Consider the following 104,704-nt stretch of genomic DNA (forward strand, 5'->3'; position numbering starts at 1 on the left):
TTTCCCCCTTTCCCCCCCCCCGCCCCTCTCCCGATGTGGACGCCGCCGAACAATCATTCAAAGCCGCGGCCCCCAGCGATTCGCTGGGGGCCGCGGCTTTTTTGCGTATGTGCGCAGGTGTGCACGACCCGGCAGAACGGGACTTCCGCCCAGACGCGGGGTGTCCCGGGATGCCGGACAATGGAGATGGTGAACGGCCAGAAGGCCGGCGCCGAACCGCGTGAGGGCAGTGGTGTTGCCCGGTGCGGTGGAGATGAAGCAGCAGAAGGAGTCACCACGATGGCGAACCAGCCTCAGGACCGTCCCGAGCGTCGATCGGACGACGGCCGCGGCTACGAGCCCCGGTCTCGCGGGGGCTGGTCGAACGACCGTGGTCCGCGCCGCGACGACCGCCGCGACGACCGTGGCGGCCGTGACGACCGCGGCGGGTTCCGTCGCGACGACCGCCCCTCCGGTGGGTACGGCCGGGACCGCGATGACCGTGGTGGCGACCGCGGCGGGTTCCGCCGTGACGACCGCCCGTCCGGCGACCGTGGCGGTTTCCGCCGCGACGACCGTCCCTCGGGCGGCTACGGCCGGGACGACCGTGGTGGCGACCGCGGTGGGTTCCGTCGCGATGACCGTCCGTCCGGTGGTGGTTTCCGCCGTGACGACCGTCCCTCCGGCGGTTACGGCCGTGACCGTGACGACCGTGGTGGCGACCGCGGTGGGTTCCGTCGGGACGACCGGCCGGCTGGTGGCGGCTTCCGCCGTGACGACCGTCCGAGCGGGTTCCGTCGCGATGACCGTGATGACCGTCCGCGTCGCGACGACCGCCCCTCGGGCGGCTACGGCCGCGATGACCGTGGCGGCGACCGCGGTGGGTTCCGCCGCGATGACCGTCCGTCCGGTGGTGGCTTCCGCCGTGACGACCGTCCCTCCGGCGGTTACGGCCGGGACCGTGACGACCGTGGTGGCGACCGCGGTGGGTTCCGTCGGGACGACCGGCCGGCTGGTGGCGGCTTCCGCCGCGATGACCGTCCGAGCGGGTTCCGGCGTGACGACCGTGATGACCGTCCGCGTCGCGACGACCGTCCCTCGGGCGGCTACGGCCGGGACGACCGTGGCGGCGACCGCGGCGGCTTCCGCCGTGACGACCGTCCGTCCGGTGGTGGCTTCCGCCGTGACGACCGTCCCTCCGGCGGTTACGGCCGGGACCGTGACGACCGTGGTGGCGACCGCGGTGGGTTCCGTCGGGACGACCGGCCGGCTGGTGGCGGCTTCCGCCGCGATGACCGTCCGAGCGGGTTCCGGCGCGATGACCGTGATGACCGTCCGCGTCGCGACGACCGCCCCTCGGGCGGCTACGGCCGCGATGACCGTGGCGGCGACCGCGGTGGGTTCCGTCGGGACGACCGTCCGTCCGGCGGTGGCTTCCGCCGTGACGACCGGCCGGGCGGTTACGACCGTGGCGGCCGTGACGACCGGGGCGGCTACCGTGGCGGCCGTGACGAGCGCGGCGGCGACCGTGGCGGCTTCCGTCGCGACGACCGTGGTGACCGTGGCGGTTACCGCGGTGGCCGTGACGAGCGCGGCGGCCGGGACCAGGACGACCGCCGGGGCAACTACGAGCCGGTCAAGCGCCTGCCGATCCCCGAGGACGTCACCGGCTTCGAGATCGACGCGGACGTGCGCCAGGAGCTCAAGAGCCTGCCCAAGACCCTCGCCGACGACGTCGCCCGCAACCTGGTGATGGTCGCCCGCCTGCTCGACAGCGAGCCGGAGGAGGCCTACCAGTACTCGCGCGTCGCGCTGCGGCTGGCGTCCCGCGTCGCCGCCGTCCGTGAGGCGGCCGGCTTCGCCTCCTACATGACCCAGCGCTACTCGGAGGCGCTGACCGAGTTCCGCGCCGCCCGCCGGATGACCGGCCGGGCCGACCTGTGGCCGGTCATGGCCGACTGCGAGCGCGGCCTGGGCCGCCCGGAGCGGGCGCTGGCGATGGCCGGTGAGCCCGAGGTCAAGCAGCTGGACAAGGCCGGCCAGGTCGAGATGCGCCTGGTCGCGGCCGGCGCGCGCAGCGACATGGAGCAGTTCGACGCGGCCGTGGTCACCCTGCAGAGCCCCGAGCTGGCCTCGCCCGCCGTGCACGCGTGGACCGCGCGTCTGCGGTACGCCTACGCCGAGGCGCTGATCGCGGCCGGCCGTGGCGAGGAGGCCCGCGACTGGTTCGCCAAGGCCGTCGAGGCGGACACCGACGGCAGCACCAACGCCGCCGAGCGCCTCGCCGAGATCGACGGCGTGGAGTTCGTGGACGCCCTCGACCCGGAGCTCGCCGAGGAGGAGGCCGAGCAGGCCGCCGCCGAGCCGGCCCGGCGCAAGGGCGGCGAGGCCTCGGACGAGCAGGTCATCTTCGAGGACGAGGAGGACGTCGAGGAGTACTACGACGAGGACGACCTCGAGATCGACGAGGACTTCGACGGCGTGGTCCCCGAGCGCTCCCTCGACGCCGAGAAGGCCGAGAAGGCGGAGAAGGCCGAGCAGGACGAGACGGCCGACGAGGCCGCCGAGGCCGACGCGACCGAGAAGGGCGTCGAGTCCGACAAGTAAGCGCCGGACCTGACGACGAGTGAGGCCCTGCCGCGCCCCGGGAGATCCCGGAGTGCGGCAGGGCCTCACTGCGTTCCGGGCCCGATCGCCCGGCGCTTCCCCGAAGGCGCGTCAGCCGAGTTCGAGGTTGCGCAGCACCAGCCCGGTGGCCGGCTTCGGGCCGAAGGAGGTGGATTTGCGCGGCATGGTGACGCCCTGTTCGGCGAGCCGGCGGACCACGCTCTCCCGCACCGGGTGCAGCAGGACGGCCGTCCCGCCGCTGCGGGCGGCCTCGCGCTCGGCGGCCGCCGCGGTGTGCAGATAGCCGATGTCGTCGGGGCCGTCGGGGACCCGCCAGGTGTGGTCGAGCAGGGTGGCGTGCAGCACGGTGGCGTCCAGGTGGCGCCACTCCTCGGGCTTGTCGTGCGGCACGGTGGCGTCGAGCAGGGTCTCGTCGGGGTCGCCGACGAGCCGGTAGACGCCGTCCCCGCCGGTCAGCAGGAAGCCGCTGCCGCCGTGCCGCTTCTGCTCGGCGAGCGCCTGCAGGGCGGTCTCCAGCGGGCCGGGGACCTCCTTGACCCGCCACTGGTCGCCGAGCCGCTGCAGGGCCTCGGCGACCGGCAGGCGGTACAGCACCCGGTGGATGGCCCGCACCCGCAGCGGGTAGCGGGCGGTGTCGACCAGCAGCACCAGGCCGCGGTCCCAGGGGCTGCGCGGCAGGTGGCGGTGCTCGCGCTGGAGCCGCAGGTACATCTCCCAGCGGTGGTGGCCGTCGGCGATCAGGGCCCGGCAGGTGGCCAGGTCGCGACCGACCTCGGCGATCTCGGCGGGGTCGGTGACCGCCCACAGGCGGTGGTGGGTGCCGTCGGAGGTGGTCGTGGTGAGCAGCGGTTCGTCGTGCACCGCGCGTTCGACCACGTCGGACGCCCCGCCGCCGCCGCGGTAGGTGAGCAGCAGCGGTTCGAGGTTGGCCCGGGTGGTGCGCATCAGGCCGACCCGGTCGGCGACCGGCCGGGGCATCACGTCCTCGTGGGGGAGGACCACGCCGGCCTCGCTGCCGCTGATGGCGAGGGCGCCGATCAGCCCGCGCTGCAGCAGCTCGGGGGCGTCGTCGGAGGCGGGCACCCGCTGCTCGTAGACGTACAGGGCCGGCACCGGGTCGGGGGCCAGGACGCCCTCGCGCTGCCACTCGCGCAGCAGCCGGGCGGCGTGCCGGTAGCGGGTGTCGCGGTCGGGGCGGTCGCCGGTGTCCTCCGGTTCGGGGCGCGGCAGGATCAGCCGGACGACGTTGTGCGGGTCGGCGGTCTCCAGGTCGAGCCTGCGGCCGGGGTCGACGACGTCGTACGGCGGTGAGGTGACGGAGGCCAGGGTGCCGACCCGGTCGGGGACGTACCTGAGGCCGCGGAAGGGGGACAGGGACAGTCCTGCGGTGGCGACGTGCCCGGGATCGCCGGGGCCGCCGTGCGGAGACTCCGCTCCGCTTTCTGCACTGGGTGTGCTCATTCTGGGCATCGTAACCGGGTACGCGTTGTTCAGAGATCGGAACGCCCGTGCCGGTCCGGCGGCGGGTGTCGGGACCGAGGGCGAGGTACGGCGTGGACGAGCGCGACGAGCGGGTGGACGACGGCGCCGGTGGCGGCGGTGTGCCTGAGCAGCAGCGGAGATCCGGGGAGCCGGTGGGGGACGTCTACGAGTGGTTCCGCCGGGGTGTGAAGCTGCTGGCCCAGGGCAATCCGGCGGCGGCCGAGCAGCTGCTGGCCCGGGCGGCCGCGGTGGAGCCGGCCTCGCGCAGCATCCGGGAGGCACTCGCCCGGGCGCAGTACGACGCGGGCTCGTACGCGGCGGCGCTGGAGAACTTCCGGACGGTGGCGCTGGCGGATCCCTCGGACGACTACGCTCAGTTCGGGTGGGGTGTGGCGGCGGCCCGGCTGGGGGACTTCGAGACCTCGGCCGAGCACCTGGCCCTGGCCGTGGCGATGCGGCCGGAGACCGACCACTACCGGGCCGCGCTGCGGCAGACCCGGGCGACGCTGGCGGCCCGGGCCGGGGCGTTCGGTCCGCTGCTGCCGGGGGCGTCGGGCTACCTGGAGCCGCCGGCCGGGACGGTGGCCCCGCCGCGGCGCACGGAGTCGCCGGAGGACCGGACTTCCGGACCGGAGCCGGGAACCACGGGGGGCCCGGAGCCGACGGGTGAGCGGGACCGGCGGGACGGCTGAGCCCGGACGGCCGGTGCCCGCGGCGCCGACGGCACCGAAGAGCACCGACGAGCACGACTGATGCGATGAGTGAGGTAGAGCAGGCATGACCGAGACGGCCACCACCGTGCGACGGACCGCCCCGGGCGGCAGCGAGCTGCCGCTGACCGAGGCGTACGACACGGCACTGCTGGACCTCGACGGCGTGGTGTACGCCGGACCGGACGCGATCGAGCACGCCGTGGACTCGCTGGCGACGGCCCGCGCGGCCGGGATGCGGCTGGCGTACGTGACCAACAACGCCTCCCGCCCGCCCCGGGTGGTGGCCGCGCACCTGACCGAGCTGGGGGTGCCGGCCGAGCCGGCGGACGTGATCAACTCCGCGCAGGCGGCGGCCCGGGTGCTCGCCGAGAAGCTGCCGGCCGGCGCGAAGGTGCTGGTGGTGGGCGGTCTGGGGCTGGAGGAGGCGCTGGCCGAGCGCGGCCTGGTGGCCGTCCGGACGCTGGCGGAGGAGCCGCTGGCGGTGGTCCAGGGCTTCGACGCCTCGGTGGGCTGGACGCACCTGGCGGAGGCCTCGTACGCGGTGCAGTCAGGGCTGCCGTGGGTGGCGTCCAACACCGATGTGACGGTGCCGACGGCGCGCGGGATAGCGCCGGGCAACGGGATGCTGGTGGCGGCGGTCCGGGCGGCGACCGGGGTGGAGCCGGAGGTGGCGGGCAAGCCGCTGCCGCCGATGCACCGGGAGACGGTGCTGCGGACCGGCGCGAAGCGGCCGCTGGTGGTCGGCGACCGGCTGGACACCGACATCGAGGGCGCGTTCAACGGCGGGGTGGACAGCCTGCTGGTCTTCACCGGGGTGACGACGGCGGCGCAGCTGCTGGCGGCCCCGGCCGAGCACCGGCCGACCTATCTGGCGGCGGACCTGCGGGGGCTGCTGACCGGGCACGCGCCGGTCATGGCGCGGCCGGGCGGCGGGTTCTCCTGCGGCGGGTTCGTCGCGGTGGCGCAGGACGGCGTGCTGCGGCTGGAGGGCGTCGGGGCGGACCGCTGGGACGGGCTGCGGGCGCTGTGCGCGGCGGCGTGGACGGCGCTGGACGCGGACGGCGAGCTGGCGGACGGCCGGAAGGCGCTGGCCGAGCTGGGCTTCTGAGCGAGGGCCGGCCGGGTCAGAGCAGGGTGCGCAGCCGCAGCAGGTCGCGGAAGCCGGCCTCCAGCCTGACCCGGCCGGTCGCCCAGGCGGACGCGAAGTTGAGCCGGCCGCCGACCAGGGCGACCAGGTCGTCGCTGCTCATGGTGAGCCGGATGTCGGCCTTCTCGGTGGGGCCGCCGGGGGCCTCCTTGAGGTCCTCGATGCTGCCCCCGCGCAGCCGGCCGGTGAAGCTGAGGTCGAGGTCGGTGATCCGGCAGCTGAGCGAGCGGTCCAGCTCGGCGGCCTTGCGGACGTCGCCGGTGGCCTTGGCGAGGTTGCGGCTGAGCTGCTCCAGCGCCTCGCGGCACTCCTCGGCGTCGGCCATGACGGCGGATCCCCTCCTTCGGCGGGCCGCGGCGTCCCGGCGGGTGGCCGGACCCGGCGGCGGGTGACTGCCGGGCCACGGTACCGCAGGACGTATTTGGCGGTAGCGTCGTCTGTGGGATGCCCGGATTCGTCCGGGCGTCGACGCGACGGAGCGATGCGCGCAGGCGAATGGGAGGCACCCGGATGCTGCCGAGGACGGTGCGAGGAGCGGTGGCGGCCGCGGCCGTGCTGGTGGAGGAGGTCGGCAAGCGGGTCGTCGGGACGGCGGCCGGTCTGCTGGAGAAGGGCGGGATCGACGTCGCGGAGGTGGAGCGGCGGCTGGGCGGGCAGTTCCCGCCGTCGGCGAAGTCGCTCCAGACGCTGGCGGAGGAGGCGGTGACCGCCGGCCGGGCCGGCGTGGACCTCGCGGTGGGGGTGGCGCGCGGTGAGGTCGAGAAGGCCTTCGAGCGGGTCGGCGACCAGGTGACCAAGGTGGGTGTGGTGCTGGCCTACCTGGAGAACAAGCTGCGCGAGGTCGAGGAGGACGACGCGGCGGGCCGGGACGGGGCCGCCCCGGCGGCGCCCGCGCCCCGGGCCGGCGGGCTGTTCGAGGACGGTTGGGAGCGGGAGACGGCGGGCTCGGCGGAGGCCGAGCGGATAGCGGTGGACGAGCCGGTCGAGGTCGACCCGCCGGTGCCGCCGGCCGGGACGGCCACGGTGGCGCCGACCGTGCAGGCGGCCCCGGCGGCCCCGGAGGTGCCGCAGGCGCCGACCGCGAAGGCGGCCCCGGCGAAGAAGGCGGCGGCCGGGAGGACCGCGGCGGCGAAGAAGCCGGCTGCCGCGAAGAAGCCGGCTGCCAAGAAGACGGCCGCGAAGAAGACCGCGGTGAAGAAGACGGCCGTCAAGAAGACCGCGACCGCCAAGAAGACCACGGCCGCCCCCCAGGCCGGCGAGGCCGGTCAGGACCAGCCGCCCGCCAAGCGGACCGCGACCAGGAAGACCACCGTCCGCCGGACCACCACGAAGAAGCCCGATGCCTGAACCGGAGATCCCGACCGATCCCGCCCCGTCCGCTCTGTCCGCCGTGCCCCTGCCCGGCACCGGCGAGCCGCTGCCGCTCGGCGTCGACCTGGCCCCCACCGGGCACCCGGCGGTGGACGCCGGCCTGGCCCGGCTGGAGGCGCTGGACGGGGTGCCGACCGACGCACACGTCGCGGTGTACGAAGATGTCCATCAGCGGCTGGCCGACACCCTGGCCGCCCTCGACCGGGACTGACCGGGCGAACGAGAACCACCCGTAGGAGCTGAAACACCAGTGGCAGTGGCACGACGCCGACTCGACGCGGAGCTGGTCCGCCGCAAGCTGGCCCGGTCGCGGGAGCACGCCTCCGAGCTGATCGCGGCCGGCCGGGTGACCGTCGGCGGGACCACCGCGACCAAGCCGGCTACCCAGGTGGAGACCTCGGCGGCGGTCGTGGTGGCCAAGGACGAGAACGACCCCGACTACGTCTCGCGCGGCGGCCACAAGCTCGCCGGGGCGTTCGCGGCGTTCGTGCCGCAGGGCCTGGTCGTCGAGGGCCGCCGGGCGCTGGACGCGGGCGCGTCCACCGGCGGCTTCACCGACGTGCTGCTGCGCGCCGGGGCCGCGCACGTGCTGGCGGTGGACGTCGGCTACGGGCAGCTGGCCTGGTCGCTGCAGAGCGACGAGCGGGTCACCGTGATGGACCGCACCAACGTCCGCGAGCTGACCCCCGACATGATCGGCGGCACGCCGGTCGGCCTGGTGGTCGGCGACCTGTCGTTCATCTCGCTGGGCCTGGTGCTGCCCGCGCTGGCCCGCTGCGCCGCCGAGGACGCCGACCTGGTGCTGATGGTCAAGCCGCAGTTCGAGATCGGCAAGGAGCGCCTGGGCAGCGGCGGGGTGGTGCGCAGCCCGCAGTTGCGCGCCGAGATGGTGCGCCAGGTGGCGGGGCAGGCGTGGGAGCTCGGACTGGGCGTGCGGGCGGTCACCGCGAGCCCCCTGCCCGGACCGTCCGGAAATGTCGAGTACTTCCTGTGGATGCGCCGGGACGCGCCGCCGCTGGACCCCGCGGAGGCGGACCGGGCCGTCGCCGAGGGCCCCCGATAGGGTGCTCTGCGGACGTCCGGTCCGTCATGCTGGGTGGCGCGGCCGTACCGGGCCGACGGGGACCCGGCCGGCGTAGGGAGAGGGCAGCGGGCATGAGTGATGAACGTACGGTCTTCCTGATCGCGCACACGGGCCGCGAGGCGGCACTGCGCAGCGTCGAGGGACTGGTGCACGGGCTGCTCAAAGCGGGGATCCGGATCAGACTGCTGGCCGCCGAGGCCGTCGACCTGGACCTGCCGGACGGGGTGGAGACGGTGGCCGGTGGCCCGGGCGCGGCGGACGGCTGCGAGCTTATCCTGGTCGCGGGCGGGGACGGGACGCTGCTGCGCGGGGCCGAGCTGGCCCGGGAGCACGGCCTGCCGATGCTCGGCATCAACCTGGGCCGGGTCGGCTTCCTGGCCGAGGCGGAGCGGGACGACCTGGCGGTGGTGGTCGAGCGGGTGGTCGAGGCCGACTACGAGGTCGAGGAGCGGATGACCCTCGACGTGATCGTCCGGACCAACGGCGACGTGGTGCACCACGACTGGGCGCTGAACGAGGCCTCGATCGAGAAGGCGTCCCGGGAGCGGATGCTGGAGGTGGTGACCGAGGTGGACGGCCGCCCGGTCTCCAACTTCGGCTGCGACGGGGTGGTGTGCGCGACGCCGACCGGGTCGACCGCGTACGCGTTCTCCGGCGGCGGGCCGGTGGTCTGGCCCGAGGTGGAGGCGCTGCTGATGGTGCCGATCAGCGCGCACGCGCTGTTCGCCCGTCCGCTGGTGACCTCGCCGGACTCGGTGCTGGCGGTCGAGGTGCAGCCGAAGACCCCGCACGGGGTGCTGTGGTGCGACGGCCGGCGCTCGGTGGAACTGCCCGCCGGGGCACGGGTGGAGGTGCGCCGGGGGCAGACTCCGGTGCGGCTGGCCCGGCTGCACCGGGCGCCGTTCACCGACCGGCTGGTGGCGAAGTTCGCGCTGCCGGTGACCGGCTGGCGGGGCCGCACGGACACCCACTGAGCGTCGTGCCCCGACGGTCCGCCGCACTGGCGGCGGACCGTCAGACCGCGAGGGGCTGGGTGTCGTCGGCGCCCTGCCAGCGCCCCTCCTCCTCGGCGCGTTCGGCGACCTCGGCGAGCCGCCGGACGGCGTCCGGCACGGCCGGGGCGGCCACGGTGAGCGGGATCCGGACGTGGTGCTCGAAGGCGCCGTCGGAGCCGAACCGGTTGCCGGCGGCGATCCGGACCCCGGCGCGCTCGCCGGCCCGGGCCAGGGCCGCGCCGGAGACCCCGCCGGTGGCGACCCAGAGCGCCAGGCCGCCCGGGGGCAGGGTGAACCGCCAGTGCGGCAGCTGCTCGCGCAGGGCGGGCGCCAGCGCCTCGGCGCCGGCCCGCAGCCGGGCCAGCTGGTGGGCGCGGACGGCCGGCAGGTCCTCGGTCAGCAGCTCGGCGGCGATCAGCTGGTCCAGGACGGGCGCGCCGACGTCGCTGTAGACCCGGGTGGTGGCCAGCCGGCGGACGAGGGCGGGCGCGGCCCGCACCCAGCCGATCCGCAGGCCGCCCCAGAGCAGCTTGCCGGCCGAGCCGACGGTGACCACCTGGGCGGCGCGGTCCAGGGCGGCCGTGGGGCGGGGCGGGGTGACGCCCGCGGGCAGTCCCCAGCTGAGCTCGGCGGTGGTCTCGTCGGCCAGCACGACGGTGCCGGCGGAGCGGGCGGCGGCGAGCAGCTCGCGCCGCTGCTCCTCGTCGATCAGCGCGCCGGTGGGGTTGTGGAAGTCGGGGATGACGTAGGCGGCCTTCGGCGCGGCCCCGCTGAGCACCCGCCGCCACTCGGCGAGGTCCCACCGGAACGCGGGGGTGAGCGGGACCGGGACCAGCCGGGCCTCGTTGAGCCGCAGGGCCTGCAGGGTGTGCGCGTAGCTGGGCGCCTCGACGGCGACCCGGTCGCCGCGGCCGAGCAGGGCCTGGCGCACCAGGTGCAGGGCGCCCATCGCGCCGATGGTGATCAGGATCTGGTCGGGGGTGGTCGGCAGTCCGCGCTCGGTGAAGCGGCGGGCCACCGCCTCGCGCAGCACCGGGACGCCGGTGGGGTAGTGGCCGTGCCCGGCGGCGTACGCGGGCAGCTGCTCGACGGCGCGGGCGGCGGCCGCGGAGAGGAAGGGCTGCGGGGCGGGCAGCGCGGCGACGCCGAGGTCCAGGGTGCGGCCCTGCTCGTCCGGCGGCACCGGGTGCAGGGCGTCGCTGGGCGGGGCCGAGCCCTCGGGCAGGGCGGTCCAGCTGCCCGAGCCGCGGCGGCTGCGCAGGTAGCCGTCGGCGCGCAGGGCCTCGTAGGCGGTGGCCACGGTGGTGCGGCTGAGCCGCAGGGCGAGGGCGAGCTCGCGTTCGGCGGGCAGCCGGGCGCCGACCGGCAGCCGGCCCTCGGAGACCAGCAGCCGGACCTGGGCGGCCAGCGTGCGGTACGCGGGGCGGCGGGCGGCGCCGGGCGGCTCGGGCAGCCGCGCGGTGGCGAGCAGCCGGGCGAGCGCCGGAGAGGTGACGGTGGTCTGCCAGTCGGCCATGGCTCATCAGTCCACTTGCTGAGGATTGGCCCTGTCGCGGGCCTTATTGGCCTGGCCATCATGGCAGGGCGGCCGTTGTGTCCGCCACCGCCGGGGCCGCGTGCCGGGCGGTGCAGCACCACCTGCTCGGAGATTCCATGGCCACCAGCGTGAGCACCCACCCGTCCCCGTCCCCGACCGCCGAGGCCGCCGAGGCCGCCGGGGCCGCCGAGCGGCCGGGCCTCGCCGTCCGCGTGCTGGGCGACACCCACGCGCTCGGCCGCCGGCTGCCGCAGCTGTTCGGCGGCCTCGCGCTCTACGGGGCCAGCATGGGCCTGATGCTCCGCTCCGGCCTCGGGCTGGACCCCTGGGACGTCTTCCACCAGGGCCTGCAGAGCACCTTCGGACTCTCGGTGGGCGCCTGGGTGACCATCTGCGGCGCGCTGGTGCTGCTGCTGTGGATACCGCTGCGCCAGCTGCCGGGCGTCGGCACGGTCGCCAACGTGCTGGTGATCGGCGCCGCGATGGACATCACCGTGCGGCTGGTCGACGCCCCCGGGGCGCTGCCGGTGCGGATCGCCCTGATGGCCGGCGCGATCGTGCTCAACGGCCTGGCCACCGGCCTCTACATCGGCGCCCGGCTCGGCCCGGGGCCGCGCGACGGCCTGATGACCGGCCTGCACCGGCGCACCGGCCGCTCGCTGCGGCTGATCCGCACCGGCATCGAGCTGACCGTGCTGGCCGCCGGCTTCCTGCTCGGCGGCACGGTCGGCGTGGGCACCGTCGCCTACGCGCTCGCCATCGGCCCGCTCGCGCAGTTCTTCCTGCCGTGGTGCACGGTCCCCACCGCAGCCCGGCGAATCGAGCGCGGGTAGAGGCGGGTTCAGCCCGGCTCCGGACTCCCGGAGGGATGAACTTCCGGGCGCGGAGTTGCCGCGCGTCGTTGTCGCTCGTCGCGCGGCGGGGGCGGAACCTCGTAAGGTCGTCTCCGTGTTGGACGAGATGCGGATACGGGATCTTGGGGTCATCGACGACGCGGTCGTCGAGCTCGCCCCCGGCTTCACCGCCGTGACCGGCGAGACCGGCGCCGGCAAGACCATGGTGGTGACCAGCCTCGGCCTGCTGCTCGGCGGCCGCGCCGATCCGGGCCTGGTGCGCAACGGCAGCGCCCGCGCGGTCGTCGAGGGCCGCCTGGAACTGCCGCCCGGCTCCCCGGTGGCCGCCCGGGCCGTGGAGGCCGGCGCCGAGCTGGACGACGGCGCGCTGCTGATCAGCCGGACCGTCTCCGCCGAGGGGCGCTCGCGCGCCCACGTCGGCGGGCGGTCCGTCCCGGTCGGCCTGCTCGCCGAACTCGGCGAGGACCTGATCGCCGTGCACGGCCAGACCGACCAGCAGCGGCTGCTGCGCCCGGCCCGCCAGCGCGGCGCCCTGGACCGCTACGCGGGGGAGTCCGTCGCCGAGCCGCTGGCCCGCTACCGCGAGGTCTACCGCCGGCTGCGCGAGGTCTCCACCACCCTGGAGGAGCTGACCACCCGGGCCCGCGAGCGCGCCCAGGAGGCCGACCTGCTGCGCTTCGGCCTCGACGAGGTCGCCGCCGCCGAGCCGGTGGCCGGCGAGGACGAGGAGCTGTCCGCCGAGGCCGAGCGGCTCGGCCACGCCGACGCGCTCTCCTCCGCCGCCACCCTGGCGCACGCCGCGCTGGCCGGCGACCCGGCCGACCCGGAGGCGCTGGACGCGGGCACCCTGCTCGCCCAGGCCCGCCGCGCGGTGGAGGCCGTCCGCCACCACGACGAGCGGCTCGCCGCCCTCGCCGACCGCCTCAACGAGGTCGGCTACCTGCTCGCCGACGTGGCCGGCGACCTGGCCGGCTACGCCGACGACCTGGACGCCGACCCGGTCCGGCTCGCCGCCGTCGAGGACCGCCGGGCCGTGCTGGCCCAGCTGCTGCGCAAGTACGGCGGCCCGGAGAACACCCTGGCCGAGGTGATCGCCTGGGCCGAGGCCGGCTCCGCGCGGCTCGCCGAGCTCGACGGTGACGACGACCGGATCGACGAGCTGGGCGCCGAGGAGACCGCGCTGCGCGCCGGGTTGGCGGACCTCGCGGCCGAGGTGTCGGCCGCCCGGCAGGCCGCCGCCGGGCGCTTCGCGGAGGCCGTCTCCGCCGAACTCGCCGAGCTGGCGATGCCGCACGCCCGGGTCACCTTCGCGATCACCCGGCTCGACGACCTGTCCGGGATCGAGATCGAGGGCCGCACCGTCGCCTACGGCCCGCACGGCGTCGACGAGGTCGAGGTGCTGCTCGCCCCGCACCCCGGCGCCCAGCCCCGGCCGATCGCCAAGGGCGCCTCGGGCGGTGAGCTGTCGCGGGTGATGCTCGCCGTCGAGGTGGTCTTCGCCGGCGCCGACCCCGTCCCCACCTACCTGTTCGACGAGGTGGACGCGGGCGTCGGCGGCAAGGCGGCGGTCGAGATCGGCCGCCGGCTCGCCAAGCTGGCCGAGAGCGCCCAGGTCGTGGTGGTCACCCACCTGCCCCAGGTCGCGGCCTTCGCCGACCGCCACCTGGTGGTCGAGAAGACCCACGACGGCACGGTGACCCGCAGTGGCGTCAAGGTGCTGAACGACGAGGAACGGGTGCGCGAACTCTCCCGGATGCTGGCCGGCCTGGAGGACTCCGAGCTCGGCCGGGCGCACGCCGAGGAACTGCTCGCCGCGGCCCGCGCCCCCCGCCGCCGGTAGTTCCGGCGCGAGTCCGGCGCCAGTGCGCTCGGGCGGCCCTCGCGGACCGTTCACGACGCGCCCCACCGGGGGCGCCGACTGTCCAAGAGGGCCGCCGACCTGGCATGGTGGCCGCTGGACACTGGCCTTCCTGTCCCGAGCGCCGCCGGAGGGAAACCCCCGTCCGGGGCGCGCGTAGCTGATCGAGTCGGATGCGAGACGAAGTGGACCATTCCGCCGCCCGGGCCGCCGCGGCCACCCCCGAACCGGGGCAGCTCAGTGTGGTGCTCGTCCTGGCCGCCAGTACCGGCGGCATCGGCGCGCATGTGCGCTCCCTGGCACAGGGCCTGGTCGCGCACGGAGTGACCGTCACGGTGTGCGCCCCCGCCGGCGCGGACGCGCTGTTCGGCTTCTCCCGGACCGGCGCCCGGTTCCACCTGGTCGACATCACCCCGACCGCGGGCGCCCGCAGCGACGCCACCGCCATCGGCGAACTGCGCCGCGCCTTCACCGGCGCCGACGTGGTGCACGCCCACGGCCTGCGCGCGGCGCTGCTGTCCGACCTGGCGCTGCGCACCGCCGGCCGCTTCCCGGGACTGCGCCCGGAGACGCCGCTGGTGGTCACCTCGCACCACGCGCTGGACGCCACCGGCATGGAGCGCCGGCTGCAGCGGCTGATGGAGCGCCGGGTGGCGCGCGCCGCGGACCTCGTCCTCGGCGCCTCCTCGGACCTGGTGGCCCGGGCCCGGGAGCTCGGTGCCACCGACGCCCGGCTCGGCCCGGTGGCCGCCCCGCCGATGCCCGAGGGCCGGCTGGAGCGGGCGCCGGCCCGGGCCGCGGTGCTCGGTGGGGGACCGGACCGCCCGCTGGTCCTGGCGGTCGGCCGGCTCGTCCCGCAGAAGGCGTTCGGGCTGCTGCTGGACGCCGCCCGGGAGCTGGCCGGGGTGGACCCGCGGCCGCTGCTGCTGCTCGCCGGGGACGGCCCGGAGGCCGCCGGGCTGCGCGAGCGGGTGGCCGCCGAGAAGCTGCCGGTGCGGCTGCTCGGCTACCGCACCGACGTGCCCGACCTGCTGGCCGCCGCCGATGTGCTGGTGCTCTCCAGCCGCTGGGAGGCCCGGTCGCTGGTGGTCCAGGAGGCGATGCGGGCGGGCGTGCCGGTGATCGCCACGGCCGTCGGCGGAATCCCCGAACTGGTCGGCGACGCCGCCGTACTGGTCCCGCCCGGGGACGCGGCCGCGCTCGGCCGGGCGGTGCGCGAGCTGCTGGCCGACCCCTCGCGCCGCGAGCGCCTGGTGGCGGCCGGCCGGCAGCAGGCGGAGACCTGGCCGGACGAGGCCGCCACCGTCGCCCAGGTGCTCAGCACCTACGACGAACTGGTGCAGCGCAACCGGTGAGCGCGACGGTGGCGGCGGTTCAGACGGTGGCCTGCTCGCCGACCCGCTCGGCGGCCGGGCCCTCCGGCTGGGCGGAGAGGTAGGCGCCGCCGCAGGCGGTCAGCCGCAGCGCGGTGTCGATCAGCGGGACGTGGCTGAAGGCCTGCGGGAAGTTGCCGACCTGGCGCTTGAGGCGCGGGTCCCACTCCTCGGCGAGCAGGCCGAGGTCGTTGCGCAGCGACAGCAGGCGGTCGAACAGCTCGCGGGCCTCCTGGACCCGGCCGATCATCGCGAGGTCGTCGGCCAGCCAGAAGGAGCAGGCCAGGAAGGCGCCCTCGTGGCCGGAGAGGCCGTCCACGTTTTCGACGTGGTCGCCCGACGTGTCGTCGTGGGTCGGGTAGCGCAGCACGAAACCGTCCTCGGTGGCGAGTTCGCGCTGGATCGCCTCGATGGTGCCGATGACGCGCTTGTCGTCCGGCGGCAGGAAGCCGACCTGGGGGATGAGCAGCAGCGAGGCGTCCAGCTCCTTGCCGCCGTAGTACTGGGTGAAGGTGTTGCGGCCCGGGTCGTAGCCCTTCTCGCAGACGTCCCGGTGGATGGTCTCGCGCAGTTCGCGCCAGCGCTCCAGGTGGCCGCCGGGCGGGGCGTCCTCGGGGGTCTGCTCCAGCAGCTTGATGGTGCGGTCGACGGCGACCCAGGCCATCACCTTGGAGTGGACGAAGTGCCGGCGCGGGCCGCGCACCTCCCAGATGCCCTCGTCCGGCTCCTGCCAGTGCTCCTCCAGGTACTCGATGAGCCGCAGCTGGAGGTGGTGGGCGTGGTCGTTGCGGACCAGGCCGGTCATGTGGGCCAGGTGCAGCGCCTCGACGACCTCGCCGTAGACGTCCAGCTGGAGCTGGCCGGCGGCGCCGTTGCCGACCCGCACCGGCTGGGAGCCCTCGTAGCCGGGCAGCCAGTCCAGCGAGGACTCGGTGAGCTCGCGCTCGCCGGCGATGCCGTACATGATCTGCAGGTTCTCCGGGTCGCCGGCCACCGCGCGCAGCAGCCACTCGCGCCAGGCGCGGGCCTCGTCGCGGTAGCCGGTGCGCAGCAGCGAGGAGAGGGTGATCGCGGCGTCGCGCAGCCAGGTGTAGCGGTAGTCCCAGTTGCGCTCGCCGCCGATGTCCTCGGGCAGCGAGGTGGTGGGGGCGGCGACGATGCCGCCGGTGGGGGCGTAGGTGAGGCCCTTGAGGGTGATCAGGGAGCGGACCACGGCCTCCCGGTAGGGGCCCTGGTAGGTGCACTGGCCGACCCACTCGTGCCAGAAGTCGGCGGTGGCGTCGAGCAGTTCCTCGGCGTCCGGGGCCTTGGGCGGCTCCAGGTGGGAGGCCTGCCAGGTGAGCGCGAAGGCGATCCGCTCACCGGCCGCGACGGTGAAGTCGGCGTAGGTGGTGAGGTTGCGGCCGTAGGTGTCGGCCTCGCCGTCCAGCCACACCGAGTCGGGGCCGGCCATGGCGACGGTGCGGTGGCCGCCGTCGGGCTGCTCGACCCGGTGCACCCAGGGCACCACCCGGCCGTAGCTGAACCGCATCCGCACCGCGGAGCGCATCCGCACGGTGCCGGCCACGCCCTCGACGATCCGGATCACCTGCGGGACGGCGTCCTTGCCGGCCAGCGGGCGCGGCGGCATGAAGTCGATCACCCGGACGGTGCCGCCCTGGGCGTCCCACTCCTGCTCCAGGATCAGCGAGTCGCCCCGGTAGCGGCGGCGGTCGGCGGGCACCGCGGGCGCGGCGGCGGTGGGCGGCGGGGTCCGCAGGTCGCCGGTGTCGGTGAGCCGGCCCGGCCCGGCGGCCGGGGCGGCGGGGACCGGCTCGGTGGCGGGCGCGGGCAGGTCGGTGGCGACCGCCTCGGCGGGGCCGATGCGCCAGAAGCCGTGTTCGTCGGTGCCGAGCAGTCCGGCGAAGACCGCCGGCGAGTCGAATCGGGGCAGGCAGAGCCAGTCCACCGCTCCGTCCCTGCTGACGAGGGCGGCGGTCTGCATGTCCCCGATGAGTGCGTAGTCCTCGATACGGCCGGCCACGTGATCTCCAGTTCGCAATGTGGTCACGACGCATCGGCGATCCGAGGGGGAGCCAGCGGGTACGGCGGGACCGGTGCCACCCCGGGACGTCCGGCCCTCCGTGGGGTGGTGGCGGGCCTTGCCGGAGTGTCCGCGAGGGCTCGGTCGAGCCTCGGTGGGTGGGGAGAACGGGAATTACGGGGAGGTCCGGTCGCGCATCGGGGACCGAGAGGTTCCTGACCCTCCCACGCCCTCCGCGTGCTCGTGTTGTCGGCGATGCGTCCGAGCAGCTTACGACGGACGAAAGGGGCGAAGCACGCGGGCGCAGCGCGATGTGGCGCCGCATTTCGGCGGAAATACCGCGCATCGCGGGGGAGGCCGCCAGGATGGCTCGGAAGGATCAGCTCCGGATGGCACGGAGGGGGGATCCGCGATGGCCCGGCCGAGCCGGTCTGGACCGCCGGGAGGTGGCCCGCTCGGGCCGGTGGTGCGACCCGTGTGACATCTGCGCCGGGTGGTGCGCCGCCGGCACGCCCGGCGTACGCCCCGGGAGCGCCCCGGCGGATCCGCCCGGGAATCCGGGCCCGCGGCGCCGCGCGGGGGCGGCCCGGAACGCGTCCGAGCCGGGTCACTGTTACCCTGGTATCCCGTGGACCGGTGGGATCAAACGCCCCGGACCGGCCGAACCGACGACCCCCAGGGCGCTGTGCCCCGCACCGCCCCCTTCTCGTCGTGACGGCGCGCCGCGAGCCTCCCACCACGTCACCTTCGACTCGCGACCCACGGGAGCCCCCTCTTGGCACAGCCCCATTCCGGCAAGGCATCGAACGGCCGCGCCGTGACGACCAAGCACCTCTTCGTCACCGGGGGTGTCGCCTCGTCGCTCGGCAAGGGCCTCACCGCCTCCAGCCTCGGCGCCCTGCTCAAGGCCCGCGGCCTGCGCGTCACGATGCAGAAGCTCGACCCGTACCTCAACGTGGACCCGGGCACCATGAACCCGTTCCAGCACGGTGAGGTCTTCGTCACCGACGACGGCGCCGAGACCGACCTCGACATCGGCCACTACGAGCGGTTCCTGGACACCAACCTGCACGGCTCGGCCAACGTCACCACCGGCCAGGTGTACTCGACCGTCATCGCCAAGGAGCGCCGCGGCGAGTACCTGGGCGACACCGTCCAGGTCATCCCGCACATCACCAACGAGATCAAGTCCCGGATCCGCCGGATGGCGACCGAGGACGTCGACGTGGTGATCACCGAGGTCGGCGGCACCGTCGGCGACATCGAGTCGCTGCCGTTCCTGGAGGCCGTCCGCCAGGTCCGCCACGAGGTCGGCCGGGACAACGTCTTCTTCGTCCACGTCTCCCTGCTCCCCTACATCGGCCCCTCGGGCGAGCTGAAGACCAAGCCGACCCAGCACTCCGTCGCCGCGCTGCGCAACATCGGCATCCAGCCCGACGCCGTCGTGCTGCGCGCCGACCGCGAGGTCCCGCAGGCCATCAAGCGCAAGATCTCGATGATGTGCGACGTCGACGAGGAGGCCGTGGTCGCCGCGATCGACGCCAAGTCGATCTACGACATCCCCAAGGTGCTGCACGGCGAGGGTCTGGACGCCTACGTCGTCCGCCGCCTGGACCTGCCGTTCCGCGACGTGGACTGGACCACCTGGGACGACCTGCTGCGCCGCGTCCACGAGCCGCAGCACATCGTCAAGGTCGCGCTGGTCGGCAAGTACATCGACCTGCCGGACGCCTACCTGTCGGTGACCGAGGCGCTGCGCGCCGGCGGCTTCGCCAACAACGCCCGGGTCGAGATCAAGTGGGTCACCTCCGACGACTGCGAGACCCCCGAGGGCGCGCGGGAGCAGCTCGGCGACGTCGACGCGATCTGCATCCCCGGCGGCTTCGGCGACCGCGGCGTCAACGGCAAGGTCGGCGCGATCACCTACGCCCGCGAGAACCGGATCCCGCTGCTGGGCCTCTGCCTGGGCCTGCAGTGCGTGGTCATCGAGGCCGCCCGCAACCTGGCCGGCCTGCCCGAGGCCAACTCCACCGAGTTCGACGCCGCCGCCAAGCACCCGGTCATCTCGACCATGGCCGAGCAGCTGGCCATCGTCGACGGCAAGGGCGACCTGGGCGGCACCATGCGCCTGGGCCTCTACCCGGCCAAGCTCGCCGAGGGCTCGATCGTCCGCGAGGTCTACCACGGCGAGCAGTACGTCGAGGAGCGCCACCGCCACCGCTACGAGGTCAACAACGCCTACCGGGCCGACCTGGAGAAGACCGGCCTGGTCTTCTCGGGCCTCTCCCCGAAGGGCGACCTCGTCGAGTACGTCGAGTACCCGCGCGAGGTGCACCCCTACCTGGTGGCCACCCAGGCCCACCCGGAGCTGAAGTCCCGGCCGACCCGCCCGCACCCGCTCTTCGCGGGCCTGGTGAAGGCCGCGATCGAGATCAAGACGGCCCCGGCCGACGCCGAGTAGGCACCCGCGTTCCCTCGGACGGCGGCCCCGCGATTCCTGCGGGGCCGCCGTTCGGCGTTAGATTGTGTCGTACTGACGAAAAGGGGAGACGTGATGGACGACCGCAGCACCGCCGATGTCGCCGACCGGGCCGAGGAATGGGAGGTGCGGGGGAGCACCACGCCGTTCCAGGGCCGGGTCACCGGCGTGCGCAGCGAGGAGGTCCGGATGCCCGACGGCAGCTGGGCCCGCCGCGACTACCAGACCCACCCCGGCTCGGTCTCCGTCCTCGCGCTGGACGACCAGCAGCGGGTGCTGATCCTGCGCCAGTACCGCCACCCCGTGCGCCAGCGCCTCTGGGAACTGCCGGCCGGCCTGCTGGACGTGCCCGGCGAGAACCCGCTGCACGCCGCCCAGCGCGAGCTGTACGAGGAGGCGCACTGCAAGGCGGGCACCTGGCGGGTACTGGTCGACTTCTACACCTCGCCCGGCGGAACGGACGAGGCGCTGCGGCTCTTCCTCGCCACCGACCTCGCCGAGGCGGAGGGACAGCGCTACGAGGCGCACGGGGAGGAGCTGGAGCTGGAGTCCGCCCGGGTGCCGGTCGAGGAGCTGGTCCGGCTGATCCACGCCGGGCAACTGCACAACCCCACCCTGATCACCGGCACCCTGGCCCTCTACGCCGCCCTCCACGGCCCGGGCGGCCTGGAGTCGCTGCGCCCCGCCGACTCGCCCTGGCCCGCCCGTCCCTTCTCCTCTTAATGGGGGCTCGGCTCGCCTCCGGGGCGCTCGGACCCGGTGCCGACGGTCGGCGGGCACGGCGCCACCTCCTTCGTCGGCGGCTTGGCCCTTCTCCCTTTCGGCACCGGCGCGTCCCTTCGGCTCGCTCGCCTCTTAATGGGGGGGCTCGGCTCGCCTCTTCTGGGGCTCGCTCGCGGTGTGCTCGGGCGGCCTGGGAGGGTGGACGGGGCCCGTTCTGCCGGGGTGATCCGGGGCGGGCTTCGGCCGGCGGGGTGATTTGCCGATTCGTACGACCGGATGTCACCTCGGCCGGAGTGGACGGTCGAACTACGCTTCGCAGACGGGGCGTCCGTTGCGGGCCGCCTCCGGTGAGTGCGGGCGAGGTCGGGAGTGGCACGGGTGGCGAGGAAGACGGTGACGATGGAGGCCGGGCCAGGCGCGCCCGCCGAGCGCGTTCCCGGGCTGGAGCGGCTGCCCGCCGGCCCCGCCCTGTTCGTCGGCCGGCGCACCGAGCTGGCCGCGCTGCGGGCCGCCGCGGCGCGCCCGGCGGAGGGCCGCAGTCCGGTCCTGGTGCTGGCCGGCCGGCCCGGCTCGGGCCGTACCGCGCTGGCGGTGCGGTTCGCCGTCACGGCCGCCGCCCAGTACCCCGACGGCGTGCTCTTCGCCCGGCTGTCCGCCTCCGACGGCGGCCGGGTGCCGCCCGCCCGGGTCGCCCGCCGGCTGCTGGAGCAGCTCGGCGCGGACACCGCCGGCGTCCCGCTGCCCGGCGCCGTCGAGGACGGCCGGGACGACCCGGCGTGCGTCGCGCTGCGCGAGGCGCTGGCCGGGCGGCGCGTCCTGCTGCTGCTGGACGACGTCCGGGACGCCGGGCAGCTGTGGCCGCTGCTCGCGGACGAGCCGGGCTGCCTGGTGCTCGCCACCACGGCCGGACCGCTCACCGGGATCGAGGACATCGACCCGGTCATCCTCGGCGGGCTCGACCGTCCGGCGGCCGCCGAGCTGCTCGGCGACCTGGTCAGCGGGACGCGGATCAGCTGCGACCCGGTGGGCGCGGCCGACCTGGCGGAGGCCTGCGGCTTCCAGCCGGCGGCGCTGCGGCTGATGGCGGGGCGGCTGCGCGGCGATGCGAAGCTCGCGGTGACGGAGGCGGCGAAGGAGCTGGTGCGAGCCGTCGCCGGGGCGTCCGCGCCGGGGGCCGCCGGGAAGCCCGCCGAGGAGACGAAGGCGGAGAAGCCCGACAAGCCCGAGCAGACGGAGCAGACAGAGAAGACGGAGAAGCCCGAGAAGGCGGAGCGGCCCGCGAAGGCCGCGAAAGCGGCGCCGGGCAAGCGGCGGAAGGGGGCCGGGGAGGAGCCGAGGACCGGCGGGCCGGCGCTCGCCGTGACGCCCCCGGCCGAGCCGGCCCGGGACCCGGCCGCCTGGGTGCGCCCCGCCCCGGAGCCCGCCGAGCCCGTCCCGGTGCCGGACAACGACCCGCTGATCGGCGCGTTCACCCTCGCCTACGCGGGCCTGCCCGCCGCCCAGGCGCGGATGCTGCGCGCGCTCACCCTGGCCCCCGCCCAGTGCGCGGACCTGCGCACCGCCTCCGCGCTGGTCGGCTGCCCGGCCCCGGAGGCGGCCGGCACGCTGGCCGCGCTCGCCGAGCGGGAACTGCTCACCGAGGAGCCGCCGGCCGCCGACGGCACCGCCCGCTACCGGGTCCCCGGCCGGCTGCACCCCCGGCTGGTCCGGCTGCGCGAGCGGGAGGACCGGCCCGCCGAGATCGAGCTGGCCCGGGCCCGGCTGCTGGAGCGGATGGTGCGGCTCACCGAGTCCGCCCGGGCGCTGCTGGACCCGGCCGGCGGGCCCGGCCCCGAACCGCTGCCCGGTCCGCTGCGGCTGACCTCCGCCACGCACGCCCGGCAGTGGCTGCTCGGCGAGCGCGACGCGCTGCTAGGCGCGGTCGCCGACGCGATCGGCCAGGGCGACCTCGACGGCTCGGCGGGCCGGCTGGTCACCGCCCTGCTCCGGGCGCTGCCGCTGACCGGCGCCGCCGCCCCGGCCGACCTCTACCAGCTGCACGAGCTGGTGCTGACGGTGGCCGAGCGGCACGGCCGCCCGCGCCGGGCCTCCGCCGCGCTGCTCAACCTGGGCGACCTGCAGGCCGCCGCGGGCGGCTGGGCGCAGGCCTCCGGCCACTACCGGGCCGCCCTGGAGCACGCCCGGGCCGCCGACGACGAGGCGCTCTGTGCCCGCGCGCTGGAAGGCGCGGCGGGCTGCCACCGGGCGCTCGGCGACGCGGTGCGCGCCGCCGACTGGTACGGCCGGGCGCTCGGCCTGCGGCAGTCGCTGGGCGACCACGCCGCCGAGGCCCGGCTGTTGGCCAGGGTGGCCGAGGCGCACACCGCCCAGCGCCGGTTCGAGGAGGCCGAGCGGGAGTACCGGGCCTCGCTCGCGGTGCTGCGCCGGCTCGGCGACGACCGCGGCCGGGAGGCCGTCGGCACCGCCCTCGCCGAGCTGCGGGAACGCGTCTCCGCCGGGTGGTAGCGGGCGCTTCGGGAGTATTGTCGAAGATGCCCGGTGGGTGCCTCTTTGGCAGGAAGATCACTCAGGAAGCCTACGAACCTGCCAATGTGTCCGGCAGATTTATTCACTTTGGAAGGCTGACAGGCCGCCTGGGCTTCATTACACTCGAACTCAGTCGCGCAGCGATCCGTGCCCCGGTGCCTTCCGGAGGCTTCCCCCCGTGCGCGTCGCCCGCCGGTCTTCTCCGGTAGGGACCCCCATGGCAAGAGGACGTGTTTAGCGGTGAAGGTCGGCATCCCCCGCGAGGTCAAGAACCACGAGTACCGCGTGGCCATCACGCCTGCCGGTGTGCATGAGCTGGTCCGCAACGGACACGAGGTCTACATCGAGGACAACGCCGGTCTCGGCTCCTCGATCCCGAACGAGGAGTACGTGGCCGCCGGTGCCACCATCCTCCCCACCGCCGACGAGGTGTGGGCCACCGCGGACCTGGTGCTGAAGGTCAAGGAGCCCATCGCGGAGGAGTACCACCGCCTGCGCAAGGGCCAGACCCTCTTCACCTACCTCCACCTGGCGGCCGACCGCGCCGGCACCGACGCGCTGGTCGCCTCCGGCACCACCGCGATCGCGTACGAGACCGTGCAGCTCGCCAACGGCGCCCTGCCGCTGCTCGCCCCGATGTCCGAGGTCGCGGGCCGCCTGGCCCCGCAGGTCGGCTCGTACCACCTGATGCGCCCGGCCGGCGGCCGCGGCACCCTGCCCGGCGGCGTGCCCGGCACCCACCCGGCCAAGGCCGTCGTCATCGGCGGTGGCGTCTCCGGCTGGCACGCGGCCACCATCGCCATCGGCATGGGCTACGACGTGACCCTGCTGGACCGCGACATCAACAAGCTGCGCGAGGCCGACAAGATCTTCGGCACGAAGATCAAGGCCATCATGTCCAACGCCTTCGAGCTGGAGAAGGCCGTCGTCGAGGCCGACCTGGTCATCGGCGCCGTGCTGATCCCGGGCGCCAAGGCCCCCAAGCTCGTCACCAACGAGCTGGTCTCCCGCATGAAGCCGGGCTCCGTGCTCGTCGACATCGCCATCGACCAGGGCGGCTGCTTCGAGGACTCGCACCCGACCACGCACGCCGAGCCGACCTTCCCGGTCCACAACTCGGTCTTCTACTGCGTGGCCAACATGCCGGGCGCCGTCCCGAACACCTCCACCTACGCGCTGACCAACGCGACGCTGCCGTACGTCGTCGAGCTGGCCAACCGCGGTTGGAAGGAGGCGCTGCGCCGCGACGCCGCGCTGGCCAAGGGCCTGAACGTGCACGAGGGCCAGATCACCTTCGCCGCCGTGGCCGAGGCCTTCGGCCTGGAGTCGGTCTCGCTGGAGACCGTGCTCGCCTGAGTGTGATGTGTGTCGCCCCCGGCCCGGTGCGTTCCGGGCCGGGGGCTTCGCCATGCCCGTGCACGGGCGGTCACCGGGGGCTCCGGGCCGCCGTGTGAACGAGCGGTGAATCCGGTGATGACATCGGGCGCGGCCGGGGCGGGTCGCTCTGTCGTCAATTTCCGTCGGTCGTGTCACCCGACCCCGGAAAGCCCGGAGTCGCGGGCCCTCGCATCCCTTGACAGAGGGTCGACCGATAGTCGACACATCCTGCCCACTACCGTGGATTGTGTTGCTGCGAACGCCTTGAACGGCCTAGAGTCGCAAACCGTCGGCATGCTGCCACGCTGACGAATCGACATAGAGTCCTGGATGCCCAAGGAGGTAAGACGACTTGTGAATGAGTCGACATTTGCTCCCGGGGGTGGTCAGCCAGGACTGGCGGCGCACACCGCCGGCCAGCCGAGTGAGGAGCCCGGGGCCAGGCAGCCCTCCGTGGGTTCGGCCGAGGTCGGCTCGGTCGCTCTCCGTACTTTCGAAGCACGCCAGAACACAGCACAGGTGACCACGGTGACCGACTACGACGCCGAACTGCCGGCCCACGGCCTGGCCTACGGCGAGTTCGCCTACGGCGCCTACGACGACCCCGACGCCGAGTACGAGCCGGACCCGGAGTACGCGGCCACCCTGGCCCCCGACGCCGCCCGCCAGCGCCGCGAGCGGATCGGCCCCACCGGCCGCCCCCAGCCCTACTTCCCGATCCCCGCGCCGGTGGCCGAGCACGGCCCCGCGCAGATCATCGCGATGTGCAACCAGAAGGGCGGCGTCGGCAAGACCACGTCGACCATCAACCTGGGCGCGGCGCTGGCCGAGTACGGCCGCCGCGTGCTGCTCGTCGACTTCGACCCCCAGGGCGCCCTCTCCGTCGGCCTCGGCGTCAACCCGATGGAACTCGACGTCACCGTCTACAACCTGCTGATGGAGCGCGGGCTGACGGCCGACGAGGTGCTGCTGAAGACGGCCGTGCCGGGCATGGACCTGCTGCCCTCCAACATCGACCTCTCCGCCGCCGAGGTGCAGCTGGTCAGCGAGGTGGCCCGGGAGTCCGCGCTGGCGCGCGCCCTGAAGCCGCTGCTGCCGGACTACGACTACGTCATCATCGACTGCCAGCCCTCGCTGGGCCTGCTGACGGTCAACGCGCTGACGGCCGCTCACAGCGTCATCGTGCCGCTGGAGTGCGAGTTCTTCGCGCTGCGCGGCGTCGCGCTGCTCACCGAGACCATCGAGAAGGTCTGCGAGCGGCTCAACCCCGAGCTGCGGCTGGACGGCATCCTCGCCACCATGTACGACTCGCGCACCGTGCACAGCCGCGAGGTGCTGGCGCGCGTCGTCGAGGCGTTCGGCGACCACGTCTTCCACACCGTCATCGGGCGGACCGTGCGCTTCCCGGAGACCACCGTCGCCGGCGAACCGATCACGACGTACGCGACCAATTCGGTCGGTGCCGCCGCCTACCGCCAGCTCGCCAGGGAGGTGCTCGACCGGTGCCGCCCCGCCGAGTGAGTCTCCCGGGTGCCGACGAGCTGTTCCGAACCACCGGCGGGATGGCGCTGTCGCCGTCCCTCGCGTCGCGTTCGGCCGCCGAGGCGCCCAGACCGGAGACCGCGCGGGCGGTCAACGGCGTCGGTGACGCGGACGACGCCGAGGGCGTCGACGGCGCCGGCGCCACCGGCGGCGAGGGCCCGGAGCACACCGAGGGCGGCGCCGGGACGACCGGGGACCAGGCGGCCAGGCGCGCGCAGCGCCGCACGATCGGCGCGCCGGGCACGGCCACCGTGCCCGCCCCCGCACAGCCCGGCGGCCCGGGCGCCCCCGGAGCGGCCGGCGGCACGACGGCGGCCGCCAAGGCCGCGCAGGGCGGCCGCGCGGCCACCCCCGCACCGCGCCAGCACGCCGGTGCGGCCGAGGACCAGACGGGCGCCGCCGGGCGGCCCCGTCCGCGCGGGCGCGCCCCGCGCCGTCCGAGCGGGCGCGAGCGGCACGACGAGAAGATCACCGTGTACGTGTCCGCCGAGGAACTGATGGACCTCGAACACACCCGGCTGGTCCTCCGCGGTGAGCACGGCCTCGCGGTGGACCGCGGCCGGATCGTCCGGGAGGCCATCGCGGTGGTGCTGGCCGACCTGGAGCAGCGCGGCGAGGCGAGCATCCTGGTGCGGCGGCTGCGCGGGCGCTGAGCGCGTTCCCCGGGGCCGCGGGGGGTCCGGGGCGCATCGGTGCGGCGCGGTGCCGCGCGGTGGGGCCGTCGGGCCGGAGCGGCCCGGGACGGCCCCGGCGTGTCGGCGGGCCCCGGTGCGGGACGGGCGGCGCGCGCGGGCGAAGATGGACCGTCATGCCGAGTCCGCCCGAGAGCCCCGTCGTCGCCCAGGCCGCCGCCGGCCCGGCCCGGCCCGGCGCGCCGGACGACGGGCCGCAGGGCGGCTTCCGGGTCCGGCTGGACAACTTCGAGGGCCCGTTCGACCTGCTGCTGAGCCTGATCGCCAAGCACCGGATGGACGTCACCGAGGTCGCGCTGGCCACGGTCACCGACGACTTCATGGCCCACATCCGCGCCATGGGCCCGGACTGGGACCTCGACGCGGCGACCGAGTTCCTGGTCGTCGCCGCCACCCTCCTCGACCTCAAGGCCGCCCGGCTGCTGCCCGCAGCCGAGGTCGAGGACGACGAGGACCTCGCCCTGCTGGAGGCGCGCGACCTGCTCTTCGCCCGACTGCTCCAGTACCGGGCGTACAAGCGGGCGGCGACGCTGTTCGGCGAACGCTGGGCCGCCGAACTGCTGCGCTCGCCCCGGACCGTCGGCCTGGAGCCGCAGCACGCCGGACTGCTGCCCGACGTCGTGATCGGCATCGGCACCGAGCGCTTCGCCCAGCTCGCCGCCAGGGCGATGGAGCCGAAGCCGGAGCCGGTCGTCTACGTCGACCACATCCACACCCCGCCGGTGAGCGTGCGCGAACAGGCCGGCCTGGTGGTCGCCCTGCTGACCGAGCTCGGCGAGGCCTCCTTCCAGCGCCTGGTCGCCGACGCGCCCGGCACCATGGTGGTGGTCGCCCGCTTCCTGGCACTGCTGGAGCTCTACCGGGAGCGGGTGCTCGCCTTCGAGCAGCCGGACGCGCTCGGCGAACTCCTGGTGCGGTGGGTGGCGGAGCAGGACCGGGGCGCGGTCGAGGTGACGGACGAGTTCGACCGGCCGGCGGGCGAGACCGCGGCGCGGGCGGCGAAGGACGAGGAGGACGGGCGATGACGGCCGGGAACGGCGGCGCGGGCGGCGGGCGGCCGGCCAGGCGGGCCCTCGGGGTCCCGGGGCGGCCCCGGGCCGGGGAATGGCTGGACCCGGCGCCGGGCGCGCCCCCGGCGACCGGCCACGAGCCACCCCCGGCCGCCGGGCCGGCGATCGACGACGGCCCCGGGCTGCGCGCCGAACTGGAGGCGATCCTGATGATCGTCGACGAGCCGGCCGGCGAGGCCCACCTGGCGTCCGTGCTGGAACGGCCGCGCGCCGAGGTGGCGGCGGCGCTGCGCGAACTGTCCGCCGAGTACACCGCCCAGGGCCGGGGTTTCGACCTGCGGCTGGTGGCCGGCGGCTGGCGGTTCTACAGCCGCGCCGCCTGCGCGGCGGCCGTCGACCGCTTCGTCCTGGACGGCCGGCAGGCCCGGCTGACCCAGGCGGCACTGGAGACCCTGGCGGTGGTCGCCTACCGGCAGCCGGTGTCCAGATCGCGGGTCTCGGCCGTCCGCGGTGTGAACTGTGACGGCGTGATGCGTACCCTGGTACAGCGAGGACTGGTGGAAGAGGCCGGATCCGAGCCCGAAACAGGTGCGATCCTGTATCGGACGACGAACTACTTCCTGGAACGGATGGGGCTCCGCGGCCTGGACGAGCTGCCGGAGCTCGCTCCCTTCCTGCCCGAGGTCGACGACGTGGAAGCGGAGTCCCTGGAGGGCACGATGATCGCGGAGGCGGTCGCCGCCGCTGCCGCGCAGGCCGCGGACGGCAGTGGCGAGGCCGGTCGGGCTGCGCCCGATCGGTAGGGGGCGGTGAGGTCGGCCGAAACGACCGCACAGCCCAGACGGTAACGACGTACGGACACTTTGATGCGTAGCAGTGGCAACGGCAGGAACAGCAGCGGCGGCGGCAGCGGCCGCGGCGGACAGGGCGGGGGCGGCCGGGGCGGCTCCTACGGGGGCGGCGCGGGCCGCGGCGGCTCCGGCTCGCGGGGCGGTTCGTACGGCGGCGGCTCCGGCGGCGGCCGGGGCGGCTCGGCCCCGCGCGGCGGCTCGGGCTCCTACGGCCGCGACGACCGGCGCGACGACCGGCGCGACAGCCGTCGGGACGACCGCCGCGACGACCGGCGCTACCCGGACCGCCCGCTGCGGCCCGAGGAGCGCAAGTACGACCGCCCCGAGTACGGCGGCGGCCCCAACGCCACCCCGGCCCGCGGCGGCTTCGCCGGGCGCCGTCCCGGCCCGGCCCCGCGCCCGCGCCGGGAGGGCCAGGGCGCCCCGGGCGACCCGCGCCGCCAGCCGCAGCGCTCCCGCGAGCTGCAGGCCCGGATCGAGGACGCCGTGCTGGCCCGGCACGACAAGCCGGCCGTGAAGCTGCCGAAGACCTTCGGCGAGCCCGAGGGCGAGCGCCTGCAGAAGGTGCTGGCCCGGGCCGGCATCGGCAGCCGGCGCGCCTGCGAGGAGCTGATCGAGCAGGGCCGGGTCGAGGTCAACGGCAAGCGCGTCACCGAGCAGGGCAAGCGGGTCGACCCGCAGAAGGACGAGATCAAGGTGGACGGCCTGACCGTCGCCACCCAGTCCTACCTGTTCTTCGCGCTCAACAAGCCGGCCGGCGTCGTCTCCACCATGGAGGACCCGGACGGCCGCCAGTGCCTCGGCGACTACGTGACCAACCGGGAGACCCGGCTGTTCCACGTCGGCCGCCTCGACACCGAGACCGAGGGCATCATCCTGCTCACCAACCACGGCGAGCTGGCCCACCGCCTCACCCACCCCCGGTACGGCGTGACCAAGACCTACCTGGCCGCCATCCAGGGGCCGATCCCGCGCGACCTGGGCAAGCAGCTCGCCAAGGGCATCGAGCTGGAGGACGGCTACGCCCGCGCCGACAGCTTCAAGGTCGTCTCGAACGTCGGCAAGAACTACCTGGTCGAGGTCACCCTGCACGAGGGCCGCAAGCACATCGTCCGCCGGATGCTCGCGGAGGCGGGCTTCCCGGTCGAGAAGCTGGTGCGCACCCACTTCGGTCCGATCGCGCTCGGCGACCAGAAGTCCGGCTGGCTGCGCCGGCTGACCAACCCCGAGGTCGGCCAGCTGATGCGCGAGGTCGGGCTGTAACAGCCACTCCCCGGACACCCCTGGAGGCCTCCCCGCCGAGCGGCGGGGAGGCCCTCCGTCGTTCGGCGGGTCCTGCTGTGAAGCGGGCCGCATCGGCGGTGATCGTCTTGTCAGCCCGATGATCCGTGGCCGAGGATTGCCACCTGCCCACCACCCGCCGAGTGGCGGGAGTGCGCCATCCGGCGCGGGGCGAGAGGCGAACGGGGAGCGACGCCGTGTCCGATGCACCACTCAGCGCTCTGGGACTGGCCGGACCGGACGGGCGGGTCTACGCGGCGCTGGTGGCCAACCCGCAGTCGACGGCCGAGGACCTCGCCGTGCTCTGCGACCTGACCCTCCAGCAGAGCATGCGGGCCCTGGACCGGCTCGCCCAGCAGGGCATGGCCACCCGGGCCCCGGTGGACCGGCAGCGGTTCCTGCCGGTCGCCCCGGACGTCGCCATCGGCACGCTGATCGGCCACCGGGAGTCCGAACTGCGCAACGCCAGGGCCGAGATGCACCGGCTGATGGACGCCTTCCGGGAGGCCTCGCGCTACACCGACCCGGCGCACTCCGTCGAGGTGCTGACCGGCGGCGAGGCGATCGCCCAGCGACTGGAGCACATCACCGGCACCAGCCAGTACCAGATCCGCGGCTTCGACTGCCCGCCCTACATCCAGGACCCGGTGGCCAACATCCCGCTGCAGCGCCGTCGGCTGAAGGAGGGCGTGCGGTTCCGGACCGTCTACGACCGCGAGGCGGTGGCCTGGCCGGGCCGGCTGGAGAAGAACATCCTGGTCGGGGTCGCCGACGGCGAGGAGGCGCGGGTCCGGCCGGTGCTGCCGATGAAGATGGTCATGTCGGACGACCGGATGGCGATCATCCCGATCAGCGTCGGCGACAGCGTCCTCGACGCCGCCTACGTCATCCACCCCTCGGCGCTGCTCCAGGCGCTGGACACGCTGTTCGAGGCGGAATGGGAGCGCGCCGTCCAGCTGCAGGCCGCGATCGGCGCGGGCGACGGGGCGCTGGAGCCGGAGGCCGACCACCGCAAGCTGCTCGGGCTGCTGGCAGCCGGCCTGACCGACGAGTCGATCGCCCGCTCGCTCGGCTGGAGCGCCCGGACCACCCAGCGCCGGCTCCAGTCGCTGATGCGCGAGCTGGGCGCCACCACCCGCTTCCAGGCCGGGATGGCGGCCCGGGAGCGGGGCTGGCTCTAGCGGGGGGGGTGCGGGCGCTGGGCGGGCCCCGCGGGCCTCGCGGGGGCGCCGCGCGGGCCTCGCGCGGGTCCCGCCCGGGCCTCGCGCGGGCGTCAGCTCCAGGGGGAGAGCGAGGCCCAACGGCCGTCCGGGCCGCGCTCGACCTTCTCCAGGCCCACCACCGCCGTGCGGTTCAGCCGCCCGTAGATGTGCGGGTACAGCACACCGGGAGTGGCCCCGGGCGGCGGCCCGCCGTGCGGGGCCTCCCACTTGACCATCGGTTCCACCAGCGACTCCTCGATCAGCAGCACCATCAGCGGTTCGCGGGCGTCGGCGAAGAAGGAATTGGCCACGGCGAGTGCGGTCTGCTCGTCGGCCGCGCAGTGGATGAACCCGTCGGTGAGCAGCGAGGCGGTCGCGTACGGCCGGCCCGGATCGGCCAGCCAGTCGTCCAGGGGGGCGAGGTGCAGGATCATGCTCCTGTTGTACCCGCTCCGGCCGGGCCCGGGCGGGCGCCCGGGCCCGGCGGTTCGCGACGCCGGGGCCCGGGGCGGACCCTCAGAGGCCGGCCACCTTGCCGGAGGCGGAGACCTCGTACACCAGGGTGAGCGTGCGGCGGGCACCCGGACCGAGCGGGACGTCCCAACGCACGACGCCCTCCGCGTCCAAGGCGTCCGGCGCGGGCGAGCACTCCTCCTTGCGCAGCCGCACCTCCACCGCCGACACCTCGGAGACCGGCACCCGCTCGCGCACCGCGACCAACTGCTCGTCCCGCTCCTCCGGGCCGGAGAACCGCGACAGGTGCAGCCGCACCGTGCGGGTGGTCACCGAACGCTGGCTCAGACCGGCCGTCGAGCGGCGCTCCTCGGTCTCGCGCACCACCCGGTAGCCGTCCGAGCTGCCGAACGACAGCTCCGCGTCGGCGCCCGGCGCCGTGAACGGCAGCCGGCCGCGCCCGGTGAAGCCACTGCCGCGGACCAGCTCGACCGGCCCGGCGAGCAGCGGGTGCCCGGCCGTGTTGCGGAACCGGACCACCTGGGTGACCAGCGGCGACAGCTCCGGCGCGCAGGCGTACTCGGTGTTCGCCGCGCCTTCGAAGGAGCCCAGCGGCACCCGGTGCGCCCGCCCGTCGGAGGGCACCGTGGCCGGCGCCGGCGCCGTCAGCACCCGCGCCTCACCGCCGTCGTCCACACCCGGCAGCACGCCGTCCGGGCGGAGCTCCGAGATCGTCTCCTCCCGCACCTCCACCTCGACGGTGCGCCGTTCCTCGGCGCTGCGCTCGCGCAGCGTCAGCACGTCCTCGGCGAGCGCCGGCGGTTCGGTGGCGAGGGCGGAGCGGGCGGTGGAGAGGGTGAGCCGGGCGCCGGTCCACGCCTCGCCGGTGCGCTGCCAGACCACCGCCTCGGACTCCAGCCGCAGCACGCCCTCGGCCAGGGTGGCCCGGTAGGACGGCCGCCAGAGCGCGCACGGCACCAGGTGGCTCACGGCCAGCCGGGCGGGCCCGGCCTCCCGGGCCTCGACGGTCAGGTCGAGGTGGGCGAGCAGTTCGGCGGGCCGTTCCTCGGCCTGCTCGACGGCGGTGAGCGCCGCGGCGCGCTCCTTCTCCAGCCCGCGCAGCCGGGAACGGGCGGCGCGCAGCTCCTCGGCGGACCGCTCGCGCTCGGCGTCGACCCGGTCCAGCTCGCGGTGCCAGCGGGTGCGTTCGACCTCGCCGACGCCGGCGCCCTCGCCGACCTCGCGCAGCAGGTCGGCGGCGAGCTGGGCGAGCAGCGCCAGCCGGGCCGCCAGCCGGTCGGCCAGCTGCTCCTCGGCGCGTACGCGCTCGTCCAGCCCGTGCAGGCGGTGGCGCAGCGCGGAGTCCTCCGGGCCGGGCGGCAGCGGGGCGCGGGGCGTCCAGACCCGGGTGATCCGGGCGTCCAGGACCCGGACGCCCGGGGTGTCCGACTCGGCGCGCAGGGTGCGGTCGACGGCGAGCGCGGTGAGCGGGCCCAGCCGCAGCCGCTGGACGCCGGCGGCCAGCTCCGCGGTGGCGGTGCGCTCGACCTGGGCGCGGTCCTCCAGGCAGGTGACGGCGGTGACGGGCAGCGGCGTCGCGGGCCGCGCGGCGTCGGGGAGGGCGGTGCTGTCGGGGAGGGGGGTGGTGTCGGGGAGGGGGGTGGCGCTCATCGTTCAGTTCCTCCGGTTTCCGCCGACGATGGCCTTTCCGGCCGGGATTCTGATCTGGTAGCCGCCGTCCAGCTCGGCCCGGCCGCCCGGTGGCAGCTCGACCCGCCGGAGCCGGGTGCTGGGCGGGCACTCGGTGGACGGTTCGTCCGGCGCGTGCCAGCCGGGGCGTTCCTCGATCCGGATGTCGGCGTCGGAGCTGACCGGCACCCGTTCGCGGACCTCGACGGTGACCGGGCGGCCGAGCCGGTTGGCCAGTTCGACGCGCACCCGGTGGTCGAGCACGGTGCTGCTGTTCAGCATGCCCGCGGTGGACTCGCGCAGCTCGGTACGGCGCGTCACCTCGACCGACTCGGCGACACCGATGCCCAGTCGGCGCACACCGCCGGGGGCGAGGGTGGGCAGGGCGGCGGTGAGCAGGAACCGGTCGTCGACGGTCACCTCGACCGGGCCGGCGAGCACGGCCTGCGCGGTGCCGTTGGTGACCACCAGGGTGGCGTAGACCCGTTCCTCGACGGCGGGCACGGTGACGTACTCGGGGCTCACGCTCACCGGGATCTCGCCGATGGTGACGGTGTGCCAGGTGGCGTCGGAGGGCAGGTCGGCGGGCGCGGCGGCGTCGAAGCGGTGGTCGAAGGAGCCGGCCGAGACGCGCGGCGGCACGGCGTGGTGCGGCAGCGGGAGGCGCTGCAGCCCGGGGGCCGGGTGGCCGGCGGTGCGCGGGCGGGCCGGGGGGTGCAGGGTGCCGCGCCGGTCGGCGGTGGCGTCCGGGCCGGACAGTTCCAGCGCGGGGTAGTCGAGCAGCCGCTCGTCCGGGACCGGCGGGCCGGGCGGGGGCGTGAACGGGGCGGGGGCGCCGAACCGGGCGAGCGTCTCCTCGCCGGGGGCCGGGGCGCCGGGGGCGGGCGGGGCGCCGCCGTAGCCGGAGAAGGCCACCGGCGCTGCTTCCTCGGCCTCCTCGGCCGAGCGGAGGCCGCCGGCGCGGGTGCGGGCCCGGACGGGCCTGCCCGGGGCCTGGGGCGCCGGTGCGGCGGCCGGCGGCGGGAGGGGCGGTGCGGCGACGGTGGGGCTGACCGGGACGGACAGCCGGGGCCCGGCGGCGGCCAGGGCGACGGGGGCCCCGCCGGGCATCCGGTGGGACGGCGCCGGGCGGGGGCCGGCCGCGTCGTAGCCGGTGAACAGGTCGGCCAGGCCGGCCGGGGGTTCGCGCCAGCCGGAGGGCGCCGGGGCGGGCTGGCTGCGGCCGATCCGCAGCGAGCGCAGCTTGGGCAGGTCGGTGCGGCGGTCGAGGTCGGCGGTGGAGAGGGCGAGGCGCACGCCGGTCCAGTCCTCGCCGGTCTGCTGGGCGACCGAGGCGCGCAGCAGGAGGTGGCCGGTGTCGGCGCCCTGGCGGTAGGCGAGCCGGTAGGAGGGCACCCAGCGGGCGGCCTGGACGGTGTACTCCAGTTCGATCTGCAGCTCGGCGGGCGCGTCCTGGGGCGCGGGGGCGGCGTCCTCCGGTGCGGTGGCGGTGCTGAGGGTGAGCAGGGCGGTGGTCGTGGTCTCGACGGGCTCGTGCCACTCGGCGGGGGAGAGCCGGACGACCCGGTCGTTGAGCACCAGGGTCTCGTGGTCGGCGAGTTCGATCTCGCGGGCGAGCCGCCCGGCGCGCTCGTGGAGGCCGGTGAGGCGCTCGTCGACGAACGCGGCCAGCTCCAGCCAGGCGTCGGCGGGCGTGCGGCGCAGCGGCTCGTCGCGGCGGCGGGGCGGCGGGACGGCGCGCAGCGCGGCGGTCTCGGCGATGGCGGCGAGGACCATCCGGTGCTGCTCGCGCAGGGACTCGGCGTGCTCCTCGGCTTCGTCCAACCGGCGTCGCAGCTCTGGCAGTTCGGCGGGCTCACGGAGTTCGGCGACCATTTCGAGCCGGGCCTCGGTGACGGCGGTGCCGGCCGGGCCGGCGAGCACCCGGGCGCGCAGCGAGCGTGCGTCGAGGGTGTCGGGCAGGCCGGTCAGCCGCAGCCGTCCGCCCGGGGGCAGGGCCACCCTGGCCCGGCGGCGGCAGACCGCGCCGGCCGCGTGGACGACCACGGAGTCCAGGACCGAGGGGGCGGTGGGGACGGTGCCGGCGGGGGCGCCGGTGCCGCCCCCGGCGGTGTCTGCGCTGCCGGCGTCTCGGCTGCTGTCTCCGGTGCCGTCGTCGTGCGGTCGATGCTGGTCGCTGCTGTGTTGATCGTTCACCCGGCCAACCCCTTCGTCGCGTGCCGTCGGCGGCCCATCCTGCCGTGCGGCGGCGCCCGCGGCGCCGGTTTTCCGCCGTGCGCGGCGTGCGGGCGGCGCGGCGGGCGCCCGGTGGCGCGGGCCGCGTGAGGAGGGACGGCCGGGGGCAGTGGCGCGGTTGCGGCACGGGCGGCGGCGGTGATGGGGGAGGATGGGTGGCGACCCGTCCCGTGCGGGTGACCGTGTCGCAGTCGACCGTGTTCCGCGCAGTCCCGCGCAGTTCCGTGAGGAGAGCTACCCCGCCATGCGCACAGCCGCCGTCGTCGGTACCGGACTCATCGGCACCTCCGCCGCACTCGCCCTCACCGGACGGGGTCTGACCGTCCATCTGGAGGACGCCGACCCGGACGCCGCCCGCACCGCCGCCTCGCTGGGCGCCGGGACCACCGAACCCGCCGACGGGCCGGTCGACCTCGCGATCATCGCCGTCCCGCCCGCGCTGGTCGGCAAGGTGCTCGCCGACTGCCAGCGCCGCGGGCTGGCCCGCTGCTACACCGACGTCGCCAGCGTCAAGGCCGGCCCGCACGCCGAGGTCGCCGCGCTCGGCTGCGACACCACCCACTACATCGGCAGCCACCCGATGGCCGGGCGGGAGCGGTCCGGCCCGCTGGCCGCCCGCGCGGACCTCTTCGAGGGCCGGCCGTGGGTGCTCACGCCCACCCCCGACACCGACACCGAGACGCTGAACGCCGTCCTCGAACTGGCCGCGCTCTGCGGGGCCGTGCCGATCGTCATGGACGCCGCGGCGCACGACCGCGCGGTCGCCCTGGTCTCGCACGCCCCCCAGCTGCTCTCCTCGCTGGTCGCCGCCCGGCTGGAGAACGCCGACGAGACCGCCATAAGGCTCTCCGGCCAGGGGGTGCGGGACGTGACCCGGATCGCCGCCTCCAACCCCGCGATGTGGGTGGACATCCTCTCCGCCAACGCCGGGGCGGTCGCCGACGTGCTGGAGGAGGTCGCCAACGACCTCGGCGAGACCGTCACCGCGCTGCGCGCCCTGCAGGCCGCCGAGGAGGCCGAGCGGCGCGGCGGCGCGGCCGGCATCGAAGCGGTCATGCGGCGGGGCAACACCGGTCAGGCCCGGATCCCCGGCAAGCACGGCGCGCCGCCCACCCGGTACGAGACGCTCGCCGTCGTGCTCGGCGACCAGCCCGGCGAGCTGGGCCGGCTGTTCGGCGAGGTCGGCGCGGCGGGCGTGAACATCGAGGACGTCGACATCGAGCACTCCACCGGGCAGCAGGTGGGTTTCGTGCAGCTGTCGGTGGCGCCGGCGGCGGTGCGGCCGCTGACGGCGGCCCTGCGGGCGAGCGGGTGGAGCGTGCGGGACTGACGTCGTCCGGTTGCGGTGGCGCTCGACCTTCTAGCTGCGCTCGCCGTTCTGGCGGTGCTCGCCGTTCTGGCGGTGCCGGTGCGACTCCTGCACGGTGCTCGCTGTCCTGGCGGTGCTCGCAGTGCTCCCCGGCGCTCGCGATGAGCGGCGGGTCCGGGGCTGCGGTAGTGGACCGGCTACCGGCGGGTCCGGGTCGGGCGGCGGTCCATTAACCTTGTGGGAGACATCCCCGGCTTCCCCGTACTCCGGGTTGCCATGCTCAGAGATCAGAGAGAGGTTCGCGCCGTGGACACTGCCGACCGAGCGCACGCCCCGGTCGTCGTCGCCATCGACGGACCCTCCGGCTCCGGCAAGTCGACCGTCTCCCGGGCGGTCGCCGCCCGGCTGGGCCTGAGTTTCCTGGACACCGGTGCCATGTACCGGGCGATGACCTGGTGGATGCTGGCCAACGACGTCGACGTGAACGACCCGGAGGCGGTGGCCGTCGCGTGCGGCAAGCCGGTGATCGTGTCCGGCACGGACGCGGACGGCCCGACCATCACCGTGGACGGCCGGGACGTCGCCGGCCCGATCCGCGGCCCCGAGGTGACCGCGCACGTCAGCGCCGTCGCCGCGGTGCCGGCGGTGCGCGCCCGGCTGGTCGAGCTGCAGCGCGGCTGCGCCGGCGTCGCCGCGCGCGGCATCGTCGCCGAGGGCCGGGACATGGGGAGCGTGGTCTTCCCGGACGCCACCGTCAAGGTCTTCCTGACCGCCTCCGAGGCGGCCCGCTCCGAGCGCCGGGCCGCCGAGCTGCGGGCCAAGGGCGTGGACGAGGCGACCATCACCGCGATGGCCGCCGACCTGGCGCGCCGGGACGCGGCGGACTCCTCGCGGGCGACCGCCCCGCTGACCCAGGCCACGGACGCGGTCCTGGTGGACACCAGCGAGCTCACCCTGGAGCAGGTGATCGACCGGATCACCGGGCTGGTGGCGGAGCGGGCGGGGGCCGCGCTCGTCTGACGCGCTCAGGCCGTCCGGGACGGTCGAGGGCCGTCGGGAGCCGGCTGAGAGCCGGTGGAAAGTCGATCATCCGATGAACAGGGTGCCCTGGTGGCGCCCGGAACCATTCGCGCTGCCCCGGTGGGGCAGGTACGCACGGTACGTCCCTGGGAAGGGCCGGGCCGGGAAACGGACAGTACGAACATGACCGCAGAGCACTCCACCGCCGGGCACGGCGAGCTGGACTCCTCCGAGTACGCCGAGTTCATGGCGCTCGCCGCCGAGGAGGGCTTCGACCTCGACGACGTCGACGTCCTCGGCGACGGCAGCCACGCCCCGCTGCCGGTGCTGGCCGTCGTCGGCCGCCCGAACGTCGGCAAGTCGACCCTGGTCAACCGCATCATCGGCCGCCGTGAGGCCGTCGTCGAGGACAAGCCCGGCGTCACCCGCGACCGCGTCACCTACGAGGCCGCCTGGAACGGCCGCCGCTTCAAGGTCGTCGACACCGGCGGCTGGGAGATCGACGTCCTCGGCATTGACGCCATGGTCGCCGCCCAGGCCGAGCTCGGCATCGAGCAGGCCGACGCGGTGCTGTTCGTCGTCGACGCCACCGTCGGTGCCACCGACACCGACGAGGCCCTGATCAAGATCATCCGCCGGGCCGGCAAGCCGACCGTGCTCTGCGCCAACAAGGTCGACGGCCCGTCCACCGAGGCCGAGGCCGCCTACCTCTGGTCGCTCGGCCTCGGCGAGCCGTACCCCGTCTCCGCCCTGCACGGCCGCGGCTCCGGCGACCTGCTCGACGCCGTGATGGCCGCGCTGCCCGAGGCCCCGCCGCAGACCTTCGGCGACGCCGCCCCCGGCGGCCCGCGCCGCATCGCGCTGATCGGCCGGCCGAACGTCGGCAAGTCCAGCCTGCTCAACAAGGTCGCCGGCGAGGAGCGGGTGGTCGTCAACGAGCTGGCCGGCACCACCCGTGACCCGGTCGACGAGATGATCGAGCTCGGCGGCAAGACCTGGAAGTTCGTCGACACCGCCGGCATCCGCCGCCGGGTCCACCTGACCGCCGGCGCCGACTTCTACGCCTCGCTGCGCACCTCCGCCGCGCTGGAGAAGGCCGAGGTCGCGGTCGTCCTGGTCGACGCCAGCGAGACCCTCGCCGAGCAGGACACCCGGATCATCTCGATGGCCGTCGAGGCCGGGCGCGCCGTCGTCATCGCCTACAACAAGTGGGACCAGCTCGACGAGGAGCGCCGCTACTACCTGGAGCGCGAGATCGAGCGCGACCTCGTCCAGGTGCAGTGGGCCCCCCGGGTCAACGTCTCGGCGAAGACCGGCCGGCACATGGAGAAGCTGGTGCCGGCGATCGAGACCGCGCTGGAGGGCTGGGAGACCCGGATCACGACCGCCCGGCTGAACGCCTTCCTCGGCGAGCTGGTGGCCGCCCACCCGCACCCGATCCGGGGCGGCAAGCAGCCGCGCATCCTGTTCGGCACCCAGGCGGGCACCCGTCCGCCGCGCTTCGTGCTGTTCGCCTCGGGCTTCCTGGAGGCGGGCTACCGGCGCTTCATCGAGCGCCGGCTGCGCGAGGAGTTCGGCTTCGTCGGCACGCCGATCTCGATCTCGGTGCGGGTGCGGGAGAAGCGCAAGAAGAAGTAGACGTGACTGGGGAAGGGCCCCGTCGGCCGGTCTCGGGACCGGGCGGCGGGGCCCTTCGGTGCTCCGGGGGTGGTCAGTGGTGGTCGCCGCCGCGGCCCGGGGGGAGCGAGAGCAGGCTGCGGTGCCGGCCGCCGCTGGTCGTGCCCACGGCCGGGGCGGGCGCCGGCACCGGGACCGTCACCGGGGCCGGCGCGGGGACGTGCGCGGCCGTCGGCTGGGGGACGGGGCCGAGGTAGCCGGCCGCGATCCAGCCCTGGCCGGTGCCCGCCTGGGCGCCGCTCTGGGCGCCGGCCTGGGTGCCCGTCGCCCGGCCGGGGGCTGGGGCGGGGTGGAAGCCGGATGTGTACGGGCCGGTGCCGTCGTGGCCGCGGTGCCCGTGGGCGGGGCCGTGGTCGTGCGGAGGGCCGGTGTGGCCGAAGGGCTGGTCCGGCGGCCCGGCGTGGTCCGGGCCGCCGGGCCGGGGCGGCATGAACTGCGGGATGCCGATCGCCTGGCCCGCGTATGTCTGGAAGGCCTGGTGCTGGGGCGGGTACGGGCGCGGGTCGGTGCGCCCGGGCGCCGCGTCCCGGACGGCGAAGCCGGTGAAGGCCAGGTCCTCCTCGCCGGAGCGGTCGCCCGGCAGTGCGCGGAAGAGCCGGCGGTACTCGGAGTACAGCTCGTCGTAGATCGGCGTCGTCGAGTGCGGGTGCTCCGCGTCGTACGACGGGCGCATGCCCGGGATCGAGCGGGAGGCGGGGGTGGACCGCCGGGGGGAGGCGGGGACGTCGTAGCTGTACACGCAGGGCCCAACGAGCGAGGGCGGCCGGGGGATGCGGGTGGGCGGGCGCGGCCGCTGGCCGCGGGGCGGTGGTCCGGCGGGCCCCGCGGCCACCCCGCGGCGGGGTGGGTGCGGCTCAGGTGCCGGCGAGCGGGAGGGAGGCGGCGACCACCTGGCCCAGCGCCACCGCCCGCTCCAGCGCCTGGCGCAGCAGGTCCTCGCGGGGCTGCCGGCCGACCGTCCCGGCCGGGACGGCGTACATGGTGACCTCGCCGAGCTGGTTGGCGGCGAACCGCCAGGCGTCGGTCACCTGGAGCGGCTGGTGGGCCTGCCACCAGCCGGTGCTGCCGCCGGTCGCCGAGGGCTGGAGGACGGCGTGCAGCTTGCCCATCGCGACCAGCACGGACCAGCCGGGCAGCTGGTCCGGCGTCTTGTCGAGGTCGGTGACCGGCTGGAAGCCCGCATCCTGGAGCAGGTCGAGGAACTCGTCCTCGCCGGTGATGGTGCCCGGCCGGCCGACCGGCCCGGTCGGCTCGACGACCAGGGAGGCGTGGCCGGTGTCGCCGTGCAGGACCAGCCCGCAGGTGATGCCGAGGATGGCGGCCTGGCCGGGCGTGCCGGGCCGGCCGGTCCCCGGTGCGGCGGCCGCGTCCGGCGCGGGCGAGGGGGCCGGGACCGGCGGCTGCGGCTGGGCGGGGTAGCCCCCGGCGGCCGGGTCGCCCTGGGACTGGCTGATGCTGCGGACGGCGCCGGCCAGCTGCTCCTCGGAGACCGGGACCACCTGGGAGGGGATGCAGCGGGCGTGCGCGAAGGCCAGGACCGCCGTCTCCTCGCCGACGAACAGCACGGTGCTGGTGGGCTCCTGGAGCGCGTCGCCGGGGGTGCGGCAGGAGGTGCACTCGTAGCTGTCGGGTGCGTGGGCGCCGCCGAGCAGGCGGTCGGCCTCGTCGTCGCCGATCTCGGAACGGACCTCGTCGCTGACGTCGAGCATGCGCGGCACTGGGTGTCTCCTCGGTGCGGTGTCGGGGGCGGAACGGGATGGGCGTCGGGGGTGGAACGGTGTGGCGGCGGGCCGGCCCTGTTCGAGCCGGCGGCGGGGACGGCCCGGCCGCCCTGCCCAACGGGCCCTTGTGGCAGGGGTCACGGGTGGGGGCGCGGGGTGACGGGAATTGCCCCGGATTCGATCGCGGAGGGTGTCGACGGCATCGCAATGTGTCGATCTCGGTGGCAGAGCTGCCGGAAACGAAGTGTGAGGTGAGCCACGGCCTGCGGATGTTTGATCTAGGAAATGACGCCTAAAACGGACATTCGGGACATGAATGTCAGGCTGTTACCGGCGGTAATGCCCTGCTGAGCTGGGGAGACCCGTAACTGTTTGGTTCCCCGGCGGCCGACTCGTAGCTTCTTTGGCGGTGCAACGAGCACCACCCGGGTTCACCCCCGACGCACAGCCCGCCGGTTTCGCCCGGCGCAGGCCGTGCCCGCCGACGCGACCGGCTCGAACAGGTCGCCGGTGCGTGGCGGGTGGCCAGGGGCGGCGCGGGACGTCCGACACGTCTCCGGCCGCCCGACGGACGCGGTGAGCGATTCCAGTCCTCTTCCAGGGCTTGGTTCCGCATGCCCGCCCGGGGCTGTCGAGAGGAACCCCATGACTTTCCGTAACGAGATCGCCGCTGCCACCACCACCTCCGCCACCAAGCGCAACCGCGTCCGGATGGCTGTTGTGGCGGGCGCCGCTGTCGCGGCCCTGCCGGTGGCCGGCCTCGTCACGGCCACCTCGGCCTCCGCCGCCTCCGTCTCCACCTGGGACGCCGTCGCCCAGTGCGAGAGCGGCGGCAACTGGGCCATCAACACCGGCAACGGTTTCTACGGCGGTCTGCAGTTCACCTCCAGCACCTGGGCCGCCTTCGGTGGCACCGCCTACGCCCCGCAGGCCAACCTGGCCACCAAGGCGCAGCAGATCGCCGTCGCCGAGAAGGTCCTCGCCTCGCAGGGCCCGGGCGCCTGGCCCGTCTGCTCCGTCAAGGCCGGTCTGACCAAGGGCGGCGCCCCGGCCGCGGTCGACACCGCCGCCCCGGCGACCACCGCCCCCGCCGCGAAGCCGGCCGCCCCCGCCGCCACCGCGACCCCGAAGCCGGCCGCGCCGAAGGCCGCCGAGGCCCCGAAGGCCGCCGCGCCGAAGGCCGCCCCCAAGGCCGCCGAGGCCCCCAAGCCCGCCGCCGCGCCGAAGGCCGACCAGGCCGCGAAGCAGGGCAAGGGCTGGACCTCCAACGACGTCAAGCAGGCCAAGGGCAGCTACACCGTCAAGGCCGGCGACACGCTGAGCACCATCGCCGCCGCCCAGGGCGTCGACTGGCACGAGCTGTACACCAAGAACGCCAAGGTCATCGGTGGCAACCCGAACCTGATCTTCCCGGGCCAGACCCTCACCGTCTGATCCGACCGGCCCGCGACTGCCCGGCGCGGTCGCCCGCCCGGTCCGTCGGCCGCCTCCCCGCACCGCGGGGAGGCGGCCGACGGCGTGCGGGACGACCCGGCGCCCGGGGCCATTGTCGGAGGGGTGCGCGAGGATGGGGGAGTGACCCAGGGCGAGTTGTTCGGCGGCTCCTTCGGTGACCCGTTCGACGTCGGCGCCGCCGCTGGCACCGGGCGCGGGCGGTCCGAGCCGGCGCCCGGCGCCGTGCTGCTCCCGGGCTGGCTGGACGCGGCGGCCCAGCTGCGGCTGGTCGCCGCCTGCCGCGAGTGGGCCCGCCCGCCCGCCGGGATGCACACCGTCCGGATGCCCACCGGCGGGCTGATGTCCGTGCGGATGGTCAGCCTGGGGTGGCACTGGTACCCGTACGGCTACTCCCGCACCGCCGAGGACGGCACGCCGGTCAAGCCGTTCCCGCCCGCACTCGACGCGCTGGCCCGGCGGGCGGTGGCCGAGGCGTACGGCCCGGACACCGGCGCGGTCGCGGGCGCGGCCGGGTACGCGCCGGACATCGCGATCGTCAACCACTACCCGCACGGCGCCCGGATGGGCCTGCACCAGGACCGCGACGAGCGGACGGACGCCCCGGTGGTCTCGCTGTCGCTCGGCGACACGTGCGTGTTCCGGCTCGGCAACACCGAGACCAGGACCAGGCCGTGGACCGACCTGGAGCTGCGCGGTGGGGACCTGCTGGTGTTCGGCGGGCCGGCCCGGTTCGCGTACCACGGCGTGACGAAGACCCTGCCGGGCACGGCGGACCCGGCGCTGGGGCTGACCGGGAGGCTCAACATCACCGTGCGGCAGTCGGGGCTCTGAGCGCCGCCGGCCTCGCAGGGTGGTTTCGGCCCCGCAGGGTGGTGTCGGCCCTGCTGGGTGGTGTCGGCCCCGCTCGGTGGTGCCGGGTGCCCGACAGCGCCACTGTTCGACCTCGTTCGAGTGAATCGGCGTCCGCGGCCCCGGTCCGGGGAATGCCCCGGCTCGCTGAGGAATTCGATTGAGCTGGAGAATTCGAGAGAAACGGGTCGCGGCAGCCGGGCGGAAGACCTCCGGCCGGGCGGCGGTCCGGAGAGGACGTGTTCCATGGGTACCCCGGTCGACGATCTCGTCGCGCTGCTGGACCTTGAGCAGATCGAGCTGAACATCTTCCGCGGGCGCAGCCCCGAGGAGGCGCTCCAGCGCACGTTCGGCGGACAGGTCGCCGGCCAGGCACTGGTCGCGGCGGGGCGCACCGTGGACGGCGACCGGCCGGTCCACTCGCTGCACGCCTACTTCCTGCGCCCCGGTGTGCCCGGCGTTCCGATCGTCTACCAGGTGGACCGGCTGCGGGACGGCCGCTCCTTCACCACCCGCCGGGTGCTGGCGATCCAGGGCGGGCGGTCGATCTTCGCGCTGACCGCCGACTTCCACGCCCCGGAGCCGGACAGCATCGAGCACCAGTTCCCGATGCCCGAGGTGCCGGCCCCCGAGAAGCTGCCCAGCGCGCTGGACGAGGTCGGCTCCCGGCTCGGCGAGCTGCCCCCGTTCATCAGCCGGCGCCAGCCGTTCGACATCCGCTACGTCGACCGGCTGCGCTGGAGCACCGAGGAGCTCGACGGCGTCGAGGCGCGCAGCGGGGTCTGGCTGCGGACCAACGGCGAGTTGCCGGACGACCCGCTGATCCACGTCTGCGCGCTCACCTACGCGAGCGACATGACCCTGCTGGACGCCGTCCGCGCCCCCGTGGAGCCGCTCTGGGGCACCCGCCACTTCGACATGGCCTCGCTCGACCACGCGATGTGGTTCCACCGGCCGTTCCGGGCCGACGACTGGCTGCTCTACCAGCAGGAGTCCCCGATAGCCCACGGTGCCCGGGGCCTGGCGCGCGGGCAGATCTTCGACCGGAGCGGTCAGCTGGTGGTGTCGGTGGTGCAGGAGGGCCTGTTCCGCCGGATCAAGGACTGACCGGCCGGGTGTGAGCGGTGTGCGGAGCGGTGCGCGGTGCGGTGTGCGGTGCGGTGCGGGCGGCGCGCGGGGCGGTGTGACCGGCGTGTTGAGCGGTGTGACCGGCCGTGGCGTGCGGTGACGGCCGCGCGACGGGATCCGGTGCCGGGAATGCCCGGCCCGGGTGTCGGATGTTCGATGGGGTGACGGAGTACGGACGACGGCCCGCCCGGCGGGCCCTGGACCACAGTGGGAGGGCGAGCCGATGACGGCGACGGCCGCGGAGGAATGGAAGCACTGGAGCGATCGGAGGGCCGCGACGGTCAGCGCCCCGCACGGTCAGCTGGCGCTCACCGGCACGTACTGGCTGGAGCCCGGCCCCACGGAGGTCCCCGGGCTGCCCGGGGCCTGGTGGACCGACGCCGAGGGCGTCCGGGTCCGGGCGGCGGCTGCCGACGGCCTCACCGTCGCGGGCGCGGCCGCTCCCGTCGACGGCGAGGTGCTGCTGCGCCCGGACACCGACCCGGCGCCGGACACCGTGTCGCTGGGCGAACTGCTGCTGGTGCCGATCGAGCGCGAGGGCGAGCTGGCGCTGCGGGTCTTCGACCCGGCGGCGCCCCGGCGGTCCTCGTTCGCCGGGATCTCCGCCTACTCCTACGCGCCGGAGTGGGCCGTCCCGGCGGTCTTCACCCCGTTCGAGGACGAGCGGGCGCGGGCGGTGGTGGTCCCGAACGCCGACGGCAAGGAGCGTCCGCTGGCCGTCGCCGGGCGGATCGCGTTCACCGTCGCCGGTGAGCACCGCACGCTGACGGTCAGCGGCTCGGCCGACGGTCTGAGCGGCGTGATCGCCGATGCCACCAGCGGCCGGGACACCTACCGGTTCCGCTTCATCACCCTGCCCGCGCCGGACGCGGACGGCCGGACGGTGCTCGACCTGAACCGCGCCTACCTGCCGCCGTGCGCCTTCGCGGACCACTTCATCTGCCCGTTCCCGCCGCCCGGCAACCGGCTGGACTTCCCGGTGGAGGCGGGGGAGAAGCAGGTCCTCACCCGCTAGCGGGCGGTCTGCGGGCGTCTGCGGCCGGGTCCGGAGTTCCGGACCCGGCCAACTGTGCGTCGCCCCACCCTCGTTGACAGCCCCGGCGGACCATGCCACGCTAATCAATAGCAAGCTATCTATGTTCTCTGGGGGGAGCGCCAGCCATGTCCACCACCACCGCCCGCGTCCGTGTCACCGGGTTCCAGAGGTTCGGCAACCGGATGATGGAGGTCCTCCACGGGATCGGCCTGCCGGTCGGCCCGATGCAGTTGCTGAGGGTGAAGGGCCGCAACTCCGGCCGGGAGTACACCAATCCGGTCGCCCCGGTGAAGGTCGGCGGCGCGACGTACATCCTGCAGGCGTTCCCCGGCTCGGACTGGGTGAAGAACGTCCGGGCGGCCGGGGAGGGGGTGCTGGTCCGCGGGCGCAGGGCGCGGCGGGTCGGGCTGGTGGAGGTGCCGCCGCACGAGCGCGGGCCGATCGCCCGGCAGTTCCCGGCCCAGGTCCCGATGGGGGCGGGCATCTTCGTGAAGAACGGCGTGGTCCCGGACAAGCGCCCGGAGAGCTTCGAGCTGGCCGCGCCGGACATCCCGGTGTTCCGCGTCGTCCCCCTCTGAGCGTCCGCCCGGCCGTCCGGCGCTACGCTGCACGGAGGGTTCTCGTGACGCATGGGAGGTTCGGATGCCCGGCCGGCAGAGCGCGGAACAGGTGGCCGCCGAGGCGGACGCCGGCCCGGCGTGGCTGCGGAGCAGCGTCGCGCCGAAGCTGCACCTGACCGCGAAGTCCTGCCGGGCGTTCTTCGAGGAGCGCCTCGCCGAGTCCGGTGCGACCTTCGCGGCCTGGACGGTGCTCGCCGCCCTGAAGCTGGAGGGCCCGATGATCCAGCGCGCCCTCGCCCAGTACCTGAGCATCGAGGGCCCGACGCTCTCCCGTCACCTGGAGTCGATGGAGCGGCGCGGGCTGGTCGTCCGCACGCGCACCGGCGCCGACCGTCGCGCGGCCACCGTGGAGATCGGACCCGAGGGCGAGGAGATGTACCGGCGGATCTCCTCGGTCGCGGTCCTCAGCCAGCAGGACATGCTCAAGGGCCTCAGCGACCGGGAGGTCGCCCAACTCGCCGCGCTGCTGGACCGGATCCTGGGGAACGTCGGCCCGCGCTGACCCCGCGGCGTGACGCCCACCCCGGTGTCGGCGGCCCGGGCGGGCGGGGCGACCATGGGGCACTGTGTCGACCAATCATCCTGCCAATTCCGCGGCCGACGGGGACTCGCCGCCCGCTCCCTCGGACGCCGTCCCCGCCGCCTCCCCCTCGTCGCCCGTTCCCTCTCCCGCCCGGTACCGGCGGCTCGCCCGCAGCGCCTTCGCCGACCTGAGCCCGCTGCGCGACCACGCCGACTACCGCCGGGTCTGGTTCGGACAGTCCGTCTCCTCGATCGGCCAGCAGATGACGGCCGTCGCCGTCTCCGTCCAGGTCTACGACCTGACCGGCTCCACCTTCGCCACCGGCCTGGTCGGCCTCTTCTCGCTGGTCCCGCTGGTCGCCTTCGGCCTCTACGGCGGCGCCATCGCCGACACCGTCGACCGCCGCCGCCTCGGCCTGATCGGCGCGGCCGGCCTCGCCGTCGTCTCCGCCGTCCTGGCCGCCCAGGCACTCGCCGGCCTCGGCATGGTCGCGGTCCTCTACGCGGCTGTCGCCCTCCAGGCCGGCTTCTTCGCGCTCGCCTCGCCCGCCCGCTCGGCGATGATCCCGCGACTGGTCCCCGCCCACCGGCTCCCCGCCGCCAACGCCCTGAACACCGTCAGCATGAACCTCGGCCTCACCGTCGGTCCCATGCTCGGCGGCGTGCTCATCGGCGCCTACGGCGTCCAGGTCGCCTACGTGGTCGACACCGTCGCCTTCGGCGCCACCCTCTACGCGATGTGGCGCCTGCCCGCCATGCTCCCGCTCGGCGAGCGCAAGGGCCGGGCCTCCGTCCTCGACGGCCTGCGCTTCCTGCGCGAGCAGCCCAATCTGCGCACCAGCTTCCTCGCCGACCTGGCCGCGATGATCTTCGGCATGCCGCGCGCCCTCTTCCCGGCCCTCGCCGTCACCTTCTACGGCGGCGACGCCCGCACCGTCGGCCTGCTCGCCGCCGCCCCCGCCGTCGGCGCCCTGGCCGGCGCCCTCTTCTCCGGCTGGGTCGGCCGCATCCACCGCCAGGGCGCCGCCGTCCTGGCCGCCGTGATCGCCTGGGGCCTCGCCATCGCCGCCTTCGGCCTGGTCCGCAATCTCTGGCTCGGCCTCCTCCTGCTCGCCGCCGCCGGCTGCGCGGACACCATCAGCATGATCTTCCGCAACACGATGATGCAGGTCGCCGCCCCGGACGAGATGCGCGGCCGCCTCCAGGGCGTCTTCATCGTGATCGTCGCCGGCGGCCCCCGCCTCGGCGACTTCGAGTCCGGCGCCGTCGCCTCCCTCACCAGCCCGGCCTTCTCCGTCGTCAGCGGCGGCCTCGCCTGCGTCGCCGCCATCCTCCTCCTCGCCGCCCGCCGCCCCGCCTTCCTCCGCTACGACGCCCGCCACCCCACCCCCTGACCCCCACCCCCACGACCCTGCAGCGAGCACCCCCCGACGTGCTGTATTGTTTTCCTCGTCGCCGGGACAACCGGCCGACAAGGTCGAGAAACCCGGAGCAGAGCCCCCAGGCTCCGCCCGGGCCACGAGACCACGGGACGTGGCGCAGCTTGGTAGCGCACTTGACTGGGGGTCAAGGGGTCGCAGGTTCAAATCCTGTCGTCCCGACAGTGATGTCGGAAGGCCGTTGATCGGGAGAAATCCCAGGTCAGCGGCCTTTTTGCTGATGGCCCGACAGGTGGCCCACGGCGCTGGAGCGCCCGGTCCGTGATCTTGCCAGGGGCCAGTCGGGGACCGGGGAGCCCGCGAGCCAGGACCCGCCGCGGCTTACCGCAGTCTTGGATCGCATGGACATTCGGGCCTCTCGGATCGTGCCGAATCAGCACGCGTCGTCGGGTGCCCGACGGATGCGTCGCCGATGCAGGCCCCAGGTCGCCAGCGCGGTGACGAGTGCCACGGCGAGTCCGCCGAGGAACTCCGGCGCCGCGGCCGCCAGCAGCTCCGGAACGCCGCCTGGACGGCCGGCGCATCCCTCGCCGATCGCCTGGACTGCCTCGTTGATCTCTGTCGACATTCGCCGCACGCCTCCACTGCTCGGAACACCTCACGGTCGCCGTCGACCGCGCAGCCAGCGTGCTCGGCGCGGGCGGGGTCCCCAACCCGAGCTGGGACAGCCTGGGGCAGCCCGGGACCGCTCGGGGCAATCGCATGCAGGCCGTAGGACCGATCTGGGAGGATCGCGGATGTCCCGGGCCCGTCCCAGCGACGCGCCTGGAGCGCCCCCGGGACAGGAGTTCGAGGGAAACCAGCGATGAGCGCGACAGCGGGAGACGGCGTCGGTGCCGCGTGCGCACTCGGGGCCTTCCTGCGGGCCCGGGCGCAGGAGGCAGGCCTGAGCACGCGTGAGATCGCTCGCGCCTTCCAGCAGCGTCGACAGCCGAGCTTCCGTGCTTGAGAACTGGAAGGCGAATCTCCGCTCCCTGGCCGAGCCGGACGGTGTGTCAAACCGGATTCTCCTGATCGACGAGCCCTTTGGCTCCTCGTACCCCGCCACGGAACGCGCGGTCTCCGGCATACTCTCGGGACTTGCCGACCAGGGCTTCCAGCTGATCGTCACCTCGACGCGAACCACCTTGACCACCTGGACCACCGTGCCGGCGGCCCGCATCGTCCGGATCGGCCCAGGTGCCCACCGCACAGCCTCCTTCGATCCAACGAGGCTCCCTGACGGACCGACGCTGTTGAGCTAAGGCCTGTCTGGCAAATGATCCTCTGGCTCGTTCGCGGAGCCAGAGGGCGAAGCATCGTTCGACTACGTTGCGGTCGCGGTAGACCTCCTTGTCGGAGGTGGGTGGCCGACCGCCGAGGGATCCGCGCCGTCGGCGGTTGCCGGCCTGGTCACGGCGTTCGGGGAACGTGGCGGCGATGCCCCGGCGCCGCAGCAGGTGGCGCGACCGTGTCCGTCCACCTGCGGCAACAGGGGCTCCATCCGCTCCCACGCCGCGTCCGTCACCTCGCCTCGACCTGCCACAAGATCAATTAACTGACAGGCCTTGGGCCGCTTCTTATTTGAGGAAACATTAGGTCCGTTTGTGGATGCTGTGCGAGGATCGTCGGCCGGAAGCACACGTCGCGCGGACGACTTCCTCGTGTGACCACCCGGCGCCTGCGGCCCGGTCCGGAGACCGGCCGCACCTCGGCCGGGGTGAGTGGGTCGCGTGCCGCGGGTTTCCGTCACCGACTGCCGTTCAGCGGCTCGTGATTCCGCGCCGTGCCGCGTTGTGACAGGCCAGGGGGCCTGCCGTGGCACGGTGCCACCCCCCGTACGGAGGGCAACTCCTTCATGTCCCGTTCCACCGTCACTGCGATACCGGCCCGCCGCCACCGGCGCGGCCTCCCGGTCCTGCTCAGCGCGACAGCCACCGCGGGCGCCGCGTTCGGCCTGCTGGCCCTCGCGAGCCCCGCCCACGCCGACGCCGTCGTCCAGATCTCGGGCCCGGCCGGGCCCGTTGCGCTCAACACCGGTTACACCGTCACGATCAACCTTCCCAACAACAGCCCCGACTACAAGTCCAACGCCCACGAGGTCAAGATCGCGCTGTCCGGTGCAGCCGCCACGGTGACCGCCGCGTCCGCGAAGGACAAGGAGGGCTTCTGGGCGTGCGAAACGGCCGGGTCGTCCGCCACCTGCTGGCACCTCGCCGGCTTCACCACCCCGGTGGCGATCACCCTCACCGTCGTCCCGACCGCGAACGGGACCGTCACCACCCGGGCCGACGCCTTCCAGTACCCCGTCGGGGTGGTCGGCACCGGCACCACCAGCACGCAGGTCGGCGACCCGACTCCGACGGAGACGCCGACGCCGACGGAGACGCCGACGCCGACGGAGACGCAGACTCCCACGGGGACGCCGACTCCGACCGCCACGCCGACCTCCACGGATACGCCGACGCCGACCGGTACGCCGACCTCCACGGAAACCCCGACTTCCACGGGTACGCCGACGCCGACCGGCACGCCGACCTCCACGGGTACGCCGACGCCGACCGGTACGTCGACCTCCACGGAGACCCCGACTTCCACGGGTACGCCGACTGCGACCGGCACCCCGTCCGCAACCGCCACGGCGATCGTGACGGGTGCGCCGACGGCGACCGGTTCCCCCTCGGCCTCGGCCACGGCCACGGCCGTCGCCTCTCCCGGCGGTGGCTCGACCACCAGCTCGTCCGGCGCTCCCGCTGGCGGTGTCCCTGCCCAGACCGGCACCGGCAGCCTGGCCAACACCGGCAGCGAGACCCCGGTGCTGACGGCGGCCGCGGGTCTTCTCACCGCGGTTGGTGCCGCAGCCGTCTTCGTCGCCCGGCGCCGCAGGGTCTCCGCCCCGGGGCGTCACCGCTGAGCCGCTGACCCGACCCGTTGACCGGGCCGCCGCCCCGACATCGCCTGACGCGGCGTCGGGGCGGCGGCGGCCCGGGCATTCGGGACGTCGCCGCCGATCGGAGAGCCGCGGAGTCACTGGCCGGTGCGGTCGGCTCGCAAGGCATGGGGATGCTCCAGCAGTGGCAGGTCAGGAACGTTCCGCTGACTGATTTGCCAGGGCGAAGTGCGGCCACCAGTCCGACGGTGACCCACCGGTTGCAGCGTCCGCCGTCTTCCCGGAACCGAGTACCTGGACGCGACAGCTCCGCGTCACCCGGCATGGCGGCGGTGTCCCGTGCCGAATGATCGTGACCGTTTGCCAGATGATCTCGCGCGAGGTCGGGCTGTGTCTTGCCGACGGGTACGCACAGTCGGGCCTGCGGGCCGGCTGATGAGGGGAACGTTCACGACATCGGATGATCCCGTGCCCGGTGTCCCTTCCGCGGCGTTCGTTGGCGAACATGCGGTTGGCGTGTGCGCCCGGGAGTGCCGGCCACTATTCGCGGGGAAGGGCGATCGTGGCTGCTGATCAAGCGTTGGGCGAGCTGTACCGAAACCTCACCCGCCCTCTTGGGCGCGAGCGTGTCGACAAGAGCGACATCGAGCACCACGTCCTGCGCTTCGAGCACAAGTACAGGCCGGACAACCTCGACACGGCGCTGGAACGTCTGCGGGAGGCGTACCTCGACTACTGGAACGCGTTGCGCGGCGACCAGGAGGCGCTGGACGAGCAGCAGTTCATCGAGGCCAACCGCAAGCCCGCGGCAGGACCGCCGCATCATCGGTCCCGGCTCGATCGACAAGTCGAAGATCGAGGTGTACCTGGAGGCGCAGGACTGCTACACCGAGTCCGTCCGGGAGGGCGCCCAGAAGGCGCCGGGGGTGCGGGCGGAGGCCGAGGAGATCGCCAGGCTCACGGGGGATCCGCAGTGCGACCCCTCCACCGTGGCCCTGCGGCAGAACGTGGGCTGGGCGGTCAGGGAACTGGACACCGACGGGGACGGTTGTCACGGGGACGGCAGGGTGCACCTCGTGGCGGAGGGAACCTGCAAATCGGACCGGTCCTGCTTCGCGGAGGAGCGGATCACCGGCCAGGGCGGCATCACCGTCACGTTCGAGAAGAGCCGCGGCGGGGGGGCTTCACGTCGCCCAAGTACGTTTGGGCGTCTCCCGCCAGGCGCAGCAGGGACGTGGGATTCATGTCCGTCACCGCCGCCGGAAGACCCAGGACCCGACCTGATGCCGTCCTCGCGGACCGCGCGATCCGCAGTCGCCTCCGCCAACGCGGTATCCGCGCTGTCATCCCCCAGCCGTCCGAGCAGATCGGCCACCGTCTGCGGCGAGGCAGTGCCGGCGGCCGACCGCCGTCCTTCGGCGCGGAGGCGTACAAGCAGCGCAACGCAGTCGAGCGATGCGTCAACCGGCCGGCGGCGCGGCCTGGCGATGCGAACGGACAAGCTCGCCATCGCCTATCAGGTCGCACTCCACCTCGCCGCGATCCTCATCCGGGCCCGGCGATCGACGGCCGTCGGCGATCGAGAACCCAACGCGCGTCCGCAGGCGAAGAGCCAGTACCGACGTGCTCCACGACGCTGAACGCCAGGCGCATGGGGACGGTGTCCTCAGCCGGGCGTCACGCGGCTAATCCGTCTTGACGGGCAGGAGCGCCCAGGCATTCTGGAGGTCGAAGTCGGAAGGCGCCAGCTCGAGTTCAGGCGGGAAGATCTTCTTCGGCGACACCACCACCTGCAGCTCCTTGTCGGGAACACGGATGAAGTAGGGGGGCGGCAGCGGCCGCTGCGGAGCCGGCTCGATCCTCCACTCACGGGTGGGGAAATCACTCACCGGCCCCAGGATCACCCTCTCGCCTGCCTCCGGCTCCTTGTAGCTCAGGGAACGAGAGGGGAAGAGCCGGGCGGGAATCTGGATGGCGCAGGTGCCATCAGGCTTGACCTCCACCGAAAACTCTTGCTCTCGTTCCGGCGCGGCCCCCGGAGCCGTAACGGTCACACCGTCCTCCCCGGCTGTGAGGACCCGCGCCTCGGGGCCCTCGGCGCCGGGCCAGCTGACGATGCGGTAGACGCCAGAGGACAAGGCTTCCGTTTCCATGGGTGACTCCTTCACCTGGTGATTGCTGCGGCCGACTCCGGTCGACAGCCTCCTGCGACGACAAGCGGGCCGGACCGCAGATCGGCCGGACCACCAGGCAACGCTGCCGAAGACCTGAAGATGTGCCCCAAGACGGCAAACCACCCGAACGCGGGAAGACCCCAGGGAGACAGGCCCTGACGCACGAGTAGCAGCGGTACGCGGCGGACGGCGAAGGGTGCCCGCTCCAGCGGTGAGGGCCCAGGTCGGCGACCCGGGCCCTCACTGACGCTGTGCAGGCCCTGGCTGGGCGGGGCATGCTGGTGCGCCGCACGGCCGTCCCACGGCCGGGGCGCTCGGGTGCCTGGCGGTACTCGGTCACGGGTGCCGCCGGGCTGGGGTGGTGGTCAGGCGGGTTCGCCGGCCGGGGTGAGGGCGGGCGGCCAGTCGGCGGGGATCTCGCCGGTGATCGGGGCGTAGAGGCGCAGGGTGACGGTGAACGTGCCGCTGGTGGGGATGGGCAGCCAGTTGGCGGTCTGAAGGCCGGTGTCGGCGGGCGGGTCGGCCTGGACGTAGAGGGTGGTGGCCCCGTCCGGGCCGGTCGCCGGGACGGCGAAGTGGCCGACGGCGTAGATGTCGTCGGCGTTGGCGACGAGGAAGCTGTCGGCGTCGTACGCGGTCAGCGACCAGAAGGCGTCCACGGGCGGCAGCTGGCCGGCGGGGAAGGTGAGGGTGTAGGCGATCTGCGCGCCGGTGTCGTCGCTGGCGGGCGCGCTGGCCGTGGGGTAGAGGGCGTCCTTGGGGAGGTTGGCGCCGAGCCCGAGCGTGGCTACGTAGGCGCGCTGGAGGTATTCGGTGCCGTAGTAGCCGATGTCGGAGGTGAAGAACGTCCAGCCGTTGACCGGTGCGGGGCCCTGGTGGTGCTTGATGAGCTCCAGGCCGTCGGCCTTGGCGCGGTCCAGGACCTCGCGGTCGGGCAGCCGGTCCTGGTCGTAGGGGTGGACGCCCAGCTCGGCGAGGAGGGCGGACGTCTTGTCGTCCTGCGGGTTGAGTGGCGTGCGGTTCAGCAGGGCGGCGAGCTCGTCGAAGAACTCGGGCCCGCTGAGCCGGGTGATCACCTCGGAGGGCGGGTCGGTGTTCAGGCCCGGGTCGTAGGTGCCGTTCGGGGGCACGTAGGTGCCGTTGTCGGGCCAGGCGCTCAGCGGCAGCAGCCGCATCTGGTCCTGGTAACCGACGACGGTCTGGACTTCCTCGTCACTGTCGTTGTGCAGCTCGGTGCGTCCGATCAGCCACACGGTGTTCGTCGGCATCGACAACCGTTCGACGCCTTCGGGCAGTTCACCCTCCCAGTCGGGGCCGGTCAGCGCGTAGGCGTAGACCTCGATGGCCTGCGCCGGGTCGGGGACCGGGGAGGCGACCGGGTCGATGCTGCTCGGGTCGGCGACGGTGTTCGACCAGGCGTCCATCAGCTGCATCAGCCAGTAACGGCCCTCGTCCATCACCGGGACTTCCAGCACGACCGGCTCGGCCGACAGGTCCAGCCACGCCTGGGTGTAGAGCGTGTCGACGTTCGGCCGGACGACGTCCTTCATCTCCGGCGTGGGCAGCGTGGTGTGCTGACAGAACTGGTTGACCGGCGCCTGCGTCGCGTTCACCTGCACGGTGTTCGTCTGGAGCCGGCGGGTCAGCTCCATCATGATCAGCGCGTAGCCGAAGACGTAGAGGTCGGTCGCCGCGCCCTGCGGGCCCTGCGCGGGAGGGGTCGGTGAGGCCATGTGACTGTCCGTTCCGGTCGAGGGTCGGAGCAGCGACGCTAACGTCCGCTCTCCGGTGGCCACAGCGACGGAACAAGCCGATGTGAAGGTGCTTCACAAATGGAATCTTTGATTCCCCTCGCCTCGTCAGTCACAGCAGCCACATGCTCGCGCCGGGCGGCCGGAGTGGGCAGTCCTCGGTGGTCGGTACCGCCTCGTGAGGTGCCGGTGCGGTGTCCTGCGGCCTATCCGCTCGTCGTCGGCCGTGCCGTGGCTGTCCCTCAACTCATCGGTGAACCCCGGCATCGCCTGCGTTGTCCGGCAGCCTGACGCCATGTCCGGCGCGGCGTTCGGGTGGCGTGATTCGGTCGGCGGCGTTCGAAGCACGGCACTCGCGGTGAACCCGACGGCGTCGACCGAGCGAGCCGAGGACCTGACGCCGCGCCGGCTGCCGGACTCCGGAGAGGGGGAGTCCGGTTGTGGACACGGTGCGGTGATCGCCGTCGGTAGCGCACCCCACGCAACCCCGGTTCAGGCCGCCTCGGGTGTGCCGTGTGAAGCGCTCCACACCGTCGCGGTCCAGATGGTCACCTGCTTGCCGCGTCGAGCGGATTGAACCCGCGGACGTGGGACGGCAGTGGCCCGACGCGCGCCCCGTCGCCGGCGTCGACCAGTCGGCCGTCGGCGAGTCCCCGGTCCCGGCCTCTGGAACTGGACGGCACCGGCGAGCCGGCTTCATACGCCGGGCGGGGCCACAGGACATGGCGCCGAGGGCCGCCGACCGTGTGGCGTAGTGGTGGGGAAGCCGCCCGCCGGAGGTACCGCTCAGGCCGGCTGGCCGAGGCGGAAGACGTGCCGCGGGGCACTGGCGGCCGTGCAGGCGTGTGCGGACGGTCAGGTCCGCGTGCACCCCCGGAACACCAGGACGCCGGACGCGACGTCGGTATCCGCCGCACGGAGCCGGCGCACAGGCGCTCGCGCGCCTGTCACCTGTCAGTCGCCGGCATGTGCCCGACGGTCAGGGCCACAACGGCATTTCAGCCGGTCCGGCGCGCGAGGTGGGCGCCGACCTGCCAGTCCCGCGGCGTCATGCCGTACGCCGCGCGGAAGGCACGGGTGAAGTGGCTGGAGTTGGCGAAGCCCCAGCGCCGGGCGATCCCCGCCACGCCGAGCTCCCCGGCCATCGGCCGGAGCAGGTCCCGGCTGCAGCGCTCCAGCCGCTGTGCCCGGATCCACCCGCCGACCGTGGCGCCCTCCAGCTGGAACAGTTTGTGGAGGAGGCGGACGGACATGAAGTTCGCCTCCGCGATCGTGGACGGTGACAGGTCCGGATCGCGGAGGTTGCGCAGGATGTGGTCCTTGACCCGCTCGAAGGAGGCCGCGGTCCGCGATCCCTGCGGCCGGGCGCGCCCGGCCCGGTCGTCGATGAACAGCACCAGCAGGTCGAGTGCCGTGGCCGCGACCCGGCGCCCGACGGCCTCGTCCAGCCCGTCCGCGGTGCGCGCCATCTGCGACAGGTAGGCCGTCAGCAGCGCGGCGCTGCCCTCGGTCCCGTCGAACGCCGTGGCGGTGAGTGCCCACAGGTCCTTCTCGGGCACGTCCAGTTCGGCGCGGGGGAAATGGAAGGAGGTGAAGGCGAACTCCTCTTCGAGCTTCTTCCGGAAGACCCGGGAGGTGTCGCTGATGGAGAACCCGCCCGGCCGGATGAGCGTCTCCCGCCCGTCCTGCTCCTTGAGCGCGGTGCCGCGCTCCTGGATGCTGAGGATCAGTGACGGCGAGTCGCCCGCGGCGATCATGCGCCTGCTGCGCGTCACCACCTGGGGCCCGGCCTGGACCCTGGAGATCCACACGGGACCCAGCCGGTGGCTGACGATCTCCCCGGGCGACGGCACCGCCTCCAGGAAGTCCACGGTCATCGGCACGAAGGCGTGGGACACGGTGTCCTGCCAGCTCTCCGCCCGGCCGGAGGCGGACGGCGACGCGGTGGAGAGAGATGCGGACACCGGGTTCCCCTCGGGTCGACGGGTCATCGGGACACCGGACCCCGGGCGTCCCGCGGGCCGGACGGCTCGCTGCCGCCGCGGGTGTCGCGCCACTGGCTCGGTGAGATGCCGTAGGAGGCGCGGAAGAGCCGGCTGAAGTGCGCCGGATCGGTGAAGCCCCACCGCTGGGCAACACCGGAGACCGTGCTGTCGCCGCCGTCCTTGCGGGTGAGGTCCTCGGCACTCGCCTGGAGCCGGCGTCGCTGGATCAGGCGGCTGACGGTGGCCCCCTCCCCTTCGAAGAGCTTGTGGAGGGAGCGGACGGAGATGCCGTGCGCGGCCGCGATCGTCTGCGGTCCGAGCTCCGGATCCTTGAGGTGCCGGTCCACGTAGGCGCGGACCTCCCAGATCCGGGTGTGGCGGGTGTCCTCCGCGTCCGGCGCGTCACGGGAGGCCTGCTCGGTGACGAGGGTGGCCACCAGGTCGGCGAAGTTGTACGCCAGTCGACCGGCGACGAGCCCCGGGCAGTCCTCGGCCGTCTCGACCAGGATCAGCAGGGACTGCTTGACCAGGGCGGCCACCGGGCCGCCGGCGTCGGCCACGGTGGCCGTCACCCGTTCCAGCTGCTCGTCGCGCACGCCGAAGGACCGACGAGGGAGCAGGCACACCCTGACGTCCACTCCGTCCGGGTAGTCGACCACATGGGGGGTCTCCGTGTACCAGAAGGAGACCGCTCCCGCGGGGACCTCGACCGTCCGGCCGTCCTGTTGCACCACGGCGCCGGTGGCCCCCATGACGGCGACCGCGAGGAACCCCTCGGGCTGCCCGGTGCCACGGGCGATCTCCCGCAGGTCGCGGGTGTAGCGGCGAGGGCCGGCGTGGGTCGTGAGGAAGAAGAGGTGCCCCAACCGCCGGGTCGTCATCCGGCCCCGGTCCGACGGAGGCTCGTACGAGGCGACCGTGACGGGCATGGCGGCGATGGAGACGGTGCGGCTCCAGCGATGACCGGTGTTCCCGTCCTCCGGGAACCCGGCCGCGTCTGTCACGGATGTCATGGGCCCTCTCCCTCCGGTCGGCATGGCATCCAGCATGGGACACGGGATGACTTACGTCGGCGGCTGAATGACTGTGAAGCGACTGCGGGTGATGTGTCGCCGGACACATGACTCTCAGCGCATCCCAGCCGTGCAATGCGTGCACCTACACTGCAACGGTCCAGGTCAGAGCACTGGCGTAGGCGCAGAGGAAGATCGGATGTCAGGCACCACACTGTTCGGCCGGGACGAGGAGCTGGCGGCCGTCGACGCACTGGTCGACGCCCTGCCCGAGCGTGGCGACGCGCTGCTGGTCCACGGGGCCCCCGGGGTCGGTAGGTCCGCCCTCCTGGACCACGCCGCCGCCCGGGCGCGCGCCCGCGGATTCACCGTCCTCAGGGCCTCGGGTGTCCAGGCCGAGAGCGATCTGCCGTTCGCGGGGCTGCACCAGCTGACCCGCCCCGTGACGGACCGCATCGCGCATCTGCCCACCCCCCAGGCGCAGGCGCTGCTGGGGGCCTTCGGCATGACGGAGCCGCCCCCCGGCGTCTCCGGGCCCCAGCTCTTCGTGCTGTCCCTGGCCACCCTCGGCCTGCTCGGCGCGGCGGCCGCCGAAGCCCCCGTCCTGCTCGTCGTGGACGACGCCCAGTGGCTGGACACACCGACTCTGGACGTCCTCGCGTTCGTCGCACGCCGCATCGGCGCCGAACCCGTCGGCCTGCTCGGCGCCGTCCGCGAGGACCGCACGGTGTGGCGGGACGCGCCCGGCGTCCGGCAGCTGCACCTCAAGCCCCTGGAACCGGACGCGGCCGACGCCCTGCTGACCGCCCGCAGCCCCGGTCTCGCCCCGGGGACGCGCCGCCTGGTGGCACAGATGTCGGCCGGCAATCCCCTCGCGCTGACCGAGCTCCCCGCCACCCTGGGGGCGGACGGGGCGCCTCGGGAGTCCGCGCTGTCGCCCGGGCTCCCCCTCACCGCCCGACTGGAGCGGGCCTTCTCCGCGCGGCCGGCCGACCTTCCGTCCGACGCGCACCTCGCGCTGCTGGTCGCGGCCACCACCGACGACGGTGCGCTGACCGAGGTGCTCGCCGCGGCTTCGGCCCTGACGGGCACCGAGGTGTCCGCACGTTCCCTGGAGCCCGCCATCGCCGCGGGTCTCGTGCGCGTCGACGGGTTCCGGATCGACTTCACCCACCCGCTGGTGCGCTCCGCCGTCCTGGGTGAGGCCTCGCTCGCGGACCGTCTCGCCGCCCACGGCGCGCTTGCCCGCACCCTCCAGGGACAGCCCGACCGGCAGGCGTGGCACCGGGCCGCGGCCGGCGGTCGTCCCGACGAAGCGGTGGCACGGCAACTGGACCAGGCGGCGCTCAGCGCGAGGGGGCGCGGTGCCGCGGCGGTGGCCCTGACGGCGCTGGAACGCGCCACCGCGCTGAGCGAGCTTCCCTCGCACCGCGTGGCCCGGCTCCTCGGCGCGGCGGAACTGCACTTCGAACTCGGCCAGGCCGATCGCGTGGCAGAGCTGCTCCAGCAGGCCCAATCGCTGGGCCTGGACGTGCTGGAGCGGGCCCGCGTGGTCCTGCTGCGCGAATGGCTGGAGTCGGAGTCCGACACCAGCACCTCCCGCATCCACCTGCTGATCGCCACCGCCGAGCAGGCCGCCGAGGCCGGCGATCCCGAACTCGCGCTGCGGCTGCTGCGCGTGGCCGCGTGGCGGTGCTGGTGGGCGGACCCGGGGCGGGAACTGCGGGAGCGCGTCGTGACGGCCGCCGAGCGGCTACCGGTCCCCGAACTCCACCCTGACCTGGTGTGCACGCTGGCGGGGGCCGCCCCGCTGGAGGCGTCGGCGACGGTCGTCGACCGGCTGCGGCGCCTCGAACGCGAGGGCGGGTACGACGTCGTGACCGCCGCCACCCTGGGCAACGCGGCCATCATGGTGAACGCGTTCGACCAGGTCACCGGATTCGCCCGCCACGCGGCGGACGGACTGCGCCGCCAGGGGCGCCGGGGCCCGCTGACCAAGACACTGGTGCTCCTCGCCCTCGCCACCGTCCACACCGTCGACTGGGAGACCGGGCTCCCGGCGGCGGCCGAGGCCGCCCGGCTGGCCGAGGAGACCGCGCAACCACGCTGGCTGACCGGTGCGCGGGTGGCGAAGGCCCAGTTCGCCGCGCTGCGCGGAGACCTGGACACCGCGCGGATCGCGATCGGCGAGGCGGAGGGCCAGGGACTGACCGTGGTCGACCCCTCCAAGCTCGCCTACATCCAGATCACCCGTGGCCTGATCGGCCTCGCCGCGGGCCATTTCGCCGAGGCGTTCTCCTGCGTCCGGCGGGTGTTCGACCCCGCTGATCCCTCCTATCACCCGTTCATGCAGACCATGGCCATCACCGAGTTGGCCGAGGCCGCCACCGGCGACGACCAGCGCGCCACAGCGAAGGCCGCCCTGCGACAGCTCCTCACGTCCGCCGGGACGAGCGAGGTCCAGATGATCCGGGTGAGCCTGGGATTCGCCCAGGCGCTGCTCGCCGACGACGACGACGCCGAAGAACACTTCCGGTCGGCGTTCGACCTGGACATGTCCCGTACGCCCTTCGTCCGCGCCCGGCTCATGCTCGCCTACGGCACCTGGCTCCGGCGGCGCCGCCGGGTGATGGAGGCCCGCACTCCGCTGCGGATCGCCCGGGAGTCCTTCGCGGCCATGGGCGTGGAGCCCTGGCGTGAGCGGGCGGCCCAGGAGCTCCGCTCGGCCGGCGAGGGCAGCAGGAGCCAGGGCCGCCCCGACCGGGACCTGCTCACGCCCCAGGAGGTCCAGATCGCCCAGCTGGCGGCGCAGGGGCTCTCCAACAAGGAGATCGGCCGGCAGCTGCACCTGTCGCCCCGGACGATCGGCACGCACCTGTACCGCATCTTCCCGAAGCTCGGGATCACCTCTCGGAACCAGCTGAGCGAGGAACTCGGCGACGAGCCGGGCGTGGACTGAGCACGACGCGGCCTCCGGGGCGGGCGTTGAGCGGATCCCGGTGGCCGGCCGGGCCGTTCGGGTCCCCGGAAGCGGGCCACGGGCACGGCGCTGGAGCGCTCGGGGTGAAGTGGAGCTGTCCGGGGGGCGGCACGGGCGAGGTGCGGTGTCCGATCGGGACATGGCGCGTCGGACGGCGGGGGCGCCGATGAGGGTGGCGGCGTGATGGCCTCGCCTCGGCCCCGGAGCTGCCGTGGAACAGGGGGACGGACCCGCTGTCCAGCGCCGGGAGAGGGCGTCGGAGGGGATGTTCCGGAGGCGCACCGCGAGGTGACAGTCTGCGCACCGTTCGCCCGGCACTCGGGGGCGGGGTTCGGGTTCCCCCCGGCCGTGCCCGTCCTCTTCCGGGGCGGAGTCCGGGGGGTTGTGCCGGTCGTTGCCGCACTGTCATCGGCGAGCTGAACTCCCTTGGCTTGACGGGACGTTCGCCAGCTCGCGGCCTTCCCGGAGCGCCGGGTGTCGGCCTCCGCCGGGGGGCGGGCGCCACCCGTGGCGAGCGCCGGCCGGGCCGGGCGGAACCACGGAATTCCTGCGTTATTGAAGGTTTGTCTATCCGGTTTTGCTCCTTGTATGAATGCGGCAGGCCGCCCCACGCAGCACCCAGTACTGAACGATTCGAAACGGTCGGAGCCTCCCGTGATCCCGTCGGGTCCCTCACCCATGCCCGAAATTGAGTACCACCCGCTTGACCAGGCCGCCTCCGGTGGTGGCGACGGCTGCATCGACATCCTCTCCCCGCCGCCCGGGACCGATCCCGAGGACTGCCTCTACGTCGTGCTGCACGTCCACGGCGCGGCCTCCGTCCGACGCCGGGGTGCCAGTACCGTCCTGGCCCCCGGGGACCTGCTGATCGGCACCACGCCGCACCCGGCGGGCCTGCTGCAGGACTCCGAGTGCCGGATGCTCCGGTTCCGGGTCCCCTGCTTCTACCTGGGCGTCCGGCACGGCGACGTCCGGCGCGCGGGCGGGCTGATGGCGCGGGGGAGTGAGGGAATCGGCTCGCTCGCCTCCCAGTTCCTGCGAACCCTCGCCATCCAGGCCCGGGACCACTGCGCCCGGCCGGGCAACCACGTCGCGCGCAGCGTCTCCGACATCGTCGCCATCCTGGTGACCGACCTGCTCGAACGGGAGAACCCGGAGCACCCGACCGGCGGGGCCGAGCTGCTCTCCCGGATCCGCGCCCACATCGAGGAGAACCTCGCCGATCCGGACCTCTCGCCCGAATCGATCGCCCGCTCGCAGCACATCTCGGTGCGCTACCTGCACAAGCTCTTCCAGCCGGACGGGATGACCGTGGGCCAGTGGGTGCGGCGGCGGCGCCTGGAGGCCTGTCGCCGGGAGTTGGAGCGCTCGTCCCGTCGGCAGATCAGTGTGTCCGCCGTCGCGCACCGGTGGGGCTTCGTCAGCCACTCCCACTTCAGCCGGGCCTTCCGCGAGGCCTTCGGGGTCTCGCCCCGCGAGTGGCAGGCCTACGCCGCGCAGACCGACGGCCGCCATCCGACCTCCTGACTCCGCCACGAACGACACCGGCCGGGCGGCGGAGCCCGCCGCCGGGCCGGGCGCCGTAGGGCCGATGCACCTTGCGGGGCGGAGAAACCGCACCCGTCCATGGACGAACGTGAACCCGACCGGGCATCGAGCGGTTTTTGGGGTCTGCCGAGTCCTGCTGTTCAGGATGCTCATCAATTCCCGCTGGGTCCCGTGCAGGTGGGCAACCGAAAGCCGAGGCCTCAAGGCCTCGGCTGTCGACACCGGTCTCGCCGTTTCGGTTCGAGTCGGTTGAGCCGGTGTGATCCCGCCCGCAGTGCGTTCAGGTCCCGGCCACCGGCCTGGGAGGGGGTGGGAGCGGCTCTCCTATGGCTTCACATCGAGACGCACGAGCGCGCCGATCTCGACGAGTTGGTCCGGCAGCGCCAAGTCGGAAACGCCCATGACCGTGCTGGCGGGCCGGTGCTCCCCGAAGTACTCGGCGTGGAGGCGTGCTGTCGTGTCGAAGTTCTCGCGCAGGTTTCTCACCAGAACCGTGGTCTCCGCTATCTGGCTACGCCCGGCCCCGAACTGCCTCAGTACCAGGTCCAGATTCTCCAGCGTGGTGCGGACCTGCAGTTCGAAGTCGTCGGCACCCACGAACGTGCCGTGACGGTCATGGGACAGCTGCCCCGACACATAAACCGTGTCACCGACCTGAATGGCCTGACTGTATCCGTACAACGATTCCCACGGCATGCCGAACCCGAATGCCTTCACCTGAGTACTCATGACTCACTCCCTTGATACAGCTTGTGGGCCCGCCGGGTGCAGATGGGCCCCTTGCGCACCGAAGTTACGGGTTCGTGTCAACGATGATTGTCTGGCAGCGCCGTCGAAGTGTTCTTCGTGTGCACAGAATTGGCTGCGGCGGGTGGGTCCCTTCGTCGGAATCGCCGTAGTGACGGTCCATCAGCGTGTGAGCGGGCGTGCCCGGCTGGGGTTTGTCCGCTCCGCGCGGGCTGATGCATGATGAGACGGACCCGGAGGATCGGGGTCTCGACCTTGAACTGCATGGTGGTGGCGGATGGCGGGCGGCGCTCCGTGGGGCGGGCTGCGCGGCCGGCGCCGCGAGTGCGGAGTGCTGGACGAGGTGATCGCCGGGGCCCGGGAGGGCCGGGGCCAGGTCCTCGTGCTGCGCGGCGAAGCGGGGGTCGGCAAGTCCGCCCTCGCGGAGTACCTGGTGGAGCGGGCGAGCGGGGGCCGCGTCCTGCGGGCGGTCGGCGTCGAGTCCGAGATGGAACTGGCGTTCGCCGGGCTGCACCAGCTCTGTGTGCCGCTGATGGGCCGGCTCGACCGCATCCCGGGGCCCCAGCGCGACGCCCTGTCCGTGGCGTTCGGACTGAGCGCGGGGAGCGCGCCCGACCGCTTCCTGGTCGGCCTGGCGGTGCTCAGCCTGCTGGCCGAGGCGGCGGAGGAACAGCCGCTGGTCTGCGTCGTGGACGACGCCCAATGGCTCGACCGGGTCTCCGCGCAGACGCTGGCCTTCGTCGCCAGACGGCTGCTGGCGGAGCCGGTGGCGCTGGTGTTCGCGGTGCGCACCACGGAACCCGCCGCGGTCGGCGACCCCTTCGGCGGGCTGCGCGAGATCGCGGTCCGGGGCCTGCGTGACGACGATGCCAGGGCGCTGCTGGAATCCGTGGTGCCCGGGCGGCTGGACGAGCGGGTCCGGGACCGGATCATCGCCGAGACCCGCGGCAACCCGCTGGCCCTGCTGGAACTCACCAGGGGGCTGTCGGCGGCGGAGCTGGCCGGCGGGTTCGGGCGTCCGGACGTCCGCCCGCTGGCCGGCCAGATCGAGCAGGCCTACGTGCAGCGGATCGGCGCGCTGCCCGCCGCCGCCCAGCGGCTGCTGCTGGCGGCGGCCGCGGAGCCGGTGGGGGACGTGCCGCTGCTGCGGCGGGTCGCCGAGCGGCTCGGCCTCGGCGCGGACGCCGCGGGAGCGGCCGAGGCGGCGGGGCTGATCGAGTTCGGCACCCGGGTGCGGTTCCGCCACCCGCTGGTCCGCTCGGCGGCGTACCGGGCCGCGGACCCCACGGTCCGCCGGGACGTCCACCGCGCGCTGGCGGAGGCCACCGACCCCGCCTTCGACTCGGACCGCCGGGCGTGGCACCGCGCCCATGCCGCCCTCGAACCCGACGAGGCGCTGGCCGGCGAGCTGGAACGGTCGGCCGACCGGGCCCAGGGCCGCGGCGGGATCGCGGCGGCGGCCGCGTTCCTGCGGCGGGCGGCCGAGCTGACGCCCGATCCGGCGCTGCGGGGCACGCGCGCGGGGGCCGCCGCCCAGGCCGCGTTCGACGCCGGATCCCCCGAGGCGGCGCTCGAACTCCTCGCCGCGGCCCGGCTCGCCCCGCTGGACGAGGCGCAGCGCGCCCGGCTGGCCCGGCTGCGCGCCCGGTTGGTCCTGGCCCGCAGACGCGGTGGGGAGGCGCTGCCCCTGCTGCTCGACGCGGCCGGCCGGCTGGCCCGGGTCGGCGACGCGCACGCCCGCGAGACCTACCTCGACGCCCTCGGGTCGGCGGTCTACGCCGGGCGCCTGGGGGAGCGCACCGGCGTCCGGGAGGTCGCCGAGGCCGCCCGCACCGCCCCGCCCGGGGCCCGCCCGCCGCAGCCCACGGATCTGCTCCTCGACGGCCTGGTGGCCTGGTTCGCGGACGGCTGCGCCACCGGGGGGCCGCTGCTGCGCTCCGCGCTGGAGGCGTTCCGGCGGGCCGCCGCGCAGGACGGCGGCGACGTCATGCGCTGGCTGTGGCTGACCTGGCTGGTCGCCGGGGAGATGTGGGACGACGGGACCTGGCACCGGCTGACCGAGCGGGCGGTCAGGTCGGCCCGCGAGACCGGTGCCCTCAACTTCCTCCCGCTGGCGCTCGGTTACCGGGCCGCGGTGTCCGTGCACACCGGCGACTTCGACCTCGCCGCGGCGCTCGTCGACGAGGCCGCCACCCTCGGGGAGGCGACCGGCCACTCGCCGATGGGCTACCCCGCGCTGCTGCTCGCGGCCTGGCGCGGCGAGGGCGCGCACGTCGCGGAGGCGATCCGCGGCGGTGCCGCGCAGGCGACCTCGTGGGGCGAAGGGCGGGCGATCGGTGGCGAGCACTACCTCCTCGCGGTGCTGTACAACGGCCTCGCCCGCTACCAGGACGCCCTCGGCGAGGCCGAACGTGCCGTGGAGTTCGACGACTTGGCACTCGTCGGGTTCGCCCTCGCCGAACTCGTCGAGGCGGCGGGCCGCTCCGGCTCCCCCGAGGCGGCCGCGGCGCCCCTGCGCCGGCTGGAGGAACGCGCCGAGGCCGCCGGCACGGACTGGGCCCTGGGCGTGCTGGCCCGCTCCAGGGCACTGGTGAGCGAGGGCCCGGCCGCCGAGCGGCTCTACCGGGAGGCCGTCGAGCGCCTCGGGCGCGGCCGGATCGCCGTCCACCTCGCCCGCGCCCACCTGGTGTACGGCGAGTGGCTGCGCCGCGAGAACCGGCGCGCCGACGCCCGCGAGCAGCTGCGCACCGCCCATGGAATGCTGCGGGGGTTCGGGGCGAAGGCCTTCGCCGAGCGCGCCCGGCGCGAACTACTGGCCACCGGCGAGACGGTCCGGCCTCGCCGGGGGGACCCGGGTGGGGCACTGCGCGAGGCGCTCACGGCTCAGGAGGGCCAGATCGCACGCCTGGCCGCCGACGGCCTGACCAACTCCGAGATCGGTGCCGAGCTCTTCATCAGTCCCCGCACGGTGGAGTGGCACCTGGGCAAGGTGTTCACCAAGCTCGACGTCAAGTCCCGGAACCGGCTTCGCGTCGCGCTGGCCGACGCCTGACGGCCCGCCCTCTCCGGCCTCCGGGGACCCGGGACCCGGAACCCGGGACCCGGGGGTCGGCCCGTGCTTCCCCGGGCGCCAACCGGCGGGCCGCCGCGGCAGGGTGAGCCGGGCGGCGCCGACCGGCACCGCCCGTGAGCGCGGCCGCCCCCGGGGACGGTGCGGCGGCTGCGCGGGACGCGACCGCCCGCCGGGCCCGGCCCCGGGGCCGGCCGGGGGACCGAAGGGGAGGCCGGCCCATGACACCTGAGCCGATGCTGGGGCGCAGCCGCGAGTGCGGAGTGCTGGAGGAACTGCTCGACGCCGTGCGCGGCGGCGGGAGCCGGGTCCTGGTGCTCCGTGGCGAGCCGGGCGTGGGGAAGACCAGACTGCTCGACCACGCCGGCGCCCGGGCGCGGGGGTTCCGGACCGCCCGGGTCACCGGCGTCCAGTCCGAGATGGAGCTTCCGTACGCGGGGCTGCACCAGTTGTGCGCCCCGTTCCTGGACCGGCTCGGTCGCCTGCCGGCCCCGCAGCGCGACGCGCTGGGTACCGCGTTCGGCCTGACCGCGGGCACCCCGCCGGACCGCTTCCTGGTCGGCCTCGCCGTCCTCAGTCTGCTCGCCGACGCCGCCGCGGAGGATCCGCTGGTCTGCCTCGTCGACGACTCCCAGTGGCTGGACGAGGTCTCCGTGCAGACGCTCGCCTTTGTCGCCCGGCGTCTGCTCGCCGAGCGGATCGGCCTGGTGCTCGCCGTACGCGAGGCATCCCCGGACCGCTGGTTCACGGGGCTGCCGCAGCTCACGGTCGGCCGGCTCGGCGACAGCGATGCCCGCGCGCTCCTGGATTCCGTCCCGGGCCGGCTCGATGAACTCGTCCGCGACCGCATCGTCGCCGAGACCCAGGGCAACCCGCTGGCCCTGCTCGAACTGCCCCGCGGACTCGGCCCCGAGGAGCTGGCCGGGGGCTTCGGACGTCCTGACGCGCGGCCGCCGGCCGGGCAGATCGAGCACGGCTTCCTGCACCGGATCCAGGCTCTTCCGTCCGCCGCCCGGCACCTGCTGCTCCTCGCGGCGGCCGAGCCGGTCGGGGACGTCGCCCTGCTGGCGTCGGCGGCCGCGCTGCTGGGCATCGAGGACTCCGCGGTCGCGTCGGCCGAGGCGGCAGGTCTCGTCACCGTCGGTACCAGGGTGCGGTTCCGCCACCCCGTGGTGCGCTCGGCGGCCTACCGGGCCGCGACGCCCGAGGCCCGGCAGCAGGTGCACCGTGCTCTGGCCGAGGCGACCGACCCGGACACCGACCCCGACCGCCGGGCCTGGCACCTCGCCAACGCCGCGGGCGGCCCCGACGAGGAGGTCGCCGCCGAACTGGAGCGCTCCGCGGGCCGGGCGCAGGCCCGTGGCGGGGTCGCGGCCGCCGCCGCGTTCCTGGAACGGGCGGCGGAGCTCACCCCCGAGCCGGCCGCCCGCGCCGCCCGGGCGCTGGCGGCGGCGCAGGCCAAGTACCAGGCCGGAGGCTACGACACCGCGCGCGAGCTGCTGGACGCCGCCGCCCTCGGCCCGCTGGACGAGCGCCGGCTCGCCCAGGCGGACCTGCTGCGCGGGCGGATCGCGTTCGCCTCCCAGAGCGCCGGCGGCGCTCTGCCGGTGCTGGTGAGGGCCGCCGGCCGCCTGGAGGCGCTGGACGCCGGACTGGCCCAGCAGACCTACCGCGACGCGCTGCACGCGGCCCTCATCGTCGACCGGCCGCCGAGCGGTGCCGGGCTGGCGGACATCGCGCGGGCCGCGCTCGCCGCACCGCCCGGACCGCCCCCGGAGCAGAACGACCTGCTGCTGCGGGGCCTGGCCGCGATGACCGTCGACGGCTACCCGGCGGGCGCGCCGACGGTGCTCCGCGCGCTGGGCACCCTGTGCACCGAGGAGGTCTCGGCGGAGGAGGGCCTCGGCTGGTTCCCGCTGGCGGCCCGGATGGCCTTCAACGTCTGGGACTTCGACAGCAACACGGTGCTCTCCACGCGCCTGGTCGAACTGGCCCGCGCGACCGGCGCGCTGTCGGTGCTGCCGTCGGCCCTCCTGCAACTCGTGTCCAACCGTGTCCTGGCCGGCGAACTGGAGCACGCGGAGGCGCTGATCGCCGAGGCGCAGGCGATCGGCGAGGCCACCGGCAGCCGCTACCTCGCCCACTACGCGACGCTGGTGACCGAACCGTGGAAGGGCCGCGAGGCCGAGGTGCTCAGGGCGATCGACGCCATGGCCCGGGACGCCGGACCCGGCCACGGCGGGGCCGGCGGCGTCCCCGGCGCCGGTGAGTGGGCGAAGGCGGTTCTGTACAACGGGCTCGGCCGCTACGACGAAGCCTGGACCGCGGCCGAACGGGGCGCGGAGAGCCTCCAGGAGCTCGGCCTCGCGATCCGGTCGACGGTCGAACTCGTCGAGGCCGCCGCCCGCAGCGGCCGGCCGGCCCGCGCCGCCGAGGCGGCCCACCGGATCGCAGGCCTCGCCCGGGCCAGCGGCACCGACTGGGCTCTCGGCACCTCGGCCATGGTCCGCGCCCAGGTGAACGCGGGGGCGGCCGCCGAGACCCTCCACCAGGAGGCCGTCGAGCGCCTGGGCCGCGCCGGGGTGCGGATCACCCATGCCCGCGCCCGTCTGCTCTACGGCGAGTGGCTTCGCCGCGAGAACCGCAGGGTCGACGCCCGCGAGCACCTGGGGGCCGCCTACCGGGTGCTGAGCCGGATCGGGGTCGAGGGCTTCGCGGAGCGCGCGCGGCGGGAGTTGCGCGCCACCGGCGCGACGGCCCCCAGGCGCCCGATCGAGTCGCGGGCGGCCCTCACCGCCCAGGAATCCCAGATCGCCCGCCTGGCCGGGGGCGGGATGACCAACCCCGAGATCGGGGCCCAGCTGTTCCTCAGCCCGCACACGGTCGAGTGGCACCTGCGCAAGGTGTACACGAAGCTCGGCGTCACCTCCCGCAAGCAGCTCGGCGGCGCCCTTCTCGAAGGCACGGCGGCCACGGCCTGAGCCCCGGTGCCGTCCGGTGGCGCGCCCTTCCCGGCTCCCCGGGGGAAGCGCCACGGGGCACCGGGGCGGCGGACCACGCACCGTCCGGGGCGCCCTGGCGGGGACGGTCGCGGGAGCGTGCTCGGCGGGGGCATCGACGGATGCCGCAGACGAAGACGGAGCCGTGATGAGCGTGTTGACCGATGTGGCCGGTACGCGTGCGGACACCAGGCAGGCTGCCGGGGAAGGCACCCTGGACGCGGCCGCGGCCGCGTTCGAGGGGATGCGGCCCCGCCTCTTCCGCACCGCCTACGGGATCCTGGGCAGTGCGGTCGAGGCGGAGGACGTGGTCCAGGACGTCTGGCTGCGCTGGCAGCTGACCGACCGCTCGGCGGTGGTGAGCCCCCTGGCCTTCCTGGCGCGCGCCACCACCCGGATGGCGCTGAACGTGGCCCAGTCCGCCCGGTCGCGCCGCCAGGCTCCGCTCGGCCCCTGGCTGCCCGAGCCCGTCGACCCCGGCAGCGAGCCCGAGGCCCTCGTGCAGCGGGCGGAGGAGCTCGCGTCCGCGCTGCTGGTGGTCCTGGAGCGGCTCGCGCCCACGGAGCGGGCGGTGTACATCCTGCGCGAGGCCTTCGAGTACGCCTACGCCGACATCGCCGGGATGCTGGGCCTCAGCGCCGTCAACGTCCGCCAGATCTCCAGCCGGGCCCGCCGCCGGCTGGCCGCCGCTCAGCGCGGAGCCGTCGACGAGGAGGAGCACCGGCGGCTGCTGGCGGCCTTCGTCGCGGCCGCCAGGGCCGGGGACACCGCAGCCCTGGAGTCGCTGCTGGCGGCGCGGTGACCGGGGCCTGCGCGGCCGTTCCGGGCACCGCCGCACCCGCCCCCGCCCCGCCCGCGGCACACCGGGCGGAGCGGGGGCGGATCGCCGCCCCTGCTCCGCCCGTCCGCCCGGGCTGCCGCGGGGAGGCCCGCGGGACCGCTATCGCCGGATCACCCGCAGGTGGTCCCGGACGTCCTGCCACGTCGCGAACGTGCCCACGCCGCCGACCGTCAGCGGCGGCGTGGAGGGGACGGTGGTGATGTCGATCGCGAACTTGGAGATGGACCCCCAGGCGCCGCGCAGCGCCCGCAGCCGGGGGTTCGAGACCTCGAAGAAGGCGCCGCCGTTGCGCCCGGCGATGACCGCGTCCCAGGTGTCGCGGAAGTCGGTGAACCGGGCGGCCTCCGAGAACGCCCCGATGAGCTTGATCAGCGACCGGGCGACGTTCGCGCGGCCGGCCGCGTTGTCCATCGACTGGTCGGCCTTGCCGACGGTCTCGGCCGAGCCGATGAACCCGTTCAGCCATTCGAGCGTCGGCTCGTCCCCGGCGGTCGAGATGAGCGAGCCGTAGCTGCCGCCGAAGGCCAGCGTGTTCACCTGGCCGCCGCGGCCCATCTCGGTGCGCACGTTCTCCGAGGCGTCGTTGAACGCGTACAGCTTTCCGCTCTTGGTGCGGAAGCCGCCGACGTAGAGGTTCGCCGGGTTGAAGTAGAGGCTCGACAGCTCCTTGCCGTCGCCGTCCTGGAGCCGCAGGGCGATCAGGCCGGGCGGTGTCGCCTGGGTGATGTAGACGTCGTCGTCGCGGAACTGCCGCCCCGCCGCCTGGCGCAGGTGGATGAGCGCCGTGTGGTATCCGGCGACGTTGCCGCCGGTGTAGTTGTGGTCGAGCTTCACCTCCACGACCTTGGTGGTGCCGTCGGGTGTGTCCGCCCGGGCCGGGGACGCGGCCCCGAGGCCCGGGACGGCGACCGCGGCGGCCACGGCGAACGCCAGCAGGGCACGGACCCCGCGGCGCTGGAGAACTGCTGTTGTCATTCGGTACTCCCGGTGGGTGGGTGCCGGCGACCCGAGGGCCCGGCGTCGGAGGGGGCGTTCCCGCTCCCGAAGAGGAAGACCGGGAACACCCCCGTTCTGTGACGGATCGTCAGTGATCGGTCGAGCGGTCCATGTCGAGACCTGCCGCGTGCCGCCCCGGGGGGCTCACTGCGGGATCTCCTTCCAGGTCCACAGGTCCGCGGCGGCGGGGCTCTCGGTCACGGCGAGCCCCCGGGCGTTCCCGCGCGAGGTGAGGTACAGCGGCTGCCCGTCGGCCGTGCGCTGGGTCAGCCGCACGCCCGGGGTGGCGTGCCGGTCCGGTGCGTCGGTGCACCAGAGGTAGCCGGGGTGGTCGGGCCGGAAGGCGTCCATCGTCAGGAGCGCGTCGTGCCGGGGGTACGGGTCGGATCCTGAGGTGTTGACGTACCTCCCGTTGTTGAGGAGGTAGTAGCAGTAGTCCTCGCCGATCCGGTCCGCGGAGACGGTGGTGAACTGCTCGCGGGCGCCGTGGCCGTCGACCACCAGGTCCAGCGGGAGGCCGGGACTGGTGCTGGTCGGCACGCCGACCACCAGGTCCTGCGGATCGTCGTCCTGCCTCAGCAGCTCGTCCACGTCCAGCGCCTCGGTTCCGGGGTCCTGGAAGAACCACCGCTGGGAGGCGTCCGTGGAGTCGAAGTCGCGGAGCATCACCTCCTCGCCGTCGGGCCCGTCGACGGCGGCGAGCACCTGTGCGGTCTCCGCGTTCAGCACGATCCAGGTGCCGTCGCCCATGTCGATGACGCTCCAGATCTGCGTGAGCCCCTGGTCGCCCTCGGGCAGCAGCACCGCCGGTGTGTTCAGCAGGCCGAACTCCTGGGTCAGGTAGGTGCGGGTCATCCGGTGCAGGATGCGGTACTGGTCCCGGTGGTCGGCGGCCGGCTCCAGGACGAGGGTCGCCATGGCGCGGGTGTCGCGGTTGAGCGGCCGGGAGCCGAGCCTGCGGCCGCCGCTGCCCGTGCCGCTGCCGGGCTTGCTGGTCGGGTAGGGCGCGTTGGTGGTCCTGGCGGAGCGGGCGGTGCGGTCCCCCTTCGGCTTCGTCCTCGGCGTGGGTGCCGGCGTCGGCGTCGCCGGCGTTTCGCTCGCCGGGAGGGACAGCGTGAAGACGACGGGGAAGTGGTCCGAGGTGGTGACGGAGTCGACCCGTTCGGCGCCGAGGAAGCGCAGGTTCGGCTCCCCGAACCGGGCCGCGATGGCTCCGAAGTCGTAGTTCATCGGGGGCCGGTTGTCGTTCACCGGGAAGGTGTGATCCTGCACCCCCTCGATGTCCCACTGGGCGCGCATCCTCCGCCGGAACGCGGTGAGATCGGTGTTGAAGTCGCCGAAGACGGCGGTGGGCCGTCGGTCCGGTGTGACCACGCGGGTCCTGATGGTGTTGAGCAGGGTGGTGGCGTTCTGGCCGCCTCCGGTGTCCATGTGCACGGTGAAGTAGACCGATTCGCCGATCCGCACGCCGAGCGCCGGCCGGGAGTTGTTGGTCCCGGAGCCGGAGGGGACGACGAAGATCCGCCCCGTACCGGTGGGGTCACCGGGGTCGAAGGCCCGTTGCCGCGTCCAGATGGCCAGGTTGATCTGGCCGACACCCGTGGTGCTGGTGTCCGTCTGGAGCCAGTACAGGTAGCCGCTCACACCGGCCACGGTGTGCGGGTACTCGCGGACGGGGGGTGTGTCGATGACATCGCCCTGGGCGGTCCGCCGCTGGTACGAGGACTGCGGGATGGCGATGTGGGCGGCGTTGATCCCCAGCGGGAACGGCGGGGCGCCGGCCTCCTGGAGGAGGATCACGTCGGGCCGGTAGGTGTTGACCATGCCCCGCAGGCTCGACTGCCATTTGTCGGAATTGTTGTTCGAGCCGGTGATGCGCTGGCCGCGCATGTTCCAGGTGATCACCTTGCGGTCGCCGTCGGCCCGGGGGTCGAGTTCGCCGCCGGTGTACCGCAGGAACAGGGAGTGGCGCTTGCCCACGTCGAGCGGCACCACGCCCTGGCCCGTGTAGTCCAGCGTCTCGCGGCCGGTCCAGTCGGCGATGGCCTGCCCGCCCTGGCCGAGCGGCCGGAACAGGTCCGGTTCCTCGCTGTCGGAGCCGAACTGGAAGGCGGTGCCGGCCCGGCTGCCGTAGGGCCCGTACGGCTCGAACGGGCCGCCCGGGACGGTCTGTTTGAGCATCGTGTTGTTGTAGAAGACGTTCTGCGGGCCCGAGGAGCCGGACCACTTGCCCGCCTTGGGACCGGCCGCCCACCAGATCGGGTACCACGTCCCGTCGTCCATCTCGCCGCCCTCGCCGCCGCAGTTGGCCTGGCAGCTGCCGGAGCGGTGCTCGTACGGGATTCGCAGGGTGTTCTGCTCGAAGAGGTTGTTGTGCTCCCATCCGCCGTGCAGGTTGAGGTCGGAGTCGAGGTCGTTGCGGAAGGCGACGTTGCCGCCGGCCGACCACTGGAAGGTGAAGTGGCGCAGGTTGCGGCTGACGTTGTGGGCCCACAGCGAGTCCCAGACCCGGCTGCCGCGCAGGTAGCCGTTGCCGCCCTTGCCCTTGTTCCAGGCGCCGTCGAAGGTGTTGCGCTCGATCTGGAGGTTGCGGGCGTTCTCCGTGACGATCGGGTGCGAGCCGGTCATCTCGGCCTTCAGCCCGCGCGCCCAGCTGTTGGCGGCCCATTTGAAGACGATGCCGTGCATCGCGTACTCGGGCGCCAGGTTGCCGTAGTTGTGCACGGCCTGCCCGGGCGTCAGCTGGTAGGACTCCTGGCCGCCGATCCTGGGCAGGCCGTTCATGTCCTGGGTGAATGCGAAGTCCTCGAAGCCGACTCCTTCGACGGTCTTCAGCGGGGTGATCTTGCTGGCGTACGGGGTGCCGCTGCCGTTGATCGGCGGCGAGCCGTCCGACTCGGAGTTGACCGGCAGGTCCCACTCCAGCGAACGGTCCAGGGTGACCGTCTTGGCGGTGGCGTCGATGCGGACGACCTTGAACATCTGCTGGCGCATGTGGAGCGCCTCGATCATGCTCGGATCGGTGATGCCCTGCTGCGCGTAGAAGTTCCTGCTGTTGGCCGCGCCGACCCAGACGTAGCCGCCGGTGCGGAACTTCTTCATGTCGACCTTGGCGTCCAGCCGGACGACCGACGACCCCTGCCGGGCGGAGTAGCCCGGGTCGCCGTCCTGGGCGGCCAGCTTCAGGCCGGAGACCCAGTGCTGGTTGACGCTGCCTTCGAAGATGTCCTTGCGCATGGGGACGGTCGAGGCCGCCTCCCAGTCGTCCTGGTAGCGGGCCGCGACCTCGCGGGTCTGGACCCGGAACATGCCGCGCCCCGGCCACATCCAGCCGCCGGTGCCGACGTCGCTCCCGGTCCCGGCCACCATGCTGTCCTGGTCCCAGCGGCCGTTGACCACGGTGTCGTACCGGGTGCTGAGGTCGGGCCGGAAGACCAGCCGGGTGCCGCCCGGGCCCGAGCCCTTTCCGCGAAGGGTCAGGAAAGCGGCGTCCACGTAGACCTGACGGGACAGGTCGACCCGGCCGGCGGGCAGTTCGATGAGCGAGAGCCGGTTGAAGTCGGCCTTGGGGGAGCACTCGTTCCTGATGTCGTCGATCGCCCGCTGCAGCCCGGCGGTGTCGTCGGCCCCGTCGTCCGCGCGCACGCCGTAGGTGGCGGCGAGTCTCTGCGGGGAGATGCGGCAGGCGGCGTCCTCGGTGAGGGCGGACTCGCCGCGCGGCAGGTCCTGGCCGCCCCGGTAGCCGACGCGGGACCAGTCCGGCATGCCGATCGGCGGGGCGGCGCGGTTGGCGTAGCTCAGGTCCGGTTCCTCGGCGGCCGCGGTCGCGGCCCCGGACGCGGCCCCGGACGTCGCCGCCGGGGCGGGGACCGCCGGTGGGGCGGGCGCCGGGGCCGCGGTGGCGAGTTCCGGTGCCGCGAACGGGATCACCAGGGCGGCCAGGAGGGCCGCCGCTGGTCGGAGGTGTTTCACGTGGCCTCGCTTCCTGTGTCGTGTTGCCGTAGGAGCTGCCGCCCGTCCCGCCGGGCGCACCCGTGCCGGAGGTCGCGGCGTTCGCTCCCGAACGGGGAGACCGGTTGCGCACACGGTTTGTGACACCTCGACGGACTTCGGTCGCGAGGCGTCGCCGGTTGTCACAGACCGGACCGCACGCCGGTCTTCATGGGTGATCGGACGGCACGGCCCGCCACGGCGCCGTCGAGGACTCCGGTCGAGGCCCTTCGTGAGGAGAACACCCATGACCCAGGTCGACTTCGCCCGCCCCGGTGCCGCCGGGCTCGACGAACCGGTTCCGTCGCGCTACGCGTTGAAGGTCGGTGACATCGACGTGACGGTGATCAGCGACGGAGTGCTGCCGATCTCCCCCACGACGCTGGCCACGAACGCCCCCGCGGCCGATCTGAAGGCCTGGCTCGGGGACATGTACCTGCCGCTGGAGTCGATCAACTGGCCGCTGAACGTGGCCGTCGTCCGCAGCGGCGGCCGGACCGTCCTGGTCGACTCCGGCCTGGGAACCGAGTTCCCGGGCTTCCCGCGGGCCGGGCAGCTGGCCGCGCGGCTGGACGCCGCCGGGATCGACCCGGCGTCGGTGACCGACGTGGTGCTCACCCACCTGCACATGGACCACATCGGCGGGCTGCTCGTCGAGGGGCTGCGGGGTCGGCTGCGCACGGACCTGCGGGTCCACCTGGCCGCGGCCGAGGCCGAGTTCTGGTCGGCGCCCGACTTCTCCCGCACCGACATGCCCGCGCCGGTGCCGGACGTGCTCCGCCGGACCGCCGCACGGTTCCTGGACGTGTACCGCGGCCAGTTGCGGCCGTTCGAGAAGGAGTACGAGGTGGCGCCGGGCGTCGTGATCCGCCGCACCGGCGGTCACACCCCCGGCCACAGCGTCATCCGGCTGGAGTCCGGCGGCGACCGGCTGACGTTCGCGGGCGACGCCGTGTTCCAGTGCGGGTTCGACAAGCCCGACTGGCACAACGGCTTCGACCACGACCCGGAGGAGTCGGCCCGCATCAGGGTCCGCCTCCTGACGGAGATGGCGGCGACCGGCGAGCAGTTGGTGGCCACCCACCTGCCCTTCCCGTCCGTCTGCCACGTGGCGGACGCCGGCAGCGGCACCTTCCGTTTCGTGCCGGTGGTCTGGGACTACTGACCCGGACCACCGGACACCCCCGCCGTGCGCGGGAGGTCAGCCCGCCGACCTCCCGCGCACGGCGCGCCCGCGCACCCGTACCCCATCGAGTGGAGGACCCCTGTGGAGCGTCCCGTACCGGACCCGCACGCGCCGGAGCCGCACGCCCTGGACCCGCACGCGCCGGACCCGCACGCCCTGGACCTGAACGCGCCCGACCCGATCGTGCTCGACCCGATCGTGCTCGACCCGACCGGGCGTGCCCGTGAGGCCGAGACCGCCGAGCTGATCGCGCGCGGTCCCGCGACACCGGTCGACATCCTGGGCGTCCGGGCCTGGTCGGTGTCCGACCCGGTCCTGCTCGAGGACCTGCTCAAGGACCCCCGGGTCTCCAAGGACGGCCTGCTGCACTGGCCCGCGTTCGACGAGGCGGTCCGGACCTGGCCATTGGCCCTGTGGGTGAGCGTGCGCAACATGTTCAACGCGCACGGCGCCGACCACCGGCGGCTGCGCCGCCTGGTGGGCAACGCCTTCACGCCCCGCCAGGTCACCGCGATGACGGCGAGCATCGAGGAACTGACCGACACCCTGCTGGACGACCTGGCCGCGAGCGCCCACGGCGAGGTGGTGGACCTGCGCGACCGTTTCGCCCATCCACTGCCGATCCGCGTCATCTCCCAGCTGCTGGGCCTGCCGCACGAAGTGACCGAGGGCTTCCGGGACATGGTCGACAAGGTGTTCTCCACCACCCTGACCCCTGCGGAGTCGGCGGCCAACGGAGCGGCCTTCCAAACCATGCTGGAGGAGCTGATCGCGGCCAAGCGCCGTGCGCCGGGCGAGGACATGACCTCCCTGCTGATCGCCGCGCGCGACACCGAGTCCGACGGTGGCTCCGGCGCACTGAGCGAGGAGGAACTGCGCGACACCCTTCTGCTGATCATCACGGCCGGCTACGAGACCACCGTGAATCTGATCGACAACGGCATCACCGGCCTGCTCACCCATCCCGGCCAACTCGCCCTGGTGCGTGCGGGCCGGGCCGGCTGGGACGACGTGGTGGAGGAGGCGCTGCGCCGCGACGCCCCGCTCGCCCACCTGCCGCTGCGCTTCGCAGTGGAGGACATCGAGCTGCCCCACGGGGTGACGGTGCGCCGGGGCGAGCCGATCCTGGGCGGCTACGCGGCCGCTGGACGTCATCCGGCGCGTTACGGGGACACCGGAGCCGTGTTCGACGTCACCCGACCGGTCAAGGACCACCTCGCCTTCGGGCACGGCCCGCACTTCTGCCTCGGCGCGCCGCTGGCCCGCCTGGAGGGGCGTATCGCGTTGAGCCGGCTGTTCGCGCGGTTCCCCGGCCTCGCGTTCGCCCCGGACGCGCGGCTGGAGCCGGTCGCCTCGTTGATCTCCAACGGGCACCGCACCCTCCCGGTGCTCCTCGGCGAGCACGCTCCGGCCGCCTCCTGACGGGCCGCCTCCCGGCGGACCGTCCCCGGGCTCCCGCTCGCCCTGCACATGGGTCGAGCGGACGGCGGGCGGGCGTCCGCGAGGCTCCGGCACACAGGTTGCGACGTGGCGCCGTGTGACCGGGTCACGGTGCCATCGCCGGGCCCTGTCCGGGCGGACCACCAGGACGGGGCGCCGCAGCTTGTCTACGGGGAGGCGGAGGAGCAGACCGGCGAGGACGGCGCGGTCGGTGCCGGTGAACGTCGGCTTGCCGGCCGGGCGCTGCGGGACGAGTTGGTGCCGGAGCGCGAGGATCTCGATGTCCTTCTCCGCCCGCTGGACGGGCAGTGGAGGCCGAGACCGCTCACCGTCGTCGAAGGTCCGTGGGGACGGGGTCTTCGTCCGGTTCCGCCTCCGGTGCCGGGTCCGGCCGGTGTCTTGGCGTCAGGGCCAGGTACGCGAGTCCGCCCACCACCCCCGACAGGAGGAAGCTGCAGTCCACTCCGCCCGTCAGGGCGAGCAGTGGGCCTTGGTAGGAGGGCAGTGAGACGGCGAGCAGGCCGATCCCGGCCCCCAGTGCCCACGCCGCGGTGGCCTGGAGGTTCCATCCGGCCCGGTACCAGTACACGCCGCCGTGCGAGCGCCGGTTGAAGACCTGCAGAGCGTCGGCGTCGTACCGGCCGCGGCACCGCGCGAACCCGATCAGCGTGATCACCGCCCACGGGGTGCCGATCGCCGTGAGCAGCAGCACGAACGAGGTCATGGCTCCCTGCGCGTCCCAGGCGTAGTGGCCGACGAAGACGCAGGCCGTGGCGACCGCGGCGACGGCGTACGTGGCGCGGGCACGGGAGGCCCGCGGCAGGATCGCGTCCAGGTCGAGTCCCATGGAGTAGAGCATCAGTCCCGAATTGCCGACCGAGCCCGCGGAGGCCGCGAGGAGCAGCGGTACCAGGTACCAGGTGGGCGAGGTGGCGACGAGCGCGCCGGCGTAGTCGAGGGCGTCCTGCGCGGCGAAGGCCGTGAAGGTGCCGAACAGTTGCGGCACCAGCAGCCCCACGATCAGGCCGGCCCAGGTCGTGCGCAGGATCTTGCGCGGGGAGTGCCGGGCGGGCGAGATGTAGCGCGTGTAGTCGCCGAGCAGCGTGATGAAGGCGACGGGCCCGCTGAGTCCGCCGGCGAGGAAGGCGAGCAGCCAGGTCGGCCAGAAGGATCCGAGCAGGTAGCCGTCCGTGCCCGGCAGCGCGGTGGTCGTGAAGTGCGGCGCGTAGGCGGCGACGCCCAGGAGCAGCAGCGCGGTCATGCCGACGGAGAGGAGCCGGGACATGCGCAGCAGCATCCGGTAGCCGTACACGGCGGCGGCGGCGGTCGCGCCGGCCAGTACCGCGTACACGACGGCGTACACGGGCCCCGAGGTCGGCAGGCCGAACAGCCGGTGCAGGACGCCGGCCATCACGTCGCCGCCGATCCAGACGGTGAGCGCGGCGTAGCCGAGGCCGAGCAGGAGCCCGACGATCGAGCCGATCAGCCGTCCGCGCACGCCGAACTGCGCACCGGAGGAGGTCGACAGGTTGGTCGCCGTGCGCAGCGAGACCAGCGACAGCGGGGCCGTGAGCGTCGCGCCGAGCACCGTGCCCGCCGTGACCGCGGACACGGACTCCCACCAGTCCAGTCCGAAGGACGGCGGTAGCCAGCCGAAGACGATGACGCCGAGGGCGAGGTTGGATCCGAGCAGGATCGTGAACAGGTCGCGCGGGCCGCTGGTGCGTTCCTCGTCGGGGATGGTGTCTGCACCGCGTTGCTCTATCGGCATGTGGGGGCGCCTTTGACTCTTGCCGGCAGGGTGGGTTTGAACGATGCTCAATGTGAACTCATCGATTCAGTCGAGTCAATAGGCAGGGCTTGCGCATCTTGCGGGGAAAGTAGTTAGAGTGCCGCTCTAAACCAACGTGAACACGGAGGTGTGGTGGCGTGCGACTGACCCCCACGGAACGCGATCGGCTGCTGCTTTTCGGGGCCGCCGAGCTGGCGCGGGCGCGGAAGGCCCGCGGTCTGAGGCTGAACGTCCCCGAGGCGACGGCGCTGATCGCCGACACGGTCTGCGAGGCGGCTCGTGGCGGCGCCCGGCTCGCCGAGGCCATCGAACGGGCCCGCTCGGTGCTGGGCCCCGACGACGTCCTGCCGGGTGTGGCGGACGTCGTCAACGAGGTGCACGTCGAGGCGGTGTTCGACGACGGATCGCGCCTCGCGGTCGTCTCCGCGCCGTTCCGGGGCGCCGGCTCGCTCGGCGACGACGCCCCGGGCGCCGTCGTGCCGGGCCCCGATTCGCCCGCGCCCGAGCCGGAGCTGCGGCTGAGCGTGCGCAACACGGCCGCCGTGCCGGTGAGCGTCACCTCGCACTTCCACTTCTTCGAGGCCAACCCGCGGCTCGCCTTCGACCGCGCCGCCGCCTACGGCACCCGTCTCGCGGTCCCCGCCGGCTCCTCCGTGCGCTTCGACCCGGGCGCCACCGTCGACGTCGGGCTGGTGCCGATCGGCGGCGCCCGGATCGCGATCGGCTTCGCCGGCCTCGTGGACGGGCCGCTGGACGCACCCGGAGCCAGGGAAGAAGCCCTCCGCAGGGCCGCGGCCTGCGGCTACCTCGGAGTCGAAGGAGTTCAGGAATGAGCAGGCCCACCCAGCACAGCGACCACTGCGCCCCCGGCAGCCGGCACATCGACCCGCACGAGTACGCGGCCGTCTTCGGCCCGCGCGCCGGGGACCGGGTACGGCTCGGCGACTCCGGCCTGACCGTGCGCGTCGAGTCGGACTCCCAGAAGCCGGGCGACGAGTTCCTGGCCGGCTTCGGCAAGACCGCCCGGGACGGCCTGCACCTCAAGGCCGCCGCCGTCCGCGAGACCTGCGACGTCGTGATCAGCAACGTTCTCGTCATCGACGCGGTCCTGGGCATCCGCAAGGTGTCCATCGGCATCCGCGAGGGGCGGATCCACGCGATCGGCCGGGCCGGCAACCCCGACACCCTGGACGGCGTGGACGTGGTCGTCGGCACCGGTACGGCGATCGTCTCCGGTGAGGGCCTGATCGCCACCGCCGGGGCCGTGGACACCCACGTCCACCTGCTGTCGCCGCGGATCATGGAGGCCTCGCTCGCCTCCGGCGTCACCACGGTCATCGGCCAGGAGTTCGGCCCGGTCTGGGGCGTCGGCGTCAACTCGCCGTGGGCCCTGCGCCACGCGTTCAACGCCTTCGACGCCTGGCCGGTCAACATCGGCTTCCTCGGCCGCGGCTCCTCCTCCGACGAGGCCCCGCTGGTCGAGGCGCTGGCCGAGGGCGGCGCCTGCGGCTTCAAGGTGCACGAGGACATGGGTGCCCACACCCGCGCCCTGGACACCGCGCTGCGGGTCGCCGAGGAGTACGACGTCCAGGTCGCCCTGCACAGCGACGGCCTCAACGAGTGCCTCTCCGTCGAGGACACCCTCTCCGTACTCGACGGCCGGACGATCCACGCCTTCCACATCGAGGGCTGCGGCGGCGGCCACGTGCCGAACGTGCTCAAGATGGCGGGCGTGCCGAACGTCATCGGCTCCTCCACCAACCCGACGCTGCCCTTCGGCCGGGACGCGGTCGCCGAGCACTACGGCATGATCGTCTCCGTCCACGGCCTCAAGACCGACCTGCCCGGCGACGCCGCGATGGCCCGCGACCGCATCCGGGCCGGCACGATGGGCGCCGAGGACGTCCTGCACGACCTGGGGGCGATCGGCATCACCTCCTCCGACGCCCAGGGCATGGGCCGGGCCGGCGAGACCGTGCGCCGCACCTTCGCCATGGCCGCGAAGATGAAGGCCGAACTGGGCCCGATGGACGGCGACGGCGACTACGACGACAACGCCCGCGTGCTGCGCTACATCGCCAAGCTCACCATCAACCCCGCCATCGCCCACGGCCTCGCCCACGAGGTCGGCTCGATCGAGATCGGCAAGCTCGCCGACATCGTGCTGTGGCGTCCCCAGTTCTTCGGCGCGAAGCCGCAGCTCGTCCTCAAGTCCGGCTTCCCGGCCTACGGCGTCACCGGCGACCCGAACGCCGCCACCGACACCTGCGAGCCGCTCGTGCTCGGCCCGCAGTTCGGCGCCCACGGCGCCACCGCCGCCGACATCTCGGTCGCGTTCGTCTCCGCCGCCGCGGCAGCCCTCGACGCCGACCGGATGCCCACCCGCCGCCGCCGGGTCGCCGTCCGCGGCACCCGCGGCATCGGCCCGGGGAACCTGATCCTCAACTCCCGGGTGGGCGCCGTCGACGTCGACCGCGGCAGCGGACTCGTCACCCTCGACGGCGACCCGCTGCGCTCCGAGGCGGCCGACTCGGTCGTCCTCAACCGCCTCTACTTCCTCTGAACCGTCCGCCATGTCCACAGCGAAGGAATCCTCCGCCATGACCGCTGCCGCCGCCGGCTTCCGGATGCCCGCAGAGTGGGCTCCCCACGAGCGCACCTGGATGGCCTGGCCACGCCCCAACCTCACTTTCCCCACCGCCGAGGACCTGGCCGAGGGGCGCCGCGCCTGGGCGAACGTGGCCCGGGCGATCCGCCGCTTCGAACCGGTCACCGTCGTCTGCGCCCCCGGCCAGTGCGAGGAGGCGCGGGAACTGCTCGGCGAGGACATCGACATCGTCGAGCGCGACCTCGACGACGCGTGGATGCGCGACATCGGCCCCACCTTCCTCACCAACGGGCAGGGCGAACTCGCGGCCGTGCACTGGACGTTCAACGGCTGGGGCGAGAACCCCGAAAGCGCCGGCTGGGAGCACGACTCCACGATGGGCGCGCACGTGGCCGGCCTGGCCGGCGCCAGGACGTACGCCTCCCGGCTCGTCAACGAGGGCGGCGGCATCCACGTCGACGGGGAGGGCACCGTCCTGCTCACCGACACCGTGCAGCTCGGCCCCGAGCGCAACCCGGACTGGACGCGCGAGCAGGTCGAGGCGGAGATCCACGCCCAGCTCGGCACCACCAAGGCGATCTGGCTGCCTCGCGGCCTCACCGGCGACTACCCGCCCAACGGCTTCGGCACCCTCGGCCACATCGACATCGTGGCCGCCTTCGCCGCCCCCGGCACCGTCGTCGTGCACACCCAGCCCGATCCGGCCCACCCGGACCACGAGGTGTGCAAGGAGAACGTCGAGATCCTGAAGAACGCGACCGACGCGCGCGGACGCCGCCTGGAAGTCGTCGAGGTCCCCGCGCCGACCGTCCTGGAGGCCGACGGTCACTGGGTCGACTACTCCTACATCAACCACTACCTGTGCAACGGCGGCGTCGTGCTGTGCGCCTTCGGCGACGAGCGCGACGAGATCGCGGCGGGCGTCTTCCGCCGCCTGTTCCCCGAGCGGACCGTGGTGCTCGTGGATGCCCGTACGATCTTTGCCAGTGGGGGCGGCATCCACTGCATCACGCAGCAGCAGCCCGAGGTATGACCACGACCTGACCGAGGAGCAACGTCATGGCCGGTACGAACCGCGCGCGCAAGAACGCGCCGCCGCGCGAGGAAGTACTCGCCACGGCCATGGCGATGATCGCCGAGCGCGGCCTGGAGAAACTCACCATGGCCGCGCTCGGCCGCGAGGTCGGCATGAGCAGCGGCCACCTCCTCTACTACTTCCGCACCAAGGACGAGGTGCTGCTGGGCACCCTCGAATGGAGCGAGGCACGGCTCGGCGCCGAGCGCGGCAGGCTGCTCGCCGGGCGCGGCACGGCCCGCGAGCGCCTGGACGCCTACGTCGACCTGTACGTGCCGGCCGGCCACCGCGACCCGCACTGGGCCCTGTGGCACGAGGTCTGGAACCGTTCCTTCAACGCCGACGAGGCGGGCCGCGACCGGCAGGCCGTCATCGAGAGCGCCTGGCACCGCGACCTGGTCGCGCTGCTCGTCGAGGGCATGTCGCGCGGCGAGTTCCGTCGCGTGGAACCCGACCGCTTCGCGGTCCGCCTGCGGGCGCTGCTCGACGGCTTCAGCATCCACGTCGCGGTCGGCATGCGCGGCGCAGATCGCGCCCAGGTCCTCGCCCACGTACGGGAGTTCCTGGACGACACGCTCCGGCAACCGCAGGGAACCGGGACGGGACGAGAGCCGGGCCCGGCGTAGAGCACCACCCTTCCCGCGACGCCCGTCCAGTGAGCCCGGGCGGCAGGGAAGCCGCCCGCCGCAGGTTCCTCTCAGGCCGGCTGGCCGAGGCGGAAGACGTGGTGTTCGACGAAGAAGCTCTCCTCGGCCGGCTTCAGCACGAAGGTGTCGTGGAACGGCTGTGCGGGCTCGTCGGTGGTCCGGATCTGTCCGGCGACGACGATCAGGACGCCGCCGTCCCCCGTGGGCTGCGTGTCGGTCGAGGTGATGATGCGCTGGATCTTCTGGAAGCCGAGGTTCTCGATCCTCCGGACGATGCTCTGCCGGCCTGTGATCTGATCGCCTTCGATGGTGACCAGCGACTTGCCGTCCGAGTAGAAGTCGGCCAGGCCGGCACGGGCGGACTCGTCACCGTCGAAGGCGGCGTAGTACCGCTGGACGAACCCCGTGCCGATCTGTGCATGCTGCGGATTCAGGCTCATGACGGGAACCTAGCAGCGAGATCGCCCTTTCCCGCGGACCGTTCAGCGCGTCTGCCGGGATCCAGGTCACCGCCCAGGCCGACGACCACCGGGACACCCGCGCCCGCATCCCACGGCACTGCCACCGGCGCTGGCGGCGCGGCGGTTCCGGTGGGCGTCCGGGACGGCTGCCGGGGCGCGGAAGCCTCCGGCGGGAACGGCTTCTTGAATCCGGCCGTTGTCGTGCCCCGTGGAAGCCGGCAACAGGGATCTTTGTTCTGCGCTCGCGCCCCCGACATCGGATGGAGCGCACGGCTTTGCTCAGTGTCTGGTCCGGTGACAGAGGCGGCACGGTCGCTGCCTTGTCAGCGACCGTGCACCGTCGGACTCCTCAGGTGGTCCGGTTCCGACCCGTGCGGACTGGACAGCACCGTGTGTTCCGCCCGGAATCAGTGGTTGGGCATCGACCGTGAGTGGCTCTGCACCACCGCGGTCTGTCCTGCCTGCCCGGTGACCAGCTCCCGCAGTTTGGCGCGCGTCTCCGGATCCGTCGAGTACACGACGGTGCCGATCATTCCTCGCGTCAGCAGCACCTTGTAGGTGTTGCGGATCAGGCGGTCGATGTCGGCGTCGGTGGTGGACTTGCGGAAGACGGGGTCCTTGGAGGCCGTCCGGTCGGTGATCCAGCGGTCGGAGCGCCAGACGAGGTCCGGCCCGAGGATGACGCCGCTCCAGTCGTACTCGAAGCCCTGCGCGGTGTACACGCAGCCGACCTGGCCGAAGCCGGCCGGGTCGGTGGCCCACAGTGCGGCGGGTGGGGCGCCGGCGATCGAACGGTCGCCGTACACGTTCCACGGCCGGGCCCAGTCACCGATGTGCACGTCGAGGGGCAGCGGGTCCCCCGGAGCCACCTTCGTCGTCCACCTCCAGCAGTACCCGGCCGACATGCGAGCCCCGTAGCCCTCGGCGCGCCGGGCCTCGAGGAACGCCTCCAATTCCTGAGGGCTGTCGACCACCTCCAGGGCGACCTTGCCGTCGGGCTCCCAGCCGACCGGGCCGCCGGGCTCGAGGTTCAGCAGACACACCACCCAGTGCAGGTAGGCGTCACTGCCGCCGCAGCGGAACTGGCTGTCCAGCTCCACCACCCGGCACTCCAGGCCCTTCACCGCGGCGGCGGCCCGGATCTGGGCCACCGTGCCCATCTCGCCCGGCCGCACGACCTGGTGCTCGTCCAGCAGGAACACCGGCACCCGGGCGGCGTCGATCAGCTCCTCGATCTGGGCTTTCCCCGTGCGCTGGGCGGCCCGCGTGTAGCGGTTCGCCGACGTCTCCCGGATTCGGTGGGCTTCGTCGCAGATCAGCACGTCCAGACCATTGCGCTCGGCGGTCATGAAGCTGTTGAAGTACTTGAACAGCTCCTGCACCTCACGCTTCCGCGCCCCGGCGACCCGGCGCATCGTGGTGGTGAACGAACTGGACCCGGTCGCGTGCAGGGCCGTGACACCACGTCGGTACAGATCGCCCAGGAGGGACAGCGCGATCACGCTCTTCCCGGTACCCGGGCCGCCCGTGATGACGACCACCTCCTTGTGATCGGACCGCTGCGCCCGGCGAACCGCGCGCAGCACCAGTTCGTAGGCGACCCGCTGCTCGTCCAGCAGGACGAACTGCTCGCGCTCGCGGACCTCGTCGGCGGCGACCGTCATCAGCTGCTTGGACGGGGCCACCTTGCCCGCGAGCAACTGGTCCGCGGCTTCGGCGCCGGAGACCGGCTTCAGCTTCGAGCGGAGGTACTGGACGAACTCCCCGCGGCGCTCGGCGGTGAAGAGTCGGCCGCGGTCGTCCTGCGGCACCTCGTAGAGGCCTTGGACGCCGAACTCCGTCGCGTTGTGGAGGAAGGCCACGCCGGACAGCCGCTCGGGATGGGCGGCGAGCGCGCCGTTGAAGGAGATCAGATAGTCGCAGTAGCCGCGGACCTGCTCGATCGGGTTCAGCACCGGCCGGGTGTACGCGTCGACCCGGCAGAGCAGCGGCTCGCCGTCCTCCGGAAGCGCGCTGGTCCACTGCTTGAGCTCGACCACCACGTACGACGGCTCGCCCGTGCCTGGGTGGACGCCGGCGAGTATGACGTCGGCTCGCTTGCTGTTCAGCGGCAGCGAGTACTCGAGGAGTACCTCCACCATGCCGAGTCCGGCGTCCAGCAGCGCGTTGGTCAGAACCGGGATGCTCCGCTCCCAGGAGCGCACCTCGGACGGGCTCGGCTTGTGGCCGTGCTTGTGGACGAACTGGTCGATGAGACGCACGAACAGTGATCCGGCCAGGCTCTCGGCGGCGACCGCGGACGCGGAGTCGCGGAACAGCAAGACATGCTCCCAGGCAGCACGAAGTGACTCGTGCGGGTGGGGGCATGTCCCGGAAGGGAAGCCCGGCGGGCCGCGCTGATGACTGGGCCAACCTATAACGGAGCGCCTAAGCGGGTGTCCGAACCCTTGGGCTTCCAGTGGCGCGTGACGGATCCCGGTGTCCTGTTCGACCAGCGACCGGATCCTCTCCCGCGAGGTGGGGTCCGCCACGTAGGCGGGCAGTGGGGAGACGGGCGAGCCAGTCGGCATTCGCGGCGATGAGCTGCCGTGACGGCTTGATCAGGTGGAGGCGGACGTTCTCCCGGACCAGAACGATCGGGCCATCGAGAGCTGGAGCCGGGTGCGAACGAATAGGTCCCGGAGATCCGAGCTGGGCCCCGGGCACCCAGGAAGCCCCCTCGGCTGGCCTCCGATCTCTCCGAGCCGGCGGCAGACCCGGTGCCACCGCTGGACGGCAAGCCGACCGCCTGCCGGGAGGTTGTGCACGGGTGGACCTTCGCCCGGGTCGATCTCTTGACGGGTTCGCCGTCGATGAGCATTGTGTACCGACGGCCGCTTCTGCATCTAGGATCTGCGTACTGCTTGCGGCCCGACAGGCTTCCCGCTGAGGACATGCCCCCAACCCGCACGAATCACTCGTGGTCTGGTCTGGGGGAGTCCCTTCGTGCCCATGCTCCTGCTGAAGTTGTCGGCGCAGGATCTGCTCACTCTGAACTCGCGTCGCCGGATGGTGCCGCATCTTGCCGAACGGTGGCGAAAGTTCCGGGAGCACGAGGCTTCGGAGACGGAGCGGTTCGCGTGGGCGGAGAGTCTGATTTGTCTGGCGAACGATTTGGTCGCCGCTGGTCGCGGCAATGTGCAGATGGTCGTCGAGTGCGCCGCGACTGCCGACGAGGACATCAGGGGGAGCAGTCCCAGACTCGTGGACGTCGTCCTGGTGGGCCGCCATCCGCGCGAGAACCGGCCGTCCGTCCAGCTGGTGGAGCTGAAGCGTTGGTCGACCGTGACCAGGGTCGAGCGGGCCATTGCGGACCAGATCTACGTGGCGGGCCTGGCGAAGCCCAAGAAGCACCCTGCGCTGCAACTGCGTGAGTACTACCATGCGTTCACCAGTAGCCGGGGCCCCTTCGGCACGGTCGACATCGAGTGCGGCGGCTTTGCCTACCTGCACAACGCCACCGAGGACTCGGTCCGTCCGCTGATCGACGTGGACGCACCGACGGGTGCCTATGCGCGGGTGTACACCGGTGATCGTCGCCGCCAGTTGCTGACCGACCTGCAGGGACACTTCGCCGCCGACGGCGGCGGCATCGAGGCCGAGCTGCTGCTGCAGGGCATCGGTGTACGCAACGCATCGCTGCTTGACGCGATGATGTTGTCCCGGGGCACGGACACGGTCTTCACCCTGCGCGGGCGGCAGAAGGAGGTGGCTGATCAGATCCTGGAGACGGCTTCCAAGGTACTGCCCTCCCCGAAGCAGTCCGCGCTGGTTCCGGACGAGCAACGAGTAGTTTTCCTGGTGACCGGTGGCGCAGGCACCGGCAAGAGCGCTATCGGCCTGCAGATCAAGGCGGAGCTGGAGGCCGCCGGCCGGAACGTCAACTACGCCAGCGGGAGCAGGGCCTTCAACGCGGCGATGCAGGAGCACGTCGGTGTCGGTGACCGGGAGTTCAAGGAGACCTTCACCTACTTCTTCGATTACGTCACGACGCCCGAGCCGCTGCTCGATGTTCTGATCTGCGATGAGGCGCACCGACTCCGTGACCGCTCCGAGAACCGGTTCTGGCCGCCGGAGAAGCAGGGAACTCAGCCGCAGGTGGACGAACTCCTCGATGCGTCCCGGCTGACGGTGTTCTTCCTCGACGAAGGCCAGGTCGTTCGTCCGAAGGAGGTCGGTACGGTCGACCTGATCCAGCAGGCGGCTGATCGGCGCGGAGCCAAGGTGGTGCGGTACGGCCTCCGGGAGCAGTTCCGATGCGGTGGCAGTGATGCCTACGTTCGCTGGGTGCACGCGCTGCTTGGTATGTCGGACGACGAACCTGAGCACTGGACGCCGGACGGCTTGATGCATGTCGAGGTGGTGGACACGCCGGACGCGCTCAAGGACATCATCCTCGGCGAGGAGAACGCCGGGGCATCCGCGCGTATGGTTGCCGGCTACTGCTGGCCTTGGACCGAGCCTCTGGGCCGGGAGAAGCGATTGGAGCGGGATGTCAGGATAGGTGACTGGCAGGAGCCGTGGAACGCGAAGAGCGACAGCTTCTGCGCGGACGGCGTCCCGCCCGGTGTCAGGTGGTCGATGCACAAGAACGGCATCGGCCAGATCGGCTGTGTGTACACCGCGCAAGGCCTCGAGTGGGACTGGTGCGGAGTGATCATGGGCGATGACATGGTGCGCCGGGACGGCCAGTGGGTGTTCCGCCGAGGCAAGGAGACGGAGAAGTCGGCGCAAGGTGTAAGACGGGTGAGAGTTCCCGGATCGCTTGATCCGAAGGTCAGTGCGAGCAGTGTCGGTGACGAGGAGTTCGCCCGCCTGATTCGGCACGCCTACCACGTGCTGTTGACCCGGGCCAGCCGGGCGACGGTGCTCTATTCCACGGACGAGGAGACCCGGGTCTTCCTCAAAGGCCTTGTCGGGGAGACCGAGATCCACGGATTGCGGCCGACTCGGGAGAGTTTGCCATGGCATCACGACCGTCCGAAGCGGGGACGGAAGAGGCCCAAGAACGACCTTCGGTTGTTCTGACAGAAGGTGTGGAACGGTGGAAGTGGCGGGCTCGCCGGGCCCGCCACTGACCTGCGTCAGAAGAGCAGGTGCGCCATCGAGGTCAGCGCCGCCACCAGCATGTTGGAGGCGACTCCGACGGCGATGTCGGTGAGGATCCTGCGGATCCGTCCACGACGCGCAGGCTTGTACTCGATCGAGGTCATGCGGCCATCTCCAGGTGGTGATATCGGAATGGCAGGGGGCGCCCCACCGGGCAACCACGCTCACGTCAGGTGGTGACTACCTGACGGGCACAACCATTCGTCAATCGCCGCCTGTTGAGGGCGCATGGAACCTAGGCCTCGTACCCTCCGGGAAGGTGCGCAGCACGGCGAGCATACCGCCTGGGCGGATCGGCGGCGGGGGTCAGGGAACGGCGCTTCTCCCGGGTCGCGTGCAGCGAGGGCGCCCGATCCGGCCCTGGGGACGCCATCGGTCCCAGAGCCCGTCCCACTCGAAGGTGCCGTCACAGCGCGCTTCCAGTAGATCGAGCTTGCCGGCGTTCGCAGCGGCGTTCCTCGACTTCGGTGCCCGGAACGTCGGCACGCCGTTGGAGATCTTTCGATGGCTTTGGCCGCGAGCGCTACGACGGAGTCGGGGAGGGGCCGGAGCGGAGAGCACTGGGGGAGTGCCGGAGACCACGCGTCCTTCACCACTGTCTCTGTGTGTCTTTCGGTGAACGAACAGCGCGGGCTGTCTACCGTCTGACGTGCAGCGATGGCCACGGCCGGGCGACTCGGGGTCAAGGGGTCGCACAGCTGGGGGGCCGGCTGGGTGTTCGTGGTGGGGGTGGTGTCAGGCGTCCTGGGGGCTGGGCAGGGGGCGGGGTGTGGTGGGCTCGGGGAGTTGGCGGGACGTCAGGGTGGCGGCGAGGGTGAGGAGGAGGGTCCCGGCCAGTGGGAGTGTCCAGGAGGGGGCGATGGAGAGGGTGGCTCCGCCGATGCCGCCGCCGAGGGCGACGCCCAGGTAGGAGGAGGCGCTGCTGACGGAGACGGCGATGGTGGGCGCGGCCGGTGCCCGGTCCATGACGCGCTGGACCTGGGCGCCCGGCACGATCCAGTAGAGGACGCCCCAGGCGGCGGTCGCCGCCAGGAAGACCACGGTGGCCGGGCCCTCGGCGACCCGGGCGACGAGGGCGGCCAGCGCCAGTGCGGCGAATGCCGCGACGACGCCCAGCACACCGGTGAGGTACGCCCGGTCCGGGCCGCGGCGTTCGCTGAGCCGGCCGCCCGTCGCCGTGCCGACGGAGGCGGCCACGCCCCAGGCGAACAGCACCCAGCCGACCCCCGCCGCGCTGAGGCCCGTCACCTCGCGGGCGAACACGGCGAGGTAGGTGTAGACGGTGAAGCTGCCGGCCACCGCGCAGGCGTTGGCCAGGACGGCGAGCAGCACGGCCGGCTCGGCGGCGACCCGCAGCCGGGCCGCCATCGTGATCGGCGGCGGTGACGGCGTGGCCGGCAGTGTCAGGGCGAGCCCGACGATCCCCAGGCCCGCGAGCCCGGTGATCAGTCCCAGCGTGGTGCGCCAGCTGCCCAGGGCGCCGATCACGGTACCGATCGGCACTCCCAGCGCGGTGGCCACCGACAGGCCCCCCATGACCAGGGCCAGCGCGCGGCTGCGGTGGCGCTCGCCGGTCATGGCCGTCGCCGCGGCCACCGCGGTGTTCATGAACACCGCGGCGGCGGCGCCCGCGAGCACCCGGGCCACGAGCAGCGTCGGGTAGTCGGGCGCGAGCGCGCCGAGCAGATTGGCGAGGAGGAAGGCCCCGAGGGAGCCGTAGAGCATGATCCGCCGGCCGACGTTCGCGGTCAGTGTCATCAGCACCGGCGCGCTGACGGCGTAGCTGAGGGCGAAGACGGTGACCAACTGGCCCGCGACCGGGACGGAGACGTGGAAGTCGTCCGCGATCGACCGCAGGATGCCGGTGGTGACGTACCCGTCCGTGCCGATGGCGAAGGCGCCGAGGGCGAGGACCAGGACGGCCGAGCGGTGGGGCATGCGTTCCTTCTGCTGCGGGTGTCGCCGGTTCACCGGGCGCCGCCGCCTTCCACGAGGCCCGCGTCGGCCAGGCAGCCGGTCATCGACTCCGTGGTGACGAGCAGGGCGCGCGAGCGCAGCGGGTCGGCCTCGAAGCGGTCGGCGAAGACGGCGGCGGCCAGGGCGCGGCCGGTGAGGCCGGCCGGGCCCGCGTCCGCCACGGCGGCCAGCAGGGCCGGGAGCCGCTGTTCGGTCAGGGCCACGTCGTCGCCGGTGCCGAGTTCCCAGAAGCCGTCGGGCAGGTCCAGTGCCCGGCCGCGGTAGAGCCGCACGGCGGCGTCCACCGCCGCGCCCCGCGCGCCGGGGACGGCGGTGAGCACGTCGTCGAGCGTGCGGGTGCCGGAGAGGTCCGTGAAGGTGACCCGGCCCGTGCCGCCGGAGCGGCTGATCATCCCGCAGGCGAAGTAGTGCGGCTGCTCGTAGCGGCGCATGTGGGCGTCGACGGTCTCCAGGATCTCGGCGGGCCGCAGTTCCGGGTTGTGCCGCTGGGCGTGCAGCGCCGTCAGGGCGGCCCGCACCTCCGGGACCGTGCGGCCGTCGGCGACGACGCAGACGTCGTGCCCGGCCTCCTTGGCGAAGGCCTCGACCTCGGGCAGCAGCAGCGGGCCGGAGGCGTCGCCGAGGCTCTGGAACCGGGTGATCAGCAGCCCGTCGCGGGGGTCGAGCAGACCGGCGGCGCGGCGCAGCAGCCGTCGGTTGAGGTCCAGGCCGTCGGGCCCTCCGTTGCCGGCCGCGGAGTACCGCAGGGAGGGCGGCACAGGCACGTAGGGGAGGTTGGCCACCACGCAGTTGAGCGGGTCGCCGGGGCCGTGGTGCTGGAAGAAGTCGCCTAGCCGGGTGCGGACGCGGTCACCGAGGCCGTTGAGGGCGGCCGTCAGGGCGGTGGCGTCCAGGCAGTCCTGCTGGAGGTCGGCGCCGGTGACCTCGGTGCAGCTCAGGGCGAGGGCGCAGGTGGTGATGCCGGACCCGCAGCCCACGTCCAGGGCACGTCCGGTGGGGCGGGCCCGCAGGATGGTGTCGACGAACCGCAGCGAGTCCTCGCCGATGTAGACGTTGCCGGTGCCCGGTCGCCCGGCCCGGTCGCGGGCGGCGAGCAGGCCGCGGAAGGCGGTGACCTCCCAGCGTCCCGGCCCGCCGGTGGCGTCGGCGAGACCGAGCGCCGTGAGGCGTTCGGCGAGGGCGGCGTCGAGGCCGCGAGCGGGCCGCCGACCGTGGTGGAGCAGGTTCCACAGCGCGGTGCCGGTGTCCTCGGACGGAGCGGCGGCGGCCTCGGGGGGCGAGGGGTCCCAGGGTTCCCAGGGCAGCCCCGAGCGGCGGCGGGCGTGCTCCACCCGGTCGGCGAAGGCGGTGCGGCGCAGCAGGCCGGTGAGGGGGCCGGGGTCGGGTGCGGTCATGCGGCGGTGACGTCCTCCTGCTCGCGGGTGGCCCGGTGGGCGGCCGCCGCCGCCACGAACGCCTCGAACACGGGCCGGGAGGGCCCGACTTCGGGGTGGCCCTGGATACCGAGGGCGAAGCGGTGACCGGTCAGGCTGATCGTCTCGACCACGGCGTCGGCACTCCAGCCGGTGGCGACGACGCCGGCGCCGAGGGTGTCGATGGCCTGGTGGTGGAAGCAGGGGAGGTCGCTCTCGGCGCCGAGGAGCGAGCCCGGCAGGGCGTCGGTGCGCAGGGTGATCCGGCTGGGGGCGAAGACCGGTTCGGCGGGCATGTGGTCGTCGTTGCCGACCGCGTCGGGCAGGTGGGGCAGCAGGGTGCCGCCGCGCAGCACGTTCATCAGCTGCATGCCCCGGCACACGCCGAGGACCGCCCGGTCGTCCGCCAGGGCCAGGCGCAGCAGGGCGCTCTCCCAGATGTCGCGCTCCGGCGCCGGCTTGCCGGCGTGCGGGCCGGGCGCGGCCCGGTAGAGGGCGGGGTCGATGTCGGCGCCGCCGACGAGCACCAGCCCGTCGAGGCCGGCCATGACGGCGGCGGCCTCGGGCTCGGCGCCGGAGGGCGGTAGCAGGACGGGGACACCGCCGGCGGCGGTCACCGCGGCGACGAAGTCGGTCGGGACCAGGGAGGCGTGGCGGTGCCACCCGCGCCAGGAGGCGTCCTCCTGGTAGGTGGTGATGCCCACCACCGGCTTGTCGCCGGCCTCCGCCGTCACCGCGCCGCGTCCAGGACCCAGGCGGAGCCGTGCTGGGTGAACCCGATGTGCGGGTAGTACTCGGTGGCCGCCGGCGCCGACAGCAGGACGATCTTCGCCCGGGGCGCGGCCTCCTGGACCCGGCGGATGAGGTCCACGCCGATGCCGCGCCGCTGGTGGGCCCGGTCGACCGCGATGTCGCTGAGGTAGGTGACGTAGGAGCCGTCGGTCAGGCAGCGCGCGATGCCGACCAGCCGGTCGTCGGTGCGGGCCACGACGATCAGGTTGGCGTTGCGGACCATCGCGGTGAACCGCTCGGTGTCCTCCACCGGGCGTCGCTCGCCCAGGCCGGAGGAGCGGTACAGTTCGGCGACCTCGGCCACGTCGAGGTCGGCCGCGTCGATGACTTCACACTTCCACATGGAGCAGTTCCTCCAGTCGTTGCCGCATGACGTGCCGGGAGCGCAGGAAGCGGGCCGGGTCGTACAGGTCGTCGCCGGTGACGATGCCACGGTCGCGCAGGGTCTCGCGCAGGTGCCGGCCGGTCTCCCAGGTCTCGGTGGCCGCGTCCTGCACCGTGCGGTACGCCTTCTCCCGTTCGGAGCCGGTGGACATCAGGTGCAGCATCACGGTCGAGCTGTGGATCAGGCCGTCGGTCTGTTCGAGGTTGGCACGCATCCGGTCGGGGAAGACGCGCAGCCCCTCGATGAGTTCGGCGGCGCCGGTGACCTGGTAGTGCGCCGCGATGAGGCTGTCGGGCAGGACGACGCGCTCGACGGAGGAGTGGGCCAGGTCCCGCTCGTGCCACAGCGCGACGTCCTCCAGGGCGGCGCCGAGGCCGGCCCGCAGCAGCCGGGCCAGGCCGCACAGCCGTTCGCTGGTGGTGGGGTTGCGCTTGTGCGGCATGGCGCTGGAGCCCTGGTACGCGCTGGAGCGCGGCTCCTCCACCTCACGGACCTCGGTCCGCTGCAGCAGCCGCATCTCCAGGCCGATCTGTTCGACCACCGCGCCCAGCAGGGCCACGGCGCCGAGCAGTTCCGCGTGCCGGTCGCGCGCCACGACCTGGGTGGGCACCGGCTCGACGCCCAGCCCGAGGGCCTCGCACACATAGGCCTCGACGAACGGGTCCACACTGCCGTAGGTGCCCACCGGACCGGAGACGGTGCCGACGGCCACCGCGGTGCGGGCGGCCCGCAGGCGTTCGAGGGAGCGGTGGACGCCGAAGGCGAAGCCGGCCAGCTTCTGCCCGAAGGTGGTGGGCTCGGCGTGGATGCCGTGGGTGCGTGCCACGCAGACGGTGTCCCAGTGCTCGACGGCCCGCGTGGTGAGGGCCCGCAGCAGCCGCCCGGTCGCGGCCAGCAGGAGGTCGCAGGAGGCGGCGAGGGTGTGGCCCAGCGCGGTGTCGACCAGGTCGTAGCTGGTCATGCCGAAGTGGACCCGGCGTGCCGCGTCGTCGGGGATCGAGGCGGTGTACGCGGCGAGGAAGGCGAGGACCTCGTGATCGCGGGTGCGTTCCTGCTCGCGCACCTCCTCGGGGGTGGGCACCCGGCCGGCCCGCACCGCGGCGAGTTCGGCCTCGGACACCGTGCCCAGCCGTGCCTGCGCCTCGCAGGCGAGCACTTCGACGCGGACCCACGAGGCGTACTTCGCCTCGTCGGTCCAGAGCCGGGCCATCTCCGGGAGCGAGTAGCGCGGGATCACCCGGGCCTCCGGGCCAGGACGGCGCACGTGCGGTTGTTGGCCCGGATCGGTCCCCTGGCGAGCTCGGCGGTGAGCGCCGCGACGCCCGACTCGAACTCCTCGTCCGGGATGAGGTGGAGGGAGGAGAAGGCCTTCTCGCGGTACTTGGTGGCGTCGGTGAGCTCGTAGGTGCTCTCGAAGACCCGGCTGCCGCCGTCGGTGAAACCGGCGGCCCGCGCTTCGGCCCGCAGGACGTCGATCGCGTGGTGGCGGCCGAGTTCGACCTCGACGGTGGAGGGGAAGTACCGCGCCACGGGGACGCGGGAGCGGATGATCTCCTCCGAGTCCGTCGCGGTGCACAGCACGCCGCCCGGCTTGAGCGCGCGCAGCGCGCCCTCGAAGTAGCGGCGGGGCTCGCGGACGTAGTGGATCACGTCGACCGAGAAGACCAGGTCGAGGGAGGCCTCGGGCAGGTCGAGGAGGGCCATCTCCTCGGCGCGTCCGGTGCGCAGTTCGAGCTCGGCCTCGTGGGTCGCCGCGGCCTTGAGCATCTCCGGGTAGGGGTCGACGCCCAGCGCGCGGGCGCCGGTCAGCCGCTGGAGCGCGGCGAGGTGGTTGGCGGTGCCGCAGCCCATCTCCAGGACCGTCGAGTCACCGCCCAGGCCGGCGAATTCCGCCAGGAACTCCACCAGCCCCGGGTAGGGGCGGCGGTGCCGGGCGTACTCGGTGGCCAGCCGGTCGTAGTCCAACTCGGTCACGAGGACTCCTTGGCGGTGTACCGCTGGTGGACGGTGCGGGCCTGCCACAGGTACCAGACGCTGTAGGCGTACGTCGCCGCCCAGGCCTGGGGGGTGCGCAGGGTGTTCTCGTACTTCAGCCAGCCGGCCAGCGAGCAGGCCGCGCCGATGTACAGGCGGCAGCGCACGACGGGCGCCGGCTCGCCGCCGGGGGCGGTCCGGACCAGCCGGTGCTCGATCGCCCGCAGCCGGTCGGAGAACCGCAGGGGCAGCCGCAGGGCGCTGACGTCGTGCGGCCGGGCGGGGTCGAAGGCGTCGCCGAAGAGGGCCTCCGGCTTGCCCTCCCGGGCGGCGTGCAGGATGGCGGGCATCGGCAGCAGTCCGTGCAGCAGCGTGGCGAGGTCGAAGACCGGGTCGCCGTAGCCGATGTCGGGGCGTTGCCGCTGCTCCCAGACGGTGCGCGGGTCGATGAAGACCGGGCCGCCCCCGGAGCGGCGGAGCATGTTGGTCGGGTAGATGTCGCCGTGCACCTGGCTGCCGGTGCGCGGGAGCAGGGCGGGGGCGTGCTCGTGGAGCCACGCGGTCGCCGCCGTGTAGCCGGGGATGCGGGTGCCGTCCGGCAGGGTCAGTTCGGCGGCCAGGTGCTCGTCGAGGTCGAGGCCGAGGCCGAGGCCGCGCTCGTGGTCGCGGGCGTGGTCGCGCTCGCGCTCGCGCTCGTGGCCGCGGGCGCGGTCGCCGAAGCAGCGGCGGAAGGTGGAGCGGAAGGCGGGCTGCTCGCGCAGGGCGTCGAAGCGCTCGCGGTAGAGGTAGTCGGCGCTGGTGGGGCGCTGTTCGCCGGCGGTGAGCCGGTACCAGCCCGCCAGTTGGTCGAGGTAGGGGGCGAGGATGTCGGCCGCGTCGGGTGCGAGTTCGGTGCGGGCCTCGTCCTCGAAGAGACGCTTCTCCAGGTCGGCGGCCTCGACGGCCTCCATGAGGCTGGTGCCCTGCCGGCCCTGGATCTGCACGCCGCGCAGCCGGGGGAAGAGCGCGTCCCGGCCGATGCGGGCCAGGTCGTCGTTGGTGCGCGAGGTGAAGCCGGTCTCGGAACGGATCATTCCCGACTCGCCGGTCTTGGCGACGAGTTGGCTCCCGTCTCCGGCGTCGAACTGGACCACGCCGACGGAGTCGGAGCCCGGCCGGTGGAAGCGGGTGACGGTGGGGGTCGGGCGGGTGGCGGCGGCCCAGGCGCGCAGCCTGGCGGCGGCGACCGCGGAGGCGATCACCTCGGCCTCGTCGGTCCTCCCGTCGGACTCCAGGCACCAGCCGTGCAGTTCTCCGCCGAGGAGGAACGTGCGGCGTGCCGGCCGTCCGGCGGGAGGGCCGGCGCCGGGGGGCGGCGCGTCGGCCGGGAGGGCGGACACGCTGACGCCGAACGGTTCCAGTCGCTCGGTCAGCGCGGGCACCAGGCCGGTGCAGCCGGATGACTCCACGACGATGACGGAGGGGGCCACGGTATCCGGCAGGAGACCCTGGCCGTCGAGAACGGAATAAAGGTTCGCCAGCTCGGCCGCAGTGGCGGGCCGCGCTAACTCGGTGAGTAATTCGCCCACGTCCGAATATTCCTTACCCGTGAAATTGTCCGGCCGGCGGCCGGTCGGGATCTCTGCAGCCCTTCCCTTGCCCAGGGGTCGGGAAACCACTCGGCCGTGTGACCCTGGTCACTACGGGGCCCTCTGGTTTGCCTGTCGTTCACGGTGCTAGCATCCAAGTTTAATGGAATTTGAAGTTGCAGCGACCTCGGTGCCGTTTTCACGGCGCCGAACAGGGGTGGGTGATTTCAATTCGATCCGACGGTTTTCCTCATTTACTTGAATCGACGGCCGGGCGGGCCAGGCGGTGCGGCACCACGAAGCAGTCCCTGCATGTCGCCCTCACGTTGGACGGACGTCTCCCCGAGGATGTCGGACGCGCCGCCCTCACCGCCGCCGACCTGCAACTCGTCCAGGAGATAACCACCCGGGAATTACCCATCGACCCGGGCGCGACCGGCCCTGACCTGCTGATCCTCGACCGGACCGGCCGCATGCTCTTCTTATGGGACGCGTCCCGCGCCCCGGCCGGCTCCCATGTCGTGGGTTCGCTCGTGACCGACCCGGAAACGCGGGCGGAATTACGTCGCCGATATCTGGACCGGGAAGCCGCGGAAGAGGCGGACCGCGCCGAACTCCGCACGTACCTGATGGGCCGTCCTCCCGAGCGGAACCGGGCGGACCTGGCGCGCCTCGGTCATGTATTACTGCACATGGCACCGGTCCAGGTCTACGTGGGCGACCGGTTGTTCTCCAACCTCGGCAGTTCCGGGAACCTCCCCGGAAAATCGATCGCACCCACGGCTTCCGAGAACATTCTCGCCCGGCTCGCCGCCCTTCCGGCGGGGGAGTGGTCGAAAGAGGAAGCCGCATTTGTCGCACTTTCGACCGTCCTGCTGAGCAGCGGCACCCAGGCCCGGCTCGAGGAAGCCAACGGCACCCACCTCACCTCCGCCGGCGTCGCGGCCCTGCTGACCGGACACATCCGCGGATACGGCGCCGAGCCGCCCGACGTCGAGGGCGTCCCCCCCGTCACCGGGCTCGAAGCCCTCGCCCGCCGCTGCGCCGCCGAACGACGCGCCCGCCTCGGCGACGGAACCGTCTTCTACCGGCTCATCCACGGGGCCAACCTCAACAAGACGGAGCACCTGCTGCGCCCGGCACTCGGCTACGCCGACGTACCCCTCCCGCTGCGCGCCCTCCTGGAACGCGAGGCGGGCATCGGCGCGGACACCACGACCATCGGGGAGACGGCGCCGGCCTTCGAGGCGCTGAGCGACACGCTCCACGCCGCTCCCGCCCCCGAACGCTTCAGCAGCGCCTACGAGGCCCTGCTCAGCCGCTTCATGGCGACCCTCGCCGAGGCGACCGCGTCGGACGTCGCCATGGGCCGCGGGCCCCGCTCCTTCGCGCCCCTGGAACCCGGCGGCACCGGCGAGGACGATCCGCTCGCACTCCGGAGCAACGACTTCTTCTGCTGCGTCGCACCCAGCGCCGCCTTCGCCGAGTCCTTCGGCGAGGACCGCGCCGCGCTGGTGAAGACCCTGAGCGCCTACAGCGCCCGCATGCGCTTCAACAGCTGGCACTACCTCCCGCACACCCTGGGCATCACCGACCGCGTGCCCGGGCGCGACGACTGGTTCTTCGCCCCCACCATGCCCGACCTCACGCACCACTCCGACCAGCACCACACCGGCCACGTCGCCTTCCACGTGCGCTACGCCATCCGCGTCCCGCTCGGCATCGACCACGCCGGCCGCCACCTGCCCGGACTGTACGACCTGCGCCTGATGCGCGGCGCCGGTGAGCGGTACACCACGGACGACCTGCGGGCGGCCGTCGCCTCCGGCCGGGTCCTCGCCGTCCTGCACCAGGCGATGAGCCGGCACCGGGTGACCGTCCGCGACTTCGGGAACGAATGGTTCCGTGCCCGCTATGGATGACGCACTCCGCCGGCTCGACAGCGCCGGACTGCGCCGGCTGTACGCGGCCCGGCAGCTGTCCCCGGTCGAGTACACCGAGGACACCCTGCGGCTGATCGACGCACTCGGCCCGGTGCTGGGCGCCTTCGTCACCGTGGCCGCCGACCGGGCGCTGGCACAGGCGGCCCGCGCCGAGGAACGCGTCCTCCGCCTCGGCGAGGCGGCCTGGGACGGCCGGCCGCTGCTCGGCGTACCGCTGAGCGTCAAGGACCTGACCGCGACCGAGGGCATCCGCACCACGCGCGGCTCCTTGGCCCTGCGCGACGCCGTGCCCGTCCGGGACGCGCCCGCCGTGGCCCGGCTGCGCCGGGCCGGCGCGATCGTCCTGGGCAAGACCACCACGTCCGAAGGCGGTTGGAGCGCCGGAACCGTCAACCGCCTCGGACCGCCGGCGGCGAACCCCTGGGACCTCTCCCGCAGCGCCGGCGGATCCAGCGGCGGCGCTGCGGCCGCGGTGGCCGCCGGCCTGGGCATCGCGGCGACCGGCACCGACGGCGCCGGGTCGATCCGCATCCCCGCCGCCTTCTGCGGCGTGGTCGGCTTCAAACCCAGCCATGGCCGCGTCCCCTACGTGCCGTACTGTCCCGACCGGCTGGCGCACCTGGGACCGCTCACCCGTACGGTCGCCGACGCGGAGCTGCTGCTGCGCGTGATGGCGGGGCCCGACCCGGACGACCCGGACTCGCTGCTCCCGCCGCCCGTCCCGCCCGCCGCCGACGGGCCGCTGCGCATCGCCTGGATCGAGGGGCTGCGCGCACCGGGCCCCTCCGTACCGGCGGACCCTCAGCGGGCGGCGGTCGAACGACTCGCGGCGGCCGGCCACCACGTGGAGACGATTGCGCCGCCGTTCGACGACGCCTATCCGGCGCTGGTCACCCTGCTGGCCGCCGCCGAGGCGGCCGCGTCCCCCGTCGAGGACGACGGGTCGGCCGACCCGGCGCGGCTGGCGGTCGTCCGGCACGGCAGAACGCTGACCGCCGTCCAGCTGGTGCACGCCGAGGCCGAGCGGGCCGAGCTGGCCCGGAGGCTGGCGTCCTGCCTGCAACGGTTCGACGTGCTGGCCGTGCCCACCGTGCCGGTGCCGCCGTTCGCCGTGGACGCCTGGCATCCCGACGAGCCCGCCTACGAGGACCCCCTGGCGTGGCTGTCCTGGGCCCCCGCCGCCTTCCCCTTCAACCTGGCGGGCCTGCCGGCCGTCTCCGTCCCGGCCGGCTTCGGCCCCGACGGACTGCCGGTGGGCCTCCAGCTCGCCGCGGCCCGGCACCACGACGCACTGGTGCTGCGCGTCGCGGCGGAAGTCGAACGTGCGAACCCCCGGCGCGACGCACACCCTGGAAAGGACCGGCACCTGACGTGACCGACACCCCCCGCCCGGCGGGCCACCGCGCCTCCGGCGTCGACCGCGCCGACCGCGCCTACCGCGCCTACCGCGACGTGAGCACCGGCAGCCGGGACTTCATCGCGCGCCACGGCCTGTGGGACGACCACCGGCGCGAGGCGGCCGCCGAACTCGAGGCGTCCCTGGAGCCGTTGGACTTCGTACGGCTGGTGTTCGCCGACCCGCACGGCCTGCCGCGCTCCAAGACGCTGACGGCCGACGCGTTCCGCACGGTGCTGCGCAACGGCATGGACCACAGCCCGGGGCCGTTCGTCTTCGACACCGGCCACGCCACGGCCGTCGACTTCACCGCTCCCGGGGGCGGCATCGGGCTCGACGAGCTGCTCGGCGCGGGCGACTTCGTCCTGGTGCCCGATCCGCTGACCTTCCGGGAGCTGCCGTACACGGGGCCGCGCACCGGCTGGGTGGTCGGCGACGAGTACCTGCGCTCCGGCGCCCCCCACCCGCTGTCCAGCCGGGGGCTGCTGCGCCGGCTCTGCGCCGGGCTGCGGGAGAAGGAACTGGACTACGTCGTGGGTCTGGAGGTCGAGTGGTACCTGACCCGGCTCGTGGACCGGCCCTACGCCGGCCGGCCCGGCGGCTTCGGGGTGCAGGGCCGGCCACCGGTCGTCCAACCGGTCAACGGCGGTTACCAGTTCAACCTGGAGGGGCTGACCGACGCGCTGGAGCCGGTGCTCGCTCCGCTGACCCGGGCCCTGACGGACATGGGCCTGCCCCTGCGGTCGGTCGAGCACGAATCCGGGCCCGGGCAGCTGGAGTTCACCTTCGCGCCGCAGAGCGCGCTGGACGCCGCGGACACCATGCTGCTGTTCCGCGCCACGGCCAAGCAGGTCTGCGCCCGGCTGGGCCACCACGCCTCGTTCATGGCGCTCCCCGGTCTTCCCGGTTTCGACGCGAGCGGCTGGCACCTGCACCAGTCCCTGGCCCGCGCCGCCACGCGCGAGAACCTGTTCACCTCGCCCGACGGCGAGCGCGCCCTGTCCGAGACCGGTGAACGCTTCCTGGCCGGGCTGCTCGCGCACGCGGCCGACGCGGCCCTGCTGTGCGTGCCGACCGTCAACGGCTACCGCCGCATGGGCGACCGGTTCTCCCTCGCACCCACCCGCGCCGCCTGGTCGGTCGAGAACCGCGGCGCGTTCCTGCGGGTCCTGGGCGCCTACGGCGATCCGGCGGCCCACATCGAGAACCGCATGGGCGAGCCCTGCGCCAACCCCTATCTGTACCTGGCGGGGCAGCTCGCGGCCGGGCTGGACGGCATCGAGCGCAAGCTCGTCCCGGGAGGCCCGGCCGCCGACCCGCACGACAGGGCGCTGCCCCCGCTGCCGCGCGACCTGCGGGAAGCGCTCGACGCCCTGGCCGCCAGCGACTTCTACCGCGAGGTGCTCGGCGATCCGCTGACGGAGTGTCTGCTCCGTTTGAAGGAGAGCGAGTTGCGGCGGTACACGGCGTGGCAGGCTGGTGCCGCGGCGGACGACGCACATCACATCGAATGGGAGCACCGTGAGTACTTCGCGACGTACTGAGACCTACCGCACCCGCGTGGTCCGCACGGTCGAGGACCTGGCCCCGGAGACCGACGGACTCGCCGCCGCCGCGGGCGCCTCCGAGTTCTACTACGGCCACGAGTTCCTGCGCGCCTACGAGCGCGAGCCCATCCAGCCGGTGCACGCCGTGCACTACATCGAGGTGCTGGACGAGGACGACCGGGTCATCGCGCTGACGCCCTGCTACGTGCAGGGCGACCCGCTGCGGGCCCTGGGGATGGCCCCCGACGAGAAGGCGCTGCTCAGCCACGTCTGGCACTGCAGCGACACCCGGCTGGCCAGCACCCGCACCGACCCCGTCGTCGCGACGGCGATCGTGACGCGCATGCGGGAGATCGCCGCTTCGGCCGGCCTCGCCCGCTGCGGCTTCATCAACGTGGCCACCGGTTCGCCCACCGCGCTCGCACTGGAGGCCGCCGGGCTGACCGGGACCGATCTGGACACCCGCTACACCGTCGACCTGGCCGCCGCGGGGGATTGGCAGGGCTACCTGTCCACGCTGAGCTACAACGCCCGTCGCGAGTACGCCCGGCAGCTGCGCCGCGCCGACGACTGCGGCGTGAAGATCACCGAGCGGGTGCCGGACGGCGAGGAGGACCCGCAGAGCCTGCAGATCTTCGAGGTGCTGATGGCCAACGTCGGGTCGGCGGGCTACTACAGCAAGGAACGCATCGCGGCCTTCCTGCGCTACACCCGCAAGGGCGCCCGCATCATCGAGGTGACGATGGACGGCGAGATCATCGCCAAGGCGGTGGTCTTCCTGGAGGCGAAGAAGATCCACGCGTGGGCGGGCGGGTACGACCGCAACGCCGACGCGGCGAACGGGCGCCCCTTCAGCTCCTACTACGTGCTGATGTCGGCCATCATCAAGCTCGGCCTGCGGGCCGGCGTGCCCACCCTGGAGGGCGGCCGCCGCAACGGCGCCTTCAAGGTCCGCTACGGGATGCGCCCCCAGCCGCTCCAGGCCTTCATGACCGACGTGTGACCGGGGGCGGCGACGCCTTCCCCGACGGCCGCGGTCGTCGCGGCGCGCCTGCCCGGCCCGCCGCGACCGCGACCACCTCGAACGGAGCCGCCGCGCGGGCCACGGCCTGTCCGGCGGACCTCGCCGGCTCCCTGCGCGCCGCGGCCGTCGTCCGGCACCGGGACCCGCCCGCCTCGACGCCCCCTCGGGCCTCGGGCGTCCTCGCCGGCACCGGCTCCGCCACACTCACCACGGCGGCGATCGGCGGCGCCCTGCTGATCCTCGGCGGCCCCACCGTCGCCCTCGGCCGCCGTCGGCGCTGCCACGGCTGACCGGGAAGCCCCCGAAGGGCGGCGGGTCGAATCGGTCGATATCGGTTCGGATTTCCGGATTGGGGGCATCCGTTCTTGGCCTTTTCTTCGCCGTGGCGTGAGGCCCGGTACATGTCAAGGACGGTGATTTCCGGTAATCAAGGGAAAGGGATTCGGGGAATACGGCTCTGGTATTCTGATGGGCAGTCAGACGGATCACTGCGGCACATGATTGCAATCATCCACAGAGAAGAGTCGACCTTGAAGAAGTCCGTCATCATCACCGGTGCGTCCTCGGGACTCGGACTGGCCACGACGCGTGAACTCGCTGCGGGGGGAAGCCATGTGATCATGGCTTGCCGGAGTGTGCCGAAGGGGGAAGCGGCCGCGGCGGAGATCCGTGCGGCGATTCCCGGGGCGAGTCTGGAGGTGGTGGAACTCGATCTTTCGTCGCTCGCGTCGGTGCGGGCCGGGGCCCGGGAAATCCTCGCGAACTCCGACCGGCCGCCGGTGCACGTGCTGATCTGCAATGCCGGAATCCAGGTGGTGAACGGAGTCCAGCGATCGAGCGACGGCTATGAACTGACGTTTGCCACGAATCATCTCGGGCATTTCCTGCTGACCCAGCTGCTGATCGACCACATCGTCGAGCCGGGCCGGGTGATTCTGGTCTCCAGTGAGGTGCACCAGGGGCCCTGGAAGTCGATGGGATTCCCGGCCCCGCGCTGGGAGGACCCGCAGGACATGGTCGACCCCGACCGTTCGGTGCTGGGCACCTCGGCGAAGTCGGGCCGGATCCGTTACGCGACCTCCAAGCTGGCGAACCTGTACAACACCTATGAGCTGGCCCGGCGGATCGCGCCGCGCCGGATCACGGTGAACGCCTTCGATCCCGGGCTGATGCCCGGCACCTCGCTGGACCGCGACTGGCCGCCGGCCATCCAGCGGATCTACGCCCAGCTGACTCCGCTGCTGGTCATGACGCTGCCGGGGGCCCGGTCGGTCGAGCAGTCCTCCGGTGACCTGGCCTGGCTGGCCACCTCGCCGGAGGTGGCCGAGGCCACCGGTACCTACTTCTCCGGGCGGCGGCCGCGGGCCAGCTCCAAGGAGTCCCACGACCGCACCCGGGCCGCCGATCTCTGGGCGGCCTCCGAGCAGTTGGTCGCCGCGCACGGCTGAGCCGGGCGCCACGACGGGGGTCGTTTCCCGAGCCGGCC

80 protein-coding genes, 1 tRNA gene and 2 pseudogenes are annotated in these 104,704 nt (G+C 73.7%); 53 read left to right on the top strand and 30 right to left on the bottom strand.

Annotated features, from left to right (window positions below):
* Nucleotides 1-253: 253 nt before the first annotated feature.
* Nucleotides 254-1,732: a hypothetical protein gene (locus ABTX81_RS26885; protein ID WP_350550538.1), complete on the top strand. Its 1,479-nt coding sequence runs from the start codon at nucleotides 254-256 to the stop codon at nucleotides 1,730-1,732.
* Nucleotides 1,669-2,586, top strand: coding sequence for a tetratricopeptide repeat protein (locus tag ABTX81_RS26890; protein WP_502892869.1), 918 nt, complete (start codon nucleotides 1,669-1,671; stop codon nucleotides 2,584-2,586). Before ABTX81_RS26885 ends, ABTX81_RS26890 begins: the two co-directional genes overlap by 64 nt.
* A gap of 111 nt (nucleotides 2,587-2,697) precedes the next feature.
* On the opposite strand, the gene ABTX81_RS26895 is transcribed toward ABTX81_RS26890, so the two are convergent.
* The gene (locus ABTX81_RS26895; RefSeq protein ID WP_350550360.1) at nucleotides 2,698-4,068 is read right to left on the bottom strand and encodes a DUF1015 family protein; all 1,371 of its coding nucleotides are present in this window, start codon (nucleotides 4,066-4,068) and stop codon (nucleotides 2,698-2,700) included.
* Nucleotides 4,069-4,160: 92 nt separating this feature from the next.
* Here ABTX81_RS26895 and ABTX81_RS26900 point away from each other — a divergent pair, with 92 nt between their 5' ends.
* Together ABTX81_RS26900 and ABTX81_RS26905 are read left to right on the top strand one after the other, a co-directional pair.
* The gene (locus ABTX81_RS26900) at nucleotides 4,161-4,781 is read left to right on the top strand and encodes a tetratricopeptide repeat protein (protein WP_350550363.1); all 621 of its coding nucleotides are present in this window, start codon (nucleotides 4,161-4,163) and stop codon (nucleotides 4,779-4,781) included.
* Nucleotides 4,782-4,866: 85 nt separating this feature from the next.
* The gene (locus ABTX81_RS26905) at nucleotides 4,867-5,910 is read left to right on the top strand and encodes an HAD-IIA family hydrolase (protein ID WP_350550366.1); all 1,044 of its coding nucleotides are present in this window, start codon (nucleotides 4,867-4,869) and stop codon (nucleotides 5,908-5,910) included.
* A 16-nt stretch (nucleotides 5,911-5,926) separates the two neighbouring features.
* Here ABTX81_RS26905 and ABTX81_RS26910 read toward each other — a convergent pair whose 3' ends face one another.
* Entirely contained in the window at nucleotides 5,927-6,274 is a 348-nt protein-coding gene (locus ABTX81_RS26910; RefSeq protein WP_350550369.1) for an SCP2 sterol-binding domain-containing protein, read from the bottom strand.
* A 185-nt stretch (nucleotides 6,275-6,459) separates the two neighbouring features.
* Between ABTX81_RS26910 and ABTX81_RS26915 the strand changes: the two genes are divergently transcribed.
* The 4 genes from ABTX81_RS26915 (at nucleotide 6,460) to ABTX81_RS26930 (ending at nucleotide 9,378) form a co-directional block, all read left to right on the top strand.
* Nucleotides 6,460-7,296, top strand: coding sequence for a hypothetical protein (locus ABTX81_RS26915; RefSeq protein WP_350550371.1), 837 nt, complete (start codon nucleotides 6,460-6,462; stop codon nucleotides 7,294-7,296).
* Complete coding sequence (locus tag ABTX81_RS26920) at nucleotides 7,289-7,531, top strand: hypothetical protein (protein ID WP_350550374.1); 243 nt, start codon at nucleotides 7,289-7,291, stop codon at nucleotides 7,529-7,531. The genes ABTX81_RS26915 and ABTX81_RS26920 overlap by 8 nt, the downstream gene beginning before the upstream one ends.
* 45 nt (nucleotides 7,532-7,576) lie before the next feature.
* Nucleotides 7,577-8,383, top strand: a complete 807-nt coding sequence (locus ABTX81_RS26925) for a TlyA family RNA methyltransferase (RefSeq protein WP_350550543.1) — start codon at nucleotides 7,577-7,579, stop codon at nucleotides 8,381-8,383.
* 92 nt (nucleotides 8,384-8,475) lie between these two features.
* Entirely contained in the window at nucleotides 8,476-9,378 is a 903-nt protein-coding gene (locus ABTX81_RS26930) for an NAD kinase (protein ID WP_350550376.1), read from the top strand.
* Between the two features lie 40 nt (nucleotides 9,379-9,418).
* On the opposite strand, the gene yczR is transcribed toward ABTX81_RS26930, so the two are convergent.
* On the bottom strand, nucleotides 9,419-10,915 hold the full coding sequence (yczR, locus tag ABTX81_RS26935; RefSeq protein WP_350550378.1) for a MocR-like transcription factor YczR: 1,497 nt from the start codon (nucleotides 10,913-10,915) through the stop codon (nucleotides 9,419-9,421).
* A gap of 137 nt (nucleotides 10,916-11,052) precedes the next feature.
* Between yczR and yczE the strand changes: the two genes are divergently transcribed.
* The 3 genes from yczE (at nucleotide 11,053) to ABTX81_RS26950 (ending at nucleotide 15,003) form a co-directional block, all read left to right on the top strand.
* Nucleotides 11,053-11,769, top strand: coding sequence for a membrane protein YczE (gene yczE / locus ABTX81_RS26940; protein ID WP_502892870.1), 717 nt, complete (start codon nucleotides 11,053-11,055; stop codon nucleotides 11,767-11,769).
* A 127-nt stretch (nucleotides 11,770-11,896) separates the two neighbouring features.
* Nucleotides 11,897-13,630, top strand: coding sequence for a DNA repair protein RecN (recN, locus tag ABTX81_RS26945; protein ID WP_350550548.1), 1,734 nt, complete (start codon nucleotides 11,897-11,899; stop codon nucleotides 13,628-13,630).
* Between the two features lie 203 nt (nucleotides 13,631-13,833).
* On the top strand, nucleotides 13,834-15,003 hold the full coding sequence (locus ABTX81_RS26950; RefSeq protein WP_350550381.1) for a glycosyltransferase family 4 protein: 1,170 nt from the start codon (nucleotides 13,834-13,836) through the stop codon (nucleotides 15,001-15,003).
* Between the two features lie 19 nt (nucleotides 15,004-15,022).
* Here ABTX81_RS26950 and ABTX81_RS26955 read toward each other — a convergent pair whose 3' ends face one another.
* Nucleotides 15,023-17,044, bottom strand: coding sequence for a glycoside hydrolase family 15 protein (locus tag ABTX81_RS26955; RefSeq protein WP_350550383.1), 2,022 nt, complete (start codon nucleotides 17,042-17,044; stop codon nucleotides 15,023-15,025).
* An 817-nt stretch (nucleotides 17,045-17,861) separates the two neighbouring features.
* Between ABTX81_RS26955 and pyrG the strand changes: the two genes are divergently transcribed.
* The 10 genes from pyrG to ABTX81_RS27005 all read left to right on the top strand — a co-directional run bounded on the left by pyrG (nucleotide 17,862) and on the right by ABTX81_RS27005 (nucleotide 30,706).
* Entirely contained in the window at nucleotides 17,862-19,505 is a 1,644-nt protein-coding gene (gene pyrG, locus ABTX81_RS26960) for a CTP synthase (protein ID WP_350550385.1), read from the top strand.
* Nucleotides 19,506-19,598: 93 nt separating this feature from the next.
* A complete protein-coding gene (locus ABTX81_RS26965) occupies nucleotides 19,599-20,246 on the top strand; it encodes an NUDIX domain-containing protein (RefSeq protein WP_350550386.1) in 648 nt (215 codons plus the stop codon).
* Nucleotides 20,247-20,624: 378 nt separating this feature from the next.
* Nucleotides 20,625-22,751, top strand: a complete 2,127-nt coding sequence (locus ABTX81_RS26970; protein WP_350550388.1) for an AAA family ATPase — start codon at nucleotides 20,625-20,627, stop codon at nucleotides 22,749-22,751.
* A 261-nt stretch (nucleotides 22,752-23,012) separates the two neighbouring features.
* Complete coding sequence (gene ald / locus ABTX81_RS26975) at nucleotides 23,013-24,128, top strand: alanine dehydrogenase (protein ID WP_350550390.1); 1,116 nt, start codon at nucleotides 23,013-23,015, stop codon at nucleotides 24,126-24,128.
* 474 nt (nucleotides 24,129-24,602) lie between these two features.
* The gene (locus tag ABTX81_RS26980) at nucleotides 24,603-25,670 is read left to right on the top strand and encodes a ParA family protein (protein ID WP_376090262.1); all 1,068 of its coding nucleotides are present in this window, start codon (nucleotides 24,603-24,605) and stop codon (nucleotides 25,668-25,670) included.
* Nucleotides 25,667-26,344 (top strand): hypothetical protein, encoded by a 678-nt coding sequence (locus ABTX81_RS26985; protein ID WP_350550394.1) that lies wholly within the window; start codon nucleotides 25,667-25,669, stop codon nucleotides 26,342-26,344. The genes ABTX81_RS26980 and ABTX81_RS26985 overlap by 4 nt, the downstream gene beginning before the upstream one ends.
* Entirely contained in the window at nucleotides 26,341-27,408 is a 1,068-nt protein-coding gene (locus tag ABTX81_RS26990; protein WP_350550551.1) for a segregation and condensation protein A, read from the top strand. The genes ABTX81_RS26985 and ABTX81_RS26990 overlap by 4 nt, the downstream gene beginning before the upstream one ends.
* 194 nt (nucleotides 27,409-27,602) lie before the next feature.
* Complete coding sequence (gene scpB, locus ABTX81_RS26995; RefSeq protein ID WP_502892871.1) at nucleotides 27,603-28,196, top strand: SMC-Scp complex subunit ScpB; 594 nt, start codon at nucleotides 27,603-27,605, stop codon at nucleotides 28,194-28,196.
* 63 nt (nucleotides 28,197-28,259) lie between these two features.
* A complete protein-coding gene (locus tag ABTX81_RS27000) occupies nucleotides 28,260-29,507 on the top strand; it encodes a pseudouridine synthase (protein ID WP_350550399.1) in 1,248 nt (415 codons plus the stop codon).
* Between the two features lie 215 nt (nucleotides 29,508-29,722).
* Entirely contained in the window at nucleotides 29,723-30,706 is a 984-nt protein-coding gene (locus tag ABTX81_RS27005; protein WP_350550402.1) for a transcriptional regulator, read from the top strand.
* A gap of 92 nt (nucleotides 30,707-30,798) precedes the next feature.
* Here ABTX81_RS27005 and ABTX81_RS27010 read toward each other — a convergent pair whose 3' ends face one another.
* From ABTX81_RS27010 to ABTX81_RS27020, 3 genes are all read right to left on the bottom strand, one after another.
* Entirely contained in the window at nucleotides 30,799-31,161 is a 363-nt protein-coding gene (locus ABTX81_RS27010; RefSeq protein ID WP_350550405.1) for a DUF952 domain-containing protein, read from the bottom strand.
* Nucleotides 31,162-31,243: 82 nt separating this feature from the next.
* Nucleotides 31,244-32,851, bottom strand: a complete 1,608-nt coding sequence (locus ABTX81_RS27015; RefSeq protein ID WP_350550407.1) for a mucoidy inhibitor MuiA family protein — start codon at nucleotides 32,849-32,851, stop codon at nucleotides 31,244-31,246.
* A gap of 3 nt (nucleotides 32,852-32,854) precedes the next feature.
* The gene (locus tag ABTX81_RS27020) at nucleotides 32,855-35,065 is read right to left on the bottom strand and encodes a DUF4139 domain-containing protein (RefSeq protein ID WP_350550410.1); all 2,211 of its coding nucleotides are present in this window, start codon (nucleotides 35,063-35,065) and stop codon (nucleotides 32,855-32,857) included.
* A gap of 283 nt (nucleotides 35,066-35,348) precedes the next feature.
* Here ABTX81_RS27020 and ABTX81_RS27025 point away from each other — a divergent pair, with 283 nt between their 5' ends.
* From ABTX81_RS27025 to der, 3 genes are all read left to right on the top strand, one after another.
* On the top strand, nucleotides 35,349-36,434 hold the full coding sequence (locus ABTX81_RS27025; protein WP_350550413.1) for a prephenate dehydrogenase: 1,086 nt from the start codon (nucleotides 35,349-35,351) through the stop codon (nucleotides 36,432-36,434).
* Nucleotides 36,435-36,689: 255 nt separating this feature from the next.
* On the top strand, nucleotides 36,690-37,433 hold the full coding sequence (gene cmk, locus ABTX81_RS27030) for a (d)CMP kinase (RefSeq protein WP_350550415.1): 744 nt from the start codon (nucleotides 36,690-36,692) through the stop codon (nucleotides 37,431-37,433).
* A gap of 183 nt (nucleotides 37,434-37,616) precedes the next feature.
* Nucleotides 37,617-39,071, top strand: coding sequence for a ribosome biogenesis GTPase Der (gene der, locus ABTX81_RS27035; RefSeq protein ID WP_350550418.1), 1,455 nt, complete (start codon nucleotides 37,617-37,619; stop codon nucleotides 39,069-39,071).
* 73 nt (nucleotides 39,072-39,144) lie between these two features.
* On the opposite strand, the gene ABTX81_RS27040 is transcribed toward der, so the two are convergent.
* Both ABTX81_RS27040 and ABTX81_RS27045 read right to left on the bottom strand, forming a co-directional pair.
* Nucleotides 39,145-39,849, bottom strand: coding sequence for a hypothetical protein (locus tag ABTX81_RS27040; protein ID WP_350550561.1), 705 nt, complete (start codon nucleotides 39,847-39,849; stop codon nucleotides 39,145-39,147).
* Between the two features lie 115 nt (nucleotides 39,850-39,964).
* Nucleotides 39,965-40,828, bottom strand: coding sequence for a DUF8842 C-terminal domain-containing protein (locus ABTX81_RS27045; protein WP_350550420.1), 864 nt, complete (start codon nucleotides 40,826-40,828; stop codon nucleotides 39,965-39,967).
* Between the two features lie 648 nt (nucleotides 40,829-41,476).
* On the opposite strand from ABTX81_RS27045, the gene ABTX81_RS27050 reads away from it, so the two are divergent.
* The 8 genes from ABTX81_RS27050 (at nucleotide 41,477) to ABTX81_RS27085 (ending at nucleotide 48,042) form a co-directional block, all read left to right on the top strand.
* Nucleotides 41,477-42,265, top strand: a complete 789-nt coding sequence (locus ABTX81_RS27050; protein WP_350550423.1) for a transglycosylase family protein — start codon at nucleotides 41,477-41,479, stop codon at nucleotides 42,263-42,265.
* A gap of 243 nt (nucleotides 42,266-42,508) precedes the next feature.
* Nucleotides 42,509-43,117, top strand: a complete 609-nt coding sequence (locus tag ABTX81_RS27055; protein WP_350550554.1) for an alpha-ketoglutarate-dependent dioxygenase AlkB family protein — start codon at nucleotides 42,509-42,511, stop codon at nucleotides 43,115-43,117.
* A 264-nt stretch (nucleotides 43,118-43,381) separates the two neighbouring features.
* Complete coding sequence (tesB, locus tag ABTX81_RS27060) at nucleotides 43,382-44,242, top strand: acyl-CoA thioesterase II (protein ID WP_350550426.1); 861 nt, start codon at nucleotides 43,382-43,384, stop codon at nucleotides 44,240-44,242.
* A 244-nt stretch (nucleotides 44,243-44,486) separates the two neighbouring features.
* Nucleotides 44,487-45,278: a DUF1684 domain-containing protein gene (locus tag ABTX81_RS27065; protein ID WP_350550429.1), complete on the top strand. Its 792-nt coding sequence runs from the start codon at nucleotides 44,487-44,489 to the stop codon at nucleotides 45,276-45,278.
* A 146-nt stretch (nucleotides 45,279-45,424) separates the two neighbouring features.
* On the top strand, nucleotides 45,425-45,877 hold the full coding sequence (locus tag ABTX81_RS27070; protein WP_350550432.1) for a nitroreductase/quinone reductase family protein: 453 nt from the start codon (nucleotides 45,425-45,427) through the stop codon (nucleotides 45,875-45,877).
* Between the two features lie 64 nt (nucleotides 45,878-45,941).
* Nucleotides 45,942-46,421, top strand: a complete 480-nt coding sequence (locus ABTX81_RS27075) for a MarR family winged helix-turn-helix transcriptional regulator (protein ID WP_350550435.1) — start codon at nucleotides 45,942-45,944, stop codon at nucleotides 46,419-46,421.
* A gap of 64 nt (nucleotides 46,422-46,485) precedes the next feature.
* Nucleotides 46,486-47,835 (top strand): MFS transporter, encoded by a 1,350-nt coding sequence (locus ABTX81_RS27080; RefSeq protein ID WP_350550438.1) that lies wholly within the window; start codon nucleotides 46,486-46,488, stop codon nucleotides 47,833-47,835.
* Between the two features lie 133 nt (nucleotides 47,836-47,968).
* Nucleotides 47,969-48,042 (top strand) — tRNA-Pro (locus ABTX81_RS27085).
* Nucleotides 48,043-48,253: 211 nt separating this feature from the next.
* Here the strand turns inward: ABTX81_RS27085 and ABTX81_RS27090 are convergent.
* Nucleotides 48,254-48,448 carry a hypothetical protein gene (locus ABTX81_RS27090; protein ID WP_350550440.1) on the bottom strand — a complete coding sequence of 65 codons (195 nt, stop codon included), beginning with the start codon at nucleotides 48,446-48,448 and terminating at the stop codon, nucleotides 48,254-48,256.
* Nucleotides 48,449-48,821: 373 nt separating this feature from the next.
* On the opposite strand from ABTX81_RS27090, the gene ABTX81_RS27095 reads away from it, so the two are divergent.
* Complete coding sequence (locus ABTX81_RS27095) at nucleotides 48,822-49,124, top strand: hypothetical protein (protein ID WP_350550563.1); 303 nt, start codon at nucleotides 48,822-48,824, stop codon at nucleotides 49,122-49,124.
* An 814-nt stretch (nucleotides 49,125-49,938) separates the two neighbouring features.
* Here the strand turns inward: ABTX81_RS27095 and ABTX81_RS27105 are convergent.
* Nucleotides 49,939-50,559 carry a hypothetical protein gene (locus ABTX81_RS27105; RefSeq protein WP_350550565.1) on the bottom strand — a complete coding sequence of 207 codons (621 nt, stop codon included), beginning with the start codon at nucleotides 50,557-50,559 and terminating at the stop codon, nucleotides 49,939-49,941.
* Here ABTX81_RS27105 and ABTX81_RS27110 point away from each other — a divergent pair.
* Nucleotides 50,507-50,773 carry an LPXTG cell wall anchor domain-containing protein gene (locus ABTX81_RS27110; protein ID WP_350550556.1) on the top strand — a complete coding sequence of 89 codons (267 nt, stop codon included), beginning with the start codon at nucleotides 50,507-50,509 and terminating at the stop codon, nucleotides 50,771-50,773. The genes ABTX81_RS27105 and ABTX81_RS27110 overlap by 53 nt on opposite strands.
* 859 nt (nucleotides 50,774-51,632) lie before the next feature.
* Here ABTX81_RS27110 and ABTX81_RS27115 read toward each other — a convergent pair.
* Nucleotides 51,633-51,785, bottom strand: coding sequence for a hypothetical protein (locus ABTX81_RS27115; protein WP_350550443.1), 153 nt, complete (start codon nucleotides 51,783-51,785; stop codon nucleotides 51,633-51,635).
* A 225-nt stretch (nucleotides 51,786-52,010) separates the two neighbouring features.
* Between ABTX81_RS27115 and ABTX81_RS27120 the strand changes: the two are divergent.
* Nucleotides 52,011-52,389: pseudogene (locus ABTX81_RS27120) on the top strand (transposase family protein); the annotation flags it as partial.
* A gap of 45 nt (nucleotides 52,390-52,434) precedes the next feature.
* Here the strand turns inward: ABTX81_RS27120 and ABTX81_RS27125 are convergent.
* The 4 genes from ABTX81_RS27125 to ABTX81_RS27140 form a co-directional block, all read right to left on the bottom strand.
* Nucleotides 52,435-52,902: a hypothetical protein gene (locus ABTX81_RS27125; protein WP_350550445.1), complete on the bottom strand. Its 468-nt coding sequence runs from the start codon at nucleotides 52,900-52,902 to the stop codon at nucleotides 52,435-52,437.
* A gap of 386 nt (nucleotides 52,903-53,288) precedes the next feature.
* Nucleotides 53,289-54,656: a DUF1254 domain-containing protein gene (locus ABTX81_RS27130; protein ID WP_350550447.1), complete on the bottom strand. Its 1,368-nt coding sequence runs from the start codon at nucleotides 54,654-54,656 to the stop codon at nucleotides 53,289-53,291.
* Nucleotides 54,657-55,672: 1,016 nt separating this feature from the next.
* Nucleotides 55,673-56,638, bottom strand: a complete 966-nt coding sequence (locus ABTX81_RS27135) for an AraC-like ligand-binding domain-containing protein (protein WP_350550449.1) — start codon at nucleotides 56,636-56,638, stop codon at nucleotides 55,673-55,675.
* 23 nt (nucleotides 56,639-56,661) lie between these two features.
* Nucleotides 56,662-57,672: a helix-turn-helix domain-containing protein gene (locus tag ABTX81_RS27140; RefSeq protein WP_350550451.1), complete on the bottom strand. Its 1,011-nt coding sequence runs from the start codon at nucleotides 57,670-57,672 to the stop codon at nucleotides 56,662-56,664.
* A gap of 199 nt (nucleotides 57,673-57,871) precedes the next feature.
* Here ABTX81_RS27140 and ABTX81_RS27145 point away from each other — a divergent pair, with 199 nt between their 5' ends.
* Both ABTX81_RS27145 and ABTX81_RS27150 read left to right on the top strand, forming a co-directional pair.
* Complete coding sequence (locus ABTX81_RS27145) at nucleotides 57,872-60,631, top strand: ATP-binding protein (RefSeq protein WP_350550454.1); 2,760 nt, start codon at nucleotides 57,872-57,874, stop codon at nucleotides 60,629-60,631.
* A 699-nt stretch (nucleotides 60,632-61,330) separates the two neighbouring features.
* Nucleotides 61,331-62,179: a helix-turn-helix domain-containing protein gene (locus ABTX81_RS27150; protein ID WP_350550456.1), complete on the top strand. Its 849-nt coding sequence runs from the start codon at nucleotides 61,331-61,333 to the stop codon at nucleotides 62,177-62,179.
* Between the two features lie 345 nt (nucleotides 62,180-62,524).
* On the opposite strand, the gene ABTX81_RS27155 is transcribed toward ABTX81_RS27150, so the two are convergent.
* Complete coding sequence (locus tag ABTX81_RS27155; protein ID WP_350550459.1) at nucleotides 62,525-62,929, bottom strand: RidA family protein; 405 nt, start codon at nucleotides 62,927-62,929, stop codon at nucleotides 62,525-62,527.
* A 295-nt stretch (nucleotides 62,930-63,224) separates the two neighbouring features.
* Between ABTX81_RS27155 and ABTX81_RS27160 the strand changes: the two genes are divergently transcribed.
* The 3 genes and pseudogenes from ABTX81_RS27160 to ABTX81_RS27170 all read left to right on the top strand — a co-directional run.
* Entirely contained in the window at nucleotides 63,225-65,999 is a 2,775-nt protein-coding gene (locus tag ABTX81_RS27160) for a helix-turn-helix transcriptional regulator (RefSeq protein ID WP_350550462.1), read from the top strand.
* A gap of 239 nt (nucleotides 66,000-66,238) precedes the next feature.
* Nucleotides 66,239-68,998, top strand: a complete 2,760-nt coding sequence (locus ABTX81_RS27165; RefSeq protein WP_350550465.1) for a helix-turn-helix transcriptional regulator — start codon at nucleotides 66,239-66,241, stop codon at nucleotides 68,996-68,998.
* Nucleotides 68,999-69,164: 166 nt separating this feature from the next.
* Nucleotides 69,165-69,806 (top strand): annotated as a pseudogene (locus ABTX81_RS27170) (sigma-70 family RNA polymerase sigma factor); the annotation flags it as partial.
* 150 nt (nucleotides 69,807-69,956) lie between these two features.
* Here ABTX81_RS27170 and ABTX81_RS27175 read toward each other — a convergent pair.
* Together ABTX81_RS27175 and ABTX81_RS27180 are read right to left on the bottom strand one after the other, a co-directional pair.
* A complete protein-coding gene (locus ABTX81_RS27175) occupies nucleotides 69,957-70,832 on the bottom strand; it encodes a ribosome-inactivating family protein (RefSeq protein ID WP_350550468.1) in 876 nt (291 codons plus the stop codon).
* Between the two features lie 165 nt (nucleotides 70,833-70,997).
* Nucleotides 70,998-74,825, bottom strand: coding sequence for an endonuclease/exonuclease/phosphatase family protein (locus tag ABTX81_RS27180; protein WP_350550471.1), 3,828 nt, complete (start codon nucleotides 74,823-74,825; stop codon nucleotides 70,998-71,000).
* 265 nt (nucleotides 74,826-75,090) lie between these two features.
* Here ABTX81_RS27180 and ABTX81_RS27185 point away from each other — a divergent pair, with 265 nt between their 5' ends.
* Entirely contained in the window at nucleotides 75,091-76,008 is a 918-nt protein-coding gene (locus ABTX81_RS27185) for an MBL fold metallo-hydrolase (RefSeq protein ID WP_350550474.1), read from the top strand.
* 216 nt (nucleotides 76,009-76,224) lie between these two features.
* A complete protein-coding gene (locus tag ABTX81_RS27190) occupies nucleotides 76,225-77,451 on the top strand; it encodes a cytochrome P450 family protein (protein WP_502892872.1) in 1,227 nt (408 codons plus the stop codon).
* A 343-nt stretch (nucleotides 77,452-77,794) separates the two neighbouring features.
* Here the strand turns inward: ABTX81_RS27190 and ABTX81_RS27195 are convergent, their stop codons facing one another.
* The gene (locus ABTX81_RS27195) at nucleotides 77,795-79,240 is read right to left on the bottom strand and encodes a cytosine permease (protein WP_350550476.1); all 1,446 of its coding nucleotides are present in this window, start codon (nucleotides 79,238-79,240) and stop codon (nucleotides 77,795-77,797) included.
* A gap of 158 nt (nucleotides 79,241-79,398) precedes the next feature.
* Between ABTX81_RS27195 and ureA the strand changes: the two genes are divergently transcribed.
* Genes ureA through ABTX81_RS27215 form a run of 4 tightly spaced genes read left to right on the top strand, consistent with a single transcriptional unit; the run spans nucleotide 79,399 to nucleotide 83,570 of the window.
* Complete coding sequence (ureA, locus tag ABTX81_RS27200) at nucleotides 79,399-80,094, top strand: urease subunit gamma (protein ID WP_350550479.1); 696 nt, start codon at nucleotides 79,399-79,401, stop codon at nucleotides 80,092-80,094.
* A complete protein-coding gene (locus ABTX81_RS27205) occupies nucleotides 80,091-81,824 on the top strand; it encodes an urease subunit alpha (RefSeq protein ID WP_350550482.1) in 1,734 nt (577 codons plus the stop codon). Before ureA ends, ABTX81_RS27205 begins: the two co-directional genes overlap by 4 nt.
* Nucleotides 81,825-81,861: 37 nt before the next feature.
* Nucleotides 81,862-82,902, top strand: a complete 1,041-nt coding sequence (locus ABTX81_RS27210) for an agmatine deiminase family protein (protein ID WP_350550485.1) — start codon at nucleotides 81,862-81,864, stop codon at nucleotides 82,900-82,902.
* A 26-nt stretch (nucleotides 82,903-82,928) separates the two neighbouring features.
* On the top strand, nucleotides 82,929-83,570 hold the full coding sequence (locus ABTX81_RS27215; protein WP_350550488.1) for a TetR/AcrR family transcriptional regulator: 642 nt from the start codon (nucleotides 82,929-82,931) through the stop codon (nucleotides 83,568-83,570).
* A gap of 71 nt (nucleotides 83,571-83,641) precedes the next feature.
* Here ABTX81_RS27215 and ABTX81_RS27220 read toward each other — a convergent pair whose 3' ends face one another.
* Together ABTX81_RS27220 and ABTX81_RS27225 are read right to left on the bottom strand one after the other, a co-directional pair.
* On the bottom strand, nucleotides 83,642-84,031 hold the full coding sequence (locus ABTX81_RS27220) for a nuclear transport factor 2 family protein (RefSeq protein WP_350550491.1): 390 nt from the start codon (nucleotides 84,029-84,031) through the stop codon (nucleotides 83,642-83,644).
* Between the two features lie 428 nt (nucleotides 84,032-84,459).
* Nucleotides 84,460-86,373, bottom strand: a complete 1,914-nt coding sequence (locus ABTX81_RS27225; protein WP_350550494.1) for a DNA/RNA helicase domain-containing protein — start codon at nucleotides 86,371-86,373, stop codon at nucleotides 84,460-84,462.
* Between the two features lie 670 nt (nucleotides 86,374-87,043).
* Between ABTX81_RS27225 and ABTX81_RS27230 the strand changes: the two genes are divergently transcribed.
* A complete protein-coding gene (locus ABTX81_RS27230) occupies nucleotides 87,044-89,119 on the top strand; it encodes a DUF2075 domain-containing protein (protein ID WP_350550497.1) in 2,076 nt (691 codons plus the stop codon).
* 56 nt (nucleotides 89,120-89,175) lie between these two features.
* Here the strand turns inward: ABTX81_RS27230 and ABTX81_RS27235 are convergent, their stop codons facing one another.
* The 8 genes from ABTX81_RS27235 to ABTX81_RS27270 all read right to left on the bottom strand — a co-directional run bounded on the left by ABTX81_RS27235 (nucleotide 89,176) and on the right by ABTX81_RS27270 (nucleotide 97,209).
* Complete coding sequence (locus ABTX81_RS27235) at nucleotides 89,176-89,304, bottom strand: DUF6408 family protein (RefSeq protein ID WP_350550500.1); 129 nt, start codon at nucleotides 89,302-89,304, stop codon at nucleotides 89,176-89,178.
* A gap of 631 nt (nucleotides 89,305-89,935) precedes the next feature.
* Nucleotides 89,936-91,138, bottom strand: a complete 1,203-nt coding sequence (locus ABTX81_RS27240; protein WP_350550503.1) for an MFS transporter — start codon at nucleotides 91,136-91,138, stop codon at nucleotides 89,936-89,938.
* Between the two features lie 29 nt (nucleotides 91,139-91,167).
* Nucleotides 91,168-92,571 carry a methyltransferase domain-containing protein gene (locus ABTX81_RS27245; RefSeq protein WP_350550505.1) on the bottom strand — a complete coding sequence of 468 codons (1,404 nt, stop codon included), beginning with the start codon at nucleotides 92,569-92,571 and terminating at the stop codon, nucleotides 91,168-91,170.
* On the bottom strand, nucleotides 92,568-93,323 hold the full coding sequence (locus ABTX81_RS27250; protein WP_350550508.1) for a gamma-glutamyl-gamma-aminobutyrate hydrolase family protein: 756 nt from the start codon (nucleotides 93,321-93,323) through the stop codon (nucleotides 92,568-92,570). Before ABTX81_RS27250 ends, ABTX81_RS27245 begins: the two co-directional genes overlap by 4 nt.
* Complete coding sequence (locus ABTX81_RS27255) at nucleotides 93,320-93,724, bottom strand: GNAT family N-acetyltransferase (RefSeq protein WP_350550510.1); 405 nt, start codon at nucleotides 93,722-93,724, stop codon at nucleotides 93,320-93,322. Before ABTX81_RS27255 ends, ABTX81_RS27250 begins: the two co-directional genes overlap by 4 nt.
* A complete protein-coding gene (gene purB / locus ABTX81_RS27260; protein WP_350550512.1) occupies nucleotides 93,711-95,030 on the bottom strand; it encodes an adenylosuccinate lyase in 1,320 nt (439 codons plus the stop codon). The genes ABTX81_RS27255 and purB overlap by 14 nt, the downstream gene beginning before the upstream one ends.
* Nucleotides 95,000-95,740, bottom strand: a complete 741-nt coding sequence (locus ABTX81_RS27265) for a class I SAM-dependent methyltransferase (protein ID WP_350550515.1) — start codon at nucleotides 95,738-95,740, stop codon at nucleotides 95,000-95,002. Before ABTX81_RS27265 ends, purB begins: the two co-directional genes overlap by 31 nt.
* Nucleotides 95,737-97,209, bottom strand: coding sequence for a phosphotransferase family protein (locus ABTX81_RS27270; protein ID WP_350550518.1), 1,473 nt, complete (start codon nucleotides 97,207-97,209; stop codon nucleotides 95,737-95,739). The genes ABTX81_RS27265 and ABTX81_RS27270 overlap by 4 nt, the downstream gene beginning before the upstream one ends.
* A gap of 425 nt (nucleotides 97,210-97,634) precedes the next feature.
* Here ABTX81_RS27270 and ABTX81_RS27275 point away from each other — a divergent pair, with 425 nt between their 5' ends.
* The 6 genes from ABTX81_RS27275 to ABTX81_RS27300 all read left to right on the top strand — a co-directional run bounded on the left by ABTX81_RS27275 (nucleotide 97,635) and on the right by ABTX81_RS27300 (nucleotide 104,666).
* A complete protein-coding gene (locus tag ABTX81_RS27275; RefSeq protein ID WP_350550521.1) occupies nucleotides 97,635-99,230 on the top strand; it encodes a hypothetical protein in 1,596 nt (531 codons plus the stop codon).
* The gene (locus ABTX81_RS27280) at nucleotides 99,223-100,626 is read left to right on the top strand and encodes an amidase (RefSeq protein WP_350550524.1); all 1,404 of its coding nucleotides are present in this window, start codon (nucleotides 99,223-99,225) and stop codon (nucleotides 100,624-100,626) included. The genes ABTX81_RS27275 and ABTX81_RS27280 overlap by 8 nt, the downstream gene beginning before the upstream one ends.
* Entirely contained in the window at nucleotides 100,623-102,191 is a 1,569-nt protein-coding gene (locus tag ABTX81_RS27285) for a glutamine synthetase family protein (RefSeq protein WP_350550527.1), read from the top strand. The genes ABTX81_RS27280 and ABTX81_RS27285 overlap by 4 nt, the downstream gene beginning before the upstream one ends.
* Nucleotides 102,169-103,197: a GNAT family N-acetyltransferase gene (locus tag ABTX81_RS27290; RefSeq protein WP_350550529.1), complete on the top strand. Its 1,029-nt coding sequence runs from the start codon at nucleotides 102,169-102,171 to the stop codon at nucleotides 103,195-103,197. The genes ABTX81_RS27285 and ABTX81_RS27290 overlap by 23 nt, the downstream gene beginning before the upstream one ends.
* The gene (locus ABTX81_RS27295) at nucleotides 103,194-103,508 is read left to right on the top strand and encodes a hypothetical protein (RefSeq protein WP_350550532.1); all 315 of its coding nucleotides are present in this window, start codon (nucleotides 103,194-103,196) and stop codon (nucleotides 103,506-103,508) included. The genes ABTX81_RS27290 and ABTX81_RS27295 overlap by 4 nt, the downstream gene beginning before the upstream one ends.
* A 240-nt stretch (nucleotides 103,509-103,748) precedes the next feature.
* Nucleotides 103,749-104,666, top strand: a complete 918-nt coding sequence (locus tag ABTX81_RS27300) for an SDR family NAD(P)-dependent oxidoreductase (protein WP_350550535.1) — start codon at nucleotides 103,749-103,751, stop codon at nucleotides 104,664-104,666.
* Nucleotides 104,667-104,704 lie beyond the last annotated feature (38 nt).

This window comes from Kitasatospora sp. NPDC097605 (assembly GCF_040302725.1).
Classification (GTDB): domain Bacteria; phylum Actinomycetota; class Actinomycetes; order Streptomycetales; family Streptomycetaceae; genus Kitasatospora.

Bases quoted from the DNA above. Each gene is read 5' to 3' on its own strand.
- ABTX81_RS26885 (WP_350550538.1), top strand. From the start codon at position 254: ATGAAGCAGCAGAAGGAGTCACCACGATGGCGAACCAGCCTCAGGACC.
- ABTX81_RS26895 (WP_350550360.1), bottom strand. From the start codon at position 4,068: ATGAGCACACCCAGTGCAGAAAGCGGAGCGGAGTCTCCGCACGGCGGC.
- ABTX81_RS26905 (WP_350550366.1), top strand. From the start codon at position 4,867: ATGACCGAGACGGCCACCACCGTGCGACGGACCGCCCCGGGCGGCAGC.
- ABTX81_RS26910 (WP_350550369.1), bottom strand. From the start codon at position 6,274: ATGGCCGACGCCGAGGAGTGCCGCGAGGCGCTGGAGCAGCTCAGCCGC.
- ABTX81_RS26915 (WP_350550371.1), top strand. From the start codon at position 6,460: ATGCTGCCGAGGACGGTGCGAGGAGCGGTGGCGGCCGCGGCCGTGCTG.
- ABTX81_RS26920 (WP_350550374.1), top strand. From the start codon at position 7,289: ATGCCTGAACCGGAGATCCCGACCGATCCCGCCCCGTCCGCTCTGTCC.
- ABTX81_RS26930 (WP_350550376.1), top strand. From the start codon at position 8,476: ATGAGTGATGAACGTACGGTCTTCCTGATCGCGCACACGGGCCGCGAG.
- yczR (WP_350550378.1), bottom strand. From the start codon at position 10,915: ATGGCCGACTGGCAGACCACCGTCACCTCTCCGGCGCTCGCCCGGCTG.
- yczE (WP_502892870.1), top strand. From the start codon at position 11,053: ATGGCCACCAGCGTGAGCACCCACCCGTCCCCGTCCCCGACCGCCGAG.
- recN (WP_350550548.1), top strand. From the start codon at position 11,897: ATGCGGATACGGGATCTTGGGGTCATCGACGACGCGGTCGTCGAGCTC.
- ABTX81_RS26965 (WP_350550386.1), top strand. From the start codon at position 19,599: ATGGACGACCGCAGCACCGCCGATGTCGCCGACCGGGCCGAGGAATGG.
- scpB (WP_502892871.1), top strand. From the start codon at position 27,603: ATGATCGTCGACGAGCCGGCCGGCGAGGCCCACCTGGCGTCCGTGCTG.
- ABTX81_RS27000 (WP_350550399.1), top strand. From the start codon at position 28,260: ATGCGTAGCAGTGGCAACGGCAGGAACAGCAGCGGCGGCGGCAGCGGC.
- ABTX81_RS27010 (WP_350550405.1), bottom strand. From the start codon at position 31,161: ATGATCCTGCACCTCGCCCCCCTGGACGACTGGCTGGCCGATCCGGGC.
- ABTX81_RS27015 (WP_350550407.1), bottom strand. From the start codon at position 32,851: ATGAGCGCCACCCCCCTCCCCGACACCACCCCCCTCCCCGACAGCACC.
- ABTX81_RS27025 (WP_350550413.1), top strand. From the start codon at position 35,349: ATGCGCACAGCCGCCGTCGTCGGTACCGGACTCATCGGCACCTCCGCC.
- cmk (WP_350550415.1), top strand. From the start codon at position 36,690: ATGCTCAGAGATCAGAGAGAGGTTCGCGCCGTGGACACTGCCGACCGA.
- der (WP_350550418.1), top strand. From the start codon at position 37,617: ATGACCGCAGAGCACTCCACCGCCGGGCACGGCGAGCTGGACTCCTCC.
- ABTX81_RS27050 (WP_350550423.1), top strand. From the start codon at position 41,477: ATGACTTTCCGTAACGAGATCGCCGCTGCCACCACCACCTCCGCCACC.
- tesB (WP_350550426.1), top strand. From the start codon at position 43,382: ATGGGTACCCCGGTCGACGATCTCGTCGCGCTGCTGGACCTTGAGCAG.
- ABTX81_RS27065 (WP_350550429.1), top strand. From the start codon at position 44,487: ATGACGGCGACGGCCGCGGAGGAATGGAAGCACTGGAGCGATCGGAGG.
- ABTX81_RS27070 (WP_350550432.1), top strand. From the start codon at position 45,425: ATGTCCACCACCACCGCCCGCGTCCGTGTCACCGGGTTCCAGAGGTTC.
- ABTX81_RS27075 (WP_350550435.1), top strand. From the start codon at position 45,942: ATGCCCGGCCGGCAGAGCGCGGAACAGGTGGCCGCCGAGGCGGACGCC.
- ABTX81_RS27090 (WP_350550440.1), bottom strand. From the start codon at position 48,448: ATGTCGACAGAGATCAACGAGGCAGTCCAGGCGATCGGCGAGGGATGC.
- ABTX81_RS27125 (WP_350550445.1), bottom strand. From the start codon at position 52,902: ATGGAAACGGAAGCCTTGTCCTCTGGCGTCTACCGCATCGTCAGCTGG.
- ABTX81_RS27130 (WP_350550447.1), bottom strand. From the start codon at position 54,656: ATGGCCTCACCGACCCCTCCCGCGCAGGGCCCGCAGGGCGCGGCGACC.
- ABTX81_RS27140 (WP_350550451.1), bottom strand. From the start codon at position 57,672: ATGACATCCGTGACAGACGCGGCCGGGTTCCCGGAGGACGGGAACACC.
- ABTX81_RS27145 (WP_350550454.1), top strand. From the start codon at position 57,872: ATGTCAGGCACCACACTGTTCGGCCGGGACGAGGAGCTGGCGGCCGTC.
- ABTX81_RS27150 (WP_350550456.1), top strand. From the start codon at position 61,331: ATGCCCGAAATTGAGTACCACCCGCTTGACCAGGCCGCCTCCGGTGGT.
- ABTX81_RS27155 (WP_350550459.1), bottom strand. From the start codon at position 62,929: ATGAGTACTCAGGTGAAGGCATTCGGGTTCGGCATGCCGTGGGAATCG.
- ABTX81_RS27160 (WP_350550462.1), top strand. From the start codon at position 63,225: ATGGCGGGCGGCGCTCCGTGGGGCGGGCTGCGCGGCCGGCGCCGCGAG.
- ABTX81_RS27165 (WP_350550465.1), top strand. From the start codon at position 66,239: ATGACACCTGAGCCGATGCTGGGGCGCAGCCGCGAGTGCGGAGTGCTG.
- ABTX81_RS27175 (WP_350550468.1), bottom strand. From the start codon at position 70,832: ATGACAACAGCAGTTCTCCAGCGCCGCGGGGTCCGTGCCCTGCTGGCG.
- ABTX81_RS27185 (WP_350550474.1), top strand. From the start codon at position 75,091: ATGACCCAGGTCGACTTCGCCCGCCCCGGTGCCGCCGGGCTCGACGAA.
- ABTX81_RS27195 (WP_350550476.1), bottom strand. From the start codon at position 79,240: ATGCCGATAGAGCAACGCGGTGCAGACACCATCCCCGACGAGGAACGC.
- ABTX81_RS27205 (WP_350550482.1), top strand. From the start codon at position 80,091: ATGAGCAGGCCCACCCAGCACAGCGACCACTGCGCCCCCGGCAGCCGG.
- ABTX81_RS27210 (WP_350550485.1), top strand. From the start codon at position 81,862: ATGACCGCTGCCGCCGCCGGCTTCCGGATGCCCGCAGAGTGGGCTCCC.
- ABTX81_RS27215 (WP_350550488.1), top strand. From the start codon at position 82,929: ATGGCCGGTACGAACCGCGCGCGCAAGAACGCGCCGCCGCGCGAGGAA.
- ABTX81_RS27220 (WP_350550491.1), bottom strand. From the start codon at position 84,031: ATGAGCCTGAATCCGCAGCATGCACAGATCGGCACGGGGTTCGTCCAG.
- ABTX81_RS27230 (WP_350550497.1), top strand. From the start codon at position 87,044: ATGCTCCTGCTGAAGTTGTCGGCGCAGGATCTGCTCACTCTGAACTCG.
- ABTX81_RS27235 (WP_350550500.1), bottom strand. From the start codon at position 89,304: ATGACCTCGATCGAGTACAAGCCTGCGCGTCGTGGACGGATCCGCAGG.
- ABTX81_RS27240 (WP_350550503.1), bottom strand. From the start codon at position 91,138: ATGCCCCACCGCTCGGCCGTCCTGGTCCTCGCCCTCGGCGCCTTCGCC.
- ABTX81_RS27245 (WP_350550505.1), bottom strand. From the start codon at position 92,571: ATGACCGCACCCGACCCCGGCCCCCTCACCGGCCTGCTGCGCCGCACC.
- ABTX81_RS27255 (WP_350550510.1), bottom strand. From the start codon at position 93,724: ATGTGGAAGTGTGAAGTCATCGACGCGGCCGACCTCGACGTGGCCGAG.
- ABTX81_RS27280 (WP_350550524.1), top strand. From the start codon at position 99,223: ATGGATGACGCACTCCGCCGGCTCGACAGCGCCGGACTGCGCCGGCTG.